Here is an 82,224-nt window from a genome sequence, read left to right as displayed (position 1 = left end):
ATTCTGATTAACGCGACCCGTGACGCGGCCTCGGATGCCTTTGCCTTCAATGGGGCGGATGCGCAGTTGATGAACTACACCAATACGGCAAGCCTGCATAAGATGCATCTGGCTGAAACCAACAGTTTCTGGCTGGCAAGCTATCGCCTGCCTTATTACATGACGGTGATGTGGATGCTGACCATCTGTATCTTCCCCCTGGTATTTTTAGTAGCGCTGTTACCAACGCTGCAGAATGTCTTTACCGTCTACCTGCAATCGCAGGTGTTTTTATGGTCTTGGCCGCCCATGTTTATCATCATTCATTTTTTTTGTCTCCTTAGGCGCTTCTAAAACCATGTCAGTCTTTGGTGGAAAGACTGGCGGGGTCAGCTTTTCCAACATTGATACCTTAGCCACCTTATCCAGCGGCTTTGCCTACACGGCAGGTGCTTTGGCGGCGAGTGTGCCTGTCATCGCCTATTACATTACCAAGGGGCTGCCGTCGGTCTTAAGTACAGCCTCCCAGCATTTAGGCGGCATGGCGCAGTCTTTATCGGTCGGTGAAGCGCAGGCGATTGCCCAGGGGAATGTCTCCATGGCTTCTTACAGCGGCTGGAATATGAATTATAGCAACACCAGTGCGAATAAATTCGACAGCAATTATTATCATTCCGAAGGCCAGGCCACCGTACAGACTGCTAATGGGGCTCTCTTAACTGAAACGGCCTCAGGCTCTCGTATTGGCAATGCCCTGCCTGCCATCTCCCATGCTGCAGTCGGAGTGAATCTGTCCGACCGTGTGGTGGACTCCCTGCACCAGTCGGCCAATGACTCGTTTGCCCATGCCTCCCAGCATCGCACAGCGGCTGATAGGCACCTGCAGGCAGGTCTAAGTGAACTGAAGCAGTTTGCCAGTAACGATGCCAATGAATATCGCAGCGGGGAAGGGCTTAGTGATTCAGTTAACGACAGCTATGGCGCTGATTTGCGTCGCATGAAGGATTTGGTAAGCCATTACAATGAACATCATGACAGCTCAAGCCATGTCAGTGCGGAACTTGCAATCGCCGGGAAGATAAACAGCGAGCAGGCTCTGCTCGGTAAATTCATGAAACTGGTCTGGGGCGGGTCGATTGAAGGTTCTGCAACAGGACGCTTTGGTGCCGGCCGGCATGCGAGTACGCAGGAATTTAATAATTCCAGTGAAGGCAAAGCTTTAATGAAACCTTTAATCATCTGGTCAGTACGGCCAGAAACAACCATCTGGATGCAGCTGATTCCTTGCACTTGAGCAAGTCTGAGCAGATTGCTGCCAATTTTTGCCAAAGGCTTGTCCCTAAGTGAACAGGCAAGTAGTGAGTATAGCCATGGGCAACAACTGCAAAAGGCGGCGAGCCATGCAAGCGATCACGCTCAAAGCATTGATATGAATTTAAACCAGCCCTATCACGACTGGGTGGTTGCCCATCACGGGGCTCGTGGTGAGCAGGTGATGCTTCAAACGGACATGGCCAGCATTCAAACCCAGCAGCGCTGGGCGGAGGATTTCTTGAATCCCGCGAGGGTCAAGCGGCCGTCAGTGCGCAGGTTCATTCAGCCCTTGCAACAACAAAAGAGGATTTTCGTGAAAACCATGAACGTGAAGCGCAAGCTTTACACGATAAATCACTTCAAACAGTATTTCATGATTACGCGAATAAAGTCGATAAAAAAGCAGACAGAGAAGGCTTTGTTTTAATGAGTGATGAACAGTTGAATCATGCGGCACAATCGCTTGAAAAATAATCGCAAAAAAGACATTACAAACGAGGCGGAATCAGTTAAAATAAAGGTAGAAAATAATGCCAATACCCAAGCAGTTTCGAATAAGGAATATGATGATGGATTATCAAAAACTAAAGGACGACTTAAAGAGTGATTTGCACACCATTTCCACGCTTGAAATGGATATTGTGCCAGCGAAAGACTATTATGGAGCGTTGCTTTCGGCTGTTCTTAAGTCATCCTTTTTTATGCTGGCGGTCAATGTAGTGGTGCAACTTTGGTTTAAGCTGGTCGGTAGTTACCGTGTCGATTTATCACTTTCTCTGTTGATTAAGACATGGTTTTTAACCCTTGCTTTTTCCCTGATTCCAGTTTTCTTTATCCGCAGCTTTATTCTCTTTGATAAGCTGATTCAATGCCGGCTTAAATCAGAAGATTTTGTCAGAGAAAAAATCTTTCTTTTGGTGAAGATTTACTTCCTTATTTTTTCAATTTCCTATGCCGGAATTAGTTATATGAGTTCCGTCCATGGCGGGCTTGAGTTTTTTGACATTCTCTTTACTCAATTTGGAGCTTGTATTTTCAGCCTTGTGATCACCGGTCTTTTAGCCGGCATCGAAAGCGAGCGTTTAGGCTTTGGCATGCTGATTGAGCTGGTGTCAGCTTTTGGTGAAAAAATGCAGAAAGCAACGCTGTTTTCTTCTGAGGAGCGATGATTTAGCGCTTAAATTTAAGAACAGCGATAACTGACTAAAACAAATAAGCCAGTTTCAGGGACGAGACGGTAATAACATCCTTGGACAGACTTATGTTATTAAAACTACTGCAGTTTATCCGTGGCGGCCAGATTTTTGGCTATAGCACCACCATGATGGCTCAGGTTACCAACCGCATTCTGCATTGGGCAATCATAGGTTATGTGCTGCTTGTTCTTCTGCTGATGATTGGCTCATCACATGAGGAAATCAGGCTGCTTGCACTACAGGCCTACTGTGATTTCCTGCACCATTTACACTATGAAGAAGTGATTGTATGGTCAAAAGCCGGTGTGGGTGGTTTTGATGCGCATTATTTTTTGCATTCACCGGGTATCCAGGCGGCGGTGGAGCAGGCGAAAACAACCCTGTTTAAAAAAAGCATGGCCGCCCTGATTACCGGTGCTTTTATCTATTGTGGCATTACCGTATTTTTTACCCGTTTTTTTATCAAGAAAGGGGAGAAATACAGCCAGGATAAGTTCATTTCAGGAACTCGTCTTGCCAAAACACCCAAGGAAGCCATTCAATCGGTTGAAAAATCACGGCGCGGCAAATCCGATATTCGTCTGTTAAATCAGCTTCCGTTGCCCGCCAGGTCGGAATTCCAGGGAATTTTCTTTCATGGCTCCACAGGAACCGGGAAAACTCAGGCCATCATGCGCCTTTTGGATGAAATTCGCCGCTTAGGTGAGCCTGCCATTATTTATGACAAAGAATGCACCATCAAGCCTTATTTTTTTAATGAGGCGACTGATGTGGAATTAAACCCGGTATCAGCCCTATGTGCTAACTGGGATTTATGGGCGGAATGTGAAAACCCCATGGAGCTTGGCAATCTCGCCACTTATCTCATCCCAAAGTCGGTGCAGGGAAGCGATCCTTTTTGGGTCGATTCTGCCCGTACCATTCTTACCAGTACTGCCTGGCGGATGCGGGGACGGGAAGACCGCAGTGCATTGACCTTATTAAGACTGCTTCTCACGACAAGTCTTGATGAAATGCGCGACCTGCTCAAAGGAACTGAGTCAGAAAACCTTGTCAGCAAAGAAATTGAAAAAACCGCCATTTCCATCAAATCAGTGCTGGCCACCTACACCAAAGCATTGCGTTTTTTAGAAGGGCTTTCCGGGGATAAGGCCTTTTCAATTAAGGGTTGGATTAACGAGGCCAGCCAGCCTTCCCAGTCTGAGAAAGGCTGGCTTTTTATCACATCACGCTCGCAATACCACCGCGAAATCAAGCCGCTTATATCGCTCTGGCTTGGCCTTGCCATGCAGGGGATTCAGTCCTTAAAAGCCAACACCGGCAGGCGAATATGGCTCATTATGGATGAGCTGGCGAGCCTTCACCGCCTGGAGATGCTCTCTGATACCTTAGCCGACATTCGAAAATTTGGCGGCTGCGTTGCTATTGGCATTCAATCCATTTCCCAGCTTGAATTTCTCTATGGTCAACATGAGGCCTATGCCATCTCCGATTTATTCAACACCAGTGTTTATTTTCGAAGTCCCAAAGGCCGCGTAGCGCGCTGGGTATCCGAGGATTTAGGCGAGCAGACGCTGGATGAGGTGAGGGAGAGCCAGTCTTATGGGCCAAACTCCATTCGTGATGGGAACACCATGAGTACACAGCGCATTAAGCGCAAAACGGTGGATGAGGGTGAAATCATGACCCTGGAAGACCAGGAATGTTATATCCGCCTGGCAGGAGACCACCCCATCGCCCGGATGAAATCCGCTTATTTAAAACGCAAAAGCATTACTGAGCCACTCATTGAGCGACCCATTGATTTTGATGCCTTAGACGGTCTGACTAGCGAGATTTTAAATGCTGCGCAAAATCCCTTATGCGATGACGCGGTTAAAAAAATCCAAGTGTTTGAGCAGAGCGCCAACCTAATCATCAATGACGAGAAACGCCTTGAAAACCTGACAGGAATTGATATGGCAGCTATCAATGAATCTTGCCTGCCACAAAAAGACGTTGAAATCCGCTTGTAAAAAAATGAACTCGGCCAACAGGGGCAGGGTTACCACTGGAAAAGGAGAAGGCAATGCCTCGAATGACCAAAACGCACACAACCTCAATCAAAGAAATCGTACTGCATTACTTACACGGTGAGGAGACAGCACTCGTTCGCGCCCGCCTCACCGTGCAGGCTAAGGCATTAAACTGTGATGGAAGGACACTGATTAAATCAATTGGCTTGCCACCCGATGATGCCTTTATCACGGCGATTTTGGGAAGTCTTGCCATTCCTTTGGAAAGACAACGTGAGCTTCTTGGGGAAGCAGATAACCTCTATGAACTACTATTGCTGCTTTATCAGGATAATCATCACCATCTTAAGGCTTTATTTAAACTGATTGACGCCACATCAAAACCAAAAAGCTCACTTTCAGTACTCTTGCCCGTAGTGGGACTCACCGGCAGTGGTGCGCTGGCTTTTTTTAATCGTGACTTAATACGCCAGGCAGCCCTTTGGCTTAAAGAGACCGTTTCCCCCTTTTTAAATCGAGTGGCAAGCCAGATTTTACCCCGTCACTTAGCACTTGCGGGCTTGGTTTACCAGGTTGCAGGCCTCGGAGCTCAGACCTACTCCACACTGAGCAGTTCAAAAAAAGGAACTGCCGCCAAGGCAGGCTCTCTCATTTTTCATGGCTTAAGTGCGGGTTTTGCCATCGCGGCCTACACCCTCTGTTATCTCGCTGCAGGGCTTATGACAACGACAGTGGCCTCACTCTTTGTGGCTTCTGCAGGCATTGATGTGCTGAAAGGATTAGTCACCCTGGTACAAAGCCTTTATACCGATAAAGCCGCCTCATCCCTTTTAAGCACGGATGCGCCCTGGGAGGCTTTAGCCTCTGCCCATCGTGCTGAAAGCCATCGAAGAAATGCCTGGCAGACCGTAGGAATTAAGCTTCTGGCGGCCACAACATCGACCGCAATAGTCACTCTATGGTGCTTTTCGCCGCCTGGGTTGCTGCTTAGTGGCGGCTGTATGGCCGCAATAGCACTGACAGGGTTTGCTAAAACGAGGGCTGTTTCGTGGAATCAGGCACGCCTTGCTGAAAACCTCCAGCATCGTCTTCGTGAGATTAAGGTGTTACCTGAAAGCTCCCTTTGCCCATCAACCCATCCTCTGGCTACTCACCTGAAGGAAAAAGAAAAGCAGCAAGCTATGCAAGATAAAGCCCTGTTACGACGTAAAGAAGCCTTGGATTTGCAGCAAGGTGCCATGACCGAGGTACTTAAAGCCTTAAAGCAGGGGATGAGCAGTCCGGCCAAGGCACTTCTTTCGCTCACCGATTCGAATCTGCCTTTGCAGGCCGCTAATGAAGACGAATTGGACGAAGAGGTTCAACCCACTCGCCTGCCACGCATTGACAAAGAACCGCCTCTTAATCAACAGGTTGCTTCTAATGATTTAGAAGAGGTCTTGCGTTTCACTCAATAAATCTGTTTTTCAAGCAACGTCTCAAGGACGGGCGTTTACTAAAAGGAAAAGCCATGCTCTCAATTAAACCGGTAACAAGTGCTGCTGATGCCCTGCATTACTATTCCGCCAAAGACAATTATTACCTGTCTGACAAAGACGAACTGCAGCAGGCAAGCGCTTGGTATGGGAGGGGGGCTGGCGCTTTGAGCTTAGCAGGCGAAGTCCTGCCCGAGCCCTTTTTAACACTGCTCGAAGGCAAGCTCCCCTCAGGTCAGCAATTAGGGATAAACATCGGAGAGGGTGAGGTCAAGCATCGCCCGGGAACGGACGTCACCCTGTCTGCTCCTAAATCCATCTCAACACTGGCATTAGTCGGCGGCGACAGGCGACTGGTAGATGCGCATAATGCAGCTGTTCGCGAGACTTTTAAGGTGATTGAAACACTAGCTGCTGAGGCAAGAATGACTTTAAATGGGGAAACGCGCTTTGAAAAAACACAAAACCTCGTCGTGGCACTCTTTCAGCATACCACATCCCGTGAGCTCGACCCGCTGCTGCACGACCATGGCGTAATCATGAATATGACGAAGCGTCATGATGGCCAGTGGCGTGCCTTAGCTTCGCGCTCAAAGCAGGATAAATCCCAGTTGGAGCACGGATTTAGGGAGTTTTTATATCAGAATCAGCATTATCTGGGGTTGATTTATAATTCCTCGCTGGCCAAAGGGGTTTGTGAACTTGGGTTTGAGATTGAGATTAAAGACCGCTATGGCAATTTTGAAATCAAAGGGGTGCCAGAGCACTACCTGAAACAAACCTCAAAACGACGAACTCAGATTTTAGACCGTCTTGAAGAAAAAGGACTTTCAGGGGCTAAAGCGGCTGAAATTGCAACCCTTGATACGAGGCAACGTAAAGCCGATATTGATAGTGCCGCCCTTCATCAACAATGGCAAGAAGAAGCAAGGCAGTGCGGCGTTGACTTGGAAGGGCTTATTGCGGAAAGCAAAGTGCGCGGACAGGGTTTAATAACCCCTCTTGAAGGAATTGAAGTGAGTGAGACGGCAAAAGAGGCGATTGATGCGGCTCTTGCTGAATTAAGTCCATTCAGCACTGAAATCAGGCATGGCGATTTAGTCAGAACTGCCTTTATGTTTGCGCGTGCTGCCATCCATCACAGCGAGCTGGAAGAAGAGATTGCGGCGCGCTTTAAGAGCAAAGTCCTTTTGGGGAAGGCAAACACCACTTATACAACCGCCGAATTATTAAAACAGGAAAAGGGATTTATTCGCCAGTTTAAGGTCTCTCGCGGCAGTGCCGAGGCGATTTATACTGAAGCGGGAGGCCTTGCCGGCGAAGTATTAAGTCGCCATGACCGGGTACAGCTTATTGATGTCCATGGCTTAACCCATGAGAAAACTCTGATTGAATCACTCGTGCATGCCAGTGAGGACGCAGGCCTTAAAACGCAGGTGCTTCATCCCGGACGACTGCAGGCAAATCGCTTAACTGCTAATCTTTCACGCGATACCTCAAGCCTTTGGAAGTGGGTTAAATCCTGCTTTAAGGGAGAGCTCGTAAAGACAGTCGCGTCTTTTACTGCAGACGATTCGCTTAAAGAGGGTGTAATCATTGTCCATGATGCGCAAAAGCTTGGGTTTGCGGAGTTAAGCCAGCTTGAGCGCTCTCTTAAGCCCGGGCGTTCACGACTGGTACTGTTAAACAATACCTGTTCTACCGAAGGCTTTCATGCCGGAAGTCCAATCAAAGCACTGAAATCCGCAGGGTTTATCTTAAGGGAATCGACGACCCCGCTTAAAGAAGCAGCCATTGAGATAACCGAGACCTTGGCAACGCATGAGGAACTCGCCAACGCTTATTGCCGTCTGACACTTAAAGAAAGTGAGGTCACACAAGTTGCAGCCCTTACCAATAAGGACGCTGACTTGACTACGGGGTTCGACAATCATTGGAACGAAAAGTTACTCTAAGGATTCCTACTCAGACCATACCAAGTAATTTTTTCCCGTCCTCTCGTAACTCACCTGTAGGTGATACATGCCGATATAAAGTTTGTTTTGTAATTCCGAGTTCTTCACATAACGGTCCTATTTTAGTTTCAAGTTGACCTAAAGCAGCCATCGCAAGTCTTAGTTTTGCTTGAGTCATTTTGTAGGGACGGCCACCTTTCCGTCCACGGGCACGGGCAGATGCTATTCCAGCGAGTGTACGTTCCTTAATCATTTCTCGTTCAAACTCTGAAAGTGCTGCAAAAATACCAAATACCAATTTCCCAGCAGCTGTTGTTGTATCAATAGCGGCACCATGACCTGTAAGAACTTTTAAGCCAATTTTTCTTGCGGTTAATTCATGAACTGTATTAACGAGATGGTGAAGATTACGTCCTAGGCGATCTAATTTCCATACAATTAATATATCACCTTCTCGCAGGGCTTTTAGGCAGTTTTGAAGTCCAGGTCTGTCATCACGCTTACCTGATGCATGATCTTGATAAATTGATTCTTCTTTAACACCCTCAGCCAATAGAGCATCTCTTTGTAAATCGGTTGTCTGCGATCCATCTGCCTTTGATACACGGGCATATCCAATGAGCATTTTTTATCCTTTATCATTATGGTGATTAAGTCACATAAACGACCGGTTATGTGACTCAACGAAAGCATTCCTCAGAATAAATAAAATTAGTCACTTTACTGGTAACTAAATTAACGTCTTTTAAACCATATTTCAAATTGATTATGTAACTTGCATTGAGGTACTATCCCGGCCTTTGTTTATGGGATATTTCTGGACAAGCATGCCTGTTGATTTTTTAACTGATGAACAATATCAGAGCTACGCTCGTTATCCTGATAAACTTTCTCAAGAGCAACTCGACAAATATTTTTACCTTGATGACAAGGATAGGGAGTTAATCAATACATGTCGTCGTGATTACAACAAGCTTGGTTATGCTTTGCAATTGACTACGATTAGATTTCTAGGAACCTTTCTTCCTAATCCAATTAATGTACCAAACAATGTTATTTGCTATCTTGCAAAACAATTAGAGATGGAACCTACAGAAGACATTAAATTTTACCTGGATCGAAAAGCTACTCGATCCGCACATTGCAATGAAATCAAGACGCTTTTTGATTATAAAGATCTCAGCGATATCTGGGGATATCGATTAACTCGCTGGTTATACTCTCAAGCTTGGTATGGTAATGAAAGACCCGGTATTTTATTTGAACGCTGTATATTATGGCTTGTTAACAAAAAAATTATTTTGCCAGGCATTAGTACCTTAACCATTTTAATAGCAAAGGTTCGAGATCGAGCATCAAAGCGATTATGGCAACGACTGACCTTATTGGTGAATAATAATCGTAAAGAACAACTGGAAAATTTATTGCTGACTCCAAAAGGAAGTCGCTACAGTAAACTTGATGAATTAAAAAAGGGGCCTACGCACATCAGTAGCACAGGATTAGTGAAGGCTTTTCGACGTTATCAGTGTATACGTGACTTGGGCATAGGCCAAATAGATATTGGCAATATACCGAAAGCAAAGATTAATCACCTGGCGAGATATGTCACTGTGTCGTGGGCACCGTCGATTGCAAGAATGCCTGATGACAGACGTATTGCTGTATTATTTTCTTTTGCTTATGTTTATGAAATCAAGGCACTGGATGATGCTTTGGATTTGTTGGATATGTTAATCACTGAAATCACCGCGGAGGCAAAACGATTAGGAGAGAGAAAGCGCATTCGTAGTTTGGGTGATTTAGATAAAGCTGCATTGAAGCTGTCTGATTTTGGGGATTTATTTTTAAAACACGAGAAGGACGATAACCTACCCAACGTCATTTACAAAGCCATTTCCAGAGATATTATTACGAATGCTGTAGAAGTCATTCGACAGATTGCAAAACCGAATCATGATAAATATTATGATGAGTTGCTTGAGCAGTACAAAACTGTACGCAGGTTCTTACCAATCTTACTCAATACTGTCAAATTTCAAACTACTAAAGAAGGAAAGCCAGTACAAGCTGCTATAGAATTTTTAGCGGCTATGGAGGGTAAACGTAAACCTTCATTTCAAAATGCACCCCTCGAAATTGTAAATTCTGGTTGGCGAAATATTGTTATCAAAGCCAAAACCAAAGAAATCGATAGGCCAGGTTATACCTTATGTGCCATGGATCATTTACAAGCTAATATGCGCAGCCGTGATATACATGTTGTGAATAGTGAGCGCTGGTGCGATCCGCGCGCTAAATTATTAAAGGGGTTAGCCTGGGAGCAATATAAGATCCCTGTATGCCGATCACTAAATCTATGTATAGATTTTGATGAAGCATTTGAGCATTTGTCTATAAAATTGGAGAATTCCTATCAGGATGTGATTGAAAGATTATCCAAAAATGATGCAGTTGAGATCGTTAAAAACAATAAGGGTAAAGACAGGATCAAATTATCCAGATTAGAAAAATTGGATGAACCTGAAAGCCTGAAAATGTTAAAGGATAAAGTGGATAGCTTGATGCCTCGGATTGATTTTCCAGAACTATTGCTCGAAGTCGACCACATGTCAGATTTTACTGATGAATGTACCCATATTAGTGATAATAATTCACGGGTTTCTGGAATTGAGGTTTCATTATGCGCGGTAATCATGGCGGAAGCGTGTAATATTGGGCTTGAACCATTAATTGATGAATACAGTCCGCAACTAACACGGAATCGATTAAGTTGGGTGCAGCAAAATTGCATTCGCGCAGAAACTATTGCCAGATCCAATGCACGACTAGTGGATATCCACTCTCAGCAGCCTCTTGCAAAAAAAATGGGCACAGGTAATATTGCCTCAGCTGATGGCATCAGATTTTCTTGCGCGGTAAAAACAGTGAACTCGGGACCTAATAAAAAATATTATGGACCAAAACGAGGATTAACCTATTACAATTTTATATCGGATCAAAGTACAGGATTTCATGGAATTGTCATCACAGGCACCTTGCGTGATTCGCTTTACCTACTGGATGGGATGCAAGATCAACAAACAAGTCTTGATATTAAAGAGATCATGACAGATACCGCTGGTGCGAGTGAAATAATCTTTGCCTTGTTTTGGTTATTAGGATACCAATTTAGCCCAAGGATTGCAGATGTTGGAGGAGCAAGATTTTGGAGAATCAATCCTAAAGCTGACTATGGTTCTTTGAATGATATTTCTAACCATAAAATTAGTGAGAACTCCATGCGAAAGCATTGGGAAGACATTTTACGGGTTGCTGCCTCATTGAAATTAGGCCACGTCAGTGCTTCAGATTTAATACGTTCTTTGTTTAGAAAAAATAGGCCTTCTGGTTTAGCTAAAGCATTAATGAATTTGGGTCGTATTATCAAGACTCTGTATCTGCTTAATTATATCGATAGTGAAGAATATAGACGCCATATTTTAGGACAACTCAACAAAGGTGAAAGCCGCCACAGCCTGGCGCGCACTGTGTATCATGGACGTCGAGGCGAAATATATGAAAAATATCGCGAGGGGCAAGAAGATCAACTTAATGCACTCGGATTGGCAACTAACGCGATTGTATTGTGGAATACAGTTTATATGCAGGCTGCATTAGATTATTTGCGTGCACAAGGTGAAGTGATAAAGGAAGAAGATGAGGCACGGTTATCTCCATTAGGGCGAAAGCATATTAATTTCTTAGGGCATTTTTCATTTATGCTGCCTAAATTTGTTGCGGAAGGACAATTAAGGTCACTGAACACGTCAAATGTGACTGAAAAGCTAGATCTGGCTTAAAGATTTTTGCTTAGAGTAACTTTTCGTTCCAATGATTGTCACACCCCTAATTTCATTGGCCATAATAATCTCTATTTGCTGTCAATTTGAAGTGTACTCTATTCTGACCCTACGTTTCGCACCAAGATAAACGATTTTTATAATTATTCTGTTCAATAGCCAGGCAGGAGAAGCCTGTGCCACGCGCAGATTCTGCGGCAAGTCCATAGATTTCAAGAGCATACTGACCAAAATAAGAAATGATTTGTTGATGTACTGGTTTTAGATTAGTTACCACACGATGTTTTTGATCGTTTGTCAGGATGGTTACAACAGCTATCACGTTCATCAGCTCAGCAATCCATTTCATTGTGGGATTTTGTACTGGCTTACCCAGCTGATTGGGAAGTGCTTCATCATGCTCCTTTAAGCATTGCCTGATGTGAGCTTGAGCAAAATTGTACACCATGAGACAAAGCGTCATTACCATCATCAAGGCTGTAATTCGCTCAGGTGTTTTAAGGAAGAAAGAGTCCAGTTCGAAGGCATTGTTTTTCATGAATTTAAAGCTTGATTCGACACAGGATTGCTCTTTATATTGTTGAAGCATGGCATGATTATTCAATAGCGAGCTATCACATTGATTACTGGCCAAAATAAAGCGTCCCAGTGTTTCTTTTTTAGCACCCACCCTCTCCAGACAGGTAGAAAGACAGGCTTGTATTTGATATCCAATCACCATTTTTTGAGCTCCAGGTTTTGGGCGACCTTTCCCTGTATGGCGTTCAACAGGTAGAATCTCATAATGAATTTGGTGGTATTTGAGTGATTTGATGAGCGGTTTTAATGCCTGCTTTGCATCGTCAGGACATTGAAAGACCTGGTGACCAAGATGCCATAAGGATTTAATGAGCTCTTGAGATTTTTTATCCAAATGCCTCTGAAAAGTCTTTAGCTCTCGCAACCTCGCCTGTTGCGACTCAATCAAAACCCAGCGTTGTGGAATACCATAAAGAACCGTTTCATGAACACTTCCACGATAGTTTGCATCAAACGGCTCCCAGGTCAGAGCATCACAAGGCTTGTTCAACAATACTTTGGCTTCATTAAGCTGTGCAGGTACTCGGGTTATCCAAAACACGTTATTGAGGCTTGCCAACTGCTCTGGAACATAAAAGGCGGCATCAACCACAAAACAAAGGCCATCAGGCATCCCATGAATACTTTGTGTAAACGCTTGCACCCTCCTAACCGTCTCTTGGAAACTTGTTTTATCACTACTATTCCCATCTAAGGCCTCCATCCATAAGGGGATATTCGCAGCTCCTCCTTGTACTAGTGACAGCATCACTTGCTTTAGATCAGAGCGATTCGCTTTGGAATATCCGTAGTCTGGTTGCGCAATCCCGGGCGCGGCCTCTTCTGTGTCATAGCGGCCGTAAAGAACAAAGCTTGTACTGTCTAAATGCAGTCTCTGGCTTAGTAAATTTTTTTCTCGGGCAATCTCAAAAGCCAATTCCGAATAAAGCCTGGTCACACCGTATTCTGCGATTTTATCCAGGCAGCGACCAAGACTGTCATCATTCAGGTGTGCCGCGTCTAGTTCTGAACCAAGCAGTTGAGCCACAGGCTTATCTTGGAAAAAATGCGGCGTCATATACAACCGGCTATTCATAAAACCCAACCCATTGATAACCATCGCCGCTACTCGACGACCATAGCTTACCACGCCTCCTTTTTTTTCATTTAACTCAAGGCGTGCATCAATTCTCTCTATTATCCCTAATTCTCTAATCGTTGCTGCAACAAGTCCTAAATGCCCCAATTGCTCTGAACTTACTGTATCTCGATTCAGCATCCTTCTCTCCAATAGGTCTTTGGGAGACAAGGGTACCTGATTCTTCTCTTGTGGGCTGTGATCTTTTTCTTATATCGGCTTGATCTTTTTCTCAATTTAACTAATGCGATAATTCCTTGGGGATAATTCTAATTTTAGCTTTTTCATGCTGCGGAATGTCCGCTGACGTCAGGAGGAAAGGAAATACTCTGTCAATTTAGAGTTAGTATTATATTTTATTGACACAAGTGAATCAACCTCTTAAACTTCAACCTGACACTTATTCGTTTTTATGGTTAATATCATGTCAGGTAAGAGAATTGGTTACATTCGAGTCAGTAGCTTTGAGCAGAATCCAGAACGACAACTCGAAGGAATCACACTTAACAAAAAATTTATAGATAAAGCCTCCGGAAAAAATACTGCACGTCCACAACTTGAAGCCATGCTCGATTATGCGCGTGATGGCGATACCATCATTATACACAGCATGGATCGGTTGGCGCGCAATTTAGATGATCTACGTAAACTAGTAACACAATTGACTTCCCAACAAATTAGAGTTGAATTTGTGAAAGAAAATTTAACATTCACAGGCGAAGATTCGCCAATGTCAACGTTGTTGTTATCTGTCATGGGCGCATTCGCTGAGTTTGAACGCTCATTAATTAAAGAGCGTCAAATGGAAGGGATCGTTCTTGCTAAGAAGCGTGGCGCTTATAAAGGCCGGAAGGCTGCTTTATCTCAGGAACAAATTGACGAAATAAAAAAACGTGTGACTCAAGGAGATAAGAAAAGTCATATCGCACGTGATTTTAGTATTAGCCGCGAAACGTTATACCAATATTTAAGAAAATAAGGCTGATTTATTAATGAAACAACAGCCCAGACTTTCTGAAGATGAAATTATTCGCGATTGGTCTTTAAGCACTGACGATTCGATCTTCATTAAAAAATTTAGGAAACAATACCAATTATGGGGATTTCTGCAGGTTTGTGCCTTGAGATTATTTGGCCAGCTTCTGGATAATCCCAACACGCTTGATACTCGTATTATTGGACATGCTTGTAAATTATTGGGGTTAGACATTGTTGGTACCGTTAATTTGCCAATGCGTGATGCCACAAGAACTGACTACAAGAAATCAATTTTCTCGCATTTAAATTTCAGGCCATTCAATGATGCCAAAGCTATTTTTTATGATTGGCTGCAACAGAAAATGCAGACAGGAATGCTGATCCCAGAAAAACTAATTTCAGAAGCCGAAGTCTTTTTGATCGTCAACCAAGTTGCTTTGCCAACGCTGTATTATTTGAAGCGTGAAATCAATTCTTTTTGCTCAAAGCATCAAGAAAAAATATTTTCTGGAATTTATCAGCAGCTATCTGAAGCATTGATTGACATGATTGATGACATGCTTGAAATTATCCCTGACGAAGACATCACGTGGTTTCAAAAATTTAAGGAATATCCTGGTTCTAGTAGCATTTCGGTGTTGCAAGACTATTTCGAACGCTATCAAAAAGTTGAAAAAATAGACTTGTCGTTGGTCGATACCGGCACTGTAGATTCTGATCTTGCTAGATATTTTTATCAACTTGCCAAGCACTATGATGCTTATCAGATAAAACGCTTTAAACCATCAAAGCGTTACGCTTTAATGGTACTATTTTTGGCAGAATCAAAAAAAGTCCTTATGGATTACCTTATTCAATTACATGATCAATATATTTCCAATATATGCCGTGAATGCCGAAATGCACATCTGAAAACTTTGAAGCTTTATAAGAATAAAAATGAACGCGCTATTGATAAGATCGAGCGCTTTATCGACTTTATTTTGGCTCAAGAAGATGATCACAGTTTATCGGTTAGTGATCTTTATTCACATTCAACCGAAAAGTCTGATCTACAGCAGGCTAGAAATGATATGCACGAATACCAGGTGCTGAGCCGTTTTGGTTATGCCAAGCTAATTCAAAACCGTTATAGCAGCATGCGCCGCTATTTTGCTGATTTTATTCAATTGCCATTTCTGATTGAAAAAGGCGGTCAGTCATTAGAGCAATCAATTGAACTGGTACGCAAACTCGATAAACAAGAAATTGCTAAGATACCCAGTGATATGGACACTAAATTCATGGATGGGCAATTAACTATTGCCATGCGAGATAAGAATGGGGAAATTAAACGCAATCTTTGGGAAATGGGACTTGCCGTTGCGATTAAAGATGGTTTTCGATCTGGCGATTTATACGTTGAGCGCAGTAACAAATATGCCTCTTTTTGGAACTTGATATATCAAGATTGTGAGTGGCAGCGAGAAAAAGAAAATAGCTATCAAGCGCTAGAGATTATGCAAGATGCAGAGCATGCAGTAGGCAAAATTATTGCGAATTTCCATAGTTCAGCTGCGATTGCTGCCAATCGCTTTAAAAGCGATGATTTTGCTGACATTAAAAACGGCAAGCTATTGCTGAAAAGAAAAGACAAAATCGATATTCCCGATGATGCAGAACGCTTACAGGCACTGATAAATTCATATATGCCGAAAATAAAAATAGAGCAACTATTAATTGAAGTTGATCACATAACAGGATTTACCAAACACTTTACCCCGATTCATGGACAAAAGGGGAGACCACAAAATTTTTATAAAACCTTAATTGCCAGCATTTTGGCACAAGCAACTAATATTGGCCTTGTAACTATGGAGAATTGCACACCAGATATCACTGCAAAAATGATGCGTTATGTTACCGATACCTGCATTCGGGAAGAAACTATCAAATCTGCTAATGCAGAATTGGTGAATCAACATACGCAACTAGACTTAAGCCAAAACTATGGGGATGGAAAAATGTCATCTTCAGATGGGCAACGCTTTATTATTACTGCAAGCAGCCTGCTGTCGTCATACTACCCAAGATACGCGGGCTACTACGATAAAATGATTGGCGTATACACGCACACATCAAACCAACTATCAGTACTTAATACGCAAGCTATTTCATGCGCACCACGCGAATCGCTTTATGTCATTGATGGCTTGTTAGATAACAACACCATTCTCGCAATTAAAGAACACACCACGGATACAGAAGGCTTTACTGAGCACGTGTTTGCACTGTGCTATTTACTTGGTATTCGGTTTATGCCGAGAATTAAAGATCTAAAATCTCAGCAACTTTATCGCATTGATAAAGAAATTGCTTACGGTGAATTGGACTCTCTGCTAACTAAAACCGCATCTATTGAAGTGGTGATAGAACAGTTTGACCAAATGGTACGAGTGGCAGCCTCTTTGAAAAAGAAGCTCAGTCCTGCTCATGAAATTATTAGGCGGTTATCGAAAGGCTCTCCATCTGACAAGCTATCAAAAGCATTTACACAATTAGGCCGAATACTTAAAACAGAGTATATTTTACAATACATTACTGACAAGGACATTCGAGATAAAGTTCAACGCCAATTAAACAAAGGAGAACATCGCCATCAATTAGCGCGCTGTATTTTTTTTGCAAACCAAGGAAAATTTCAAGTTGGTGACTACGAAGAAATCATGAATAAAGCAAGCTGCTTAAGCCTAGTATCGAATGCTGTATTATATTGGAATACGATGAAAATGACAGAAATTATTACCCAACTTAAAAACAACGGCGAAGTTATAAGCGATAATACACTAACTCATATATCACTTTTACCACATAAGCATTTGATTACGATGGGTACTTATTTTACCGATGCAGCTATTGATCAATCGGAAATAGAGGATGTGGGAGAATTTACGGTTTTAGAGCAAATTTAGATGTCAAACCGTAAATTCTGACACGGATGGGGTCGCTACCCCATTTATCGTAATAGCCGCGATGCCTGCACGGTCATTAAGAAGGATTTAATGGCATTAAGTGAGGCTCTTATCTCGCCAAAAGCTCAAGATTCCAACATGATTGCAGAGACAGCACTTTCCTTTGCCACCGCAAAACTGGCTGAGCGCGAAGCCGCTTTTGACCACAAGGAACTTTTGATGGAAGCCATGGTCTTTGCCATGGGAAAAGCCTCCCTTGCTGACATTGAGCAGGCGATTGCGGATAAAGAAGCCCAGGGTGATTTAATGCATGCCAATACCCGCTGGGTGGTTCGCGAAGCCTATCTTCTTGAGAAAAAAATACTGAGCAATAATCGTGAAGGGCAGGGGGTAGTTCAACCCATCATGGCAGAGTCTGCCATCAGTCTGCCGGAAACACTGACCCAGGGACAAAAGGAGGCAGTGACCTTAAGCCTTACAACTTCTGACCGCTTTGTGACCGTGCAGGGATTGGCGGGAACCGGTAAAACCACCATGATGCGTGAGATTAAACGACTGGCAGAAAACAGTGGATTCAAGGTGCAAGGGCTCGCTCCCATGAACACCTCCAAGGACGAGCTTCAACGTGCCGGCATTGGTGCCTCAACCATTGCCTCGTTTTTAACCTTGGATACGCCTTATCCTGAAAAATGCCTTTTTATTGTGGATGAAGCCTCGATGATTGGCAATGAGGATTATCTTTATTTGCAGGAAAAAGCAAAAACCTTAAACGCCCGCCTCTTGTTTGCCGGTGACCGAACTCAGATGCAATCCCCTGCAAGCGGCATCCCCCATGAGTTGACCCTTGAAACAAAAACGCAAGCGTCAGCCCAGATGGATGAAATCCTTCGCCAGTCCCCCAATCCGGTATTAAAAAAAGCGGTGGTACATGCCTCTAACCGAGAGATTGAGTCTTCTTTTGCAACGCTTTCCACCATTAATCCCGAGAAGCACATTAAGCGACTTAATCAAGAGAGCAGGCCGCTGGAATCAGTCGTAACGGTTGATTGCCGCGATGAAAAAGGGGGGATGGATTATCACCGCATTTATCAAGCCATTGCAGAGGATTATTTAACCCGTCTGCCAGAGCAGCAGGCCGAGACCTTGGTCATTGCCCATGCCCATGAAGACCGGGCGGCGATTAATGCCTTAATCCGTGACGGATTAAAAGCGCAGGGGGTAGTGGCTGGCGAAGAGGTCTTTGTTAAACGCCTTGTCGCACGACACCTCACGCAAGCGGAACTTCTTACTACCGCCTCTTATAAACCAGGCGATATGCTGCGCTTTAATGCCTCCTATTCCGTCGCACGCAGGGGAGACTATTTTAAGGTGTCAGGCATTGACGAAAAACTCAACCGTCTTCACTGCCAGGATTCTCAAGGCCTAGAATTTTCCATCAACCCCGCCCTCATTGCAGGAGCAACCAGGCTGTCCGTTTATGAAGAAAAGGAAGGGTTACTTGCGGCAGGAGACAGGATTTGCTTACGGCTGACTGACAAACGGCGCGGCCATATTGCCAATAAAGACTACACCGTGGCATCAATAGCCGGTCATCAGGCAGCTCTTAAACATCAGGAAGAGACCCTGCAACTGGATTTAACTCAGCACAAAGACTGCCACTGGGATTATGCCTACACCGCGACCGCTTTAGGTGCTCAGGGTTCCACCGCCACCTTTGTTTTAGCGCTTGAATTGGCCAAGCGAAGCAAGGCCACAACGCATCGTTCGCATGAAATTGATATCACCCGCGCTCGCCAGCAGGTTACCCTCTATACTGAAAACAAGGAGGCGCTGATTAAGCGCCTGTCTACCCTCAAAGGGGATAAAACATCAGCCTGGCAAACCTATGAAACAGCGCAAATAAATCAACCTAAAATCGGCCAATCCAATACCCACCGCCCTTTAAATCCCGCAAAGACTCAGATTTCAGCGGAAGTACTCAATAAAGAATTAACCCATCAAATGGCATCGCTGACCCATCACTTATTGGGCGAGCCTAACCATAGTTTGTCTTCGAAAACGAATCTTCGTTATGGCAGCAAGGGAAGTTTAAGTATTAATTTAGGCAAAGGCTTATGGTTTAACTTTGAAACGGGAGAGAAAGGCAATGCGCTCCAATTAATCGCAGCACAAATGGGTTTTAACGATTTTAAAGATACCTTAGATTATGCCAAAACGTTCATAAACCACCGTGAAGAGAATTATAGAACTGAAAAACCGCGTGTAAAAAAGAAAGAGCCGGTCATTAAGGAGAGCCCGAACAAAAAGGCCTATGCGCAAAAACTTTATGCCCAGAGCGTTCCATTGGAAGGAACCTTAGGCGAACGCTACCTCAAACACCACAGGCATCTTACAGACTATGCGCAGGCGCAATTACGCTTTCTTCCTGCTATTGCGACCTGGCATCAGGGTAAAAAAGCAGCCGTGCCAGCCGTTCTTGCCGTAGCCAAAGACTTAAAGGGCGAGGTCAATCATGCGCAAGTGATTCGCTTAAACCCCTTAACAGGGGAAAAAGATAAACAGTCAACCTTTATCAAGCAAACCTACGGTTCCCCGAAGGGTTTTGCTATTGATTTAAATCCCAATGCACAAAGCAAGGCATCCTGGTTTTGCGAGGGACTGGAAACAGGGTTAAGTGTAGTCAGTGCTGACAAGTCACTGAGCGTTAAAGCTCTTTTGGGTAAATCTAACTTCTTATCAATTGATCCAAACACAGTGGGTAAGCAGGTTGTTTTTTGTCTTGACAATGACGGCAATAAAACCTTCAGCGATCTCATCATTGCCAAAGCCACAGCACGCCTTTTAGAGGCAGGGAAATCAGTATTTATCGTGATGCCGGAAACGAAAGGAGACGATTTTAATGATGTACTAAGACGTGATGGTTTGGGAGTATTAAAACGGCAATTAACAACGTTGAATGATGCGAAATTAATGCTTAAAAACCAGATGGATTCTTTAACTAAAGACCATCCAGAGGCTAACATTAAAGGCGACCTATCTTCCTTGATAGATCATAATATAACGACCGCCAATCAGCAGAGCATAGCCATAAAATCAATGCCAATAAATACTCAGAAAGAGATGGAAATCACAAGGTAATACGCCTATAGTTCATTAATAAATATGCAGCTACTACGCTACTTAAGACCATTGTTATGAATAAGTGTGATAATCCCTGTGATTTTAACCGGAAAAATTGACTTTTTCTAATCCTCTTATTTATTCGGTTTCCATTGAGATAAATCGGCCTCAATTGGAATTTGCTTCAATCCAACATCATTGGTACTCCACTTAATTTCCGTGTAAAGCATATTCTGCAAATCTCCACATACCTTATTGAGATAATCAACAGCTTGTTGCTTTGAGCTTGCTACTACTTCATCAGAAATATTTCGACTATCCATTAGAATGTGAAGTCTTGTCAGATAGAGTAAATGTGGAAGAATAACATGAATTTGCTCCAGCATTTTCTTTGAGTCATCTGGTAAATTCAATGGTGTGTTCGTGGGCTCGAAATCATTTTCACGACACCACTGAATAAGTGCCTTGAGTGTTTTTCCTGACGAATTTTTTTTATTTCGCGGAAACAGTATTTTGTTATTTGCAAGGCTTTCCAAATAACTTAAGTCTTCTTCAGATAATCGTACAGAAACACTAGTCATTCTTCATTTTCCCAATAAATAAATGATGTCCAATAAGTGTAAACAATTGCATACATAATGTAAACATTTGTTGACATAAGTATACAATTGTTTGCAAAGTGATATTTTATTTATGCAATTCAATAGGTTATAAAATGTTTACAAGTGTATTCAAAATAAACGATAGATTTTTTTGGGTTGCATATAAAAAAAGAACTCGCCAATAAAATAGTATAAAATTCAATAAGTTATCGATACTCTCTTTGCAAGAGAATCTTGCGTGGTGTGTGAGTTTCTTATTTTCCTCATGTTTATTGATTCGTTATTGCTGTGCTCTTTCGCTAGCTGTTTTTGGTATTTTATGTCTTTGAAAGACGCAGGAAATTGCGCATCGGTGATTGACTCGGCTGTGATATCCAGTTTCTTTCCAAATCATTTAAACGAATGAAGTTTAAATGATTATATCTTCCTTAATTTTTTTTTTTTACAATTATTAGTAACATGAAAAATGAAAAAAGAATAAACAAAATTCGACTTTGAAAAAAACCGGATATAATAACTACAATCTAGTATTATTTTTCAATTAGATTTAATTAATTAGCGTAATTAAATTATAAATAGGATTTTCGACTGAAATAATAAATTAGAAATAACACTAATCACACAGTGTAAATAACTTTCTTTTTCACTATTATTTAGTTGATTCAATACCCGAACAAAAAAAGATAAATAGCACTTGTTAAATAAGATTATCAACATGTTGTCAATAAAAAAGCCCCGAAGGGCTTATTAGAATTATATTACTTCAAAAGCTTCTAATGTCGGTTTAATATACTTCTCGTAACTGTATGCGGCATTTAAAGTATATTTCCTAACCCATGCATTGTCTCGACTTCGTGAAAATTTAAATGCTTTTTCCTTTAGGAGGCCTCTTAATTCTTCACTAGGTTTAAATCCAAAATGAATACAAATTTTTTGATCGTCACTGATTGTTACCCTAATCCCATTTGAAAACTTGTGATCAATGGATACCGAATTTGTTTTTTCTACTTCATTAATTCTTTTTTTGTAGCGATTAATATTAGCACCTAAGTTCTGCAACTGCCATTTTTCAAAACCTACAATCTTTCCAGCATAATTTGGTTTCATTAAGTAAATTATCTGCTGTTCATTCATATTAAATTCAGCGCTTAATACATTTTTAAATTCAGCTAACTTATCGGGTGATATCTCAGGGTTACCGTTTTTAAAATATTTTCTAATCAATTTATTGATAGCCTTCATTTCCTCCCGTTGTTTTTCCAATTTAGCAATTTTATTGTCGATTTTGTCACAAGCATTTGGATCATCTGTCTGGATTGATGTGCCGTCGCCATAAGGTAAGACGAACTTCAAAATATTTTTAATGGATTTATTTCTAAATTCGGCAATTGCTGAAAGCTTAGCATCAGCATAATTAGAAAGTTTTTGATTTCTTGCAACTGGAAAATTTGCAGGGCCAACGATGAAACTTGATGCAACCTTGGCATGAGAGTGCAGCCATGAGTAATAACAATCACGTAATTTTTCACGATGTGATTTAAACCATTCGTCAACCATTACATCAAAATCGTGTCTCACTTCTGCGCCTCTTTTGGAGGCTTTAGAAATTTTATCCAATACCATTCTTTTGTCTTCTAATAGAGATTCTACGTATTCAACACGTATGTTTGCCGCTCTTTTTTCGGGCGAAAAAGAAGTATTCATAAAAGCCCGTTCCGCTATTGACTGGCTAATATCGTTTAGAATATCTGAAGATTGATGAGTTAAAGCGTTTTCTATGTTTTTTACGTAAGTCATGATTTTATCCTTGTTTTTTTACTTATGTTCAAAGTGAACAAGACTATTATTGCAAATTTCGCATACTATGTCAATATTTAAGATCAATTTAATTGACAATGTTTATATATCACCACATAATCACAGAATTGAAGATTTATAATGTATGGCCTTTAGAGCAATAAAAAAATGAAAAAATTATTACGCTTTGAAATTAAACATACTCTCCGTAAGCCGAGTAGAATCTATGTGAAATCTCCTGAGAATAGTGAGATTTATGGTCATTTCTATTCAAATAACCCTTCTTCTTTCGATGGCTGGGATAAATTATCTCAAGAACAATCGAGCGAACTTGTATTATTTATTCAAAATATAACTGCTGTTAATAAATTACTCGGAGAGGAGGCAAGCAGCCGATTAATCGATTTTCGTTTCAGATTGCCTAATGATTTAATAGACACCATTAATGAGCTTAGTGCTCTACTCACAGAGGAAAACGTTGAGTTTAATATTTTTGAGACTGCCATTATAGGCATGATTCAGCAATTAAAGATTGCTACTACTAAATTGCCTGACCAACGCAAACGTGATGCTCTAACCATTCTTGATAAGAGTGGTTTGGCTGAGTATAAAAAACTAGATTTGAACTCTCAAATTCAAGCGGTCTTTACAGAAATCCTGGCAATTCAAAATAAATCTGAGAAATTGCATGATAAAGCTTTAATGCTTTTCACTAAAGATAAAAGCTACTCTCCTAAAGCCATTGAAGGCATGGCGAAGGGAGAGACTATACCCGCTAAATGGTTAGTGGCTTGTGCCATCGATTTGTTAATTGATGAAAGGCTTCCTATTTTAAAAACTATTTTATCTGAAAATGATCTATTCATGTTGTGGTCAAAACAATTATTAGATAATGGCTATAAAATGGACGCTTTGCTCGCTAAAATTGATCATCTCAACTTTGGGGAGGTCAAAGATAAAACAATTAACTATAGGATAACCAATAGTGAATAATCCAAACAATAGAAATTAATTAAAAGAATTCCTAATACCTATCAAATTTTTTTTCTCTTATAGAGGTGTAAAACAACTCTTAAAAGAATTGCCAGATTTACTAATTCTGAGCTTTATCATTGCATTAGGCTGGGGAATATTGTTTTCATCCTCCAACAGCAGAACGGATAACTCAAATGACAAAATGCTTAGCGATGTAACCAAAACACAACAAAGATGACTACAGCATAAAATCGGGCTATATAGCGGTGTATTAACTTGGGTTTAGACATTTGGTTCTTCCCTGGGCATATATTTACATTACTACAGATCAATTTTTGCACAAATATATTAAGCATGATTATCACAGTAATCAGACTTAATTGGTTAATAGCGCCCTTAACCCGCTCTCTTCAATGCATCAACAACAGCAACAGGATTTTGAGAAATTACTGTTAAATAAGCCCGTGCAGGCGCTTCCGGCAAACGCTCCCCTCTTTCCCATTTTTCCAGAGTACGAACACTGAAGCCAAACTCTTCTGAAAATTGCTGGCGGCTCATATGCAGTTTCTTTCTAATTTCGGCAACATCTACCTGAGCCGGCACACTAACTTTATGAGCTTTATGGCCCTTTGTTTGACCTTTTGCATACTCTAGAGCTTCCATTGCTCCCTGAATTAAACTTTTTCCTACATCACTCATGAGAAGTTCCTCCATAAGTATCCACAATATGTGAAATAATTGTTTTCACTAAATTTCGCTCTTGTTGCGAGAGATTTGCTTTCTGATTTTTCCCATACACTGTAAAGAGAAAAATTGGCATCTGCTGATTATGATAATAGTAAATTATCCTCACACCGCCACTTTTTCCAGTATGAGCATCTGAAGCCCAACGCACTTTTCTCGCGCCTCCCGTTCCTACAATTACATCCCCTTTTAAAGGATTCGCTGCGATAAAGTCGATAAAAGACTTCCGACTACCTTCATCCATGCAGGTCACTGCCTGTTTTAAAAATTCCGGCGTTTCTACAACTACCTGTAGTGTTTTTGTTGTTTTCATAATTTATATTAGCCCCATTGGGGTTTGCTGTCAACCCCATTGGGGCTAAGTGCTCTATTTTATATATGAGGAACATAGGGTCAGGATTTTGTATGCAACGAACAAAATTAAAGCCCTGACCCATTTCCCGGCGCTAATGCAATTCCTATTAAAATTTCCAATTTATTCATTTCTTCTATATTTAAGTTAACATTATGGAGAGCGAAATGAACATAATAAAACAATTACTATTTATTTTACTGTTATTGCCTATTCCAAGCTTTGCTTTAACTTATACATGTAACACATTTAAAAAAGTTAATTTCGAACAGGAATACCCCAAAGATCAATTAGAGAAATTCCAATCTTTCACGCTATTAGAAACTTACGACGACAATGTGGCCTATGTATCAAGGTGCGTTTACTTTGATAAAAAAATACAATGTAAGAAAATGCTAGTAGATAGAATTGAACGTGATACTAATGGTAACAGTACAAAATTTTATGTATTTGCTTCTCATTTCAATTTCCAGTTATTTCATAATTTATCTGGCTTAGAAGATAATGGCGGAGGAGATATATCATTTCAGAAATGCACGGTTGAATAATTTTTAATAGGATTCTTCGGGGCATAAAACCTCTACAAGACAATTACCGCTTCATACCTATGCTTAATTCTTCCATCTTATATGGGTTATACCCCATCATTTTGGAAAACATGACGACAAAAATCTATTAATGCACTAATGTGAGCAATGTACTCCATGCTTATACGTAACTTTCTTTAAAAGTATGGAGCTATGGAAGCAGGACTTGAATTTTGATCGTTGAATACAAAATTTAAGCCCTTACCCAAGAGACTGGCGTAATTAAGAGTCTTTGTTACAAAGATTGCACCACTTCTGTTCATATAGGATATTATCCGCACGAGCTTCCCACTCATGCCCATTTTTACAACTCATTCTAATTTTCGTTTTACAGTTCGAATACTCAGTTGATAGGCACTTGCCTCCATGTTTAGTCGCGAACTCTTGGAAATGCTTTATTGAATATTTCCGAGAATTATTTCGCGCACAAATAGGACATCCAGACTTATTTTTTGTTCGGTTATAGATTGTAGCCTGCCATGAGTGTTTTTTGTCACATTTCCACCATACTTTCTTGCCTACATGCGGAGTAATGTCAGATGGATTTAGCCCTTTATTCAATTCGTTATCCCATTCTGCCAATAGCGCAGGGTAAGAAACAGCTAAATTATTTGTCGCTGAAGCATATCGGCCATAACAAAATGGACAACCTGTACCACTTGTTCTACTGTGAGGTGCCGCTTGCCATTCATGCCCCTCTCTACATTTCCACCAAACTTTTATATTCATGTTTGGAGTTATTTCTTCGGGAAGAATTCCACCATTTTTTTCATGATGCCATTCATGAATTAGTCGTGGATTTATTTTTGCAAAATTCCATTGGGTGGTCGCTTTGTTGGGAACAACACGAGGACAGTAAGGACATCCTGTGTTTTGGCATGAGCGATTATTTAGCGAAGTCTCCCAAGTATGGCCTTGCTCACATCGCCACCAAACATTTCTATTTGCTGCTGACTTAAAGTGTTCGGGAGATAATGGCGCATTCAAATCATAAGCCCATTCTTTTGCAAGCTCTGGTTTTTTGGCAGCGAAAGAAAGCTCATAGGGCGGAGCTGGGAGATGAGAAACAATTTCCCGATATAGTTTGCTATTAATGAGTAAACCACCCTCAATATAATCCTGTAGCCTTTCGCGTTCAGCACCGGAGAGGTCAGCAAATTTAATGATTTGATTAATAAGGCTGGAAATTATTGGAAAGGTATTATTTGACCATTTAAAAGAGATGTCTCGCGCACTTAATAACGATAATCCCTCTTCTCTTAAGCGAAATAACTGAATACCTTTTTCTTCAAACAATCTTTGCTTGAGGGTATCAACGTTTGATCTTGGCTTATGCCAATACACGCCGTCAATTTCTATCCCAAGTTTTTTATCAGGAAGAAATATATCACACTCGTATTTTCCAATTTTTTCACGCCAAGAGACATTAGCGAACAGCCCCTTTATTTCGGCGTAAACAGCAATTTCAATTCTTGATGTTTGCAGTGCACACTTCGGGCAACCCGTACCATTGTGAACTCTAGTTCCTACTGTTGCTTGCCAGTCATGACCATGCTTACACCTCCACCAAATTCTTGTTCCACCGCCAGCAATAAGATCATTAGGAGTTAATGCTCCGTTCTTAGTAGGATGCCAATCTTGAGCGATATCAGGACGAAGTTGAGCAAGACTATTTTCATCGCTTAGCTTACGATTCGTACAATATGGACAGGAGCTATTGTATTGCTTTCTTGTTCGGTTTGTAATCGTAGCTTGCCACAAGTGACCCTTTACACACTTCCACCACACTTTTTGTTGTGATCGCGGCGACAAAGTTTCAGGCTTAAGATTCTTGTTTTTTATCGGATCCAATTCTTTCAATAAATCGGGATACTCAGTAGCAAAGTTTCTATCGCTTGTTGGCTTTTGGCCAGCACAGTAAGGACAACCATGCCCACGATTTCGGCTATTGATGACTGCTTCCCACTCATGATTGTTTGAACATAACCACCAGACTTTTACACCTGAACCAGACGAGACGTCATTGGGACTTAAAGGCACATTTTTATGTGGATGCCATTGTTGTGCTAATTCGGGCTTTTCAGATTGTAAGGTGTCGGCTCTTTTAATTAAACCAAGCGACTGTTCAATTGATCGACCTTTATTTAACATTTCGATGACATGCGTATAGGCTCGATTATAGTGTTTTGCTGCTTCTTTTAGAGTTTTGAACTTATAGCCCTCTACTTGAACAGGAATACCAGAAGTTCTAGAGGCAAAACTTGGAGGAGGTACAAGATCTACAGCTTGCTCAGGTGTCCACCCTTTTGAAAGACGATAATCCACTGTATTTCGTGATTTACCAAATGCATTAGCTGCACTCTCAAGAGAATCGTATTCTTTATCTTGGATAATTATTTTTCTTTTGTTCGATTGATTGGCCATTTTCTGATGGGTGTTATGAAGCTTGAATGATCCTGACAGTTGTTTGTCTTTTCAGTAGGCAGGGCATTATAGCATTATCTTGGCTAGACCAACCCACATCCACCAAGATATTAGTCTCAAAATACGACCGTTTTTTGAGACTATTACCTTTTTCAAATAGTAGTCCTCAAGAATCCTTATAGATACTCAATTGCCCCTCTTGGCAAAATTATTAAAAAACCATATCATAAACTAATTATCATAAATTCATTAAAAATGGTTATTTTTGAGAAAATTATGGGAAGAATGATTGGTTATGCCCGAGTAAGTACTGATGATCAAAATTTGGACTTGCAAATAGACGCTTTGGTTAAGGTTGGATGTTCTAAAAAAGATATATATAAAGATAAAGTCTCCGGTGTAAAAACAGAACGACCTGGATTGAATGAATGTATTGAGAACTTATCTTCTGGCGATGTTTTGGTTGTTTGGCGTTTAGATAGATTGGGTCGTTCAATGGTTCATTTAGTATCCCTAATCGAAACATTGAGAGAAAAAAACGTGGGCTTTAAATCCTTATGTGACGGTGCAATTGACACAACCACCGCATCAGGTGAATTGGTTTTTAATATATTTTCTTCAATGGCTCAATTTGAACGGCGTTTAATTCAAGAGCGTACAAAGGCTGGACTATCAGCCGCTAGATCGCGGGGTAGAAAAGGCGGACGTCCGAAAGTTGATGTTGCAAAAATCCATGCAGCAAAACGTATGCATCAAGATAAGACTTTATCTATAGAGGAGATTTGTAAGATACTAAAAGTGTCGAAACCAACTTTATATCGATATTTATCATCTTAACTTGATTAATAGGTTAAAGCGTAGTGGGTTTATTATAGTAAAGAAAATAAGGACATATAATCTTATAAGGAAATTCAATGAAAAAAAATGTTCCACTCTCAGATCCCTTTGATGAAACATTTGATAAGTTAGATCCTTTTTATCAATCACAACTACACCAAATCTATAAAGGTATATCCGAATATTATACTAAAAATATTAAAAGCTCTCACAACTTAATTATTAACTGGCTGTTTCTTTTAAATACTGGGAGTATTGTTGGAGTAATATCACTTATAAGTAGTGATAGAACCAACTTAAAGACACTTTATCCTTCTTTATTTCTATGGTGTTTAGGAATCATATGCATTTTTATATCAGTTAAATTACACAGGCATAAATCGACTGTAAATGCGAGACGGCTTGATATGTTTTTCGAAGAATTACAAGATTTAAAAATATCGGGATCCACATTTTTAAAAAAAATCTATGAGGAAACGTGGTGGAGGATTTTTCTACCATACAATTTCGAAAATTTAAGTATACTCTTTTGGATAATAGGAGGTGGAAGTGTATTTTATTACATTAAAATATAATTTTTCTAAACTTCTCTTAATACCATTCTTTTTTGTACTACGTTTGAAATCTTATCTATCTTAAACGTTAGGTTTTCTTAGTTGCAAATTTAATGGAACTCATTAATGCCCCTACCCCGCCTTTTTCGAACATTATTGATTTGGGTAAAATAAGGAACGTTATCTATAGTACCCATTCAATACGTCCAGATCTTGAACTTATTAAGCAAATAAATATGGCTTGATAAATAATTTGCTTTTAAAATCAATTCACTTTACAACAGAATTGTTTAATAGCTCTCCATAATAATATTGTTAATGAGCGGTCACTAAAAGAGATATAATGTGTTATTAAATTTCCGTTTAGCTAGTGCTGATAGCTAAAAAGCCACCACAGGATTAATGGTATGCGTGATAACAAAATTAATGTAATTTACTATCCTGATATGTTTGTCTCTGAAACGACACTTAAAAAAGCCATCCTTTTTTTTGATGAGATTCATTTTATGGATAGGCCGTCTTTAACAATTAATAATATTGGAACAATTGGTGCTACATCTCCTCTTCGACAATATGAAGAGTCTTTTCGAGATGCTGGAGTTCCCTTATTCGTACATGGTGTTCAAGGAGGTAGAATTACCGGGGATTTATTGGACCAAGTTTATTCTGATATTAACGATTTGTTATTCCTTAATAGATTTAAAGATGGCTTACGAACGTCATTAACCTTCCGTAATCTCCAAATACCTGCTGGTAATTACGGAAACGCAGGTAATGAAGTGGATGTGTTTCATAAAGTCGAGCACGTTGATCTTGCCTGTTTAGAAGAACAGGGGGCAGCAAGTGCTTTGCTAATTGATAACACAATAAAACCTTTTGATCTTTCATCTCCCCGTGGATGCACAAAGCAACTGGTATATATGGCAGCATTATGCTCGGCGCAAATGAACTTTGCATTAAAAGAGGGAGCAAAAAATGGCTTTATTCCGCTAGCAGATGCAACACCCTACGGAAATTTACTTAGCGCAAGGTATACTAGGGCAGCTCATAAGTTAGATACCAACAAAAATCATATCCAGGTAACGGATCTAAGTTTTGCAATATTTGATCAGTTAATACCTACCGAATGTATAGAAAAATTAAGCATTCAAGAAGTAGTTAAGTATAGAAAAACCTCCGAAAATGCTCGGAAAGATTTTTTGGAATATCTATCTTTATTGCAAACCAAGCAACACAGTATAATTGTAGATAATGATTACTTAGGTGCAATTGATAATCTAATAACAACCGAGATTATTCCAGCTGCAAGGAATTATAGAAATAAATTAATAACGATAAATGAAGCATTTTCAGGATCATTGGCAAAAGGAGTAATCACTGGTTTAGGTGGTTCAAACGTCATACAAATCTTAACAGAATTGTCGTTGGAAAAAATTCTTCTATTAGGCGGCGCGGTTGGAGCGTACGTACTAAAAGCTGCTGTCGATGAAATACTTGCCAAACGTGCCATAAAGCGAGAATCCACCATTTCTTACATACTATCATTAGACAAATAAAATTAATAACTGGTGAATCCCTAAGGAGCCCCTTTTGTGTCGCATTTTTGTGGCCATTCTTAAGGCACCAAAATCGCATTTGCTATAATTTAAGGATTAAGTTGTATAAATAATGGAATAGATATCAATCAAATGAAAAAGCCATATGATATGAAATTAATTACGCTGCACCAACACTGGTTGATTGCTGAAGCAAATGATAGGCTTTTAAAATCTGATTTAAATAAAAGTGATCTTGAATATATAGCTAACTCACTTGAGGGGAAATTTTTTAACCCTAAGATGACTGCAGCGCTAATATTCAGTATGCAAAGAGTAGCTGTAACTTATGCATTAATGTATGTCGTAATTGAAGGGTATCAGCAATCAAAATTTAATAATACAGAAATTAATAACTTATTAAATCGATCTGACTGCGTTAGTGCCTTGAGAAGATTAAGAAATGCAACATTCCATTATCAATCTGTTCCGTTCTCGTCTAAATCGGTCGAATTCATCCTCATAGGAGACAGCGAGCAGTGGATTAGAGAAATTCACCTTGCATTTAAAAAATTTTTCGAGCGAGAATTGGAATTAGAAAATAATCTTACTAAATTTAATGAAACTAATAATGAAAAGTACAATATTCTTCTCGCCTTGAAGGCTTGGGACTAAAGATTGTGCAATAAACCACCATTTATCTCCAGGACATTTATCTGAACGGACGGCAAATATGAAAGGGAGAGAATGTGAACCTGTTTTTATCTAGCTAACAATACCCCTAGTTGGGTAGGGGTACCCATTTAAATTTGAGCCAAATCACGTTAAAACCCTCGTCAAGAATAACCTCTATTTCCTAACTCTTCGAGAAACCTCATTCGAAATACAGTTGGAAAAAATTTTCTTTTCAGTCTATAGCTCTAGAATAATGGGGAGAAAATATGTGCGGTCGCTTTGCTATAGACGCTGATATAGAAAAAATTCGTGAGCAATTCAAAATCAATTCAATTGATCCATTGCTTAAAAGTTACAACGTTGCCCCAACTGAAGGTGCAGTTTGCCTGATTCATACTGAAGAGGGGTTAAATGCAGTCCAAATGCGTTGGGGTATTGTTCCTTGGTATACTAAAGGTAAAAAGCCCTCTCTATTAATTAACGCACGACTAGAAACAGTCGCTGAAAAACCAGCATTTCAACAAAGTCTAAAACATCGACGCTGCCTTATGCTTATGAGTGGTTTCTTTGAATGGAAACATGCTTCGCAGGATAAAAAAACATTTAAGCAGCCTTACTATATAACCCGTCATGATACAAAATTAATGGCTGTTGCTGCTATTTGGGATAATTTTAAACCAGAACCAGATATATCAATCCCTTCTTGCTGTGTTTTAACGACTAACGAGAATAAAACCGTTAGTTCATTACATGAGAGAATGCCTTGGATTCTTTCGGAAAGCCAGCAAAGAGAGTGGCTGGAGTCTAAATCATTTCTAGCCAACGATTTAGAAGCGATTATCGAAAAAAATGAGGATATTCCTTTAGATTGCTACCCCGTTACTCCATTAATGAACAGCCCCTACTATAAAGAAAAAGACTCCATTCAGCCACTCAGAAGAAAGTTAGCTTAGTTTACGCAGTCTAACTATATGGCTAATAATTTCATTTCTCTTTACAGTTAGTTTCATTACAGAAGGAAATTTGAACTAATAGTAAAATTCCAACTGTTCATTTAGTGTTTGTTAAATTGCACTCATCTCATTTCGGCAGCTGATAAGAATCTATACGGTTGGCAAGTTCTATTACTTCCGAACGCAATTTTTGACTGAACTGTGGATTAGCACATTCAAGCTCTCGATTAAACATAGAATCGTACCACTCTATCTTATACACAAAGCCTGTCTCTTGGGTTCCCTTGACGAGAATTATGGTAGGTTTATCATGAATTTCATAAGTGACTAATTCTTTTATAAGCTCCACGCCCGTACGAGCCAACTTTCTATTATGCTCTGTGAATGCACAGGTTCCAATGCCATTTTTAACAAAAAACTGAACCGCTCCATCCCAGCCATCTGCGTCATCACCATTTTTAACTTCTTTATAAGCACCATAAGGAGCTACACCAATATTGACACTCACCTCCTCTTTCGGCACACCCAAAAAAGTGTAGGCTAATTTTAATTCATCACTTGTTTCTCTTAAATGGGTACTTTTAAAAGATAGAACGTTTCTATATTTTTTCTTATGATATAAAGACGAATTCTCTAAATCTAACAATTCTTTTGCACGAGGCTCCTTATCCTTGACATAACCACTCCTTTTTTGTTCCGCATTCATTGCTAAATAGGTTTGCATCTCTTTTGCCGTATCGTCATTAACTTTATTTGTAGCGTTATTTTTAAATAAAAATGTTTTGGCTGAGACAATATTAATCTCTGTAGAATCAGGCACATAAATACCTGCTCTAGCTAGGAGTTCTTTATTCAGTCTATCAATTTCTTCTCTCGATAGAGTATTGTGATTATCTGCTATTGAATTAAAAGAAAGTAGGATGCACCAACCTATCAATAATAATTTCCTCATTTTTGATCCTTATTTAATGAGTACAATTCAAAATATTTTTCTAAAGAAGTAGCAGTTAAACAATGGATTAATGATCCCACCAACCATTATAAATACTGCAATCCCCAACAGTAGTTGTATCAAATGGAACTTTTCCGTGACCATAACTCTTTAAATAATGGTATCCAGAGACAACCCATCGATGATCATCAAGAGGAGCTTCACCCCAATGAACCGCAGCTTGCCGCCAAGTATAAGCATAACCTGTGTCCATAAGATGCCCTCCTCCATAAATATTTGTATGCGTACTAACAACTCGCCAATCATACGGATGCCCTAACCACCAAGTTATTGATTCATTATTATGGCAATTAGCACGACTATGAACAGTAGTAGATACCAAGCCTGCTTGAATTTCTGCTGAACAAATGACGATCAATAATACCAAAGAGATAATTCTTTTTATCATTTTGATTCCAATTGATTAGTTTTAGAAAAATGAACTGCTAAATAGTGATACAGCAAATAAAAACCAACTCCAAAAAAATAAGCAGCAACGACTAAAAGTCCTAAATAAGGATCTAAAAGGCCGCCTAAAAATATTAATCCCGCAATGGCACATTGAATTATCACTGCCCAAAAAATCGCTTTAACCCTTGCAATAAACTTTAAAGATGATTTTGGCTTCTTTGAAAAATGACCGCTTCCGATTTGCATTATTTGATTCCATCTCTACGTGTAAAATCACACAGGCTAATGATTAAGCGGTTTTATATTACTTAAAATAGGCAACCGGTTCTATATATGAGCTAAGTAGTTGTATGAGAGGATACAATCATTTATGTTTTTCTCTGAATGAAAAAGAATCTTTCTTATTCGATAAGCCAAATCATAAAAAACTTACATGCAAACATGGCCTTATAAATGCCTTATTTTCTTAACAAGGTTCTACCTTATCTTGTACCTTTTCTAAATGAGTCCTATAACTATAAGACAATAAAGAGGATCGTCTCATGTCAGAAAAAAAGCTTAAAAAGAATAGAAGCCATAGTTTGACGTCGGATGCTTCTTCTTTTAGCCATCCCAATGACGCTCTCCTCTCGAGTATTATTAAATCACTGCCTGGCAGCATTTATTGGAAAGACAGGGAGGGTCATTATCTTGGAGGCAATGACACGGTACTTGAAATGGCTGGTATGTCGTCGATGATCGGCAAAACAGATTTTGATATGCCCTGGACTGATAGTGCCCAAACTTTGCGTGACAACGATCTTAAAGTCATGAGACTAAATACGGCATTGGAAATTGAAGAAACGGTCACATTGGCCTCTGGACAAAAAGTCATTGTATTAACCCGAAAAGCGCCTCTACATGATGAACAAGGCAATGTTATTGGAATTATTGGGATCTCACTTAATATTACCCATCTTAAAGAGCAGGAATTAATCCTTCGCTCAAAACAGGAAGAAACGCAATCTACGTTGGAAAATATAGTAGCCAATATGCCAGGGCATGTGTATTGGAAAGACCAAAATGGTGTCTATCTTGGTTGTAATAACCGACAAGCCAGAAGCCTTGGTTTTCAATATGGGTATGAAATTGTAGGAAAAACCGATTTTGATTTGCCTTGGGGTGGCACTAAAGCAGAACTGTTCCAAAGAAACGACAGACACATCATGGAAACAGGAGAAACGGAAATCATTGAAGAAAAAGCCCAGGTCGATGGTAAAGACGCGATTGTTTTAAGCCATAAATCGCCTATGCGAAATAAACAAGGACAAATTACGGGAATTCTTGGGATTTCAATTGATATCAGCGATAGAAAAAAAATTGAGACAGAATTATTTCATGCCAAGGAACAGGCTGAAGCAGCAAGCCGTGCTAAAACCGAGTTTTTAGAAAACATGCGCCATGATATTCGTACGCCACTGACTGGAATCATTGGGTTTTCAGATATCATTAAAGCGGAAGCTATCAACCCAAATGTTAAAGAATATGCCGAAAATCTTGTCGCATCGAGTCATGCATTACTGAGTTTAATGGATGAAATATTAGAGGCCATTCGTGTCAGCTCAGGTGAGATACCCAAAGTTAAGAAAAAATTTATTTTGAAAAATATCATGCAGCACGCACTGGATTTGCATAAATCGAAAGCCGCTGCAAAACGATTGGCGTTCTCCCTCGATTTTGATGAGAATATTCCTCGCTACTTAATTGGTGATAGTGTTCGCATCCACCGAATCACCCTTGAACTACTCGCCAATGCCCTGAATTTCACCGATGCTGGTTTTGTCAAACTCAGCGTCATCCTGGCCAGCCGTAACAACAGGGAAATCATCATCAAACTAATCGTTGAAGACAGTGGTATGGGAATTCCTAAAGACAAGCAGCAAGAAATATTTCTGCACTTCAAACGGTTGACCCCTTCCTATAAAGGGATCTACAAAGGGGCGGGACTCGGACTTTCCGTCGTTAAACAATTTATTGATGATCTGGATGGAGAGATTTACGTTGACAGTGAATTGCAGAAAGGATGTACTTTTACCTGCATTATCCCATTAAAAATAGCACTTGTTGAAGATGACACAGGACTTCACGAAGAGTTTGAACCGCATCATGCTCACTCTGAAACGCTAATCACAACGAATACAATAACATCACCCCAAACAAAAACCGTCCTTGACGAACCTAATCATGTGTTGGTTGTTGAGGATAACCCCATTGCGCAAGCAGTGGCCAAAGCCATTTTGACTCAATCAGGCTGCCAGGTGGATGTCGCCTCTGATGGGGATGAAGCATTAACGCTTTGGAAGCAAAATAATTACGATCTGATTTTTATGGACATTGGACTGCCTGACATGGATGGCTATCAAGTCACTCATCATATCCGTGTGCAAGAAATGTCTGAAAATCGTAACACCCCAATTATTGCTCTCACAGCGCATGTAGGTGAGGAAAACAAGCAGCGATGTATTGAAGCAGGAATGAATGCTGTAATAAGTAAACCCTTATCACAAAAAGGGTGCATTGAGATATTAGGCTCCTTTATTGCAAAAGAACAGGAGAAGCGAGTCCAAACCTCGTGGGCTTCAGACATACCTGCAACGGAAAGTGAATTTTTTTCCTTATCCCACTTTCCAATACTCGATATTGAAGAAGGTATTAAAACGTCAGGTTCAGAAGAAATGCTTAGTGAGATGTTACAGTTTATGCTCAACGAATCCTTGCCTCAAGACATCGCAAAGCTCAAAGAAGCCCATGACTTGCTGGATTGGGAAAAAACACAGCAATTGGCTCATAAAATAAAAGGCGGCCTACTCTACGTGGGAGCAGTCAGGATGAAAATGGCCTGCCAGTACCTTGAACGGTATTGGAAAATCGGACAAAGGGACTTGCTGGAACAGTTGTATCAGCAACTGCTCCAGGTAACCGATGAAAGTATTCGTGAAATTAACCAATGGATTAAAAAAGATTCTCCTCTTAAATAAACTATTGTGTTTCTAAATGCGGCGAATCCATCCTGTCATGAACAAATAGATCTGGGGTAGCTTTGGCGGGATATTTTTTAAACCGAAGTGCCACAGGTTTTAGGCGATTTGGATATTCCTGTTTGATTAAATATTCATAGGTCGCCGCCATCGCCTTATTTCGACCACTCGGGTATACCTCAAAATCATAATCCTTTTGTGTCCATAGGCACATGACCGCACATTCTTCAATGAGATAATCAAGACACAGTCTGAAAGCGCGCTCGTGATCAACGTCTTCTTGATTAAATCGGCTCAAGTAGCGGGTTAGAAAATCATCAATATTGGCCTTAATCGCATTTTGATATAATTCATTTGAATTATATTCATTTTGTACACGTAAATGACTGTCAATGTAATCGGTACTATTGTACCAATCATCCCATCGCATGATGTCGTAGGGAATAGTTAATTGGTTGTAAGCGGCTTCATTTCGTCTTAACCAGGCATCCCCTTCTGCAACAGCCAAGCGGTATAATTCCTCTGGAGACGCATGATTCATAATACCCATCGTGTGACGCTGCACGCTATCATCGACAAGAATGGTGCACCGCTTAAATGAGCTGTTGATGAGTTTAATCACCGCATCAAACTTCGCACCTTCATGGATTGTTTGTCCAACGCTGATAGGCATGAGGCAGGTCGATTGCGGAAATAGTTTTCTTTCTTCGGGTGGGTTTTCCCTAAATGAGGCTTTTATAATTCTATTATCAACTAAATTCATCATCCCAATCTCCTTAGAAAATTGACAAGTAGTTACTGTTCGCGAGTACTTTTTATAATCAATACTCTCGTCAATGTAATAACCAGCGACGCTTGATAGCCTGTAGAAACTAAACAGGTAAAAGGAATACCTGCTTGGGGAATTTGATTAGAAAGCGAAATCTATAACGCTGATTTCAGGTACTACAACCAGAAATAATAGACTTATTAATCTACATTATGACTATTTCTGTTGCATTTTAAACGAAATACAGGCGCCTCACAAGGGAATTCACTTTTGTTCTAAGAGCCCAAGACATCAAGGGTTCAAGTTTTTTTTCATTCGATAACCGCTTAATAGACCATTCAACAGGTGGTGTGTGAAGAGAGCCTGTTTTTATTTCCATAATACAAGATAAAGACTGTCACTACGCCGCAAGTTAAAAAGCTCAATAGAAAACCAGTCATTAACAAGTAATCCTTTGCTAAATACCCGTGAATGGCGGTAAAAAGCTGCATAATATTAAACCCACCAAACGTTAATAGCGAGAGTCCCATAGCACTCTTATTGCGAAAAACAGCGATTGCTTGCGGTATAAACAATGCGGCATTGAAAAATAAACCGAGGCTAAAGACCAACTCTACAAATTGGGTGAATGAAAATAATGCCATGCCAATCCCCTTAACCGGATATTCTTTTAAAATCAGAGCAGCAATATTGGCCAATATTATACCACAAACACATTCCTCCTCTGACTCATAAAAAGTTAAGCGCTTTTGGGTGGTGCGCTTCTTTTTTTATTTTTGACGCGCAATTGATGATATTCATGATGATAGTCAATAATCCCCCAGCCATTGAGCGAATCATTAATAAAATGGACTTTTAAAATTTTTCCCTTTGCTTTCAAAATCTAAAATACAAAATGGCATCGTGATCAAAAATCAGGCATTTACAAGCTTGCTTTTTGCTTCTATATTTGAATTATGTACAGTATTCAATAGAGAGAATTTTATGAGTCATGGTGGTAAACGACTGGGGGCTGGTCGTCCTAAAGGGTCAAACAGTTGGGGTGAGTCTACCAAAGCAATTCGAGTACCCCAATCTAGAGTTGATGACATTAAAGCCTTTCTTGAAGGAGGTCTAAACTATACCCTACCCCTTTACAGTTGCAAAGTCCGAGCAGGATTCCCCTCCCCTGCCGATGACTACATTGAATCGCGTCTTGATTTGAATGAGCATTTGATTAAACACCCTGCAGCCACATTCTTTGTGATTGCCTCCGGCGATTCCATGTTACACGCAGGGATTCAATCTGGCGACATGCTCATTGTCGATAAAAGTTTAAACGCCACGCATGGTAAAATTGTCATTGCAGCTATTGATGGTGAGCTGACCGTTAAAAGGCTTTCTCGCGCGAATGGGAAAGTACAACTCCTTCCTGAAAATGATAAATACCCCCCTATTGATATTACTAATGACCAGGATTTAGTCATTTGGGGTGTGGTAACGCATGTCATTCATCAGGCTGAATAAATCATGTATGCGTTGATTGACTGTAACAATTTTTATGCAAGTTGCGAGCGCTTGTTTCGACCTGATTTGAGAGACAAGCCAATTATTGTGCTCTCGAATAACGATGGGTGCGTCATAGCTCGCTCCAATGAGGCCAAGGCGCTAGGGATTAAGATGGGCGCGCCCTACTTTGAGGTGAAAGGCATTTGCAAACAGTATAAAGTCCATACTTTTTCTTCCAACTACACGCTCTATGGCGACTTGTCTAACCGCGTCATGTCGGTGATTGAGGAAGAATGGAATGACGTTGAAATCTACTCCATTGATGAGGCCTTTCTTGATTTACGAACAATGCCAGAATCTTTGCACGATTCTTTTTGCGCCAACTTACAAAAGAAAATTTTAAAAGCAACAGGAATTCCTACCTCTATTGGGATTGGGCAAACCAAAACACTCGCAAAAATTGCGAATCACTTGTGTAAAAAAGAATTAAAAATCCCTGTTTTTAATGTGAGCAATCAACGCCAATGGTTGAAGAGAATAAGTGTTGGCGATGTTTGGGGGGTTGGCAGGCAATGGGAAAAAAAATTAGTACAGCAAGGAATTCATACAGCCTATGATTTAGCAGCGATGAATCCTCATCACTTAAAAAAACAATTTAATGTCGTACTAATGCGCACTGCCATGGAGTTACAAGGCATTCCCTGTATGGCACTTGAAGAAGAAAGTCTTAAAAAAAGTATCATGTCGTCTAAGAGTTTTGGTGACATGCAAACCGACTTTGTCTTTCTCGCACAAGCCATCAGCTCCCATTGTGCAAGAGCCTATGAAAAACTTCGAAGCCAAAATCTTGTTGTCCAATATCTTTACGTGTTCGTTCGAACCAATCCATTTCGACAAGACTTACCGCAATACGCGAATAGTATTCAATTTAAACTGGTTAATCCGACCGATGATTTAAGGTTAATAACACGCATTGCCAAACGATGTCTTAAAAAGATTTTTAAACCAGGGTATCACTATAAAAAAGTTGGTGTTTGTTTAGAAGAGTTAATACTAAAGAATCCTCGACAGTTAGACCTATTCCATCAGCCATCGGATGAATCATTGATTAAAAAAGACCAGTTAATGCAACTTTTTGATAGAATTAACTTTAAATTTGGACGGCATACCATAAAACTCGCCGCAGAAGGAACCAGTAAACCCTGGGCGATGCGTGCTGAAATGCGCTCACCCTGCTACACCACCCAGTGGTCTCAATTACCCCTTATTAGAAATGGTACCTGAACAGACGAAGACGCGTTAATTCACAAGAACTCGCCCTACCCCTTCATGAATAATTTCAGTGGGTCATTGAGAGTAAGACAGGCCTTTAACTGTTCAGTCATGGTCACCAGTTTTTGTTTCGCCAGCTGATTAGATGGCGTTGGATTATGCGCGCTCACAGCCGTTGCCTTCTCTTGTAAATCCTCTATCGGTATAAGGAGGGTTTCCTCAATATCGTTGTTGCCCTTACCGCCCAATAATTCTGTAATGGTTTTGTAATGACTCATTTTCTAGAAACGATTTTTTTTATTCTCTAACGGGCAGATTAGCATTGATTTATTAAGAAAAAATTAAGAAAAGTAGGCTTGCCGAGGCCTTGTTTTTAAGAGAAAACCAGACCTCGGCGTTGCATGTTTCAGAGTGATGGGAAGACACTCCGCAAGCTCATCGTGCATCTCAGTCTGACCCTATGGAAGGCTTGCCCTTTTGATTGAATTGAGGTAGAAAGCCCAGCAAGTGCATTGAATAGGTAAGGATTTATCATGGAAGTTCTTGAAACAAATAAAGCCAGTACGCTCTCAGCAGCTGTGACAACGTTGATTAATACGCATCTGGAAGCCATGGGCAAACAGAAGATAGAAAACCTCTATGCGCTCGTCATGGAAGCCATTGAGCCTCCCTTATTTAAAGCCGTGCTGGAACATTCGCATTATAATCAATCAAAAGCGGCAAAGCGCTTAGGACTTAGTCGGGGAACATTCCGAACCCGACTGGAAGCCTACTTTGGCGACGCTTATGTCGGCAAGCGTTCAAAGGTGGATGATGACGACACTCTTTGACGCAGCCTTAAAACATTTATCATCCCGCCATTGCAGTGAGCGGGAACTTTATAGGCTTTTGGAGAAAGAGTTTTCTGCTCATCCTGACCTTGAAAACGCAATCACCCAAACACTTGCAAGGCTTCGAGAGCTGCACCTCATTAATGATGAGCGTATTGCAGAAAGCTTAAGCCTTCGGTATCGTCATAAAGGAAATCGGTTTATCCGCAATGTGCTTCGTCAAAAAGACTTATCGGATGAACTCATTGAGAAGACATTAGCTCAATGCGGCGATGAATATGAGCGAGCTTTGGAAGTCCTGCATAAGAAGCTCTATTCCATCTACCGGACACCGGATAAAAAAACAATGTCACGCCTGTATTCATTTTTATCCAGTCGTGGTTTTTCGCAAGACGTGATTCATCAAGCGATTAACAACTTGCAGGAAGACGGAATCATGTCAGAGTAAGGCGATAAGTGATGATTAAATCCGAACTAATTAAAACCATTGCCAAAAAAATGACCCACCTGTCAGAACAACGAGTCGAAGAAGCCGTTAATCTGATTCTTACCTCCATGAGCGACGCCCTTCAAAATGGACAGCGCATTGACATCAGGGATTTTGGTGCTTGGACAGTTCGAGCGATGCCCGCACGAAAAGCATTTAATCCCAAAACAGGGGAAAAGACCGAAGTACCCTCCAAAAGCAAAGTACATTTCAAACCAGGGCTTGGACTCAAAAAGCGTCTTATTGAATCGCAAGGGCGAGTGGCGATTGAGGCTGACTGATTATTGAACTGCAATCGCAGAAATCGCTTACCTCTTTTTTCCCAATTGTCTTAACGATTGGTGATTACCTCTGTCTCCCTAACAACGCGGTTTAAGAAGGACAGCATGACTCAGGATGTAGATGGGGCTGGCAGCCTGCTACACCACCCCACTCTGCTTTGTAGGGCAGGTAAACTCATGACCTTAATTGTTTAGGATAAAAGAAGAAACCATCTTAAGGAAATGAACTTCCTGCTCTCGCGATTATAGCAAGAGAGCCCATTGACTCAATCGTTTAACCAATCGGATAGACAGACCGGTTTTTATCACGACCCTACTGATTTTGTTATCCCTGATTAATCAGGATTGACAGCCTGTTTTAGTTTGCTATGCTTGTCGCCGACTGCCGATTACAGGGATTCGTTGTGGCAAGAATTTCTATTGTCAGCAGAAGGAGTTTGTTCATGCGTCATTTACCCCATCCTTTTTGGTTTTCTTCCCCATTTCTTGTTTACTCCCCAGCGGCTAAAGACACGTCCACCTGTTGATATTGATTTTATTTTTTTAACAGAAAAGGAGTGGCAATGCCTATTTTAGAAGTGGTAGCAGGTGGTTATTTAGTCGGCAAAGGCGCGATGATTATGAGCGCCACGTTAGGTGGCGGACTCGTCATGGTCGGGAATTATTTCTTTGGCAGGCAATCAACCAATGATAAGGAAGCGCTTGAGCGCTTAACAGTGATTAAAGAAACAAGGGAGCAGTCACGAGTGCAGAATTTAAATGAGATAGTCGAGGAACTTGAACAAAGAAAGAGCCACCTGGATGAGGAGTCCCTCAAGCATCGTCAACAAATTGTAGAGATTACTGAAGGTTTTGACAAAGACAAAACCCTCATTGATGAGCATACGGAACATCTAGGAAAAACCAACTCTGACCTTGAGCAGTGTATAAAAGAACAACAGGCCATGCTTGTGTCCTTACAACAGTCATTTAAGGAGAAGATGGACGCCTTTGACCAAGCCCAAAAAGAGCTCCTGGAGTCCAAAGCACGGTTTGAAAAAAATTCCGAGGAATTGGCACAAGCAAGAGAGGAAGCGACACGCTCAAACGAAGCGCTTATCCAGATTAAGGCAGAATTAAGTTTACTGGCTCAAGAAAACAGAGAAAAACAAACAAAAATAACCGCGCTTGAAGAAAGTGTTGAGTTATTAGGTCAGAGCCTTGAACAAAATGAAACAAGACTGGAGCAGGCTCTCTTAAGAAATAAAGCTTTGGTTGATACGAACTCGAGCTTAACTGCAAGAACTCAAACCTATAAAGAAATGATTAAATCATTGACCCAAGAGCTTGAACAAGCAAAGGAAAACCCCGAATCCAGCCCAAAGACATCCCCATCAACCCAACGGTTTTTCAGTTAAGGGAACCTTTGCTTAATTAGGAGAGAAATGATGCCAGGATTAGAAAAAATCAAGAATGAGGAAACCAGTGTAGACCGCGAACAAGAAGATATTCATGGTTTAAAGCGTCGCACCAAACAACAGTTAGACCTGTTAAAAAAACAAACCGAGCGTTTGGAATTATTTAAGCCCGACATCGATTTGGTGATGCAATGGTATGAAATAAAAAGCAGCCAGTTTTCAAAGCTTGCTTATTACTATGGACAGCAGAGTTGGTACCAAAGGCAGATATTGCACGGCGAGGTTATCGCAGGTGCAGTTGTTTTGGGATTTGCCGTCCATGCACTTGCCTTTTTTGTCCTTATTGCAGCTTATTACAAGGGGGCATCCCTTCTTGCAGATCACTATGCAATCGAAGAGACCAATAAAGAAGCCATGAAGCAAAGTCTTGCCAAACTTGGCGAAGGCTTAGAGCAATCCATTAAATCCTTTAATGAGATGGAAACGAAGCTTGATAAAGCGTTTACAGCCATGGAAGAACAAAATGAGCAATTATCCTCTTCCATTTCTGATTTAAATAAACAGGCATTGACGCTTCATGCTCAGCTAATCCTTCTCGAAGAAACAGTAAAGAATTTACAGGAACAGCAGAAGCGGGTTTTATCCACGACAGATAAAATGGAAAGCTCAGGCGATAGGCTTGGAAAAGAGATTGACTCACTGTCTTCGCTTATCCTGGAGAGAAAGTCAGCCCTTGATTTAGTGACAGCAACCATCGATTCGGTGCTAAGAGAGTCCGTCACGATTAAGAAAGAAGTCTCGCAAGCAGTGTCTGCTATTCAGGAAGAAGGCCTAACTTCCAAAGTGCAGATTGAAAAATGTGACCGGCTTCAATTGAAAGTGCATGATCACCTATTAAAGTCACAGTCTATTGGCAATAAAATGGATGAACAATTAAAGACCAGCGACTTTATTCTTACCGTAATGGAGGAATCAAGCAACGATGAGGATGAAATTCTTTTAAGAGCACAGCGCGCCCTATCCAAATCAACCGCTCAGCGACAATTAGTTGCCAAAGAGGAAGTTGCACCCAGCACAGTAGTCTTTCGCTGACTATCCACATCTATGCACAGTCTTATCCACTGAAAATGTGGATAAGATTCATGCCGTACAAAATAAATTTCGCCATTATCCCGTCAATTGTGCATAAATTGCTTTTGAAAGCCCCTTAACTCGGCGCTTGTTACGACGCAAATTGTTTTATCAGGCACAACGCTGTGCACCAGCTAAATACTGACCTCCCTCATCCTCTTGTTCAATAAGGAATTGCTGATGCCATAAACTTTCAAGCTCATTTCTGAGCCTTTGAATGTTGTTGCGAAGCTCAAATAAGATTTCCTCAGAAGACTCCTGATAGAGTCGCTTGGTTAGCTCATCTATCATGGCACTTTTTTCACCCATTTGAGCTTCCAGTTGAATCAGCCGTTCATCCGTTTGACAAAAGTCGAGCCCAGAGCCTTGGCGGATTTCATTTGCCTTTTCTCGTTGCCAGTTTTGCTCTCGTAATTTGAGTTTGTCTTGAAAAGACTGACCTAAGTAAAAGTATTTATAAAAGCCTTTAGGCGTTCGCCAGTGATTGGTGCGAATCATCTTGGAGAGAATATTGTTTCGGTGTTTAAAGCACCTCACCTTGGGTAGATAAAATTCAATGTTTAACAGGGCGTATAAGTATTCAGCCGCCAATTGGGCGGGTGCAGAGAATTGTTTTTGGTGTTCGAAGGTTAAATTAAAAAAGGTACCAAGCACTAGTTTTTTGACCGAATCAGGAATTTCTTCCTTGATCTCTGTAAGTAACCATTTTTGAATGGATTCATATTGTTTGTTAAGTCGTTGTAGGGTTGCTTTATCCACAGAGCACGTGATTTCTTTAAAACTAATAGTATTAATAAAAGAAGAAGGATAAAGATCTCTTATATATGATCCCCTCATAATGAGGGAATCAGTCCCCTCATTTATTTCTAAATTTTTACAGGTTGGTCGTGTATTATCTAAATCCCCTGGGCATTCCTGTGGAGCGCTCTTAGTTTCCTTAATGGGTTCTTCTGTTTGATTGGGCGATACTACAGTTGACGTTCCATTAGATTGAAGCAAAGTGAGAAGTTTGTCAGTGATATGAATGTAAGTGCCTTTTTTAACCTCAAAACCGCCCTGCTCTTTTGTTCGACTGTAGAGTGCTTGTCTTCGCTCAATAAATCCAGCGTCATTTAATTCTTTGATATAGCGCTCCAAGGTACTTTTTGGAATACCGGTGTCTGCGACAATTTGATCATAAGGCTTCATGAACCACTTTTGCTCAGAACCCTTTAATTTGTACTGGCTGGTTTGCCATCCAAGAAGGATGTAGTCCATCAGCTGAGCCTTTCGTGCGGATGGGATCACTTTAATAAGATTTTTAAATCTTGAGTGAAAAATTGAACAAAGGTTCCCCATAGATAAATATCCTTATCTTTATTGTTTTTTTTAGGGAACGGGACTAAAATAGAAAACGAAGTACGAAAGAACAATCGCTCGCAATGATGTTCTTAAAGATTTAGTCTCGTTCGAAGCTAATCAGTATGGGGTATAGGAAGTTGGCTGACTTTCTATACCCTTTTTATTTTATAGCACCCTTTATTTTTTCATTTTATGTTATCTCTATAAATATTATTGTTTTTGTTAGGAGATAATACTCAATACAACATACTCTCGATACCACATTCTGGATCGAAAATTTTTATAGATCAATAGATTTTTAAAAATGATTAAAAAAAACCGCAATAGCTTATAATCGTGCTATATCAAAGTATTTTGCTTGTTTAACCCGATTTAATATAAGGGTCTTTGTCTTAGACTAGATATCTAGTTTACTTTTTCAATTTAATAAAAATAAATACTCAATACAGTATTGAGATATGTTGACTATTAAGAGGTAATCAATTAAATTTTTAATGCTATATCAACAGACGGATACATATAATGAAAAAGAAAAAGCCAAAAATTTTAGTTGTAGCAAACAATAAGGGTGGTGTGGGTAAGAGTTTAATCAGTCAGTTAATTGCAACTTATATAGCCTTTAAAAAAAATAAAAAGGTTCTAGCCCTTGATTTTGATCCTCAAGGCAATATGTCGTATAGGTTTCTTAGAGATACAAGAATTCGAGATATGTCGAGTTATAAACCACCTATGCATCCGGAATACGATCCTAATGATCCTGAGGATGAAGGTTGGGATGGTCGATCCTCTGCCTTAGATATGTGGACTGAAAATCCAGTTGTGCCTTATCCAACTGATTTGGAAAATTTAGAAATTCTACCTAGTGATGCTGGCTTAATAAAAGATATTGAAGCGTTTGAATATAGTGATAGTTTAGAAAGTATTGTTCAGCGCGCTTATGATTTTTTTGCTATGGATGATTTTATAGAATGCGGTTATGATTTGATTATTATTGATACACCACCAGCTAAAGGTCCGTTAACTCAGAGTGCTATTCGGGCAGCAACCCATATTTTAATTCCGCTAGAGTTGAGTAACAAATCTCTACAGGGGTTGGCAGGTATGGTAGATTTGGTTAATCGTCAGAATGTTTATCGACCAGCAAATGAACAAGCTAAAATAATCGGACTCTTAAAAAACAAAGTCGATTACAATAAAAGAACTCCTCAGACCAGAATTATAGACACTATCAAGTCTAATCTTATGTTATCCAAGCTATTAATTGATGATATAGAAATCCATGACTCTCCTAGAGCTGTAGATATAGATGAAGATCAAGCGCCTATTACTGCGCCATACACGGAATTGAAAGATAATGATAGATTTGCCATTGAAGCCATTACATTAGGCGAATTTGTTTACGACAAAGTGTTAGGAGAAAAAGAAAATGTCAATCAAGAAGAAAATAACAAAGAATTCACTTACGTCTAATAAAATAAATAAACCGGATACTGTTACTCGAGCGGGTATTACTGCAAATCTAAAGTTTACAAGGGGGAAGCAGCTTGTGGAGCATTCTCCTTTTTCACTTATTCCTGATCCCTATAACCCTAGACCAGGAGAGATTATTGATGAGTCTTGGTTAAAGAATCATTTGTACCTTGGTACGGATAAGTCTTTGTGTGGTGTTTCAGAGGAAACTGGAGAGTATGTTATTCCTGATTATAATCAGTTAGATTGCGGTCTTAATGAAAACCTGGAGGAAAGTTATAATTTTTTGAGAGACCTCGCTTTTTCAATTAGAACTGATGGATTGATTGAACCAATAGAAATATTTTTGGCAGATCGTTTTAATGATCCTGATTATTTTATTCACTCTGATTTGGATTATGGATATGTAATTTTAGAAGGGCATCAAAGAAGATTGGCTGCAATGATGGCCGGAGTTCCTACAGTTACATGTATAGAAATTACTGACGAAAGCATACTTGTAAAACTTAAAGTTAAACATAGAAAACTGAGAAGGCAATTATCGGAAAATAATTTAAGAAAAGGATTAACTGTCGCTCAGAATTTTTTAATTACACAAGAGCTATTGTCTGATTCAAAAGGAAAATCACTCAGTAACAAGGAATTATCTAATATTATTGGATTGAATGAAGGTATTGTAAGTGCATTGAGATCAATATGTACAAATCCATCAAACTATCCTCCCATATTCTTATCCAGGATTAAAGATAATAGCTTAACTTTCAAAATGATTAGAATTTTGGTTCCAAAGACTTATAACGAAATTGAGTTAGCTTTAAATGGTGAAGAAAAATTCAAGAATACGACTGGAAAAAAGGTTAAACCCAGAGGCAAGCAGGGTGGTGCGGTTAAAAAATCAGCGACCTTTAAGGTGCGAGACCCGAATGAATCTAAATTATTACAACATCTACTACTTTCCAGATTTCCCGAAATCAAACATTTTGAAAACGAATATGAAGGATTTAAGAGTCTTGAAGGTATCTTAAATAAAATTAAAGAGATGGCATTAAAAGAAATAGTATGACCAAGGTCATAATCATGGTAACTATATGAAAAATAACAATAAAAATTCATTTTTTGATTTTTTTGATTCTTGGTAAGGATAGGTCATGCTAGAAAAAAGAAAAACTAAGAAGTTGTTTTTTCAAACATATCAAAAAAAGGAAAAATGGCTTGTTTGTATTAGATTTCCAAAAGATATTAAAGAAAAACTAAAACGACAAGCAGAAACCGATTATAAAGGAAGAGGGAAACAATCTTTACTAATTGAAGATGCAGTTAAATATTATCTTTATACTCTTTCTGACATAAAATGGGCGGAATATGAAAAGGATCCGGATTATGCTGAGTTGATAGATGACATCTATGAAGGACTAAATCAGGGGCCTCTAGAAGGAGCTACGCAAGTATTTTTTACAGATGAAATTAAAAACAGAATATTGGAGCTTGAGAAAAAAATCAAATTAACAAAGCCATTGATGAAAGATGTTAGAACAGGATTAATTAGAAAAGCTGTATCTATACGTCTTAGCGTTGGTGATAAGTCTTTTTTTGATTCTATTATGAACATGGAAAAATAAGTTGAAATATGTATAAAGCAAGTCCAACATTCTGTAAAAATCCAGAATCTGTTGTTCAGATACTGAACGAACAAAGCAAATATTACAATTTGCTTATAGATAAAAGGGATATGATATTGACCTTTGTAAATTAGAGCTTCCTTTTGGATTAACACAACATCATATTCTTTAGGAAAGATATTCTTTGTCTTTACTAGGCTCAATTAATATTCAATATATCTAATATAGATTCATTTAAACTTAAACATAAGGCAGAAAACTAGTTTCATCTAACTTATAGAATAGAAGTTAAAATTGAAAAACAAATTCTTTTCAAAGTTGTTGATTTTTAACCCAAGTATATTTGCAGCTTCTACAACCGAATTTTTGGGGCTATTGTCCAAATAAGGTATAATGGAACAAAGGAAACCATATAAGCTACTAGAGGAGTTGCCGTTGAAAAAAAGTATAAATCGGATTTTAACTACGCACGTAGGAAGTTTGCCCCGATGCGAAGAGCTATCCCAACTCCTGATAGAACAAGAACGAGAAAATTTAACATCTCATGAGATTTTGAATCGAGAAATCGAAAAAGGAATGGAAAGAGTCATCACTAAACAACTTATGGCTGGCATCGATATAGGAAATGATGGAGAGCAATATCGAGTAGGGTTTCAAACCTACATCCCTCAGCGCATTCAAGGTTTTAGTGGGGAAAGTAAGCGTCAGTTAAGTATCGAGCTTTCGGAGTTTCCTGATTACACAGTGCCTTTGCTTCAAAAAAAATTCCCACGAGGAAAGATTGCGAATTGCCCACACTGTACAGCTATGCTCAACTATCAGCCAAATCCGTGTACTGAAGAATGTGAAATGTTCATAAGGGCAATGAAAAAAAGTCCTCTGCAATTCACTCAAACATTTATGACGGCTCCTTCACCGGGCATTATCGCTACAACAATGCATAATGAGTTTTATGATACCTACGAAAACTATTTATTTTCGCTAGCGGATCAAATTAGACAAGAATATGAATTGATTCATGCGCATGGTTTTCTGCTACAAATCGATGCTCCCGATCTATTAATGGAGCGGCATATGGAATTTCACAATTTGTCGTTAAGTGAATATCGCAAGCGAGCAGAGCTTCATGTGGAGGCTATAAATAGAGCCCTCACCAATATTCCTCGGGACGATGTTAGATTACATACGTGTTGGGGTAATTATGAAGGTCCTCATATTTTCGATGTAGAACTCAAAGATATTATTGATATTGTCTATCAGGCCAAAGTTGGTGCTATCAGCATTGCTTTAGCAAATCCTCGTCATCAACATGAATATAAGATTTTTAAAGACTATCCATTACCAGATTCGATGATTTTAATTCCTGGCGTGATTGATACCACTACTTGCTATGTAGAGCATCCTGAGTTGATTGCAGATAGAATTTGTCTTGCAATCCAAACTGTTGGTGATCCTTCCCTCATCATCGCTGGTTGTGACTGTGGTTTTGAAACATTTGTTGATTGGGCTATGGTTCCAGAGAGCATTGTATGGAAAAAGCTAGAAGCATTAAGCGAAGGAGCCAAAATAGCTACGAAACGAATTTGGCCTTTAGGTCAGCATAATATCTCTCAAATCTAACAAAGATACCTCTTGCGTATCTTTGTTAGAATTTTCGGTAGGTAACAGGTGTTTTTTAGTTGCTATTTGAATTCTTTATTTTAATAAAAACTCAGATAGAAGGTGGGGTGGTGTACTCAAAATAAATGAATATAGCTCTTTATATATGTTTGCCCGTTTTTTAAGAACATTACTTGCAAAATTAACGTCTGTATGTTTGCCGGCAATGTTTAGAATTATCCTTGTATCATCACTATTTTTTACACAAAATCCTATACCGTGTGTTATATCCTTATATTTTCGAATATCATCCAGTGCTTTCGCCTCCTCTGTTTGAGGTGAATATAAGTCCCAAACTACTGTAAAGGAATTTTTATGTAAATTCATTTGGTTGTTGGCTTCACTTAATAAATGACAATGCTTGTATAATCCTGTAGTTGTAAATTCATCTGCCCAATCTATATCACTTGATTTAGAATAAATTATTTCGTTATTTTCATTGAAAAGTAACAAAGATAGGTATGTTGCTCCAACATTTATGAGCTCATTATTCATTTGCCAGAATTTTTTATCAGCCTCTATGGTCTTCTTATTAACCATTGAATTTTCCCTAAAGCTTCAACATGCTCAATTTCGATAAATTCTACAGTTTTATCAAAATTTTTAATACTAATTTGGTTTATACATTCCTTTAAAATCCCAACCATTAAGCCTGTAACTCGTTTTTTAAGGAAAATTAGCTCACCCTGCAAAGAAGATAATTCTGCACTTTCTATTATATTGACACCGCCCATGTAGTCACCATATTTAATAAAAGGCGACATTAGGTTGTTTTTGACTTGTCCAAAAATGAAATATTTAACTTGTCTATTTATATCTAGTAATTTTTCTTGAGCAATACTATCAAAATCTAATTCATCAAATTGATCACTTTTTAAGAGTAAAGGTGGAGAGCCAGCCCCATCTTTCAACCAGCTTTCCGTGACAAATAGACCCTGTGCATGAAAGAATTCTATCAGCGAGAGCAATTTTTTGATTGGTATCTTGCCCGTATCTAATTCCCACCTAGCTAAAGTTGGAATAGAAGCAGCTCCCCACTTTTCAGCAAGCTCCTTTCTAGTTAAGCACAGAGACGATCTGCAATATGTAATTCGATCGCCGATTGTATTATTTATAACGTTTGTCATATTCTAATGAATATTTAAATTCAATGAGATAAGATGTTAGCATATAGGCCTTGGTTTTACGAAAATGAACTGTTAGGATCATATTCTTTTCATGTTTTTAAATAGTTCTTTCAATAAAAAATATTTTATCAACCCTACCTTGTGTTTATATCAGTCAACTGCAAAGTCAGATAATAGTATTTTGTTGTTGAACAGAATCGTCTCTTTAGCCAATAACTTGTTCAATAACCTCAGGAATACTCAATTTATTACCGTTTGTAGCCTTTGTATTTACGCAAGTAGCATTAAAAATTGCTCTTAAAATCACCTTACCATCCACAGTCTTTATATCTTGCCTATGGGACCAGTGAAAAGGTAATTCTCCATTAGATATCTCACTTGTTACTATAAATTTCTCATTAGCTAAAAGGGAGTTTTTAAATTTCATTGTACAAGACGTAATCACCAAATTTAAGCCCATTTCAGCAAACGATGTATGATTAATGCCCAAAGCATCTCCATGTTTATGTCGAGCATGGGAAAGATAAATCATGTAGTTAGAATTATTTACGATACCTTGAGCATCTAATTCATTATCTCTAACTTCCATTTCAATCGAAAATTTTTTCATAGTAACTAACCCTAGTTTAAAACGATATATTGATATCATATAATATTTTATATATGATATGCGCATATCAAATAAATGATAACATATGCTCATTTTAGAGGTAACTGAAGTTTGAAGCAAATAAGAATTTCAGGCAAATGAATAGCTAATAAAAAAACAGAATAAGGATTGGTTTTTTTAAACGACAAGGTTAGGTGTTCTGATGGTAATGGTTCCGTTCCTAAAAAAAATTTATTTTTTCTTAAAGGGAAATTATACGTCGTTTGATAATGTATTGTCTAAATATGTATCATATAAAATTGTCGATTTCAGAAAAGGAAAATATATAGTTCAGTGCGTCAATACAAAATCTACTTTCCAGACTTCTATATCCGACATTATTTTTGATTTAGATATTCTATATAGTCTTCATCCACTACAGTCTTGCTACATAGGAATTGAGTTCGCATTCTATCTAAAAAAGAATAATCTAGATGTTTCAAATTATCAGAAGCGCATAAAAAAGGCTCATCATGATTATGGTATATACAGAATTAAATACCAAGATAGGAAAGGGGATTATTGTTATGTTGATCTCCTTTCTTATGAAGAAAATGTAGAAGACCCACGTGAAATAGCTTTTTCAGAAATCAAGATTAGCAAATTTAGTGCAGAAGAGGCGTTTTATATTGGTTTAAATGCTGGATTAAAAATTATTGATAAATATTTTAATGCTACAAAAAAAGCCAATGTAATTCCCTTTAAAAAGGTGTATTAAAATGGCCAATATATCATTCGATAATGAACAAATTAATTTGCACAAAAATAATTCTTATTCCGTAACTAATAATCCATTAGGTTATCAGTGCCTTGTTCTGTTGAGTATGCTGTATGTTGCCTTAATGTTATGCAACGCAATTTTAACTAATCGATATTTAGGTGGGGATAATCTCTATGTATTAGGAGGTACTTTGACCTCGCCATTTGTTTTTTTATTAGATAACGTAATAGCTGAATTATATGGATTTAAAATGACAAGGAGCGTTATTTTTTTTGGGATTATTGCTCAAAGTTTTTTTGTAGTGATATGTTTACTGGTAACCCATGCACCGCAACCTTCCTTTTTTACAGGCAATGAATCTTACAGTCAAATATTAGGTTGGCCTTTATTACGCATTCATCTAAGCGGATGTATTGCTTATTTGTTTGCCATGCTTCTTAATTCAAGAATTTTGACTCAGTGGAAAGTTTTGCACAAAGGTGAAAAATTTTGGCTGCGTTGTTTAGGAGCATGTACCATCTCGGAAGCTCTGTATTCTTTTATTGCTATTTTACTGATGGAGTTGAATTCAATCCCGTTAGGATATATTTTGAAAGTCGTAGTTATAAGTTATCTGATTAAAATGGGATATAACCTAATCTTATCGTTTCCATCCCAATTACTAGTCAATCATATTCGTAATATTACTGGCATTGATGTTTATGATTTTGATGTTCGATTCACACCTATTGCATATCAACAAATATATAGAGGATAGATGATTATGTTAGCGAAAATTGTTTCTGGTGGGCAAACTGGTGTAGATAGAGCAGCCTTGGATACAGCCATTGATCTAGGTGTTGAGTATGGAGGTTGGTGTCCTAAAGGGAGACTAGATGAAAATGGAACTATCCCGAGTAAGTATAAAAATTTAACAGAACTTGATGGCACGTTTTCAAGCGAGAAAGAGAATTATGATGCACGGACAAAGAAAAACATTAAAGATTCAGATGGTACGTTGATTTTGGTCCCTTCTTTACCATTGCCAGAAAGAATTAAAGACGGCACTTTGTTAACCATTGAAGTTGTCTCCTCTAGTAAAAAACCCTATTATATTGTCGACCTTTCTGCTGGAAAAACAGCAATCGAAGCATGTATGGAATGGATTGCAGATAACGATATTAATACCTTAAACGTTGCTGGTCCACGTGAGTCAAATAGCCCTGGAATATATAATCTATCGTCCTCATTTCTTAATGACTTAATTCCCCAATTAATTAAATCTCCCAGTTGTATATGTTGTTAGTTATATTTATAGATTCTTATAATCCCTCATCTTGTGTAGTGATGGGGGGTTAAAATTAATCTTTATTTCCTTGCATGAAAAACTGTAAGAATAATGACTCCTACAATTGTATGTATCTGATCATCATAAAAAATAATATCTGAATCAGAAATAATGGGTTGCAAAATCCACTTAGGATACTCAATTACAACTTCTCTTAGAAAAACTTCATTAGTATTTTTAATCTTAATTAAAACGAGATCGCCATCAATGGGGGATTCACTTGGATTAACAATAAATAATGTGCCTATAGGAAATCGTGATTGCATAGAAGGCCTACTCTCTAATGCAAAACATTCCCTGTTAATTTGTCTATTGAAGCAAGGATACCAATCTTCCCAATTTGAAAAATCCATCTCCGAAATAGAATTCATAGCTCCAACTTTGTTCCAATCAAGAATCGGTACAAAGGTTGGAATATTTTTTTCCATTACTTTAATAGGAAGCTGATTATTTTCCTCCATAAGATAATCGATACTAACGCCAAAATAATCTGCAATTTGTTTCAATGTTGAAATACGTGGATCTTCTGTTTCTCCTGAAATAACTCTTCGAACTGTCATAACAGATGTGTTCAACGATCTAGCAATTTCAGCTTCAGTAACTCCGCGCAATTTCATTAGGGCTCTCAGATTGTGAGCGATGAGTTGGGCTTCTGATTCCACCCTATTAAGTTTTGCTTTTTTCATTTCGTATCAAAATTGTTAAAAGACTAGTTTAAAGGAACTATGCTTTGTCTTCAAATTATCTTATTAGTTATTATAAAAGCATCAAACAAACAAATATGAAAAATCAAATAACAAATATGTTGATTGAATTTAACAAATTTGTTATAAAATGCTAAGTTCAATGACTTTATGGTTAAAATATTGTGGAGCAAATAGTTAATTACAATAAAGCTCGGATGGAAATCGAGGCAATATTCAACGGGCTTCCACATGTCCATACAACGCTTATCAAATCGCTGATAACACTAGCTAATCCTGAAACAGGAGTGGTGGAGAATTTATCCTATCGGGACTTAGCTATATTATTGTCAGTTCATCACGCGCCAGGAAGACGGGGAGCAGGTATCCCCAAAAAAGAAACCATTCGGAGTTATTTTAGAACGATAGCTGAAAACCATCCTGATGATTTCAGGCTGATTTCTCAAGGACAAAAGCTGAAATGTCATTTCCCCAAAATGCCTGCTATTTATGCACATTTTATCACTCAGGAAAAACTACACACAGTTCAACATAGTTATATAGACCCATCAAATTATAAAGAAAGCTTTGATACATCAGGGGAAAGCAAGAGAGGATCAAGCATGCAGTTACTCTGTGAGTGCCCCACAGAAGAGAAAAAAAGTTCAACTGCAAAGAATATAAATATTAATAATATAAATAATAACAACAATAAGGCATGGCTTAACAAGCAGCCAATCACTCGTTCGTTCACACCCACCAGGGAGACGATTGAGACAGCCCACGCACTTGGCTTTCATGATGCCCATAAGCCCGAAGTCATTGCTGATTTCATTGCAAAAAACAAAGCCTGGGGTTCAGCTTTTGCCGATTACCAGCCGGTTTATTTGAATTTTTTAGTTCGTCGAGCTGAGCGCTTACAACTAAACAAAAAAACACAACCACCATCATCAGGGAGAGATTTTCATGCAGACAGCCGTCAACCCAAAGCCCGTTCACTCACTCCTTCAGAGCGTGTTATCCGAGCCTATGCCAGCGAGTTTGACTACTGCGAGCGAACAGGGCAATTCTTCGACAAAGGCAGTCTTACCCAAAGCATTGATGGCTTTGTTATGGAAGCAGCTCTCTGACATTTACGGCGCAAGATTTACCCATGCTCACGGGGAGAGTGATGCCTCTGGTGTGTGGTATCAAGCGCTTAACGATTTAAGCCGCGATGATCTTCGTCATGGCCTTCATGCTCTTTACCGCGATAGCCGCTTTGAAACCTGGCCGCCGAACTGTACTCAGTTCCGCCACCTTTGTTTAAAACGAGCAGGGGAGGGGGTACCTACGGTTCATGAAGCGTTTCGAGAAGTCCAGGCTCATTTACTTTTTCCAAGCCGCACCCGTTGGTCGCATCTTGTGGTCAAGCATTCGCTGGTACGAGCCGGTGTGGCTTTTATGGATAAAGCACCCGTCCATCAGGCCTTTACAGTCTTTAAAAACGTCTATGAGGAACTTTGCAGGCAGGTAGCAGACGGTATCTTGTTGACTGATGTGCCAGAGACAGCGCTTTCTCCCATCAGAACGAAACGAAACCCTATTCCCAACCTTAAATCATTACTGAGGACTGCCTGATGAGCAACTTACTCTTTGACGCCGAAACACCGGAAGAGTTGCTTGAGTTATTTCGCCTATCAGGTCGTACCTTATGGCGTGCCTGGGATAAAACCCAGCACCCTGATTTATGGCTTGCCTGGGAAAAAATCGTAGAGGCCTGCCAGCTGCTGTATCGCTGTGAAGCGAAGCCTCACGTTCATTAAAACTACTGATTGGAGACAGGGATGTTAAAGAAGCTCAAAGGGAACGTAGAAAGAGGTTTAGTAACCCCTCTGATGGCTCAGGTGTTGTGCCTGCATGGGGTATTTGCAGGATTAGGTCTGATGATGCTGGTAGCAATTCATTAATAAAGGAGCAATTAAATGTTGATTGTAAAAAGAAGGCCAGGGGAGTCAATTCGCATAGGCGATGAGATTGAAGTTCAAATAAGAGCGATTGAAGGCAATACCGTGACGATAGTCATTCTTACTGAGCATGCGGTGCCTATAAGAGGGGAAATTATCCAACGACTACATGGTGCAAAAGAAGGGCGTCTTTTCAGAGCTGCTAATGAGAGCCGGATTTAATAATAAATAAACAAGGAATTATGATGAAACATGACACTACAAAATCCTTCATTCAATGGACGCTGTTAGGTTCAACCGCAGTCTTTCTAATGAGTTGTGCTGCCACTCAAACGGTGCTTGAGCATGGCAAAATGACGACTGACACAAAACTCAGTAAAACCATTTTTCTAGACCCCGTCGCTCCAAGTCAAAAGACGATTTTCATTGCGGTGAAGAATACCTCACAGGAGCGTTTAGACCTTGCCAAACCCCTGGCTGACTCTTTAAAGGCACAGGGTTATCAGGTAGTTAATAATCCAAAGAATGCTCATTACCTCTTACAGGCCAATATTCTTAAAGTCGGCAAGATGAGCGTGGCTGCAAGTCAGACTGCTTTAGGCGGTGGCTTTGGTTCGGCCTTGGCTGGTGCTGGAACCGGTGCTGCTTTGGGGGCTTTATCCCACAATGGTAACACCATCCTTGCAGGGGGACTTGCAGGCGGTGTGATAGGCCTTGCCGCGGATTCACTGGTTAAAGATGTTAATTACACGCTAATCACCGATGTACAGATTTCAGAGCGTGCAGGAAAGGGTGCAAAGGTTCGCGAGCAGTTTCGTTCCTCCCTTGATAATGGCACAGCGTCCGGTACCTATCAGATATCGACTAAAGACAGTGACTTTTTACGCTACCGCACCCGTATCGTTTCCAATGCGGACAAAGTGAATTTGACCTTTGCTGAGGCTAAATCTGCTTTGGAGCAGGGACTAGTAAGAACATTAACAGGAATTTTCTAAGCAGTACTTTAACAGGAGGTTATCCAATGAAACGACTTGTTTTACCCCTTGCAGGATGTTTAGTTGCCGGCAGCGTACTGGCTTTTCCTGAGCGTCCTGCGATTGAGCAGGCTTTAAAGGAGACAGCTCAAGCTTTGACCTCGCTTTCCCATCAAACCCTGGAATCACCCTGCCAGGGTGATATTGAGATTGCAGCCGCTTATTTAAAAGCCGCTGCGATGAAAGTCCATTATCAACGCTTCGTTTTGGCGCTGACCGACTTAGGTTATAGCCAGAATGAGTTGCAGGCCATTGCAGGAAGCCGAGACTGGTGTAAAAACATCGCGGTTAACGCCGTCCCTTTTATTAATCAGGTGCGCGACATAAAGGCGCAGGTTGAAATATTAAGCAGGGTGCAGGAATGAAACAGTTCGCTAAAAATGCTTTACAACAGGGGTGTCGTCATCTCGCTTGCTCAGCAGGCTTTTTTCTTCATTCGCTATTTCTCTTGGTTGGCGTTTGGGCACTTTTTCTTGTGCTGGGTGCTTTGATGATGCTTGCGACCACACCGGATGCCTTGCTGACAGAGCGCATGACCCGACTAATCCTTCATTTCAAGCCAACCTCGGCAATGGTAATGGTGCTAATTCTTGGCTGCCTCTCTTTAGCATTCTGGCAGTGGATTAATTTATCAATAAGCCGAAAAGGGAAATCATGAAAAAAATCAGTTTATCCGTGGTGTTGATGCTCGTACTGAAGATGGGGATTGCAGCACCGCTGACAGAAAGCGTGCAGGCAGAGAATGCCTTGTCGATGTTTAACCGCGTCAGGGAGGTCATGACAGGAAGCCCCCTCTACGCCGCACTTGTGATGCTAAATGAGCAGCTGCCTTCCTTTGCCCATGCAGCAGAATACGTCACTTTTTTAAGCCTGCTCTCTGAAAATAATCAAAAGCTCGATGCTCTGTTGGCCGAGATTAAAACAGGCAATGAACGGCTGGCAGCCATTCATGAGGCACTGACAAAAACCAGCTAAATCCATTTTAAAAACCATCGGTGTTTTTTAAACCCGCGAGGGTTGACGGAAGTTTTTTAATTAAAAAAAGGAAAAAACGATGAAAATTGTAGAAGTAGCAAACCGATTGAGCATTCTTTGCTTTATTAAAAGTCAGCAGTTTATGCCTCTGATTGTCCTTGGTCTTATTGTCAATGCCCTTCTTTGCGGCCAGAGTTTTGCCGATGGGACGGGAACTAATCACTTGGGTGGACTTAAGTCTGACATCAGTGCCACCTTTGGTAAGGGCTCGGATACTCAATATTTTATCCTGCTGGCTGAGGGATTGGCGGGTGCCTATGCCTACATCAAAACCAAAAACATTGTGGTGCTGGGCGGGCTTCCGGTGCTGATGGCTTTTACTCATTGGGCACTTAAATAATGGCACGCCACTACAAAACCTTTCTCCTTTCAGAGGAGCCGAAACTGGCCGGCATTCCGATAACCACCGCCATACCGGTCTTTTTGCTGACAACGATTGGCCTTTTTGCAGGCTACGCCTTTGAGCTTTTTATCATTGGCGCGGCATTAAGTCTTGTCATGCATTACCGCTTTGGCGGGTTTCCGCTGCGCTTTTTTCTGGCAAGTCTTTACTGGGGATTGCCGCACAGGATGAGTTCGCTCCTGTTTCGTGCTTTTCCTGATTCTTCCAACCGATTGTACACCCGGTGAGCCATGGACATTCTTTATCGTGATGACGTCATTGCCCGAACCCGCCTGCTTCTCAAGTGGGTGCTGGGCTGGGCAATTTCTTCAAGCCTTGCGGTGGTGGCCTTGAGTCTTCTTTGCGCCTATGTCGTGAAGCATAGGCAAACCCACTGGCTACCACTCTGCACGGGAAGTGAATTTAACATTGGAGAGACAGCCTATTCGCCAGGCTATTTAAAAGACCTCGCTTTGAAAGTGATTGACTTACGCCTGACTTATTCACCCGACACCATCGAGGCAAGGGTGGAGCAGCTTGTTCATTTAATTCCGGCAGATTTTCAGCGGCACTTTAAGCGCCGGCTTGAAGAGGAAGTAAGAACCGTGCAGGAAAAAAACATTTCCAGTGTGTTTTATGCTGATGTCGACCATATTGAAATCGACATCAGCCATCATCAGGGACGTGTAGCAGGGGTATTACATCGAACCAGTCATGGTCTGCCGCTTAAAGAAGAGCGAAAAACCTACCTGCTTCAGTTTGCACTGAAGTCAGGTCTTCTCATGCTGCAATCCATTAAGGAGGTTAGTGAATGAAATCCTTGTCTAAATCAGTAGGACTAATGCTGATATCAGCCTCACTTTGGGCGGGTAGCGCACCCGTAGCGCTTCCCTTTGCGGAAGGGGAGCAGTTTGAGGTGGCCTTATCAAGCCTTAATTTTAACCGCATTTTTGTTGAAGGCGAAAAAATTGTACAACTGGCTTACCCTGAAAATGCCTTTACAGTGAATAAGACCGCAGGCAGCACAGGGGAGATGGATAGTTCGGCTTATTTAAAGCCGATGGCAGACATTCCCCTGACTGTTTTTTTTGTGACCGATGCGAATCATCATTTCTCCTTAACCATCAGACCGCAAGAGACAGAGGGTAAAACAATACGTCTGGTACACAAGGGCATGACAATAAAGACCGCCTTTAAACACCCTGAAGCAGGCAATGAGGCAGAGGAGGTGATAGAACGATTAATGGCAGGCGACATTCCAGAGGGGTTTAAGGCAAAGCCCACTCCGACACGGCCTTTTTATGTCAACAAAATCTTGAAGTTAAACCTTAAGAAGGCGTTTGAGCATCAGGGGATGTCAGCCTACATCTATACCATTGAGAACAAATCAAACGCGATTCAGGCGCTTAATACCGCCCTGTTCGCCAATCAATCCGCCCTGTCGCTTCGTCTGTCAAAAGAAGCCATTGCACCCGGTGAAACGGCCTTGCTCTATGGGCTTTATCAGGAGGTCGGTTAAATGAAGGCCTTGTTCAGCAAACTTAAAACGCTCACAAAAGGGCGGCGTAATCTCAATGGCGAGGCCAAAAAAGAACAGCTTAAAAACGCGCTGGCGCTGTTATTCATTGCCCTCTTATCGGTGGGATTTTATGCCTTTACCAAAAGCTCGCCAGCGCCAAAAATTAAGCGGCCGCCGGCTTTTGATGGGGTTTTTGATAAATCCTTTAACCAACGAAGCGATGAGGCATTGCTTCTAAGGCAACAGCACCAGATTGATAAACTAACAGCGAGGATGAAAAAAAAGGAAGAGAAGGAGACAGTGGCTCCTGCCGCCACAATGGATGAGGAGACGAAAGCCTTAATCAAAAGCATGAATGAGCAACTGGCTTCCCTGAAAGAAGAAAACCTCAAAATCAATGAAAAGCTGCAATTCGCACTGCTTAAAACCGCATCCTCGTCATCCATGGCAGGCATTGCGGCACGACCTCCAACTAAAGAGGAAATGGAGGCACGAAAAAAAGCCAAATTACAGCAGCAACGCGATTATTACGCCCATGCTGGCCTTGAAACAGTGCGCTTGTTAGTTAATAAAAACAAGGAAGAACATACCCCTGACAATTATGTTTGGGCAGGTACCTTTGTGGAGGGTGTGATGCTCACCGGTGTTTTAGGGGATGCCGGCATTAATGGCTCTAAAAACATGGGAACCGCCTTAATTCGTCTGGTCTCTAACGGCATTATGCCCAATAACCAGTTCTCTCATTTAAAAGATTGCTCAGCCTTAGTCTCAACCTACGGGGATTTATCGGCAAGTTCTGTTGTCCTGCATCTGGAAACCTTATCCTGTGCGGGCAAGCGCTTAAACTTTGAACAGAAAGTGTATGGCACCGTGTTTGACTTAGATGCCATGCAGGATTTACGCGGCACCTCCGTTCTTAAAACCAAACCCCTGCTTAATTACACCGCAGCTGCCGGCATGCTGGCAGGCATTGGCGATGGCTTAAAAAACTATGGCTCGGCACAAACGATTAACAGCAATGGATCGATTACCACGTTTTCCCCTCGCGCCATTGGACAGTCCGCGGCTGGCGGGGCAATCACCAACCCTGCCAATAAAATTTCGGATTATGTGATGAAAATTGCGGACTTATACCATCCTCTGGTGGTTGCCAAGGCAGGGCGGCGGGTTTCAGTGCTTTTTACTAAGGGGTTTTGGATTGACAAAGAGCATCAGGTCTATGAATCAGGAAAAGCCTTTGAAGAGGCTCGCGAGGAGCCCTCGGTAACAACCACAATAAGCCGTACATCCACTGAATCACAAGACTCTATGGATGCTAATAATAATCACGAACAGGGCTCTCTCTGGCCTAATTCCGAGCCTGCTGCTGAGCAGGTCTTTTTAGGCAAAAGCCAACCGGAATTAAGCGAGCCGCTTTTTTCACCCATTCAGAAGGAAACTAGCCATGGTTAAGCCCATTTTTCTGACAGCCCTCCTGCTCACAACGCTGACTGGTTGCGGCCATTCCATTCTAGATGAATCCGATGGCCGCTGCCCCTTTAAGGACAGAGGCGGCTGTCAAAGCATGGAGCGGGTGAATGAGATGGTGACAGCAAGGCGCTTTACACCCGATGGCCAGTTTGTTCAGCAGGCCGATACCGTCAGAGCCATTGCTCTTAAGCCCGGCTGTTGTGTAAACCAGCCATGGAAACAATGAATCATTACAGGAGAATTGGATGAGTGCTTCAAAGAAAAAGAACGCCGCCGGTGACTTTTCACCGGGCATGCCTGGCTGTTCACAGGCCGCCAATGAGGACGCATTAAGTCTTAACGACCACCGCTACCCCTCGTTCAGCGCCTTACTGCCTTACCTTTATTTTGACAAGACAAGCCGGCTTTTTTTTAATAAGACGAATGCCGGGCTTTTATACCGCCTGACTCCCTTGACCGGTGCCAATGAAGCCATCGCTGAGCAGATGGATACACTTCTTCGCACCAAGGTGACCCATGAATTTACGCTGCAGATGATTTTAGTCAAGCATAATCAGGTAGCACTTGAGATTGAGCGGTTTGCCCGCCAGTTTTCCAATACGGAGTTTGCCAATTTAAGTCTCTTAGGCGAGCAATTAAAGGCTTTTTATGAGGAGGCCGCACGAGAAGGCTTTGCAACGAACACGCCATTAAAACCAAGGCTGACCCAGACTGAGTGCTTTGTGCTGATTGATAAAGTCAATAAGGGCTCAGAGGAAGACCTTAAAGCATCCTTTTCCCAGTTCAGGGTGTCGTTTGAAGCCTCGCTTACGGCCGCTAAAATCGGCTTTCAGTGCGCAGGCGCCGATGATTTTCTTCATCTCTTAAGTTTTTACCTGTCCCACGACCCGGATACCCTGACTCCCGCGTATCCGTCCTGTGAAGAGAAGACCTTATTACGACATCAGGTGTTAACTCATGATTTTGACCTTGAAGTCAAGAAAGACTGCCTTCTTCTTACAGGAGTCAGTGCGGCAGAGAAGTGCTTTGAAACCGCCATTTCTATCCTGACCATTGACAAGCTCCCTCCTGAGTTTCACCTGTGGTCAAACTTAAACAACAGCAGCAATATCTTTGAACCTGAGCAAAGCATTTGCTGCAACCATCTGATTTCGGTGATTTATTCAATCGATGAGCCGCTTAAAGCCCAGACGCGGGCAAACCGCAAAACGCGCGATTTGGATAAAAAGGCGAAAAGCGATTACGCCTTAAGGGTGGCGGGAACGGAGGAGCAGGCGCGCGACTGGCGTTATTTCAGAGACGATTTGGTCTCACAGAAAACAGGAGCGGTTAAAATGCTTTATAACCTCCTTCTTTTTTCAAGACCGCAGGAGAAAGAACGGGACATTGAGTCAGCCCGCAGCGCGTTTCGCTATAATGGGATTAAATTAGGCCTGCCTAAAAACCTGCAGCTTCCCTATTTTCTGGTGTCCATGCCTTTTTTATACACCGGGAATTTGCAGAAAGATTTTTCCCTGCCAACGATGATGTGGCCGATTTCCTCCTGGAATGCGACCCAGTACATGCCGATTCTTGCTGACTGGGCAGGCCTTGGCAGCGGGGTGTTATTGCCCACCATGCGCGACCAGTTTGCCTGTATCGACCCTTTTTCAGACCGCTTTGGCACCAATTACAACATCGCTGTCACAGGCACCTCAGGCGGGGGGAAAAGTTTTTTTATTCAGATGCTGATGTTAAACGTCCTTTTTAACGGTGGGGATATTTTTATCATCGACATAGGCGGCAGTTACCGCAAACTCTGTGAAGCCTTAGGCGGCACCTATCTGGAATACTCAAACCTTGCGATGAATCCCTTTACCCATGTCAGCGACATTGACCGAGAACTCGATGACATCATTGATTTGTTTGAATTATTGACCTGCCCACGCCTTGGGGCGACCGATGATGACCGTGGTACGCTTCGCGAGGCGATTTTATCGGCTTTTCAACAGTCAGGCCGACAAACCCTGATTGACGATGTTGAGGCACGACTACTTGCTCTTTATAACGAGAGCCGGGAAACCTATCCGACAGCGCGCATCCTTGCTAAGAATCTAAAGCGATACTGTCGGGACGCTGAGCACGGCAAGGCCTTTAATGCACCCTCAGAGCTCTCGCCTTCAGCCCGAATTATTGTGGTGGATTTAAAAGAAATTGAAGACAATCAATCCATTCGTGCCCCTGTTCTTTTATCCGTGATTTCGCAATTTCAGCGGCGCATGTTTAATTCTGACCGCAATCGGCAGAAAATGTGTGTGATTGATGAGGCCTGGTCGTTTTTTACCGGTGATGCCATTGCGGCGCGCTTTATTACCAAGGGGTTTCGCACCGGGCGTCGACACAAGGCATCCTTTGTCACCATTACCCAGGGGATAGAAGATTATTACCGGTTTGAGGAGGCGAGGGCTGCCTGGGAAAACTCCGCCTTAAAGCTGATTTTCCTTCAAGATCTCGGATCGCTCCAAGACCATCAAGCGACGCATAAAACCTTTTCAGATTATGAATTGACGCTCTTGAAAGGCTTTCCCAAGGCACGTGATGCCGGGTTTTCTCAGGTCTTAATCAAAGCCAATGGCATTGCCTCGTTTCACCGCCTCTTTGTCGACCCCTTTACGCTGGTGTTGCTGTCTTCTGATGGCAACGACTATCAGGCGGTCTTAAATTATCAGGCAGCAGGAATGCCCTTTTTAGAGGCAGTGGCCAGGGTTGCCAAAGCGCATTATGGAGCCCGTCATGGCCGCTAGCCGAATGCGTCAAATAGGTCTGTTTGCCTTCGTTTTTTTTGCAGTGCTGATTGGTTCTTTTAAGGCCTGTAAAAAGCCAACACTTTATGTGATTGACATGCAGCGCGCATTACATCAGCCGGCGCTCCTTTTAAGTCGCTCACCATTGAGCGAGACAGAGCAGAAGGCGCTCTTATCGGCCTTTGCCAAACGGTTACCAGACGTCATAGCGGATTATTGCAAGGCGCATAAGGTTACCCTGATTGCAGCACCGGTGCTCGGCAACAGTGGGGAAAACGAGCTTACCGATTATTTCATTGAAAAGACCTTAAACGAGGTGTCGCAACATGGTTAAAGGCCTTATTGTGCTGCCCCTTATCCTGCTTGCGCAAAGTAGCCCGGCTAAAAACCTGGGGCATTATGGTGCGATTTTTCCAGTGGCAGAAGAAGACATCCGTGAGGTTGTTTTTAAGCGCCTGACAGAGATGCAGGCCTCAGGCGAGCTTAAACGCCACCAGGACAAAGTGACCGCGCGGATTGCCAAAAACACCCTTCGCCCCAAACCGCTCGGCTTGACCGTGACGAATCATCCAACGACTTATCGGGTGAATCCGAGCATGGTGGTGAATCAGGATATCCGCCTGCCTAACGGCGAGCTGATTGCGAAAGCCGGCACGACCATCAATCCCTTTACGCAAATCCATTACAGCAAAACCCTGATTTTTTTTAATGGCGATGATGCCGCTCAGGTGAGCTGGGTGAAGCGCCATTATCAGGATTACGCCTTTGTAAAATTCATTCTCACCGGCGGGGATATTAAGGAGGCGGCAAAGCGCTTTGGCCGGATTTACTTTGACCAGGGCGGATTATTAAGTCGTAAGCTTGAAGTCCAGCATGTGCCGGCGGTAGTGGTGCAGGATGGCCTTGACTGGAAAATTACCGAGATAGGAGTCAATGATGTCTAAGGCTGCTTTAACAAGACTATTACTGGCGATACTGCTTGCAGGAGCCCTTGGGATGAAGGCAGAGGCCTCTCAGTGCAAGGGTCATTTTATCAACCCCATCACCGACATTTGCTGGAACTGCCTCTTTCCGTTGACGATTGGTAAGGCCAATCTGGTGAAAGGAGGCTACCCGGATACCAAAAATCCTTCAAACCCCGTATGCCTCTGTCCATCTGCTATCGGGGAACGCTTAGGCATCAGTTTAGGCTTTTGGGAACCCTTTGCCCTCGTTGATGTGACCCGCAAACCCTACTGCATGGTTAATTTAGGCGTGCAGCTTCACGTTAAAAATCAGGGGCTGGGTGGTTCGCAAATGCCGAGCGTCGATGGTCGGGGGGCATTTTACTATGCCCACTGGTATAAATACCCGGTTATCTACTGGTTACAGATTTTAACGTCCTTAGGCTGCATGGAGACCGAAGATTTTGATGTGGCCTATCTTGCTGAATTAGATCCCACCTGGAATGACTCGGAACTGACCTTTGTTTTAAATCCCGAAGCAACCCTTTTTACCAGTTCGCCTGTGCGAGCAAGCTGCGCTGCTGATGCGACGAAAGCTATCGCAGGTACTGGCATCGATTCCTTATTCTGGTGCCAGGGTGCTCAGGGTTCAACCTACCCCTTAACCGGCTTTGTAGCCAATCAGGCAAGCCCTATTTCGGCAGCCATTTTATTGGCTGAACGGCTTGATTTTAAGCTGCATCGGATAGGGGCAATTCGGGATTCGGTGGGCAAGGATGCGCCAGCGCTTTGTAAAACCTATTTTTCCGCCATCCTGCCTAAAAGTCGCTATCGCTACCAGATGGTCAACACCATTCCTGAGGCAAAACGCTGTCATCCCTTTGGTCATACGGTAACGGATTGGGAGGCAGGTCATACGCTGCCGGGAGATGGGGATAATTTTGGGTTTTTAATTTGGAAAAAAAGAAACTGTTGTTTCCTTTGAAAGGTGGGTGATGAAAAAAATTCTATTAAGTAGTTTATTGTGCCTTGCAAGTTTTGCGCATGCCAACCAGAATGATGAACTGCAAATCTGGCAGCAACAGGGCGCTTTATTGAAAAAAAGTGTTTCAACGGAAACACTCAAAACCTTAAGAGCAAATGCTGATGAAGCGCTTGTCCAAAGCAAAGCGAGCCTTCTGCCACTGATAAAAGCGAATAGACCCCGCCTGCGCGGTCAGGCCGCTGATGGTGCCATTTTGTTTGTCTCCTTTTCCATGCCAAAACCGCTTCTTTTGGCACTCGCTGATGAAGCCGCGCAATATCACATCCCCGTGGTGATTAAAGGACTGGTTCAAGGCGATTTTAATCAGACTATCACTACTTTTGCAGCCCTTGAAGGAGAAGCCCGCCAAAGGCATCAGCGCTTCACAGGACTTGCCCTTGATCCCCTCTGGTTTGAGCAGTTTAACATTACTCAGGTACCAGCCCTTGTCATCACCCAAAGGCTTGCCTCCTGTGAGCCACAGACCATCTGTCCCAATCAGCCCTTTGATGTCGTCCATGGCAATATCAGCATTGAAAAGGGACTGGAGCTTCTGTCAGAGAAAGGGGAACTCAAACAGCTTGCCAAAACGATTAGGGAGCAGGGTCATGTGTAAGCGCTTCTTGTTAGCCACCCTCTTAATCGTAAGCTCTCCCCTTTGGGCAAAGGATACGGCGGCTGATTTTAAAGCCGCAAAAGACTTTACTCGCGCACTCGGCAATCAACCCTTAAATCAAATGAAGGCCTTTAACCCGCAGCAGGTTTTTGAGCACTACAATGAGGCGCCTAAAGAGGGTGCGATGTATCAGGGCGTTGAGGCTGAAAAAGCGGACTTAACCCCATCCGCACGCGCTCATCTTAATGACGATAAGGCAGGTGGGCAGGTTTACAGGCAGTTTGGGGAGAATCAAAGACCGCACATTAATCTTAATAATGAGGCCATCCAACAGAGCAAAGCCATTGAGGAAGACAGTTATAATCTCACCCATGCGGAAAATGGAAAGGCCGCCTGCAGGGATAAGCCGGCCGAGTGCAAGGTTATTTTTAAGCAGGAACGTTGTGAGGCACTGCCAGTCGTTGAAACAAAGCACTGCCAGAAAACACTTCATGTCACCGCTCTTAATGAGCGTATTAGCAAAGAGACCACCTTCACGCTTAAGATTAACTCCTCTACCTACCAGCAGGCTTTTCAGCAATTTAATCTTAACCTCACAACTGGGGTGATTAGCAATCAAGCCGGCCAACCCATGGCAGGTTCTGTTACGCCTACCCTTGCAGAACTGAAAGGCTGTGAGCAGATGACCGTCACGGTAGGTGCTATCAAGGATTTGGATTCTGACCTTCCCTTTATTCCGGTTGTCGTCACGGCACTACCCACTTGCGCTAATCCGGTGCTGACACTCAATGAACAAATGCATTTGGGGCGTGCGTTGCGTCTTAGTTTAAGACTCACGATTACCACCGTAAAGCCTAAAGTCATTCAGGAGGTCTGGCAGGATAACTGTGAAGCAGTCAATAGCGATGTACGCTGCCATGCGACCGCTGAGCGCTGTTTAAGTGCTGCGGCGACCCGTCTTGTGAATGGAGCCGCCATCACCCGTGATTGCTGGGAAAAAGAAATCGCTTACGCCTGTCGCACCAATCAGGCTGCCACCTGTCCGGCGCTTGAAGCAAGAGGCTGCCTGCAGCTTTCCTCCCAGTGCACGCATGGGGAGGTTGCTCATTGTGAGGCCTACGAGCAGCGCTATCAGTGTCCTGAGCAGCACTGCCTGCCAGCCGTGGTTTGCACCAAAAACATCTTTTGCAGTGACGGGTCATGCAGTGCGGCAAATGCCTCCCAAAATACTGACTTTGGTCAGGCGGTTTCAACGTTGGCGGCTTCCGGCGGTATCGGGGATGAATTTAAGCGAGGGAATGCCCGTCTTTTTGGTGGAACCGTGGCGCGTTGTAAAATAAGCACGCTTCATTTTCTTGATTGCTGCTCCAATGAAGGCTGGGGGAAGAAGCTAAATCTTGCCCATTGCTCTGACAAAGATAAGGCGCTCGGACAAGCCAAGCTCAACTACACAGCACACTATCTTGGCAAATATTGTGCTAAAAAACTGCCCAAACCCTTAAAGGGCTGCAAGATCTGGAAAAACAGCTATTGTCTTTTTGATTCCAAGCTTGCGAGGCTTATTCAGGAAGAAGGGCGGTTAAAGCAGCTCAATCCCGCCTCCTTAGGTACGCCTAAAAACCCGACCTGCACAGGATTAACGGTTGAGGAAATTCAGCAGATTGATTTTTCGCGCATTGATTTTGTCAAACCGATCTATCCCTATGAGGGTGGTGTTCCTGATGAGGCGGCAGGCATTGCCTCTGATTTAAAACCTGACTTACCGCAGGCGACAGGAGCGGCATCAGTGATTCGCCAACGGATTGAGCAGCGTACAGGAGGCCAGTGATGCCGCTTATCCTTTTTCTTCTTCTGTTGCTGCCTATGCAGCCTGCAAACGCCATCACCCAGGATAACCCACGGGGCTTTCACTGGTACTCGGTAGAAAAACCAGTACAAGAGCCGCTGACCATGAAGCCAAAGCCAGCAGGCCTGTCCCCCTATGAGGTTTTGATGGCAAGAAGGCGCGACACGCAAAACAGGCTTGCTAAAGCCCTCCTAAACCCCTCGTTTGAGGCCACCCATGACTACATGAAAGCCCAGCAGCAATATGCCCGAAACAACCAGCAGTTTGTTCGCTACTGGCAGCAGGTGCTTCTCGCGCATCCCGAACTTGACCACAGCCTACTTTTTCCCACGGACAACTCAGCGATTGCTATTCGCAATGATGAAACAGGGCGCCTCCTCAATAAGCTATTGGCGCAGGGCGCAAAAGAGTATGGGCTTATCCTTTTTTATCGTGGTAACCAGTCGATTTCGCAGAAATTTGTAAACATTTTACTGCCTTTTGTACGAGAGCATCAGTTTGCGATGATTTCAGTGGCAACGGATGGCCAGCCGATTGCAGGCCTTCCAGAACCAAAAGTCATCCCTCTGGAAACGGTACAAAAAACCCTGCCGCTTCAGGCGCGCTATCTCCCGGCTCTTTTTTTAGTTCATTTAAAAACAAAGTCAATGTCGCCTCTTTCTTACGGCTTTGTGTCGGTCACCGAACTGAAGGAACGTTTTTTGGATGTAGCCACCCAGTTTAAACGATTCAGCTACGAAGGATTAGGAGACTCATGATGCACTTACTATTGCTGTTGCTTTGCCTTTTTACTACCCTGGCGAACGCTAATGTTGCTGTGGATGAGCTCAATACGCTGCTTGCCCATCAAACTGGAATCCATGGAGAAAAACCATCACCTGAGCTTCGCGATTTATCGGACAACTATTATCTGCTCTTTATTTATCGCTCAGATTGCCCGCACTGCCATCAGTTTGCCCCAGTACTCGCTGACTTTGCCAAAACCTTTAAGGTGAATGTAGAAGCCTACAGTGTCGATGGCAAACCACTGGCAGGTTTTGAAGCCAACCGGTTAAGTCCTGAACTCTTTCATACCCTTTACTTAAATGGTGGCTTTAAAACGGCGGTTCCTGCCCTTTTTCTGGTCAATCGCCATACCCTGCAGACCTACGCTGTCTTATTTGGGGAAGCCTCGCCTTATGAGTTGGCGGCACGATTTCATGAGCTCATGCAGCATATTAAGGAGCAGTTTAATGATTAGAGTTGCCTCAATGGCCAGTCTTTTTCTTGCAACCAATTTAAGCTTTGCTACAGCAAGTACCGAGCTTAATCATTTTTTTAATCACCTAGGCTTTGCAGCGAATGTGACAGGCAGCCATTCCTATCAGACACAGGCCGCAGGCTTTGCCTCAATGGGCTCGTTGTATGCGAGAAATCAGGTTAGAACTCTTCAGCTTGCTCATGTGGATTCACCGGGGTTTAGAGCCGGTTGTGGCGGGATTGACTTATTCGCTGGCGGTTTTTCCTTCATCAAATCCGACCAGATTGTGCAGTTTATGCAATCCATTCTTTCCAATGGCGGAGGCTATGCGTTAAATCTCGCTTTAGAAACAGAGTTGCCTGAAATGGGGCATGCCATGCAGTTTATGCAAAAGCTTGCCAATGACATCAACAATACTAATTTTAATTCCTGTGAAATGGGGGAAAACCTTTCAGGACTTGCCTGGCCTAAAAACCGTGCCTCACAACAACAGCTTTGTCAGGACATCGGCAGCCATACCGGGGTGTTTGCCGATTGGGCAAAAGCCCGTCAGGAATGCTCAACCGGTGGAAAAATGGATGAAGAGCTTTTGCAGGCCAAAGCAAACCCTGCCTATAAAGATCGGGTTCTGGTCAGCACCAACGTGGTCTGGGAGGCCCTTAAAACCAATGGGTTTTTAGCGAACGACAGCGAGCTTGCCGAAGTCTACATGTCCATTTCAGGCACGCTCGTCTTTAATGACAAGGGCGCTATGAAAAGCTATCCCTCACTTGCGACCCATGCTGATTTTGTCAAGGCACTGCTTTATGGCGGCAAACTGCCGAGTTATCGCTGCGGGGAGGTAAAAAACTGTACTGAGATAACCTTAGGCGGTGACTATACGATTAAAGCAGGCGATGCACTCGTCAATCAGGCACAAAAAATTCTTCAAGGAATTTATACGAGCATTAAGGCAGGAACTTCCCTCACACCAGAGCAAAGCGGTCTCATTGAAATGACCCAGCCCCCTGTTTTTCAGCTTATCTCTGCCCATGCTCAGCAAAACCTTGGCATTCAGGGCAGCTATGAAATGGCACAAAGCATTGCCACGGATTTACTGGCTCAATACCTGGCCAGTTCCTTAGAGATTATCCGCGCCTCACTGATGACCCGCGATTTAGGGGAAGCCAATGAGGAAAAACTGTTTAAAAGCATTCAGACCGCCCAGCACTTTGTCGACCACTTCAATGCCGAAACCCGTGCACGGTTTAATCAGGCGCTTAAAACCAACCAGCTGGTACAGACCAATGTGAAACAGGCCTTATCCGCTTTAACGCCGATGCTTAAACAGGCTTATATTGGAGAGCAGCCATGACCCTATTGACCCTCTACACCCCGCAAAACGGGGACTTCTTTAAGGAAGCACTCGATGCCATGGTCACCCTTCTTGGTACAGCAACCTTTCAGTCAGCTATCGACATTGTGCTGATTCTGGCCGTTTGCATGACCTCCTATCAATACATTCAGGGTAAAAAACTACAGGCGCTGGTGCGTTATGTCTTAACCTCTTTTTTTGCCTTGGTCTGTTTAATTGGCGTGAAAGTGAATGTGGCTATCATTGACATGCAGGACAATGATTCGGCAGGTAAGGCCTTAACGGTGGATAATGTCCCCTTAGGCGTGGCACTTCCGGGAGCCCTTATCAGTGGACTAGGGTATGGACTTGCTCAAGCCTTTGCTTTTGTTTTTCACATGCCTAATGATTTGGACTACAACAAAACCGGGCTCATTTTTGGGGCAAGAACCTGGCGCACGGCCACTGCAGCGGGCTTATCCATGTCGCCTGACTTAGCCCTTGATATGTCAACTTATATCCGCCAGTGTATTTTTGCCGCCAAACTCTTAGGCAGCCAGCAGATTTCACCGCAAGCGTTAAAAGGCTCCACCGATTTAATCAGCCTTTATTTTAAAGACCCATCGCCCCTTTACCGCGTTATCCTGCAAAACGGTGACAACTTAAGCTGTCAGGAGGCGGCTTCGATTTTACAAAAACGCTTAACCCCTGCTGCAAATGAGGAGATTAACCGTCTAAGCAAACTCATGGTTCACGGCAATGAAGGCAGATTTGGTAACAGCCTTGCTGCAGCGCACAACTATTACATGACTATTTCCAAGGATAGCGCCTCACTGCTGACCCAGAACATTCTGATTAACGCGACCCGTGACGCGGCCTCGGATGCCTTTGCCTTCAATGGGGCGGATGCGCAGTTGATGAACTACACCAATACGGCAAGCCTGCATAAGATGCATCTGGCTGAAACCAACAGTTTCTGGCTGGCAAGCTATCGCCTGCCTTATTACATGACGGTGATGTGGATGCTGACCATCTGTATCTTCCCCCTGGTATTTTTAGTAGCGCTGTTACCAACGCTGCAGAATGTCTTTACCGTCTACCTGCAATCGCAGGTGTTTTTATGGTCTTGGCCGCCCATGTTTATCATCATTCATTTTTTTGTCTCCTTAGGCGCTTCTAAAACCATGTCAGTCTTTGGTGGAAAGACTGGCGGGGTCAGCTTTTCCAACATTGATACCTTAGCCACCTTATCCAGCGGCTTTGCCTACACGGCAGGTGCTTTGGCGGCGAGTGTGCCTGTCATCGCCTATTACATTACCAAGGGGCTGCCGTCGGTCTTAAGTACAGCCTCCCAGCATTTAGGCGGCATGGCGCAGTCTTTATCGGTCGGTGAAGCGCAGGCGATTGCCCAGGGGAATGTCTCCATGGCTTCTTACAGCGGCTGGAATATGAATTATAGCAACACCAGTGCGAATAAATTCGACAGCAATTATTATCATTCCGAAGGCCAGGCCACCGTACAGACTGCTAATGGGGCTCTCTTAACTGAAACGGCCTCAGGCTCTCGTATTGGCAATGCCCTGCCTGCCATCTCCCATGCTGCAGTCGGAGTGAATCTGTCCGACCGTGTGGTGGACTCCCTGCACCAGTCGGCCAATGACTCGTTTGCCCATGCCTCCCAGCATCGCACAGCGGCTGATAGGCACCTGCAGGCAGGTCTAAGTGAACTGAAGCAGTTTGCCAGTAACGATGCCAATGAATATCGCAGCGGGGAAGGGCTTAGTGATTCAGTTAACGACAGCTATGGCGCTGATTTGCGTCGCATGAAGGATTTGGTAAGCCATTACAATGAACATCATGACAGCTCAAGCCATGTCAGTGCGGAACTTGCAATCGCCGGGAAGATAAACAGCGAGCAGGCTCTGCTCGGTAAATTCATGAAACTGGTCTGGGGCGGGTCGATTGAAGGTTCTGCAACAGGACGCTTTGGTGCCGGCCGGCATGCGAGTACGCAGGAATTTAATAATTCCAGTGAAGGCAAAGCTTTTAATGAAACCTTTAATCATCTGGTCAGTACGGCCAGAAACAACCATCTGGATGCAGCTGATTCCTTGCACTTGAGCAAGTCTGAGCAGATTGCTGCCAATTTTGCCAAAGGCTTGTCCCTAAGTGAACAGGCAAGTAGTGAGTATAGCCATGGGCAACAACTGCAAAAGGCGGCGAGCCATGCAAGCGATCACGCTCAAAGCATTGATATGAATTTAAACCAGCCCTATCACGACTGGGTGGTTGCCCATCACGGGGCTCGTGGTGAGCAGGTGATGCTTCAAACGGACATGGCCAGCATTCAAACCCAGCAGCGCTGGGCGGAGGATTTTCTTGAATCCCGCGAGGGTCAAGCGGCCGTCAGTGCGCAGGTTCATTCAGCCCTTGCAACAACAAAAGAGGATTTTCGTGAAAACCATGAACGTGAAGCGCAAGCTTTACACGATAAATCACTTCAAACAGTATTTCATGATTACGCGAATAAAGTCGATAAAAAAGCAGACAGAGAAGGCTTTGTTTTAATGAGTGATGAACAGTTGAATCATGCGGCACAATCGCTTGAAAATAATCGCAAAAAAGACATTACAAACGAGGCGGAATCAGTTAAAATAAAGGTAGAAAATAATGCCAATACCCAAGCAGTTTCGAATAAGGAATATGATGATGGATTATCAAAAACTAAAGGACGACTTAAAGAGTGATTTGCACACCATTTCCACGCTTGAAATGGATATTGTGCCAGCGAAAGACTATTATGGAGCGTTGCTTTCGGCTGTTCTTAAGTCATCCTTTTTTATGCTGGCGGTCAATGTAGTGGTGCAACTTTGGTTTAAGCTGGTCGGTAGTTACCGTGTCGATTTATCACTTTCTCTGTTGATTAAGACATGGTTTTTAACCCTTGCTTTTTCCCTGATTCCAGTTTTCTTTATCCGCAGCTTTATTCTCTTTGATAAGCTGATTCAATGCCGGCTTAAATCAGAAGATTTTGTCAGAGAAAAAATCTTTCTTTTGGTGAAGATTTACTTCCTTATTTTTTCAATTTCCTATGCCGGAATTAGTTATATGAGTTCCGTCCATGGCGGGCTTGAGTTTTTTGACATTCTCTTTACTCAATTTGGAGCTTGTATTTTCAGCCTTGTGATCACCGGTCTTTTAGCCGGCATCGAAAGCGAGCGTTTAGGCTTTGGCATGCTGATTGAGCTGGTGTCAGCTTTTGGTGAAAAAATGCAGAAAGCAACGCTGTTTTCTTCTGAGGAGCGATGATTTAGCGCTTAAATTTAAGAACAGCGATAACTGACTAAAACAAATAAGCCAGTTTCAGGGACGAGACGGTAATAACATCCTTGGGACAGACTTATGTTATTAAAACTACTGCAGTTTATCCGTGGCGGCCAGATTTTTGGCTATAGCACCACCATGATGGCTCAGGTTACCAACCGCATTCTGCATTGGGCAATCATAGGTTATGTGCTGCTTGTTCTTCTGCTGATGATTGGCTCATCACATGAGGAAATCAGGCTGCTTGCACTACAGGCCTACTGTGATTTCCTGCACCATTTACACTATGAAGAAGTGATTGTATGGTCAAAAGCCGGTGTGGGTGGTTTTGATGCGCATTATTTTTTGCATTCACCGGGTATCCAGGCGGCGGTGGAGCAGGCGAAAACAACCCTGTTTAAAAAAAGCATGGCCGCCCTGATTACCGGTGCTTTTATCTATTGTGGCATTACCGTATTTTTTACCCGTTTTTTTATCAAGAAAGGGGAGAAATACAGCCAGGATAAGTTCATTTCAGGAACTCGTCTTGCCAAAACACCCAAGGAAGCCATTCAATCGGTTGAAAAATCACGGCGCGGCAAATCCGATATTCGTCTGTTAAATCAGCTTCCGTTGCCCGCCAGGTCGGAATTCCAGGGAATTTTCTTTCATGGCTCCACAGGAACCGGGAAAACTCAGGCCATCATGCGCCTTTTGGATGAAATTCGCCGCTTAGGTGAGCCTGCCATTATTTATGACAAAGAATGCACCATCAAGCCTTATTTTTTTAATGAGGCGACTGATGTGGAATTAAACCCGGTATCAGCCCTATGTGCTAACTGGGATTTATGGGCGGAATGTGAAAACCCCATGGAGCTTGGCAATCTCGCCACTTATCTCATCCCAAAGTCGGTGCAGGGAAGCGATCCTTTTTGGGTCGATTCTGCCCGTACCATTCTTACCAGTACTGCCTGGCGGATGCGGGGACGGGAAGACCGCAGTGCATTGACCTTATTAAGACTGCTTCTCACGACAAGTCTTGATGAAATGCGCGACCTGCTCAAAGGAACTGAGTCAGAAAACCTTGTCAGCAAAGAAATTGAAAAAACCGCCATTTCCATCAAATCAGTGCTGGCCACCTACACCAAAGCATTGCGTTTTTTAGAAGGGCTTTCCGGGGATAAGGCCTTTTCAATTAAGGGTTGGATTAACGAGGCCAGCCAGCCTTCCCAGTCTGAGAAAGGCTGGCTTTTTATCACATCACGCTCGCAATACCACCGCGAAATCAAGCCGCTTATATCGCTCTGGCTTGGCCTTGCCATGCAGGGGATTCAGTCCTTAAAAGCCAACACCGGCAGGCGAATATGGCTCATTATGGATGAGCTGGCGAGCCTTCACCGCCTGGAGATGCTCTCTGATACCTTAGCCGACATTCGAAAATTTGGCGGCTGCGTTGCTATTGGCATTCAATCCATTTCCCAGCTTGAATTTCTCTATGGTCAACATGAGGCCTATGCCATCTCCGATTTATTCAACACCAGTGTTTATTTTCGAAGTCCCAAAGGCCGCGTAGCGCGCTGGGTATCCGAGGATTTAGGCGAGCAGACGCTGGATGAGGTGAGGGAGAGCCAGTCTTATGGGCCAAACTCCATTCGTGATGGGAACACCATGAGTACACAGCGCATTAAGCGCAAAACGGTGGATGAGGGTGAAATCATGACCCTGGAAGACCAGGAATGTTATATCCGCCTGGCAGGAGACCACCCCATCGCCCGGATGAAATCCGCTTATTTAAAACGCAAAAGCATTACTGAGCCACTCATTGAGCGACCCATTGATTTTGATGCCTTAGACGGTCTGACTAGCGAGATTTTAAATGCTGCGCAAAATCCCTTATGCGATGACGCGGTTAAAAAAATCCAAGTGTTTGAGCAGAGCGCCAACCTAATCATCAATGACGAGAAACGCCTTGAAAACCTGACAGGAATTGATATGGCAGCTATCAATGAATCTTGCCTGCCACAAAAAGACGTTGAAATCCGCTTGTAAAAAAATGAACTCGGCCAACAGGGGCAGGGTTACCACTGGAAAAGGAGAAGGCAATGCCTCGAATGACCAAAACGCACACAACCTCAATCAAAGAAATCGTACTGCATTACTTACACGGTGAGGAGACAGCACTCGTTCGCGCCCGCCTCACCGTGCAGGCTAAGGCATTAAACTGTGATGGAAGGACACTGATTAAATCAATTGGCTTGCCACCCGATGATGCCTTTATCACGGCGATTTTGGGAAGTCTTGCCATTCCTTTGGAAAGACAACGTGAGCTTCTTGGGGAAGCAGATAACCTCTATGAACTACTATTGCTGCTTTATCAGGATAATCATCACCATCTTAAGGCTTTATTTAAACTGATTGACGCCACATCAAAACCAAAAAGCTCACTTTCAGTACTCTTGCCCGTAGTGGGACTCACCGGCAGTGGTGCGCTGGCTTTTTTTAATCGTGACTTAATACGCCAGGCAGCCCTTTGGCTTAAAGAGACCGTTTCCCCCTTTTTAAATCGAGTGGCAAGCCAGATTTTACCCCGTCACTTAGCACTTGCGGGCTTGGTTTACCAGGTTGCAGGCCTCGGAGCTCAGACCTACTCCACACTGAGCAGTTCAAAAAAAGGAACTGCCGCCAAGGCAGGCTCTCTCATTTTTCATGGCTTAAGTGCGGGTTTTGCCATCGCGGCCTACACCCTCTGTTATCTCGCTGCAGGGCTTATGACAACGACAGTGGCCTCACTCTTTGTGGCTTCTGCAGGCATTGATGTGCTGAAAGGATTAGTCACCCTGGTACAAAGCCTTTATACCGATAAAGCCGCCTCATCCCTTTTAAGCACGGATGCGCCCTGGGAGGCTTTAGCCTCTGCCCATCGTGCTGAAAGCCATCGAAGAAATGCCTGGCAGACCGTAGGAATTAAGCTTCTGGCGGCCACAACATCGACCGCAATAGTCACTCTATGGTGCTTTTCGCCGCCTGGGTTGCTGCTTAGTGGCGGCTGTATGGCCGCAATAGCACTGACAGGGTTTGCTAAAACGAGGGCTGTTTCGTGGAATCAGGCACGCCTTGCTGAAAACCTCCAGCATCGTCTTCGTGAGATTAAGGTGTTACCTGAAAGCTCCCTTTGCCCATCAACCCATCCTCTGGCTACTCACCTGAAGGAAAAAGAAAAGCAGCAAGCTATGCAAGATAAAGCCCTGTTACGACGTAAAGAAGCCTTGGATTTGCAGCAAGGTGCCATGACCGAGGTACTTAAAGCCTTAAAGCAGGGGATGAGCAGTCCGGCCAAGGCACTTCTTTCGCTCACCGATTCGAATCTGCCTTTGCAGGCCGCTAATGAAGACGAATTGGACGAAGAGGTTCAACCCACTCGCCTGCCACGCATTGACAAAGAACCGCCTCTTAATCAACAGGTTGCTTCTAATGATTTAGAAGAGGTCTTGCGTTTCACTCAATAAATCTGTTTTTTCAAGCAACGTCTCAAGGACGGGCGTTTACTAAAAGGAAAAGCCATGCTCTCAATTAAACCGGTAACAAGTGCTGCTGATGCCCTGCATTACTATTCCGCCAAAGACAATTATTACCTGTCTGACAAAGACGAACTGCAGCAGGCAAGCGCTTGGTATGGGAGGGGGGCTGGCGCTTTGAGCTTAGCAGGCGAAGTCCTGCCCGAGCCCTTTTTAACACTGCTCGAAGGCAAGCTCCCCTCAGGTCAGCAATTAGGGATAAACATCGGAGAGGGTGAGGTCAAGCATCGCCCGGGAACGGACGTCACCCTGTCTGCTCCTAAATCCATCTCAACACTGGCATTAGTCGGCGGCGACAGGCGACTGGTAGATGCGCATAATGCAGCTGTTCGCGAGACTTTTAAGGTGATTGAAACACTAGCTGCTGAGGCAAGAATGACTTTAAATGGGGAAACGCGCTTTGAAAAAACACAAAACCTCGTCGTGGCACTCTTTCAGCATACCACATCCCGTGAGCTCGACCCGCTGCTGCACGACCATGGCGTAATCATGAATATGACGAAGCGTCATGATGGCCAGTGGCGTGCCTTAGCTTCGCGCTCAAAGCAGGATAAATCCCAGTTGGAGCACGGATTTAGGGAGTTTTTATATCAGAATCAGCATTATCTGGGGTTGATTTATAATTCCTCGCTGGCCAAAGGGGTTTGTGAACTTGGGTTTGAGATTGAGATTAAAGACCGCTATGGCAATTTTGAAATCAAAGGGGTGCCAGAGCACTACCTGAAACAAACCTCAAAACGACGAACTCAGATTTTAGACCGTCTTGAAGAAAAAGGACTTTCAGGGGCTAAAGCGGCTGAAATTGCAACCCTTGATACGAGGCAACGTAAAGCCGATATTGATAGTGCCGCCCTTCATCAACAATGGCAAGAAGAAGCAAGGCAGTGCGGCGTTGACTTGGAAGGGCTTATTGCGGAAAGCAAAGTGCGCGGACAGGGTTTAATAACCCCTCTTGAAGGAATTGAAGTGAGTGAGACGGCAAAAGAGGCGATTGATGCGGCTCTTGCTGAATTAAGTCCATTCAGCACTGAAATCAGGCATGGCGATTTAGTCAGAACTGCCTTTATGTTTGCGCGTGCTGCCATCCATCACAGCGAGCTGGAAGAAGAGATTGCGGCGCGCTTTAAGAGCAAAGTCCTTTTGGGGAAGGCAAACACCACTTATACAACCGCCGAATTATTAAAACAGGAAAAGGGATTTATTCGCCAGTTTAAGGTCTCTCGCGGCAGTGCCGAGGCGATTTATACTGAAGCGGGAGGCCTTGCCGGCGAAGTATTAAGTCGCCATGACCGGGTACAGCTTATTGATGTCCATGGCTTAACCCATGAGAAAACTCTGATTGAATCACTCGTGCATGCCAGTGAGGACGCAGGCCTTAAAACGCAGGTGCTTCATCCCGGACGACTGCAGGCAAATCGCTTAACTGCTAATCTTTCACGCGATACCTCAAGCCTTTGGAAGTGGGTTAAATCCTGCTTTAAGGGAGAGCTCGTAAAGACAGTCGCGTCTTTTACTGCAGACGATTCGCTTAAAGAGGGTGTAATCATTGTCCATGATGCGCAAAAGCTTGGGTTTGCGGAGTTAAGCCAGCTTGAGCGCTCTCTTAAGCCCGGGCGTTCACGACTGGTACTGTTAAACAATACCTGTTCTACCGAAGGCTTTCATGCCGGAAGTCCAATCAAAGCACTGAAATCCGCAGGGTTTATCTTAAGGGAATCGACGACCCCGCTTAAAGAAGCAGCCATTGAGATAACCGAGACCTTGGCAACGCATGAGGAACTCGCCAACGCTTATTGCCGTCTGACACTTAAAGAAAGTGAGGTCACACAAGTTGCAGCCCTTACCAATAAGGACGCTGACTTGACTACGGGGTTCGACAATCATTGGAACGAAAAGTTACTCTAAGGATTCCTACTCAGACCATACCAAGTAATTTTTTCCCGTCCTCTCGTAACTCACCTGTAGGTGATACATGCCGATATAAAGTTTGTTTTGTAATTCCGAGTTCTTCACATAACGGTCCTATTTTAGTTTCAAGTTGACCTAAAGCAGCCATCGCAAGTCTTAGTTTTGCTTGAGTCATTTTGTAGGGACGGCCACCTTTCCGTCCACGGGCACGGGCAGATGCTATTCCAGCGAGTGTACGTTCCTTAATCATTTCTCGTTCAAACTCTGAAAGTGCTGCAAAAATACCAAATACCAATTTCCCAGCAGCTGTTGTTGTATCAATAGCGGCACCATGACCTGTAGAACTTTTAAGCCAATTTTTCTTGCGGTTAATTCATGAACTGTATTAACGAGATGGTGAAGATTACGTCCTAGGCGATCTAATTTCCATACAATTAATATATCACCTTCTCGCAGGGCTTTTAGGCAGTTTTGAAGTCCAGGTCTGTCATCACGCTTACCTGATGCATGATCTTGATAAATTGATTCTTCTTTAACACCCTCAGCCAATAGAGCATCTCTTTGTAAATCGGTTGTCTGCGATCCATCTGCCTTTGATACACGGGCATATCCAATGAGCATTTTTTATCCTTTATCATTATGGTGATTAAGTCACATAAACGACCGGTTATGTGACTCAACGAAAGCATTCCTCAGAATAAATAAAATTAGTCACTTTACTGGTAACTAAATTAACGTCTTTTAAACCATATTTCAAATTGATTATGTAACTTGCATTGAGGTACTATCCCGGCCTTTGTTTATGGGATATTTCTGGACAAGCATGCCTGTTGATTTTTTAACTGATGAACAATATCAGAGCTACGCTCGTTATCCTGATAAACTTTCTCAAGAGCAACTCGACAAATATTTTTACCTTGATGACAAGGATAGGGAGTTAATCAATACATGTCGTCGTGATTACAACAAGCTTGGTTATGCTTTGCAATTGACTACGATTAGATTTCTAGGAACCTTTCTTCCTAATCCAATTAATGTAC

The 82,224-nt window shown here is 42.0% G+C and carries 83 protein-coding genes; 63 read left to right on the top strand and 20 right to left on the bottom strand.

Going from position 1 to position 82,224, the window contains the following annotated elements:
* From DYC89_RS16375 to mobF (DYC89_RS16345), 7 genes are all read left to right on the top strand, one after another.
* Window positions 1-333: conjugal transfer protein TraG N-terminal domain-containing protein (locus tag DYC89_RS16375; protein ID WP_181879472.1), on the top strand; the 333-nt coding region annotated here is incomplete at its 5' end.
* Entirely contained in the window at window positions 236-1,273 is a 1,038-nt protein-coding gene (locus DYC89_RS16370) for a hypothetical protein (protein ID WP_147285524.1), read from the top strand. The genes DYC89_RS16375 and DYC89_RS16370, both read left to right, overlap by 98 nt.
* A gap of 15 nt (window positions 1,274-1,288) precedes the next feature.
* Window positions 1,289-1,720, top strand: a complete 432-nt coding sequence (locus tag DYC89_RS16365; protein ID WP_115222964.1) for a hypothetical protein — start codon at window positions 1,289-1,291, stop codon at window positions 1,718-1,720.
* Between the two features lie 142 nt (window positions 1,721-1,862).
* Window positions 1,863-2,462: a hypothetical protein gene (locus DYC89_RS16360; RefSeq protein ID WP_115222885.1), complete on the top strand. Its 600-nt coding sequence runs from the start codon at window positions 1,863-1,865 to the stop codon at window positions 2,460-2,462.
* Window positions 2,463-2,554: 92 nt separating this feature from the next.
* On the top strand, window positions 2,555-4,504 hold the full coding sequence (traD, locus tag DYC89_RS16355; RefSeq protein ID WP_115222884.1) for a type IV conjugative transfer system coupling protein TraD: 1,950 nt from the start codon (window positions 2,555-2,557) through the stop codon (window positions 4,502-4,504).
* Window positions 4,505-4,557: 53 nt separating this feature from the next.
* Window positions 4,558-5,961, top strand: a complete 1,404-nt coding sequence (locus DYC89_RS16350; RefSeq protein ID WP_115222883.1) for a hypothetical protein — start codon at window positions 4,558-4,560, stop codon at window positions 5,959-5,961.
* Window positions 5,962-6,014: 53 nt separating this feature from the next.
* Window positions 6,015-7,934: a MobF family relaxase gene (gene mobF, locus DYC89_RS16345; protein WP_115222882.1), complete on the top strand. Its 1,920-nt coding sequence runs from the start codon at window positions 6,015-6,017 to the stop codon at window positions 7,932-7,934.
* 10 nt (window positions 7,935-7,944) lie between these two features.
* Here the strand turns inward: mobF (DYC89_RS16345) and DYC89_RS16340 are convergent, their stop codons facing one another.
* Window positions 7,945-8,559, bottom strand: coding sequence for a recombinase family protein (locus DYC89_RS16340; protein ID WP_115222855.1), 615 nt, complete (start codon window positions 8,557-8,559; stop codon window positions 7,945-7,947).
* Between the two features lie 202 nt (window positions 8,560-8,761).
* Between DYC89_RS16340 and DYC89_RS16335 the strand changes: the two genes are divergently transcribed.
* Complete coding sequence (locus DYC89_RS16335; RefSeq protein ID WP_115222856.1) at window positions 8,762-11,776, top strand: Tn3 family transposase; 3,015 nt, start codon at window positions 8,762-8,764, stop codon at window positions 11,774-11,776.
* Between the two features lie 109 nt (window positions 11,777-11,885).
* Here DYC89_RS16335 and DYC89_RS16330 read toward each other — a convergent pair whose 3' ends face one another.
* Window positions 11,886-13,613, bottom strand: a complete 1,728-nt coding sequence (locus DYC89_RS16330) for an IS1634 family transposase (protein WP_115220201.1) — start codon at window positions 13,611-13,613, stop codon at window positions 11,886-11,888.
* 283 nt (window positions 13,614-13,896) lie between these two features.
* On the opposite strand from DYC89_RS16330, the gene DYC89_RS16325 reads away from it, so the two are divergent.
* The 3 genes from DYC89_RS16325 to DYC89_RS16315 all read left to right on the top strand — a co-directional run bounded on the left by DYC89_RS16325 (window position 13,897) and on the right by DYC89_RS16315 (window position 20,539).
* Entirely contained in the window at window positions 13,897-14,451 is a 555-nt protein-coding gene (locus DYC89_RS16325; RefSeq protein WP_115222350.1) for a recombinase family protein, read from the top strand.
* Between the two features lie 13 nt (window positions 14,452-14,464).
* Window positions 14,465-17,401: a Tn3 family transposase gene (locus tag DYC89_RS16320; protein WP_115222351.1), complete on the top strand. Its 2,937-nt coding sequence runs from the start codon at window positions 14,465-14,467 to the stop codon at window positions 17,399-17,401.
* 90 nt (window positions 17,402-17,491) lie between these two features.
* Window positions 17,492-20,539, top strand: a complete 3,048-nt coding sequence (locus DYC89_RS16315) for an AAA family ATPase (RefSeq protein WP_115222962.1) — start codon at window positions 17,492-17,494, stop codon at window positions 20,537-20,539.
* A 116-nt stretch (window positions 20,540-20,655) separates the two neighbouring features.
* Here DYC89_RS16315 and DYC89_RS16310 read toward each other — a convergent pair whose 3' ends face one another.
* Together DYC89_RS16310 and DYC89_RS16305 are read right to left on the bottom strand one after the other, a co-directional pair.
* Complete coding sequence (locus DYC89_RS16310; RefSeq protein ID WP_115222960.1) at window positions 20,656-21,102, bottom strand: hypothetical protein; 447 nt, start codon at window positions 21,100-21,102, stop codon at window positions 20,656-20,658.
* A gap of 774 nt (window positions 21,103-21,876) precedes the next feature.
* A complete protein-coding gene (locus DYC89_RS16305; protein ID WP_115222959.1) occupies window positions 21,877-22,920 on the bottom strand; it encodes a hypothetical protein in 1,044 nt (347 codons plus the stop codon).
* A gap of 168 nt (window positions 22,921-23,088) precedes the next feature.
* On the opposite strand from DYC89_RS16305, the gene DYC89_RS16300 reads away from it, so the two are divergent.
* Window positions 23,089-23,913, top strand: coding sequence for a hypothetical protein (locus DYC89_RS16300; protein WP_115222957.1), 825 nt, complete (start codon window positions 23,089-23,091; stop codon window positions 23,911-23,913).
* A gap of 378 nt (window positions 23,914-24,291) precedes the next feature.
* On the opposite strand, the gene DYC89_RS16295 is transcribed toward DYC89_RS16300, so the two are convergent.
* Together DYC89_RS16295 and DYC89_RS16290 are read right to left on the bottom strand one after the other, a co-directional pair.
* Window positions 24,292-24,594, bottom strand: coding sequence for a helix-turn-helix domain-containing protein (locus DYC89_RS16295; RefSeq protein WP_115222047.1), 303 nt, complete (start codon window positions 24,592-24,594; stop codon window positions 24,292-24,294).
* Window positions 24,587-24,952, bottom strand: coding sequence for a type II toxin-antitoxin system RelE/ParE family toxin (locus DYC89_RS16290; protein WP_115222955.1), 366 nt, complete (start codon window positions 24,950-24,952; stop codon window positions 24,587-24,589). The genes DYC89_RS16295 and DYC89_RS16290 overlap by 8 nt, the downstream gene beginning before the upstream one ends.
* Before the next feature lie 206 nt (window positions 24,953-25,158).
* On the opposite strand from DYC89_RS16290, the gene DYC89_RS16285 reads away from it, so the two are divergent.
* The gene (locus DYC89_RS16285; protein WP_115222953.1) at window positions 25,159-25,539 is read left to right on the top strand and encodes a hypothetical protein; all 381 of its coding nucleotides are present in this window, start codon (window positions 25,159-25,161) and stop codon (window positions 25,537-25,539) included.
* A 261-nt stretch (window positions 25,540-25,800) separates the two neighbouring features.
* Here DYC89_RS16285 and DYC89_RS16280 read toward each other — a convergent pair whose 3' ends face one another.
* Window positions 25,801-28,002, bottom strand: a complete 2,202-nt coding sequence (locus DYC89_RS16280; protein WP_115222951.1) for a zinc-ribbon domain-containing protein — start codon at window positions 28,000-28,002, stop codon at window positions 25,801-25,803.
* 276 nt (window positions 28,003-28,278) lie between these two features.
* On the opposite strand from DYC89_RS16280, the gene DYC89_RS16275 reads away from it, so the two are divergent.
* The 5 genes from DYC89_RS16275 (at window position 28,279) to DYC89_RS16250 (ending at window position 32,556) form a co-directional block, all read left to right on the top strand.
* Complete coding sequence (locus DYC89_RS16275) at window positions 28,279-28,839, top strand: recombinase family protein (protein ID WP_115222949.1); 561 nt, start codon at window positions 28,279-28,281, stop codon at window positions 28,837-28,839.
* A gap of 77 nt (window positions 28,840-28,916) precedes the next feature.
* Window positions 28,917-29,414: a hypothetical protein gene (locus tag DYC89_RS16270; RefSeq protein ID WP_115222947.1), complete on the top strand. Its 498-nt coding sequence runs from the start codon at window positions 28,917-28,919 to the stop codon at window positions 29,412-29,414.
* 386 nt (window positions 29,415-29,800) lie between these two features.
* Window positions 29,801-30,949: a hypothetical protein gene (locus DYC89_RS16810; RefSeq protein WP_245954091.1), complete on the top strand. Its 1,149-nt coding sequence runs from the start codon at window positions 29,801-29,803 to the stop codon at window positions 30,947-30,949.
* 132 nt (window positions 30,950-31,081) lie between these two features.
* A complete protein-coding gene (locus DYC89_RS16255; RefSeq protein ID WP_115222945.1) occupies window positions 31,082-31,603 on the top strand; it encodes a hypothetical protein in 522 nt (173 codons plus the stop codon).
* A gap of 266 nt (window positions 31,604-31,869) precedes the next feature.
* Window positions 31,870-32,556 carry an SOS response-associated peptidase gene (locus DYC89_RS16250; RefSeq protein WP_115222943.1) on the top strand — a complete coding sequence of 229 codons (687 nt, stop codon included), beginning with the start codon at window positions 31,870-31,872 and terminating at the stop codon, window positions 32,554-32,556.
* 127 nt (window positions 32,557-32,683) lie between these two features.
* On the opposite strand, the gene DYC89_RS16245 is transcribed toward DYC89_RS16250, so the two are convergent.
* The 3 genes from DYC89_RS16245 to DYC89_RS16235 all read right to left on the bottom strand — a co-directional run bounded on the left by DYC89_RS16245 (window position 32,684) and on the right by DYC89_RS16235 (window position 34,204).
* Window positions 32,684-33,508: a hypothetical protein gene (locus tag DYC89_RS16245; protein ID WP_115222941.1), complete on the bottom strand. Its 825-nt coding sequence runs from the start codon at window positions 33,506-33,508 to the stop codon at window positions 32,684-32,686.
* Window positions 33,509-33,575: 67 nt separating this feature from the next.
* The gene (locus DYC89_RS16240; RefSeq protein ID WP_115222939.1) at window positions 33,576-33,956 is read right to left on the bottom strand and encodes a hypothetical protein; all 381 of its coding nucleotides are present in this window, start codon (window positions 33,954-33,956) and stop codon (window positions 33,576-33,578) included.
* Window positions 33,953-34,204 carry a hypothetical protein gene (locus DYC89_RS16235; RefSeq protein WP_245954090.1) on the bottom strand — a complete coding sequence of 84 codons (252 nt, stop codon included), beginning with the start codon at window positions 34,202-34,204 and terminating at the stop codon, window positions 33,953-33,955. The genes DYC89_RS16240 and DYC89_RS16235 overlap by 4 nt, the downstream gene beginning before the upstream one ends.
* 296 nt (window positions 34,205-34,500) lie before the next feature.
* Here DYC89_RS16235 and DYC89_RS16230 point away from each other — a divergent pair, with 296 nt between their 5' ends.
* Window positions 34,501-36,975 carry a PAS domain-containing sensor histidine kinase gene (locus DYC89_RS16230; RefSeq protein ID WP_115222937.1) on the top strand — a complete coding sequence of 825 codons (2,475 nt, stop codon included), beginning with the start codon at window positions 34,501-34,503 and terminating at the stop codon, window positions 36,973-36,975.
* A 1-nt stretch (window position 36,976) separates the two neighbouring features.
* Here DYC89_RS16230 and DYC89_RS16225 read toward each other — a convergent pair whose 3' ends face one another.
* The gene (locus DYC89_RS16225; RefSeq protein WP_245954089.1) at window positions 36,977-37,741 is read right to left on the bottom strand and encodes a tRNA-dependent cyclodipeptide synthase; all 765 of its coding nucleotides are present in this window, start codon (window positions 37,739-37,741) and stop codon (window positions 36,977-36,979) included.
* A 341-nt stretch (window positions 37,742-38,082) separates the two neighbouring features.
* Entirely contained in the window at window positions 38,083-38,388 is a 306-nt protein-coding gene (locus DYC89_RS16220) for a PQ-loop domain-containing transporter (RefSeq protein ID WP_115222970.1), read from the bottom strand.
* Between the two features lie 340 nt (window positions 38,389-38,728).
* Between DYC89_RS16220 and DYC89_RS16215 the strand changes: the two genes are divergently transcribed.
* Both DYC89_RS16215 and DYC89_RS16210 read left to right on the top strand, forming a co-directional pair.
* Complete coding sequence (locus tag DYC89_RS16215; RefSeq protein WP_115222935.1) at window positions 38,729-39,250, top strand: LexA family protein; 522 nt, start codon at window positions 38,729-38,731, stop codon at window positions 39,248-39,250.
* A 3-nt stretch (window positions 39,251-39,253) separates the two neighbouring features.
* A complete protein-coding gene (locus tag DYC89_RS16210) occupies window positions 39,254-40,516 on the top strand; it encodes a Y-family DNA polymerase (RefSeq protein WP_115222933.1) in 1,263 nt (420 codons plus the stop codon).
* Window positions 40,517-40,551: 35 nt separating this feature from the next.
* Here the strand turns inward: DYC89_RS16210 and DYC89_RS16205 are convergent, their stop codons facing one another.
* Window positions 40,552-40,782 (bottom strand): hypothetical protein, encoded by a 231-nt coding sequence (locus tag DYC89_RS16205; protein ID WP_115222931.1) that lies wholly within the window; start codon window positions 40,780-40,782, stop codon window positions 40,552-40,554.
* A gap of 255 nt (window positions 40,783-41,037) precedes the next feature.
* Here DYC89_RS16205 and DYC89_RS16200 point away from each other — a divergent pair, with 255 nt between their 5' ends.
* From DYC89_RS16200 to DYC89_RS16180, 5 genes are all read left to right on the top strand, one after another.
* The gene (locus tag DYC89_RS16200) at window positions 41,038-41,334 is read left to right on the top strand and encodes a helix-turn-helix domain-containing protein (RefSeq protein WP_115222929.1); all 297 of its coding nucleotides are present in this window, start codon (window positions 41,038-41,040) and stop codon (window positions 41,332-41,334) included.
* Window positions 41,315-41,782 carry a regulatory protein RecX gene (locus tag DYC89_RS16195; RefSeq protein WP_181879471.1) on the top strand — a complete coding sequence of 156 codons (468 nt, stop codon included), beginning with the start codon at window positions 41,315-41,317 and terminating at the stop codon, window positions 41,780-41,782. The genes DYC89_RS16200 and DYC89_RS16195 overlap by 20 nt, the downstream gene beginning before the upstream one ends.
* Window positions 41,783-41,793: 11 nt before the next feature.
* A complete protein-coding gene (locus DYC89_RS16190; RefSeq protein WP_115222925.1) occupies window positions 41,794-42,102 on the top strand; it encodes an HU family DNA-binding protein in 309 nt (102 codons plus the stop codon).
* A 563-nt stretch (window positions 42,103-42,665) separates the two neighbouring features.
* Window positions 42,666-43,499, top strand: coding sequence for a hypothetical protein (locus DYC89_RS16185; protein ID WP_115222923.1), 834 nt, complete (start codon window positions 42,666-42,668; stop codon window positions 43,497-43,499).
* A 27-nt stretch (window positions 43,500-43,526) separates the two neighbouring features.
* Complete coding sequence (locus tag DYC89_RS16180; protein ID WP_147285523.1) at window positions 43,527-44,591, top strand: hypothetical protein; 1,065 nt, start codon at window positions 43,527-43,529, stop codon at window positions 44,589-44,591.
* Between the two features lie 150 nt (window positions 44,592-44,741).
* Here DYC89_RS16180 and DYC89_RS16175 read toward each other — a convergent pair whose 3' ends face one another.
* Window positions 44,742-45,887 (bottom strand): hypothetical protein, encoded by a 1,146-nt coding sequence (locus DYC89_RS16175; RefSeq protein ID WP_245954088.1) that lies wholly within the window; start codon window positions 45,885-45,887, stop codon window positions 44,742-44,744.
* A 606-nt stretch (window positions 45,888-46,493) separates the two neighbouring features.
* On the opposite strand from DYC89_RS16175, the gene DYC89_RS16170 reads away from it, so the two are divergent.
* The 4 genes from DYC89_RS16170 to DYC89_RS16155 all read left to right on the top strand — a co-directional run bounded on the left by DYC89_RS16170 (window position 46,494) and on the right by DYC89_RS16155 (window position 50,680).
* Window positions 46,494-47,441 (top strand): ParA family protein, encoded by a 948-nt coding sequence (locus DYC89_RS16170; RefSeq protein ID WP_115222919.1) that lies wholly within the window; start codon window positions 46,494-46,496, stop codon window positions 47,439-47,441.
* A complete protein-coding gene (locus DYC89_RS16165; RefSeq protein ID WP_115222918.1) occupies window positions 47,398-48,504 on the top strand; it encodes a ParB/RepB/Spo0J family partition protein in 1,107 nt (368 codons plus the stop codon). Before DYC89_RS16170 ends, DYC89_RS16165 begins: the two co-directional genes overlap by 44 nt.
* Window positions 48,505-48,589: 85 nt before the next feature.
* Window positions 48,590-49,060 carry a hypothetical protein gene (locus tag DYC89_RS16160; protein WP_115222917.1) on the top strand — a complete coding sequence of 157 codons (471 nt, stop codon included), beginning with the start codon at window positions 48,590-48,592 and terminating at the stop codon, window positions 49,058-49,060.
* A 435-nt stretch (window positions 49,061-49,495) separates the two neighbouring features.
* Window positions 49,496-50,680: a methionine synthase gene (locus DYC89_RS16155; RefSeq protein WP_181879470.1), complete on the top strand. Its 1,185-nt coding sequence runs from the start codon at window positions 49,496-49,498 to the stop codon at window positions 50,678-50,680.
* Window positions 50,681-50,755: 75 nt separating this feature from the next.
* Here DYC89_RS16155 and DYC89_RS16150 read toward each other — a convergent pair whose 3' ends face one another.
* From DYC89_RS16150 to DYC89_RS16140, 3 genes are all read right to left on the bottom strand, one after another.
* Window positions 50,756-51,259 (bottom strand): hypothetical protein, encoded by a 504-nt coding sequence (locus DYC89_RS16150; RefSeq protein ID WP_115222915.1) that lies wholly within the window; start codon window positions 51,257-51,259, stop codon window positions 50,756-50,758.
* Entirely contained in the window at window positions 51,238-51,846 is a 609-nt protein-coding gene (locus DYC89_RS16145) for a hypothetical protein (RefSeq protein ID WP_115222914.1), read from the bottom strand. Before DYC89_RS16145 ends, DYC89_RS16150 begins: the two co-directional genes overlap by 22 nt.
* Before the next feature lie 205 nt (window positions 51,847-52,051).
* Window positions 52,052-52,456 (bottom strand): acyl-CoA thioesterase, encoded by a 405-nt coding sequence (locus DYC89_RS16140; protein ID WP_181879469.1) that lies wholly within the window; start codon window positions 52,454-52,456, stop codon window positions 52,052-52,054.
* Window positions 52,457-52,658: 202 nt separating this feature from the next.
* On the opposite strand from DYC89_RS16140, the gene DYC89_RS16135 reads away from it, so the two are divergent.
* From DYC89_RS16135 to DYC89_RS16125, 3 genes are read left to right on the top strand one after another with little or no spacing between them, the layout of a single operon-like run.
* A complete protein-coding gene (locus DYC89_RS16135; protein WP_115222912.1) occupies window positions 52,659-53,213 on the top strand; it encodes a hypothetical protein in 555 nt (184 codons plus the stop codon).
* 1 nt (window position 53,214) lies between these two features.
* Window positions 53,215-53,973, top strand: coding sequence for a queuosine precursor transporter (locus tag DYC89_RS16130; RefSeq protein ID WP_115222911.1), 759 nt, complete (start codon window positions 53,215-53,217; stop codon window positions 53,971-53,973).
* 6 nt (window positions 53,974-53,979) lie between these two features.
* Window positions 53,980-54,501: a putative molybdenum carrier protein gene (locus DYC89_RS16125; protein WP_220271797.1), complete on the top strand. Its 522-nt coding sequence runs from the start codon at window positions 53,980-53,982 to the stop codon at window positions 54,499-54,501.
* Window positions 54,502-54,563: 62 nt separating this feature from the next.
* Here the strand turns inward: DYC89_RS16125 and DYC89_RS16120 are convergent, their stop codons facing one another.
* Window positions 54,564-55,229 carry an XRE family transcriptional regulator gene (locus DYC89_RS16120; protein WP_115222909.1) on the bottom strand — a complete coding sequence of 222 codons (666 nt, stop codon included), beginning with the start codon at window positions 55,227-55,229 and terminating at the stop codon, window positions 54,564-54,566.
* A 215-nt stretch (window positions 55,230-55,444) separates the two neighbouring features.
* Between DYC89_RS16120 and DYC89_RS16115 the strand changes: the two genes are divergently transcribed.
* The 29 genes from DYC89_RS16115 (at window position 55,445) to mobF (DYC89_RS15980) (ending at window position 81,181) form a co-directional block, all read left to right on the top strand.
* On the top strand, window positions 55,445-56,356 hold the full coding sequence (locus DYC89_RS16115) for a hypothetical protein (protein WP_115222908.1): 912 nt from the start codon (window positions 55,445-55,447) through the stop codon (window positions 56,354-56,356).
* Entirely contained in the window at window positions 56,328-56,846 is a 519-nt protein-coding gene (locus DYC89_RS16110; RefSeq protein ID WP_115222907.1) for a hypothetical protein, read from the top strand. Before DYC89_RS16115 ends, DYC89_RS16110 begins: the two co-directional genes overlap by 29 nt.
* Window positions 56,846-57,031, top strand: a complete 186-nt coding sequence (locus DYC89_RS16105; RefSeq protein ID WP_115222906.1) for a hypothetical protein — start codon at window positions 56,846-56,848, stop codon at window positions 57,029-57,031. The genes DYC89_RS16110 and DYC89_RS16105 overlap by 1 nt, the downstream gene beginning before the upstream one ends.
* 21 nt (window positions 57,032-57,052) lie before the next feature.
* Window positions 57,053-57,175, top strand: a complete 123-nt coding sequence (locus DYC89_RS16870) for a hypothetical protein (protein WP_281271396.1) — start codon at window positions 57,053-57,055, stop codon at window positions 57,173-57,175.
* Window positions 57,176-57,190: 15 nt separating this feature from the next.
* Window positions 57,191-57,394: a carbon storage regulator gene (locus tag DYC89_RS16100; protein WP_115222905.1), complete on the top strand. Its 204-nt coding sequence runs from the start codon at window positions 57,191-57,193 to the stop codon at window positions 57,392-57,394.
* A 20-nt stretch (window positions 57,395-57,414) separates the two neighbouring features.
* Window positions 57,415-58,167 carry a complement resistance protein TraT gene (locus DYC89_RS16095; protein WP_342767890.1) on the top strand — a complete coding sequence of 251 codons (753 nt, stop codon included), beginning with the start codon at window positions 57,415-57,417 and terminating at the stop codon, window positions 58,165-58,167.
* A 26-nt stretch (window positions 58,168-58,193) separates the two neighbouring features.
* The gene (locus DYC89_RS16090; protein ID WP_115222903.1) at window positions 58,194-58,571 is read left to right on the top strand and encodes a hypothetical protein; all 378 of its coding nucleotides are present in this window, start codon (window positions 58,194-58,196) and stop codon (window positions 58,569-58,571) included.
* A complete protein-coding gene (locus tag DYC89_RS16085) occupies window positions 58,568-58,864 on the top strand; it encodes a hypothetical protein (protein ID WP_115222902.1) in 297 nt (98 codons plus the stop codon). Before DYC89_RS16090 ends, DYC89_RS16085 begins: the two co-directional genes overlap by 4 nt.
* The gene (locus DYC89_RS16080; protein ID WP_115222901.1) at window positions 58,861-59,181 is read left to right on the top strand and encodes a hypothetical protein; all 321 of its coding nucleotides are present in this window, start codon (window positions 58,861-58,863) and stop codon (window positions 59,179-59,181) included. The genes DYC89_RS16085 and DYC89_RS16080 overlap by 4 nt, the downstream gene beginning before the upstream one ends.
* A gap of 79 nt (window positions 59,182-59,260) precedes the next feature.
* Complete coding sequence (locus tag DYC89_RS16075) at window positions 59,261-59,581, top strand: type IV conjugative transfer system pilin TraA (RefSeq protein WP_115222900.1); 321 nt, start codon at window positions 59,261-59,263, stop codon at window positions 59,579-59,581.
* Window positions 59,581-59,871, top strand: coding sequence for a type IV conjugative transfer system protein TraL (traL, locus tag DYC89_RS16070; RefSeq protein ID WP_115222899.1), 291 nt, complete (start codon window positions 59,581-59,583; stop codon window positions 59,869-59,871). Before DYC89_RS16075 ends, traL begins: the two co-directional genes overlap by 1 nt.
* Before the next feature lie 3 nt (window positions 59,872-59,874).
* On the top strand, window positions 59,875-60,438 hold the full coding sequence (locus tag DYC89_RS16065) for a TraE/TraK family type IV conjugative transfer system protein (protein ID WP_115222898.1): 564 nt from the start codon (window positions 59,875-59,877) through the stop codon (window positions 60,436-60,438).
* Window positions 60,435-61,142 carry a type-F conjugative transfer system secretin TraK gene (gene traK / locus DYC89_RS16060; protein WP_115222897.1) on the top strand — a complete coding sequence of 236 codons (708 nt, stop codon included), beginning with the start codon at window positions 60,435-60,437 and terminating at the stop codon, window positions 61,140-61,142. Before DYC89_RS16065 ends, traK begins: the two co-directional genes overlap by 4 nt.
* Window positions 61,143-62,594, top strand: coding sequence for a TraB/VirB10 family protein (locus tag DYC89_RS16055; RefSeq protein WP_115222896.1), 1,452 nt, complete (start codon window positions 61,143-61,145; stop codon window positions 62,592-62,594).
* On the top strand, window positions 62,587-62,838 hold the full coding sequence (locus tag DYC89_RS16050) for a type IV conjugative transfer system protein TraV (protein WP_245954087.1): 252 nt from the start codon (window positions 62,587-62,589) through the stop codon (window positions 62,836-62,838). The genes DYC89_RS16055 and DYC89_RS16050 overlap by 8 nt, the downstream gene beginning before the upstream one ends.
* A 19-nt stretch (window positions 62,839-62,857) precedes the next feature.
* Window positions 62,858-65,395 (top strand): type IV secretion system protein TraC, encoded by a 2,538-nt coding sequence (gene traC, locus DYC89_RS16045; RefSeq protein ID WP_115222895.1) that lies wholly within the window; start codon window positions 62,858-62,860, stop codon window positions 65,393-65,395.
* On the top strand, window positions 65,385-65,729 hold the full coding sequence (locus tag DYC89_RS16040; protein ID WP_115222894.1) for a type-F conjugative transfer system protein TrbI: 345 nt from the start codon (window positions 65,385-65,387) through the stop codon (window positions 65,727-65,729). Before traC ends, DYC89_RS16040 begins: the two co-directional genes overlap by 11 nt.
* Window positions 65,722-66,339, top strand: coding sequence for a type-F conjugative transfer system protein TraW (gene traW / locus DYC89_RS16035; protein WP_115222893.1), 618 nt, complete (start codon window positions 65,722-65,724; stop codon window positions 66,337-66,339). Before DYC89_RS16040 ends, traW begins: the two co-directional genes overlap by 8 nt.
* Window positions 66,332-67,324, top strand: a complete 993-nt coding sequence (traU, locus tag DYC89_RS16030) for a conjugal transfer pilus assembly protein TraU (protein ID WP_245954086.1) — start codon at window positions 66,332-66,334, stop codon at window positions 67,322-67,324. The genes traW and traU overlap by 8 nt, the downstream gene beginning before the upstream one ends.
* Window positions 67,325-67,334: 10 nt before the next feature.
* A complete protein-coding gene (trbC, locus tag DYC89_RS16025; RefSeq protein ID WP_115222891.1) occupies window positions 67,335-67,979 on the top strand; it encodes a type-F conjugative transfer system pilin assembly protein TrbC in 645 nt (214 codons plus the stop codon).
* A complete protein-coding gene (gene traN, locus DYC89_RS16020) occupies window positions 67,972-69,807 on the top strand; it encodes a type-F conjugative transfer system mating-pair stabilization protein TraN (RefSeq protein ID WP_181879468.1) in 1,836 nt (611 codons plus the stop codon). The genes trbC and traN overlap by 8 nt, the downstream gene beginning before the upstream one ends.
* Complete coding sequence (traF, locus tag DYC89_RS16015; protein WP_115222889.1) at window positions 69,807-70,583, top strand: type-F conjugative transfer system pilin assembly protein TraF; 777 nt, start codon at window positions 69,807-69,809, stop codon at window positions 70,581-70,583. Before traN ends, traF begins: the two co-directional genes overlap by 1 nt.
* Window positions 70,580-71,065 (top strand): type-F conjugative transfer system pilin assembly thiol-disulfide isomerase TrbB, encoded by a 486-nt coding sequence (gene trbB, locus DYC89_RS16010; RefSeq protein WP_115222888.1) that lies wholly within the window; start codon window positions 70,580-70,582, stop codon window positions 71,063-71,065. The genes traF and trbB overlap by 4 nt, the downstream gene beginning before the upstream one ends.
* Window positions 71,058-72,419: a conjugal transfer protein TraH gene (locus DYC89_RS16005; RefSeq protein ID WP_245954085.1), complete on the top strand. Its 1,362-nt coding sequence runs from the start codon at window positions 71,058-71,060 to the stop codon at window positions 72,417-72,419. Before trbB ends, DYC89_RS16005 begins: the two co-directional genes overlap by 8 nt.
* Window positions 72,416-75,145, top strand: coding sequence for a conjugal transfer protein TraG N-terminal domain-containing protein (locus DYC89_RS16000; protein WP_115222886.1), 2,730 nt, complete (start codon window positions 72,416-72,418; stop codon window positions 75,143-75,145). The genes DYC89_RS16005 and DYC89_RS16000 overlap by 4 nt, the downstream gene beginning before the upstream one ends.
* Window positions 75,108-75,707 (top strand): hypothetical protein, encoded by a 600-nt coding sequence (locus DYC89_RS15995; protein WP_115222885.1) that lies wholly within the window; start codon window positions 75,108-75,110, stop codon window positions 75,705-75,707. Before DYC89_RS16000 ends, DYC89_RS15995 begins: the two co-directional genes overlap by 38 nt.
* Before the next feature lie 93 nt (window positions 75,708-75,800).
* The gene (traD, locus tag DYC89_RS15990; RefSeq protein WP_115222884.1) at window positions 75,801-77,750 is read left to right on the top strand and encodes a type IV conjugative transfer system coupling protein TraD; all 1,950 of its coding nucleotides are present in this window, start codon (window positions 75,801-75,803) and stop codon (window positions 77,748-77,750) included.
* 53 nt (window positions 77,751-77,803) lie between these two features.
* Window positions 77,804-79,207 (top strand): hypothetical protein, encoded by a 1,404-nt coding sequence (locus DYC89_RS15985; protein ID WP_115222883.1) that lies wholly within the window; start codon window positions 77,804-77,806, stop codon window positions 79,205-79,207.
* A gap of 54 nt (window positions 79,208-79,261) precedes the next feature.
* Window positions 79,262-81,181 carry a MobF family relaxase gene (gene mobF / locus DYC89_RS15980; protein ID WP_115222882.1) on the top strand — a complete coding sequence of 640 codons (1,920 nt, stop codon included), beginning with the start codon at window positions 79,262-79,264 and terminating at the stop codon, window positions 81,179-81,181.
* Window positions 81,182-81,191: 10 nt separating this feature from the next.
* On the opposite strand, the gene DYC89_RS16975 is transcribed toward mobF (DYC89_RS15980), so the two are convergent.
* The gene (locus DYC89_RS16975) at window positions 81,192-81,479 is read right to left on the bottom strand and encodes a recombinase family protein (RefSeq protein ID WP_425451573.1); all 288 of its coding nucleotides are present in this window, start codon (window positions 81,477-81,479) and stop codon (window positions 81,192-81,194) included.
* Window positions 81,431-81,805 carry a recombinase family protein gene (locus DYC89_RS16970; protein ID WP_425451572.1) on the bottom strand — a complete coding sequence of 125 codons (375 nt, stop codon included), beginning with the start codon at window positions 81,803-81,805 and terminating at the stop codon, window positions 81,431-81,433. Before DYC89_RS16970 ends, DYC89_RS16975 begins: the two co-directional genes overlap by 49 nt.
* Window positions 81,806-82,007: 202 nt before the next feature.
* Between DYC89_RS16970 and DYC89_RS15970 the strand changes: the two genes are divergently transcribed.
* Window positions 82,008-82,224, top strand: a 217-nt coding sequence (locus tag DYC89_RS15970) for a DUF4158 domain-containing protein (protein WP_115222881.1), incomplete at its 3' end; no start/stop codon positions are given.

It is taken from the genome of Legionella donaldsonii (genome assembly GCF_900452385.1).
Taxonomy (GTDB): domain Bacteria; phylum Pseudomonadota; class Gammaproteobacteria; order Legionellales; family Legionellaceae; genus Tatlockia; species Tatlockia donaldsonii.
This window is presented reverse-complemented; position numbering and strand designations above follow the sequence as displayed.

Excerpts from the sequence above, each read along its gene's own strand:
- DYC89_RS16370 (WP_147285524.1), top strand. The coding sequence starts at position 236 with ATGTCTTTACCGTCTACCTGCAATCGCAGGTGTTTTTATGGTCTTGGC.
- DYC89_RS16360 (WP_115222885.1), top strand. The coding sequence starts at position 1,863 with ATGGATTATCAAAAACTAAAGGACGACTTAAAGAGTGATTTGCACACC.
- traD (WP_115222884.1), top strand. The coding sequence starts at position 2,555 with ATGTTATTAAAACTACTGCAGTTTATCCGTGGCGGCCAGATTTTTGGC.
- DYC89_RS16350 (WP_115222883.1), top strand. The coding sequence starts at position 4,558 with ATGCCTCGAATGACCAAAACGCACACAACCTCAATCAAAGAAATCGTA.
- mobF (WP_115222882.1), top strand. The coding sequence starts at position 6,015 with ATGCTCTCAATTAAACCGGTAACAAGTGCTGCTGATGCCCTGCATTAC.
- DYC89_RS16340 (WP_115222855.1), bottom strand. The coding sequence starts at position 8,559 with ATGCTCATTGGATATGCCCGTGTATCAAAGGCAGATGGATCGCAGACA.
- DYC89_RS16335 (WP_115222856.1), top strand. The coding sequence starts at position 8,762 with ATGCCTGTTGATTTTTTAACTGATGAACAATATCAGAGCTACGCTCGT.
- DYC89_RS16330 (WP_115220201.1), bottom strand. The coding sequence starts at position 13,613 with ATGCTGAATCGAGATACAGTAAGTTCAGAGCAATTGGGGCATTTAGGA.
- DYC89_RS16325 (WP_115222350.1), top strand. The coding sequence starts at position 13,897 with ATGTCAGGTAAGAGAATTGGTTACATTCGAGTCAGTAGCTTTGAGCAG.
- DYC89_RS16320 (WP_115222351.1), top strand. The coding sequence starts at position 14,465 with ATGAAACAACAGCCCAGACTTTCTGAAGATGAAATTATTCGCGATTGG.
- DYC89_RS16315 (WP_115222962.1), top strand. The coding sequence starts at position 17,492 with ATGGCATTAAGTGAGGCTCTTATCTCGCCAAAAGCTCAAGATTCCAAC.
- DYC89_RS16310 (WP_115222960.1), bottom strand. The coding sequence starts at position 21,102 with ATGACTAGTGTTTCTGTACGATTATCTGAAGAAGACTTAAGTTATTTG.
- DYC89_RS16305 (WP_115222959.1), bottom strand. The coding sequence starts at position 22,920 with ATGACTTACGTAAAAAACATAGAAAACGCTTTAACTCATCAATCTTCA.
- DYC89_RS16300 (WP_115222957.1), top strand. The coding sequence starts at position 23,089 with ATGAAAAAATTATTACGCTTTGAAATTAAACATACTCTCCGTAAGCCG.
- DYC89_RS16295 (WP_115222047.1), bottom strand. The coding sequence starts at position 24,594 with ATGAGTGATGTAGGAAAAAGTTTAATTCAGGGAGCAATGGAAGCTCTA.
- DYC89_RS16290 (WP_115222955.1), bottom strand. The coding sequence starts at position 24,952 with ATGAAAACAACAAAAACACTACAGGTAGTTGTAGAAACGCCGGAATTT.
- DYC89_RS16285 (WP_115222953.1), top strand. The coding sequence starts at position 25,159 with ATGAACATAATAAAACAATTACTATTTATTTTACTGTTATTGCCTATT.
- DYC89_RS16280 (WP_115222951.1), bottom strand. The coding sequence starts at position 28,002 with ATGGCCAATCAATCGAACAAAAGAAAAATAATTATCCAAGATAAAGAA.
- DYC89_RS16275 (WP_115222949.1), top strand. The coding sequence starts at position 28,279 with ATGGGAAGAATGATTGGTTATGCCCGAGTAAGTACTGATGATCAAAAT.
- DYC89_RS16270 (WP_115222947.1), top strand. The coding sequence starts at position 28,917 with ATGAAAAAAAATGTTCCACTCTCAGATCCCTTTGATGAAACATTTGAT.
- DYC89_RS16810 (WP_245954091.1), top strand. The coding sequence starts at position 29,801 with ATGCGTGATAACAAAATTAATGTAATTTACTATCCTGATATGTTTGTC.
- DYC89_RS16255 (WP_115222945.1), top strand. The coding sequence starts at position 31,082 with ATGAAAAAGCCATATGATATGAAATTAATTACGCTGCACCAACACTGG.
- DYC89_RS16250 (WP_115222943.1), top strand. The coding sequence starts at position 31,870 with ATGTGCGGTCGCTTTGCTATAGACGCTGATATAGAAAAAATTCGTGAG.
- DYC89_RS16245 (WP_115222941.1), bottom strand. The coding sequence starts at position 33,508 with ATGAGGAAATTATTATTGATAGGTTGGTGCATCCTACTTTCTTTTAAT.
- DYC89_RS16240 (WP_115222939.1), bottom strand. The coding sequence starts at position 33,956 with ATGATAAAAAGAATTATCTCTTTGGTATTATTGATCGTCATTTGTTCA.
- DYC89_RS16235 (WP_245954090.1), bottom strand. The coding sequence starts at position 34,204 with ATGCAAATCGGAAGCGGTCATTTTTCAAAGAAGCCAAAATCATCTTTA.
- DYC89_RS16230 (WP_115222937.1), top strand. The coding sequence starts at position 34,501 with ATGTCAGAAAAAAAGCTTAAAAAGAATAGAAGCCATAGTTTGACGTCG.
- DYC89_RS16225 (WP_245954089.1), bottom strand. The coding sequence starts at position 37,741 with ATGATGAATTTAGTTGATAATAGAATTATAAAAGCCTCATTTAGGGAA.
- DYC89_RS16220 (WP_115222970.1), bottom strand. The coding sequence starts at position 38,388 with ATGGCATTATTTTCATTCACCCAATTTGTAGAGTTGGTCTTTAGCCTC.
- DYC89_RS16215 (WP_115222935.1), top strand. The coding sequence starts at position 38,729 with ATGAGTCATGGTGGTAAACGACTGGGGGCTGGTCGTCCTAAAGGGTCA.
- DYC89_RS16210 (WP_115222933.1), top strand. The coding sequence starts at position 39,254 with ATGTATGCGTTGATTGACTGTAACAATTTTTATGCAAGTTGCGAGCGC.
- DYC89_RS16205 (WP_115222931.1), bottom strand. The coding sequence starts at position 40,782 with ATGAGTCATTACAAAACCATTACAGAATTATTGGGCGGTAAGGGCAAC.
- DYC89_RS16200 (WP_115222929.1), top strand. The coding sequence starts at position 41,038 with ATGGAAGTTCTTGAAACAAATAAAGCCAGTACGCTCTCAGCAGCTGTG.
- DYC89_RS16195 (WP_181879471.1), top strand. The coding sequence starts at position 41,315 with ATGATGACGACACTCTTTGACGCAGCCTTAAAACATTTATCATCCCGC.
- DYC89_RS16190 (WP_115222925.1), top strand. The coding sequence starts at position 41,794 with ATGATTAAATCCGAACTAATTAAAACCATTGCCAAAAAAATGACCCAC.
- DYC89_RS16185 (WP_115222923.1), top strand. The coding sequence starts at position 42,666 with ATGCCTATTTTAGAAGTGGTAGCAGGTGGTTATTTAGTCGGCAAAGGC.
- DYC89_RS16180 (WP_147285523.1), top strand. The coding sequence starts at position 43,527 with ATGATGCCAGGATTAGAAAAAATCAAGAATGAGGAAACCAGTGTAGAC.
- DYC89_RS16175 (WP_245954088.1), bottom strand. The coding sequence starts at position 45,887 with ATGGACTACATCCTTCTTGGATGGCAAACCAGCCAGTACAAATTAAAG.
- DYC89_RS16170 (WP_115222919.1), top strand. The coding sequence starts at position 46,494 with ATGAAAAAGAAAAAGCCAAAAATTTTAGTTGTAGCAAACAATAAGGGT.
- DYC89_RS16165 (WP_115222918.1), top strand. The coding sequence starts at position 47,398 with ATGTCAATCAAGAAGAAAATAACAAAGAATTCACTTACGTCTAATAAA.
- DYC89_RS16160 (WP_115222917.1), top strand. The coding sequence starts at position 48,590 with ATGCTAGAAAAAAGAAAAACTAAGAAGTTGTTTTTTCAAACATATCAA.
- DYC89_RS16150 (WP_115222915.1), bottom strand. The coding sequence starts at position 51,259 with ATGGTTAATAAGAAGACCATAGAGGCTGATAAAAAATTCTGGCAAATG.
- DYC89_RS16145 (WP_115222914.1), bottom strand. The coding sequence starts at position 51,846 with ATGACAAACGTTATAAATAATACAATCGGCGATCGAATTACATATTGC.
- DYC89_RS16140 (WP_181879469.1), bottom strand. The coding sequence starts at position 52,456 with ATGAAAAAATTTTCGATTGAAATGGAAGTTAGAGATAATGAATTAGAT.
- DYC89_RS16135 (WP_115222912.1), top strand. The coding sequence starts at position 52,659 with ATGGTAATGGTTCCGTTCCTAAAAAAAATTTATTTTTTCTTAAAGGGA.
- DYC89_RS16130 (WP_115222911.1), top strand. The coding sequence starts at position 53,215 with ATGGCCAATATATCATTCGATAATGAACAAATTAATTTGCACAAAAAT.
- DYC89_RS16125 (WP_220271797.1), top strand. The coding sequence starts at position 53,980 with ATGTTAGCGAAAATTGTTTCTGGTGGGCAAACTGGTGTAGATAGAGCA.
- DYC89_RS16120 (WP_115222909.1), bottom strand. The coding sequence starts at position 55,229 with ATGAAAAAAGCAAAACTTAATAGGGTGGAATCAGAAGCCCAACTCATC.
- DYC89_RS16115 (WP_115222908.1), top strand. The coding sequence starts at position 55,445 with ATGGAAATCGAGGCAATATTCAACGGGCTTCCACATGTCCATACAACG.
- DYC89_RS16110 (WP_115222907.1), top strand. The coding sequence starts at position 56,328 with ATGGCTTTGTTATGGAAGCAGCTCTCTGACATTTACGGCGCAAGATTT.
- DYC89_RS16105 (WP_115222906.1), top strand. The coding sequence starts at position 56,846 with ATGAGCAACTTACTCTTTGACGCCGAAACACCGGAAGAGTTGCTTGAG.
- DYC89_RS16870 (WP_281271396.1), top strand. The coding sequence starts at position 57,053 with ATGTTAAAGAAGCTCAAAGGGAACGTAGAAAGAGGTTTAGTAACCCCT.
- DYC89_RS16100 (WP_115222905.1), top strand. The coding sequence starts at position 57,191 with ATGTTGATTGTAAAAAGAAGGCCAGGGGAGTCAATTCGCATAGGCGAT.
- DYC89_RS16095 (WP_342767890.1), top strand. The coding sequence starts at position 57,415 with ATGATGAAACATGACACTACAAAATCCTTCATTCAATGGACGCTGTTA.
- DYC89_RS16090 (WP_115222903.1), top strand. The coding sequence starts at position 58,194 with ATGAAACGACTTGTTTTACCCCTTGCAGGATGTTTAGTTGCCGGCAGC.
- DYC89_RS16085 (WP_115222902.1), top strand. The coding sequence starts at position 58,568 with ATGAAACAGTTCGCTAAAAATGCTTTACAACAGGGGTGTCGTCATCTC.
- DYC89_RS16080 (WP_115222901.1), top strand. The coding sequence starts at position 58,861 with ATGAAAAAAATCAGTTTATCCGTGGTGTTGATGCTCGTACTGAAGATG.
- DYC89_RS16075 (WP_115222900.1), top strand. The coding sequence starts at position 59,261 with ATGAAAATTGTAGAAGTAGCAAACCGATTGAGCATTCTTTGCTTTATT.
- traL (WP_115222899.1), top strand. The coding sequence starts at position 59,581 with ATGGCACGCCACTACAAAACCTTTCTCCTTTCAGAGGAGCCGAAACTG.
- DYC89_RS16065 (WP_115222898.1), top strand. The coding sequence starts at position 59,875 with ATGGACATTCTTTATCGTGATGACGTCATTGCCCGAACCCGCCTGCTT.
- traK (WP_115222897.1), top strand. The coding sequence starts at position 60,435 with ATGAAATCCTTGTCTAAATCAGTAGGACTAATGCTGATATCAGCCTCA.
- DYC89_RS16055 (WP_115222896.1), top strand. The coding sequence starts at position 61,143 with ATGAAGGCCTTGTTCAGCAAACTTAAAACGCTCACAAAAGGGCGGCGT.
- DYC89_RS16050 (WP_245954087.1), top strand. The coding sequence starts at position 62,587 with ATGGTTAAGCCCATTTTTCTGACAGCCCTCCTGCTCACAACGCTGACT.
- traC (WP_115222895.1), top strand. The coding sequence starts at position 62,858 with ATGAGTGCTTCAAAGAAAAAGAACGCCGCCGGTGACTTTTCACCGGGC.
- DYC89_RS16040 (WP_115222894.1), top strand. The coding sequence starts at position 65,385 with ATGGCCGCTAGCCGAATGCGTCAAATAGGTCTGTTTGCCTTCGTTTTT.
- traW (WP_115222893.1), top strand. The coding sequence starts at position 65,722 with ATGGTTAAAGGCCTTATTGTGCTGCCCCTTATCCTGCTTGCGCAAAGT.
- traU (WP_245954086.1), top strand. The coding sequence starts at position 66,332 with ATGTCTAAGGCTGCTTTAACAAGACTATTACTGGCGATACTGCTTGCA.
- trbC (WP_115222891.1), top strand. The coding sequence starts at position 67,335 with ATGAAAAAAATTCTATTAAGTAGTTTATTGTGCCTTGCAAGTTTTGCG.
- traN (WP_181879468.1), top strand. The coding sequence starts at position 67,972 with ATGTGTAAGCGCTTCTTGTTAGCCACCCTCTTAATCGTAAGCTCTCCC.
- traF (WP_115222889.1), top strand. The coding sequence starts at position 69,807 with ATGCCGCTTATCCTTTTTCTTCTTCTGTTGCTGCCTATGCAGCCTGCA.
- trbB (WP_115222888.1), top strand. The coding sequence starts at position 70,580 with ATGATGCACTTACTATTGCTGTTGCTTTGCCTTTTTACTACCCTGGCG.
- DYC89_RS16005 (WP_245954085.1), top strand. The coding sequence starts at position 71,058 with ATGATTAGAGTTGCCTCAATGGCCAGTCTTTTTCTTGCAACCAATTTA.
- DYC89_RS16000 (WP_115222886.1), top strand. The coding sequence starts at position 72,416 with ATGACCCTATTGACCCTCTACACCCCGCAAAACGGGGACTTCTTTAAG.
- DYC89_RS15995 (WP_115222885.1), top strand. The coding sequence starts at position 75,108 with ATGGATTATCAAAAACTAAAGGACGACTTAAAGAGTGATTTGCACACC.
- traD (WP_115222884.1), top strand. The coding sequence starts at position 75,801 with ATGTTATTAAAACTACTGCAGTTTATCCGTGGCGGCCAGATTTTTGGC.
- DYC89_RS15985 (WP_115222883.1), top strand. The coding sequence starts at position 77,804 with ATGCCTCGAATGACCAAAACGCACACAACCTCAATCAAAGAAATCGTA.
- mobF (WP_115222882.1), top strand. The coding sequence starts at position 79,262 with ATGCTCTCAATTAAACCGGTAACAAGTGCTGCTGATGCCCTGCATTAC.
- DYC89_RS16970 (WP_425451572.1), bottom strand. The coding sequence starts at position 81,805 with ATGCTCATTGGATATGCCCGTGTATCAAAGGCAGATGGATCGCAGACA.